Here is a 114,868-nt window from a genome sequence, read left to right on the forward strand (position 1 = left end):
AGCCGCTGAACGTGAGGCACAGAACGTCGTCGCCGGTCAGGGCGGCCATGTTCACATGGACGGCGTCCTCGTAGAGGATCTTCTCGTAGATCTCGTCGGCGAAGAGGACCAGCCCGTGTTTCTCGGCCAGGGCGACGATCTTCTTGAGCGTTCCCTCCGGGTACACCGCACCGGTGGGGTTGTTCGGGTTGATCACCACGATGCCCTTGGTGCGCGGAGTGATCTTGGCTTCGAGGTCCTCGAGGTCCGGCTGCCAGCCCGAGTCCTCATCGCAGAGGTAGTGCACGGGACGGCCACCGGCGAGGGCCACGGAGGCGGTCCACAGCGGATAGTCGGGGGTGGGGATCAGGACCTCGTCGCCGTCGTCGAGCAGCGCCATGAGGGACATCGTGATGAGCTCGCTGACGCCGTTGCCCAGGTAGATGTCATCGACGTGGATGTTCTGAATGCCGCGGGTCTGGTAGTACTGCGAGACGGCCGTCCGGGCGGAGAAAATGCCGCGGGAATCGCTGTAGCCCTGGGCATGGGGCAGGTGGCGGATCATGTCCACCAGAATCGCGTCTGGCGCTTCAAACCCGAAGGGGGCGGGGTTGCCGATGTTCAGTTTGAGGATGCGGTGACCCTCTGCCTCCATCTGCTGGGCGGCCTGAAGGATCGGTCCACGGATGTCGTAAAGGACATTATGAAGCTTGGTGGACTGCTTGAATTCTGCCATCCATCAAATATGCCATATGGCGGATGTACTTCCGTTGAGATGTGTCTCACAGCGGGGTTCCGCCGTCACAGGCGGGAAACGCACGACGGCGGCTGCCGGGGCTCCCCCGGTAACCCGAGGAATCCGGCAGCCGCCGTCGAACGTCAGAAGGTCCGTTGAGGAACTGCTACTGGACCAGTCCCTTTTCCTTGAGCCAGGCGGCCGCAGCATCCTTGGGATTCTGCTTCTGGCTGCCGCTCACAGCGCGGTTGAGGTTAATGAGGTCCTCTGTGGTCAGCACCTTGGACACGGCGTTCAGGGTTTCCTTCGCCTTGTCGGTCATCTTGGCCGAGTTGTACAGCGGCAGGACCTGCTGGGCGATGAAGTTGTTCTTCGGGTCCTCCAACACCACCAGGTCGTTGTCCGCGATGGACGGGGTGGTGGTGTAGATGTCGGCCACCTGGACCTGGTCGGAGAGCAGGGCCTTGAGCGTGACGGCCCCGCCGCCGTCGCTGAACGGCTCCAGCTTCTTGGGCACGCAGTTGTAGTTCTTCTTCAGGCCCGGCAGGCCGTAGGCGCGCTCGGCGAAGGTCGCCGGTGCGCCCACCACGAATTCGCTGCAGACCTTCGCCATGTCTTCGATCGACTTCAGCTGGTGCTTCTCTGCCGTGGCCTTGGTGACCACCATGGCGTCCTTGTCTTCGGCCTTGGAGGCCTCCAGCACGGCCAGTCCCTCGGGCAGCTTGCCCGGAAGGGCCTTGTAGATGTCCTCCGCCGAGACCTCGGTGGCGTCTGGGCTGACGTGCAGCAGGAGGTTTCCGCTGTAGTCCGGGATGATGTCCACCGACCCGTCCTGGACGGCCTTGAAGTAGACCTCGCGGGAACCGATGTTCGGCTTGGTGCTCGCGGTGACACCGGCACCGTTGAGCGCCCCGGCATAGACCTCAGCGATGATCTGGCTCTCCGGGAAATCGGCGGAACCGATCACCAGGGCCGAACCCGAACCGGAGGTGGCCCCGCCCGTCGCCGGTGCGGTTGAGAGCGGATCGGATGATCCTGCGCAGGCGGACAGTGCCATGGCCAGGCCGACGCCGGCGGCCAGGCCGCCGAATGCGCGCCTGCCGAGTGCTCGTTGGCGGGTTTCCTTCATGACGTACCTCCTTGGACAACAGTCCCCGCGGGTACGGGGTCTGTGAGATCAACCGCAGCCTGCTGGCTCCGGTCTGGCTGTGACGAGGCGCCCTGGGACAGGAACAGCCTCTGAATGAGGGCGAGGACAAGGTCGACGGCGATGGCCAGGGCGGCGATGAGCAGCGACCCTCCCAGCATCTGGGGGAAATCGGACAGCACCAACCCGTCGAAGAGATATCGGCCGAGGCCGCCGAGGTTGATGTAGGCCACGACGGAGACGGTGGCGATGGCCTGCAGCACGCCGGTCCGGAACCCGCCGTACATCACGGGCAGTGCGTTGGGGAACTCTGCGCGGAACAGCACCTGGAGTTCCGTCATACCCATAGCCCGGGCGGCGTCGACGACATTCCGGTCCACGCTGGCGATGCCGGCGTAGGTGCCGGCCAGCAGGGGCGGGACGGTCAGGATGACGAGGGCCCAGATAGGGGGCATCAGCCCGATCCCGGCCAGCAGGACAAAGAGCGTGAGCAGGCCGAGGGTTGGCAGGGCCCGGAGGGCACCGGCGACGGCCACTGCGGCCACCCGCCCGCGGCCGGTGTGCCCCACGTACAGTCCGATCGGGACGGCGATGGCCGTGGCGATCGCCATCACCAGACCCGTGTAGAGCAGGTGCTCGGCCAGCCGGGTCGGGATTCCAGCGCTGCCGGACCAGTTCGCGGGATCGGTGAGCCAGGCAATGGTGTCCGTGACGACGTTGCTCATGCGGCACCTCCCGCGGTCTGTGAGTCGGAAAGCCGTAACGCCGCGGCAGCTGTGCCGGTCTTATCCTGGCCGGTCTTGCCCTGGCTGGTCTTGTCCTGGCCCGCACCTGGATCGGCGCTGCCGCCGGTGGACGCCGCGGCGCGGGTCCACGGGGTCAGCAGCCGCTCGAGCAGGACCAGGACGGCGTCCATCAGCAGCGCGAGGATAAGGATGGCGATGATGCCCACCACCACCTCGGTGACGAAATCACGCTGCAGACCCGAAGTGAAGAGCATGCCAAGGTTGCCGATGCCGAGCAGCGCCGCGACGCTGACCAGCGAGATGTTGCTGACCGACACCACCCGCAACCCGGCGAAAAGCACCGGCAGGGACAGCGGCAGGTCGATCTGCAGGAAGCGGGCGAACGGCTTGAACCCCATGGCCACGGCAGCCTGCCGGAGATCCTCGTCCACCGAGTCAAAAGCGTCCAGGGTGGCCCGCACCAACAGGGCAACGGCGTAGATGGTCAGGGCCACCACAACGTTGACCGGGTCCAGGATCCGGGTTCCAAGGACGGTCGGCAGGATGATGAACAGCGCCAGGGACGGGATGGTGTAGAGCAGCGAGGAAGCCGTCAGGACCACAGACCGGAGTCCCCGGTTCTGCCGGGCGACCTGGGCCAGAGGGACCGCAATGAGCACCCCGAAAACCATCGGCAAGATGGCCAGGACCAGGTGCTGGCCCGCGAGGCTGAAGACCTGCGCGCTGTTGGCCAGGAACCATTCCATCAGAGCGCACCTTGGCGGAAGTGGCGGTCCGACTCGATCACGGCGAGGACTTCTTCGGCGATGATGACGCCGGCCACCCGGCCGTCCGCGTCCACTGCGACGCCGAGGCCCGAGGGTGAAGAGAGTGCCGCGTCGAGGGCGCGGCGGAGAGTGTCACCCTTCCGGAAGAGTGATCCGCCGGGAACCGTTGCGGTCCCCTTGCCCGGGCCAGACCAGCCCAGGGGCCGCAGGGCCTCGTCGACCACCAGTTGCCATTCGCCGGAAGCATTGCCTGCACGCTCAAGTTCTTCCGGGGTGATCGTCTGGACCGGGTGCACGGTGACGCCGTCGGACGTGCTGAAGGCGAGGTGCCGGAAACCGCGGTCCCGGCCCACGAAGGACGCCACAAAGTCGTTGGCCGGGGCGCGCAGGATTTCCTCCGGCGTCGCGTACTGGGCGAGTTTGCCGCCGAGGCCGAAGACTGCCACCTTGTCGCCGAGGACGGTGGCCTCGTCAATGTCGTGGGTGACGAAGACGATGGTCTTGGCCAGGTCCCGCTGGAGCCGGAGGAGTTCCTGCTGCAGTTCATCGCGGACCACAGGATCCACGGCGCTGAAGGGTTCATCCATGAGCAGCACGGGCGGGTCCGCGGCCAGCGCCCGGGCCACCCCCACGCGCTGTTGCTGGCCGCCGGACAGTTGTGAGGGGTACCGCTTGCCAAGGACGGAGGCCAGCCCGACGACGTCGAGCAGTTCCTGCGCGCGCTTCCGCGCCTCGGCCTTGCCCACGCCGTTGAGCCGGGGGACGGTGGCGATGTTGTCCAGCACGGAACGGTGCGGCATCAGCCCCGAGGACTGCATGACGTAGCCCATGGACCGGCGCAGCTTCGCCGCGGGCACCGAGGTGACGTCCTCGCCGCCCACGGTGATGGTTCCCGACGTCGGCTCCACCATGCGGTTGATCATTCGCAGCGAGGTGGTCTTGCCGCAGCCCGAAGGCCCGACAAAGACGGTGATGGCGCCTTTGTCTATGGACATGGTCAGCTCATCCACGGCAGGCTGCCCGCTCTGGTACTGCTTGGTGACGCTCTGGAACTCGATCATGGCTTCAGCCATTCCGGGCATACCTAACTGTTGGAGCCAACATCGGACCAGCCAACTGATCATAGACTCGCCGATTTTTTGCTGTAAAGCACGTAGAACTCAGCCTAGCCAGCCCAGCCGACAAAGTCAGGGACCTTATCAACAGCGCGGTGGCTGACACTGCAATTCGGTGCCACTCCGCAGGTGGATGGGTGCCGCGGCAACGCGGGGTCACTTCGCGCCCATTCCAGCGTTCGGGATGGACCATAGGTGACCCCGCGTTGCCTTTGCCACCGAGCCGGGTCAGCGGCTCTGCCGGCCGCCTCCGGTTGCCCGGCCCCGGCCTTTGCCGCTCCGCTTGGCGCGCTGCCTTTCGGCCTCCTCGTGGCTGTCCCGTTCGGCCGATCGCTGGCTCTTGCCCCCCGCCACTATTTTCTGGTGCCACTCCCGTGCGTAGGCGCGGCGGGCGGCCGAGTCGTGCCGCCGGGCCAAGGCCGCTAGTTCGCGCTGGAGCTTCAAGTAGCTCGCCCAGCGGCGGTCATCCAGCGTTCCTTCTGCGATCGCGGCCTGCACGGCGCAGCCGGGCTCGCTGCCGTGCGCGCAGTCGGCGAACCGGCACTGCCCGAAGAGTTCCTCCAGATCGCCGAACATCTCCTCCATCCCGCCGTCGGCGTCGAACAACCCGAAGCCGCGCACCCCCGGGGTGTCCATCAGCACGGCGCCGCCCGGCAGGGGCACGAGTTCCCGGGACGTGGTGGTGTGTTTACCTTTTCCGTCGCCGGCCCGGACCGCTCCGGTTTCCTGGACATCGCCGCCGACGAGGGCGTTGATGAGGGTGGATTTTCCGGCCCCTGAGGGACCCAGCAAGACAAGGGTGCCGCCGGGCGGGAGATGCCCCAGCAGTTCATCGAGGCCGTCGCCTTGCTCGGCGGAGGTGGTCACCACCGCGACGCCGGCGGCCTGGAGGATCACCTTGCCGACGACGTCATCCGCGACGTCCGCGAGGTCCGCCTTGGTGATGATGACGAGCGGGGTGGCTCCGGAGTCCCAGGCCGCGACGAGGGTGCGCTCGAGCCGGTTGTGGGTGAGTGGACGGTCCACGGGCACCACGACGCCGACGATGTCCATGTTCGCGCCGAGGACCTGCGCCTCCGACGAGGCTTCGAAGGCACGCTTGCGGCTCAGTTCCGAATGGCGCGGCAGGATCCCCGTAATGGCAGGCTCCCCCGCGGTGTTGGATCCCAGCCAGACCCAGTCCCCTGTGGCGGGGAGCTCCCCGGCGCTGGGGTAGGGCAGGTGGAGTGTCGCATCGCGCGTGGCGACGAGGACCAGGTTGCGGTCCACGCGGATGACCCGTCCCGCGCCGGTGCCGCCCGGAATTGGATGGGCGGTGAAGCGTTCGGCGACGGCGGTGGTGAAACCGTAGCCGGCCGGACCTTCGGGAAAGTTGTTGGTGGTGTTGGTGGCGCCGTGAGCGCCCGGACGTGCAAGAGAAGTAGTCAACGAAAACCCTTTGATGGGCCCCGGTGCACGTGCCGCGCTGCGGGTGGGATCTGGCAGCGGTTGTGCGGCTAGTAGGTGCTGATGGCCGGGGCAGGAATAATGACGTGGCTGATATTGGTGCGCGTTGCGCCCAGGACTATTGCAGTCATCGTCTCCACCTCCCCGTTCCGCCGTCGTTCGCTGTGCCGTCTGCTGCCGGTTCCGCAGGGGCCTCCCCGCGGCTTTTTTAGAATAGCCGCGCCCGCCCGGCCTGGCTAGGGGATCCGTCAGGAAAGTTTGCCGTCCAACGGCCGCTCCCGGTGGAGCCGGAGTGCGACGTCGACGAGCGAGACCTTGTTGAGCCCCTCGACGTCCTCCAGCGGGATCCAGGCCGCGTGCGTTGTGCTGCCGTCCACCTCGTGCCGCAGTTCCCCGCCGGTGATCCTTGCCTCGTAGATCAGCCGGAGGGACTGGAAATCGCGTTCTCCGCCGTCGATCCGGATTTCCGCGGGCCAGTGCCCGACGTCGATCCCCAGCATGGCGCCCACCTCGGCGTGGTATCCGGTTTCCTCATGGATTTCGCGGCGGCAGCCGTCGACCGGGTGCTCGCCCAGGTCCAGCCCGCCGCCCGGCAGGGTCCAGCCTTCCTTGCCGCCCTGCTTCCAGTACGCCAGCAGGATGGCGTAGTCGCGGATGATGACCGCGTAGGCAGCGGGACGGGTATCGAAGTTCAGGCTCATCCCTCCAGCGTAGTGGCCGGACAGTGTCGTAGCCCGAAGGCCGCGTCAGCCCTGCTCGGCTACCAGCTGGAGCACACCAAAGACGGGATCCTGCGTCAGGATGCGTACGTCGGTGATTCCTGCGGCGGCCAGGGCTGCGCGGAAGGATTCCTGCAGGCGCGGGACGTTCATGCCCAGTCCGCTGCCGAGGATTACCGGGCCGTCGATGCGCAGTTGCCGGACCGTCTGCTCCGCGAGCCCGGCGAGGTCGCGGCCGGCCTGGTCCACGAGTTCCCGGCTGGCGGCGTGGCCGGCGTCGGCGGCATCAACCACGAGCCTGGCCCGCTCGGCCCAGTACCGGCGTCCGGTGTCCGGTGAATGGAAGAGTGCGATCAGCTTGTTGGGATCATCCACGCCGCAGGAGGCCAGCAGGGCAGCGGTCAATTCGTCCGGTTCCAGCCCCTGGTTCATCCGGCGCAGGCTGTGCCGGACGGCCTCGCGGCCCAGCCAGTACCCGCTGCCTTCGTCCCCCAGCAGATAGCCCCAGCCGCCGGCGCGGGCCTCCTCGCCGAGACTGTTCCGGCCCCAGGCGGCCGAGCCGGTGCCGCCAATGACTGCCACGCCGGTACTTGCTCCCCCGGCGGCCAGCAGGAGCCGCGAATCGTGGACCACTGTGATCCGGGCGCCCGGCACATGCGGCGCGATCAGGGCGGTGAGGGCCTCGGCGTCAGCGTCGGTATCGATGCCGCCGGCTCCCGCATACACCCGGGAGACGGTCCCGCCGCCGATCCGGGCGAAGAGCTCGGCAAGATTGAGCGCCGCCACTTCGCGGCTGACGTTCTGGACGTTGGAGCTGCCCACCGATTCGTCGGCCACAACGGCGCCGCCCTCGAACCGGACGCCGCGGGTCTTGGTTCCGCCGATGTCGAGGCCGATCACGGCGCCGGCGGCAGGAACGGAGGGAACGGTGTCCGCCGCGGGCGGGATGTCAGAATGGGTCACCGGAACAGCCTACTGAATCACGCACAGGAGTGAGCAATGTCGCACGACATCTTTGGTACCCGGGTCATTGCTGCTCCGATGGCTGGCGGGACCTCTACTCCGGACTTCGTCACAGCCGTGCATGAGGCCGGCGGACTGGGTTTTTTGGCCGCGGGCTACAAGACTGTGGAAGCCATGCAGGCGGACATCAGCAGCGCCCGTGCCGCGGGGGCACGTTTCGGCATGAACGTCTTCGTTCCCGATCCCGCCCAGCAGGTTCCTTCCGGCGCCGTGCTGGCGCAGCTAGAGGAATACCGCGCCCGGCTGCGGCCGGACGCACGTCGCTACGGCGTGGAGGTCCCGCCGTTGCGGCTCGACGACGACGACCACTGGCACGGCAAGATCGACGCCCTGCGGGAGAACCCGGTGGAACTGGTCAGTTTCGCGTTCGGGCTGCCCGGGACCGACGTCGTGCGTGCCCTGCAGCGGGCAGGTTCCACCGTGCTCGCCACAGTGACCACTGTTGCCGAGGCGCTCGAGGCCGCCGGGCAGGGCGTCGATGCACTGGTGGTGCAGCATGCGAGCGCCGGGGGTCACAGCGCGGCCTTCCAGCGGGACGCCGGCGGCCGCGATGCAATCCGGCCAGGCACGACGGCGGAGCTGGTCGCCCGGGTGCGGTCCGCCGTCGGACTCCCGCTGGTCGCTGCCGGCGGCGTGATGGACCGGGCCGGGCTGAAAGCAGTCCTCGCGGCAGGGGCCGAGGCGGCACAACTGGGCACCGCATTCCTCCGCACCGACGAGAGCGGCGCGCGCCAGCTGCACAAAGACGCCCTCGCCAGCCCGCGTTTCACGGAAACCCGGCTGACGAGGGCCTTCACGGGGCGGGGGGCCCGGGCACTCGTCAATGAGTTTGTCTTGGATCACCCCGACGCGCCAGAGGCCTATCCCGCCGTGCACCACCTCACCGCTCCCCTGCGCGCGGCTGCCGCGGCCGCAGGGGATGCGGAGCGGCTGAACCTCTGGGCAGGAACGGGCTGGCGGCAGGCACGGGCCGGCTCCGTGGCGGAGGTCATGGCTGATTTGCTGGGCTGACGCATCGCCGCACCGCGCCCCGGCCGCCGTGCACCGTCGAGGTCGCCGAATTCGCTGAGGTCGCCGGAGCCGTGCCGTTTCGCTGGGTCGTTCCGGCGATCTGGCGCCACTGGCCAGCTCCGGCACCCCGACGCCACGGCGCGACTCAGGCGCCCGCGCGTCCCCGGACGAAGCCGGCGAGCAATGCGGGGCCCTCGCTGAGCACCAGCTCCCGGAAGAGCCGCACCGGGTCCGGCTCTGCGTCGGCTCCCCCGCGGCGTTCCCGCCAGGCCAAGCCGATCTCCCGGAAGGCCAGGCCTGAATCCAGGGCGAGCTCCACCCAGCCGAGATCCCCGGACTGGGCCGGAGTGTGGCGCCCGGGGGCCACCTCCCCGGGCGGGAGGATGCTCACGCCGAGGCCTGCCGAGACGAGTCCGCGGGCCGTGTGGGAGTCCTGGCTCTCGAAGGCGATCCGGGGCCGGAATCCCGCCTCCCGGAACAGGGCGTCGGTCAGTGAGCGCATGCCGTAGCCCGGGCCCATGGCCACGAACGGGTCCTGCCGGATCTCCTCGAGGCGGGCGCGGCGGCGCTTGGCGAGGGGATGCCGGTGGTGGACGACGAGCCGCAGCGGTTCCCGGTACAGCGCTGCCGAGGAGATCAGCCGGCTCGGCGCCGCGACCGGGGCGGTCAGGGCAAGGTCCGCGTCGCCGGCGGCGAGTTCGGCCAGGCAACCGTCCCGGGCGCCTTGGCTAAGCGCGAAGGCCGGCTGTGGATGCCTGCTGCGGAAGGCACTGATCAGCAGCGGCAGCATCGCCTCGCCGAAGGTGTGCTGGAAGGACACTGCGATCCGTCCGCGCACCACTTCCGATTCGTGCCGGACAAGGTCCAGTCCGGCCTGGAACTCGTCCAGCGCGGCCTCGATGTGCGGCAGGAGCGCCTTGGCGGCAGGGGTCAGCCGCACGCCGCGGCCGTCACGGATCAGCAGTTCCGTCCCGATGATGCTGCTGGCCCGGGCGATACCCCGGCTCACCGTCGACTGAGGCACTCCCAGCACTTCGGCGGCAGCGGTGACGTGCTGAGTGCGCCCGAGCTCGGCCAGCAGGGGCAACAGCGGCAGCAGCTGCACCAGGTGTTTGTGCTCGACGTCCATTGCCTGCCCTCCAAATCATTGCGCATTCGCTATGAATTCTATGAGAATCATGCATTGGAAGCATGTTCAGCTGAAGCCTATTCTGGGGACATGCCACGACTTCCACTCCTCCGCCACCCCGCTGGCCCCGCACGCGCCCCGACGGACGCCGCCGGGACCGGGACCGGCCCGGCGCCCACCGGCTCGGATGTCGTCGGGATTCCCGCCTGGCCGGGACACCCCAAGGGATCCGCCGCCTACAGGAAAATTCTCGCGGGGCTGGCGTTCGCCGGTGTGGCCACCTTTGCCCAGCTGTATTCCACCCAGGCGGTGCTGCCTATGATGGCGGCCGACCTGCAGGTCACGGCGGCTGAAGCGGCACTCACGATTTCGCTGGCCACCGTAGGGCTGGCCTTAACGGTTCTTCCGTGGTCCTTCCTGGCCGACCGGATCGGGCGCGTCCGGGCCATGATGTGGGGCATCTCCGCCGCCACCGCCCTGGGCCTGCTGGTCCCGCTCGCCACCAGCTTCCCGATGCTGCTGGGCCTGCGGATGCTCGAAGGCATGGCACTGGGCGGCATCCCGGCCATCGCCATCGCTTACCTCAACGAGGAGGTCAACAAGGCCCACGCCGCGCTGGCGGCTGGAACGTACGTCGCCGGGACCACCTTGGGCGGACTCGCCGGCCGGCTGCTGGCCGGTGTGGTCGGTGAACTGTGGGGATGGCGGGCTGCGGCCCTGGCCGTCTCCATCCTGGCCGGCGCCGCGGCGGCCCTGTTCCTGCTTCTGGTCCCGCAGGCGCGGGGCTTCACGGCCGCGGCGGCCAGCGGCTTCCGCGGGGCACTTCGGACGCTGACGGGCCACGGCCGGAACCCCCGCCTGCTCGCCCTCTACGTCCAGGCGTTCCTGCTGATGGGCGGCTTTGTGGCCGTCTACAACTACCTTGGCTTCCGGCTCTCCGGCGAACCTTTCGGACTGCCTGCCACCATCATCAGCCTGATTTTCCTGGCCTACCTCTCCGGAACAGTCTCCTCCCGCTGGGCCGGGGGCTTGGCGGCGCGGTTCGGGCGGCGCACGGTGCTGATCGCGGGAACGGTCCTGATGGTGGCGGGCCTGGCGCTAACGCTGACCCAGCTGCTGGCGCTCATCATGGCAGGCCTGCTGCTGTTCACCGGAGGCTTCTTCGCGGCGCACAGCATCGGCGCCGGCTGGACCGGCGTGATCGCCACGACCGGCCGGGCCCAGGCGGCGTCCCTCTACAACCTCGCCTACTACCTTGGATCCAGCGTCATCGGCTGGGCCGGCGGGCTGGTGTTCCAGTCGCTCGGTTGGACGGCTCTGGCCTTGACCGTCATCGGATTGGCCTGCACGACGGCGGTGATCATCGCCGTCGTGCATCCCGCCCGCCCGGCGCCCGTGGCTGAGACGCCCGCGGCTAAAGCGAGCGGCGTTAGCGCGTAGCTTCGATGGCCTGCACGAGGTCGGCCACGACGTCGGCCGGGTCCTCCAGTCCGACCGACACACGCAGCAGGCTGGCGTGCGGTTTGGCCTCGGCGGCGACCGGGCGGTGGGTCAGTCCGGCCGGGTGCTGGATCAGAGTGTCGATGCCGCCGAGCGAGACCGCGTGCGTGATCATGCTCACCGCACCGGGAATCCGCTCCGCGTGCCCGGCAGTGCCCACGTCAAAGGCGATCAGCGAGCCGGGACCGGACATCTGCGTCCCGATCAGACCCTGCGGGTCGCACTCGGGCAGCCCCGGGTAGAAGACCCGCCGGACCAGCCCGTGTTCGGCCAGGGCCGCCGCGACTTTCTGCGCGCCGGCCTGCTGGGCGCGCACCCGGACAGGGAGCGTGGCCAGTCCGCGGTGGAGCAGGTAGGCCGGCCAGGGCGTGAGGATGCCGCCCGTGACGGCCCGGATCTGGCGCAGCCTCGTGGTCCACTCGGGCGCCGCGGCCACCACGCCGCCCATGGCATCTCCGTGGCCGCCGAGGAACTTGGTGGCGCTGTGCAGGACCATGGCCGCGCCGTGGCGGAAGGGCCGCTGGAGGATCGGACTGGCGAAGGTGTTGTCGACCAGGAGCGGGACGCCGTCGGCCGCCGCGGCCACGCGGGCAATGTCGACGAGTTCCAGGCTCGGGTTGGCCGGCGTCTCGAGGATCACCAGGCCGGTGTCGGGCCGGAGCGCGGCATGGACACCCTCCGGGGCAGTGAACGTCACTTCATTGCCGAGCACCCCCGAGGCCAGCAGGTAATCGCTCCCCCCGTACAGCGGCCGCACCGCGACCACGTGCTTCTTTCCGGTGGCGACGACGGCAAGCAGCACCGCGCTGAGCGCCGCCATGCCGGTGGCGAACGCCACCGCCTCCGCGGTCTCTTCGAGGACCGCCACGCCCTCCTCGAACCGTGCCACGGTGGGATTCCAGAGCCGCTGGTAGACGGTGCTCTGCCCCTCCATGTGGGTGCCGCCCGTGGCCATGTGCTCATAAGCGAGACCGCCGTCGTGCACGGAGGGTAGCGGCGCCGTGGTGGAAAGATCGATCGGCACTGCGTGCACGCCCAGTTCAGTGAGGCCGGTCCGGCCGGCGTGGACGGCCAGCGAGTCTTGAGAAAGCACGTTGCTCCTTATGAATATTCACCATTGAATGCCGCAAGTATCTGGCAATAATTCGGAGATTTGTAGGGGGCATGAATGGAAGTGTTGGAATGTGCCGTTTATGATGAACTGACAACACTTCAAGGAGGATCCGTGAGTAGCAGTGCGAAGAATCTTCGGCCGGGAGCGGGTGCCGGCGAGCCGCTGGACGCTATCGACGAGCGCCTGCTAGCGGCACTCGTCGCCGACGCCCGCATCTCCAACAAGCAGCTGGCTGAACTCGTGGGGATTGCCCCGTCCACGGCCCTGATGCGCACCCGCGCCCTGTCCGACCGCGGGATCATCCAGGGCTTCGAGGCGAAGCTGAGCCTGTCCGCGATCGGCCGCTCCGTGCAGGCCCTCATCGCCGTCAGGCTCCGCGCCCATGACCGCGAACAGATCGACCGCTTTACGTCCCGGGTGCCCAAACTCCCGGCCGTGCTGTCGACCTTCCACACCTCGGGTTCGGTGGACTACCTGCTGCACATCGCGGTGGCCACCACCGAGGACCTCCGCGACTGGGTGCTGGACAACCTGGCCACCGATCCCGTGGTGGGCCATACCGAAACCACGCTCGTGTTCGACCACATCCAGGGCAACCAGGGCCCGCTGCCCGACTAAACGGGCCGCGGGCCCGAGCTCAACGCTCCGGCGCCCCGGGTTGGCGCGGGAGGGGTGTGACGCCCTTCCCGGGGCCGTCAGCCGCGGCGCAGCGCCGCCCGCAGCGTCATGCCGGCGAGGACCGCCGCCGCGATGGCACAGACCACGACGAAGCCGGCAACCGCCGTCTGCAGGCCGACGACGCCGGCCGCGAGCCCCAGCCCGATGACGGGAATGGCGCTGCCCAGGTACGTAATGACATAGACGGTGCTGATGATCTGGGCGTGACGTGAGGCCTCGACCTTCCCGGCCACGTCGTTGAAGACGGTCCGGAAGGACACACCCTGGCCGATGCCGGCGGTGATGCTCGCGACAATCAGCAGCCAGGGACTGTTCCAGGCGGCAGCCGCCGCGATGAGCAGCACCGACGCGGCCAGAACGGCAAGTCCCATCGGCACCACGAACCGTCCCCGCACGGCGAGCAGCTGGCTGAGCGCGGAGGACCCGAGGGTCAACCCTGCCAGCAGGCCAATCAGCGGGCGCGAATCCGCGTGGACGATCTGGGCGAAATAGCCCGGCGCAAGGGAGAGGCAGAAGCCGAAGACGGTGAAGCTGAGGAACCCCACCGAGGCAGCCAGCCAGAACGCGCCCCGTGCTTCGCTGGACACCGACGGCCGGCGGGGCGCCAGCACGCGCAGCGGCTGCGGACCCGCAATCGAGGTGATCGCCGGCCGGGCCTTGAGAAGGTACAGCGGAACCAGCAGCGCAGTGAGAACCACAGAATGCAGGAAGTACGGCGTGGAGGTGGGACCGGGCAGCAGCGAGAGCACTCCCCCGATGGCAGGGCCGGCCGCCACACCGCCGGCGGACGCCAGCAGGGTAAACCTCGAAGCCCATTCGGGGCGGCTGGGCAGCAGCTCCCGCAGGGCCGCCGAACTGGCGCCGGTGGCGAGGGCCACCGCAATGCCCTGCAGGGCCCTGCCGGTGCACAGCGCGAACAGGCTGTCCGCAGTGGCAAAGACGGAACCGCCCGCGAGGCCAACAAGCACGGCGAGCACCAGGGCGGCGCGGCGGCCGATGTGGTCAGACCAGTGGCCGGCCAGGATCAGGGTGGCCACCAGCGCCAGGACGTACGCGGAGAAGGCTACGGTGACGTCCAGCGCCGTAATCCCGAGCTTGGCCTGCAGCAGCGGGTACAGCGGGGTGGCGAGATTCGCGCCGACCAGGAGTGTGAAAATCACGACGCCGGCCATCACCAGCCGTGCGGTGGTGGAAGCGTCCCAGCCCCAGCGGTCTGCCGTGGCCGGGCGCATGCGGAGTTCACTGAAGACCGTCATGTCCGTGCCCTTACGTGGAAGCGGGCCGCGTGTTCCCTGTGGTGGGGGAACGCCAGCCCGTGAAAATTCGATACGTCCAGAATGACGGACGGCTGATCTCCACAGCTGAAATGCATGGCAAAATTGATCAAAACAGTCAATCGAGTGCTGCCAGAGTGAACCGGAGTGATGATTTGAACAGTCTGGACCCCACGGACCTGAAGATCCTGCTGGAGTTGATCCGGGATCCGCGGATCCAGATCGGTGAACTCAGCGACACCCTGGGCATTGCCCGCAACACCGCGCAGTCCCGCGTGCGGCGGATGCAGCGCTCCGGTTTGCTGCACGACGGCGGCCGCGAGATCGATCTTGAAGCGGTGGGGTACGATGTCGTCGCCTTCGTCACGATCGAGGTCAACCACCGGGAACTCGACGGCGTGGTGGGCGCCTTGCGCCTGATCGCACAGGTTCTGGAAGTCCATGAGATCTCCGGACGCGGGGATGTGTGGTGCCGCGTGGTGGCCACCGACACACACAACCTGCAGGCCGCCTTGCGCTCCATCCTCCGGATCAGGGGCGTCATCCGGACCGAGACGGTCCTTGCCCTCCACACGCACATCCAGTACCGCACCGAACCGCTGATCAGCCGGCTGGCCCAGGGCAGCTCCCTGGCCCCCGCCCGGCCAAAGTGATCTCCCCGGCCCGCCGCCCGCCGTGGCCAACGGTGCCCGCGCGGCCGCGACCGCGGAAGACGGGATAATGGGCCCGTGACTATCATCGATAACGCCGTCTATGTGGACGGCGTCCGCACCGCCGAGCCGCAGAGCCTCGAGCAGACCTTCGAAACCCTGAGCCGGCACGGCGGAATGGCGTGGGTCGGCCTCTACCGGCCGACGGAGGACGAAATGGCCGCCGTCGCAGAAGAGTTCGGTCTGCACCGGCTCGCCGTGGAAGACGCTATTTCGGCCCACCAGCGCCCCAAGCTCGAACGCTACGACGACAATCTCTTCACCGTGCTGCGCCCGGCGCGGTACCTGGATGAGACGGAAACCGTGGAATTCGGCGAACTCCACGTGTTTACCGGCAAGAACTTCGTCGTCACCGTCCGGCACGCCGAGACCGGCGGGGTGGCCCAGGTGCGGCGAAAGCTGGAGCGGCGCCCCGACCTCCTGTGCCACGGCCCGGAGGCTGTGCTTTATGCGCTGATGGACCAGGTGGTGGACGACTATGTGCCCGTGGTGGCGGGGCTGGAGAATGACATCGACGAGATCGAGGACCAGCTCTTCAGCGGCGACCCCAAGGTGTCCCGGCGGATCTACGAACTGGCGCGTGAAGTCATCCAGTTCCAGCGCGCCATCCATCCGCTCCCGGCCATGATGCAGCTGCTCCGGCGCGGCTTCGAAAAGTACCAGATCAATTCCGAGCTCCAGCACAACCTCCGCGACGTCGAGGACCACGTGGAGCGGCTGATTTCCCGGGCGGATTCCTTCCGGGACCTCCTGCAGAACGCCCTCACGCTCGACGGCACGCTGACCGCCAACCGCCAGAACGAGGCCAGTGCCGAGCAGAACGAGCAGGTCAAGAAGATCTCGTCGTGGGCCGCCATCCTATTTGCACCGTCATTTGTCGCCGGTATCTACGGCATGAACTTTGACGCGATGCCCGAACTGCAGTGGAGTTTCGGCTACCCAATGGCGATCGGGCTGATGGCCGGCACGGCCGCCCTGATGTACGGCATCTTCAAGAACAAGGGCTGGCTCTAGCCCAAAGGCCCCGGCGCCCGGGCCCACCGGCAGGGCGGGGGCGGAATCCTGGCGTCGTGAGCGCGCGGTCAGCGGCGCTGCCGGGCCTGCGCGACCAGGCGGCTGAAGGCCAGGACAAAGACCGCCTCGACCAGGACCATAAGCCCCAGCAGCAGCCACTGGCCTGCGCCGATAAAGACGACGGCTCCGATCACCACCAGGGTGGTTCCCAAGGCCAGCGCGTAGACGGCGAAGCCGATGGCCACCTTCGCGCTGCGGACTCCCGTGCGGAAGCCAAAGCCCAGGGGCTCGCCCCCGGGGTAGCCCTCCACGCGGTCCGGTCCCGCGGGCTTGAGGCTGTCGAACTCATCCCACGGGTCGCGGTCCTGGTCCTGTTCGGTCATGTTTCCATTATCCCGCGGGTACGGCGCTCTGAGGGGCTGCGGTCACATTCTCCGGACGACGCCGTCGGCGACTTGAGTTCACCGGCGGTCTGGGACCGACCGCCCCTAGGCGGCCCGCACGTCGATTTCCCCGGGGGCCGCGCCGTCAGCGCCGAACACGAGGTGGCGGTTGGCTATCTTCTCGCTGAAGAACCGGTCGTGGCTGACCACCACGACGGCCCCCGGGAAGTGCACCAGCGCGCGTTCCATGACCTGCGTGCTGGACATGTCCAGGTGGTTGGTGGGCTCATCGAGCAACAGGACCGAGGCGCCGGACAGGAGGCACTGCGCCATGGCGACACGTGCCTTCTGCCCGCCGGAGAGGTTTCCAATTTTCTGCTTGAGGTCCGCCTCGGAGAACTGGAACATCGCGAGGAACCGGTTAACGGACTTCCTGGTGGCGCTGAACGCCAGGCTGTCAGGCAGCGCGTTGACCGCGTGGGACACGGTGTCGGCGTCGTCGAGGTCCGCCAGCATCTGGTTGTAGGACACGAACCCGGGTCCCTTGGCCCAGGCCACGTCGCCGGTGTCGGCTTGCTCTTCTCCCGTCAGCACCTTCAGGAGAGTGGACTTGCCGCTGCCGTTGGAGCCGAGGACCACGATCCGGTTGCCGCGGCGGATCTCGAAGCTCAGATCGTCGAACAGCAGCTTCTCGCCGTAGGACTTGCCCAGTCCCTCCACACGGCAGAGGACGTCCTTGACGTGCAGGCCGCCGTAGATCTCGGTGACGATCTGGTCAACGGGGCGGGGCGTGCGGGACTTCTTGATCTTGGCCAGCTGGTTGCCCAGACCGCGGCTGGCCGCCTTGGCAGCTTCGCGGCGATCCGCGATCCCTTCGGCTTCGAAGGCCAAGAGCTCGGACTCGTGCACGAACTGCTGCTCCAGGGTTTTGAGACGGAACTGCTTCTGGACGACGTATTCGCCGAAATTGCCCGGGTATTCATGCAAGTGGAAGTTCTCCACCTCGATGATCCGGGTGACGACGGCGTCGAGGAACTTTCGGTCGTGCGAGACGATGATCGCGGCGCCCTTGAAGTCCCGGAACCAGCTTTCGAGCCATTCCACGCCGGCCACGTCCAGGAAGTTGGTGGGCTCGTCCAGCAGCAGCACGTCAGGGACCTCGAGGAGGATCTTGGCGAGGGCTGCACGGTTGCGCCAGCCGCCCGACAGTTCGTCGATCGCGCAGGTGCGGTGGGCCTCATCGAAGCCCAGGGTCGTGAGGACCGTGTCGATGCGCCGCGGGTAGTCCCAGCCGTCGAGCCGTTCCATCTCCGCGAACAGCTCAGCCTGCCGGCCGATGAGCCGGTGGAGTTCGGTTTCCGCGGGATCGGCTGCGATGGCCGCGTCGATGGCGGCCAGTTCGGCTTCGACGGCCTTGATCTCCGAAAACAGCGCGTCGAGGACTTCAAGAATCGTGGCGTCCCCGTCGAGTTCGGAGAACTGCGAGAAGTAGCCCACCTTGGTCCCCGGTTCCAGGGTGACGGTGCCCGTGTCCGGTGCCACCTGGTCGAGGACCAGCTTGAGGATGGTGGTCTTGCCGGAACCGTTTTTGCCGATCAGGCCCACCCGGTCCCCCGCTTCGAGGCGGAAGAACGATTCCCGGAGGATCTGGGTGTTGTCGAAGCGCACGCTGACGTCTTGCAGTCGGATCAGGCTCATGAGTTTGAATCTCTCAAGTTAGGTGGGGAAGGGTATTGATGCGTGCGGCGGAGCGGGACGCTAGCGGACGGCGAGCCGCCACAGTGAGGTGACCTCGGCCGCCCGGGCCGCGAACAAGGGATCGTTGCGGTCGGATGCCTTGGGGTGGGTTGGCCGGGTGTCGAGCCGTTCCAGCACGCTCAGCCCGGCCGCGTCGATGGCGCCCAGCAGTTGCTCACGGGTCCGCAGGCCCAGGTGCTCGGCCAGGTCCGAGAGGACGAGCCAGCCCTCCCCGCCCGGCTCCAGGTGGCCGGAGAGCTCGTTCAGGAACCGGAACAACATCCGGCTGCCGGGGTCGTACACGGCGTTATCCAGCGAGGAGTGCGGGGTGGCCGGAATCCACGGTGGGTTGCACACGATGAGCGGCGCGCGGCCGGCCGGGAACATGTCGGCCAGGACAGCCTCCGCCCGGTCCTGGACGCCCAGATGCCGGAAGTTCTCCGTGGCGCAGGCAATCGCGCGGGGTTCATTGTCGGTGGCCACCACACGTTTGACGCCACGGCGGGCCAGAACGGCGCCGAGCACGCCGGTGCCTGTCCCGACGTCGAACGCCAGCGTGTCAGAAGGCAGCGGAGCGGCGGCCACCAGGTCGACATACTCGCTGCGGGTGGGGAAGAACGTGCCGTAGTGCGGATGGATGCGGCCCTGCAGGGCCTCGACGTAGACGCCGTTCTTTCGCCATTGGTGGGCGCCGATGGCCCCGACAAGCTCGTGGAGGGAGACAACCGATGGTCCGCCGATGTCCCCATAGGCTTCCTCGGCGGCCTGCCGGACATCCGGGGAACGCCGCAGGGGCACCACCGGGCCCGGATCGAGCGGGATCAGCAGCAGGCCGAGCATGCGCGCACGGTGCGAGCGGGCCTGGCGGTGCCGGTAGAACTCATCGGCCGGGGTGTCCGCGACCTTCTTCTTCCCGGTGCCCAGCCGCCGGTCCATGGCGTTGAGGATCTGCCGGGCATTGTGGAAGTCACCCTGCCAGAGCATTGCGATGCCCTGGGACGCCATCCGGTGTGCCTCGTCGGCCGTCAGGGAGTCGGTGACCACTTCGATCCGTACGGGCGCGGGCCGTCCGTTCGCCGACCGCCAGCGAGCCGTCCTGCTGTGGCCTGCCTCGGCCCACGTCACGACGGCGGGCTCACCCGCTGCGGCGGTCTGCGGGGGCGTGGAGGCGGGCGCAGGGACGTCCACGGGGCCCGGCACGGCGGTAGCGATAAGAGAGTTCCAATCCCAGAGTCCGAGGGAGGCTGATCGGAGACTGACGGTTACAGCGGGAGTCCGCGACGCCGGATGCTGCCACTGGCGTACCTACTCAGGATACAGGCGGGTGCTGGTGCCCGCCCGCCACGCATCCGGCTCTGCCCTAGGACGCGATGCGGCTGCGGACGATCTCGCTGACGGCCTTGCCGTCGAAGCGGCCGGCGACCTTGGCGGTCACCGGCTTCATCACCGCGCCCAGCTGACGCATGGTGAGCTCGGTTCCGTCTGCCGTGAGGGACTTGATGACCTCGTCGACGATAGCTTCCACTTCGGCGGCTGTCAGTGCCTTGGGGAGGTAGGCTTCGATGATTTCAGCTTCGGCGATTTCGGCTGCGGCCCGCGCCGACTCCCCCGCCTCGGTGTAGATGCGGGCGGTGTCGCGGCGCTTGGCTGCTTCCTTCTGGAGCAGCGACGTCACCTGGGCGTCGTCCAGCACGATCGGAGTCTTGCCGGATTTCTCCCGCGTTTCTATTTCGCCCAGGACATTGCGCACCGTGGTGAGGGCGATCTTGTTGCGGTCCCTCATGTGGCTGACGACGTCGGCGTGCAGGCGTTCTTTCAGGGTGGTCATGATTCTCCTCGTGTCATAGGACAGGATATCCGCCGACTACTGCGCGGCCAGAGTCGTGACCCATTCCGGGGTTGGCTTGCCCAGGCGTTGGTCGGTGAGCAGCCGCAGCCGTGCGGCGGCGACTTCCATCGCGCGTTCGTCCTTGTCGACGGCCCCGGGGGCACGCGCCGTCCGGCCTTCGACGGCAAGCTGCCGTTCGGCGGCGTTGAGGGGCTCCTCCCAGGCGGCTTCAAGGACTGCAAGCTCTCCGCTGCCGGCGAGCTCACTTTCACCCAGCACGCGCAGGACCTTCAGCCCCACCGTGCCCCGCTTCGTGTCCCCCGAATAGACGGCATCGAGCGCCCACTGCGTGCGTTTCCACCACTCGGCACGGTTGTCCGCGACAGACTTCTGCTTCAGGGTGTTCCAGCCGATGAACCCGGCGATGCCGGCCCCGAACAGAACGGCGAGCGGACCCAGGGCGGCGAGGATCTGCCACCACTCGGCCGGGCCGGAGTGGATGAAGACCTCGACGGGGACGGGAGTCGGGGAGGGTGCCGGCGTCATGCGTTTAGCCTAAGCCTCACCCCGAACGCGGGCACCTGTTTTGTCGCTCAGGGCGCAGGTTCGTATCCGATGAGCCAGTGAAGTCCGTGCCGGTCCATGACTTGGCCGTCCGACGCGCCCCAGGGCTTCGGGGCCAGAGGGTCGATCACCCGGCCGCCATCGGCGAGTTTGTCGAACCACTCGTGGAGAACCGCCGGTTCGGCGGTGCCCAGCAACGAAAGCATGAGGCCTTCGAACCGGACAGTTGTCTGGCCGGCTGCCGCATCCGATCCCGCCAAAGCAACCACGCCGTCGAGTACTCCGTGCGCAATGGCGTCCGGCGGGCCGTCGCTGCGGCTGAACTCCTCGTACGTGAACAACGAGAGCTCTCCGCCGAACACGTCCGCGTAGAAGCCGAGTGCTTCACGCGCCGTGCCGGGAAAACTGACATAGATCTGCGGTGACGTCATGAGCACAGCATACAGATGCCGAAAGTCCTGCCCGCGGCGATTTACCGGCGGCATCTGGCGGCCCTAACTGCGTCCATTCCACGCGGCCGAGAGGGAGTGCCATTGTCCCAGCGGATGTCTACTCCGGCACGGAAAATCCCCGCAGATCCTGATGTCTGCGGGGATATCCGCGGCCGTTAGGCCAGATGCTGCGCCCGGTTTGTCAGATGTTCGAGTGCGGCACCCCGGGGTTGACTACGGCTCCAGCTTTGGGGGTCCAAGTGATGGATGTGCCGCCTTCGAACCTCTGGATGACGCCCCCGAGAGGAAGCGCCTGCTCGTCGGTGACGGGGTAGCCCAGCTGTCCGGCCTGCGCGCCGTTCTTGATCCACGCGGTACGGATGGCTCCCTTCATGATGCGGGCGCCGGTAAAGGACGACCACACGACGGTGCCGCCCTGGAAGGACTGCGACGCTCCGCGGCCATTGAGGCCGGTTTCGTCAGATGTCGGGTACCCCAGGCTCCCGTTGGCGCCGCCCGCGGCCACCCATTTGGCGCCGATGGCCCCGGCGATGGCGTGGGCGCCGGCCGTGGCGTTCCAGACGATCGTGCCGTGCTGATAGCGCTGGTAGGTGCTGGTCTTGTTGGCGCTGAGCAGCTCACCGGATGTCGGGTAGCCCATGCGGCCTTTTTCGTAGCCGAGCTTGCCGTGGGCGGTCCGGATCGCGCCGCGGGAGACCTGTGCGCCCGTCGCCGGCGAGTAGACGACGAAGCCGCGCTGGTACTGCCGGTATGCGCCCCCGTCCTTGAACCCGGTAACCGTCAGACCCAGCGGCGAACCGAGGTTGTACTGGACCGCGATGCGGCTGATCGAAGTCGTCATGCCCAACGGCGGCGACTGTGCGGGAGCTGGAACGGACACGCCGCCGACTGTGGCAGCCTGTGCCGGTGCGGCTGCCACGATAGCGCCGCTGATGATGCCGAGGCCGAGTACGGCCCCAAGAACTTTCGCGTACAATTTTCCCCCAATAATTTGCCGGCATTGCCCGGTTTCGGGAATCGTAACCTACCGGCGGTACGGGAGGGTAGCACCGGGTGTCGCGCCGTGGCGGGCGGGCATATCGTGGATCTCAGTCCGGACGAATTGATGGTCGGGGCTTGGCCGGCGTCGGGTGGATGTCCCCCCGGGTTTCAGGGGTTCCATTCGTCATTATCAGGCTGCCAATAACGGTCCGAGCCGAGTAGCGGACTCGGCTGTTTCGCTGCCGGGGCGGGAGCGGACGGCCAGGTACGCGGTGCCGGAGGAGGTCCGCACACCTTACGTGCCGGCCATGTCTTGTGTCAGCTCAGTGATGCCGTTCATGGCCCGGATCCTACCGGCAATCGGGCCCGGCTAGCCCGCCGGTACTACCCCATAGGCGTAGCACAGCCAGACAGCGGCTGCCTTGTCAGCGGGTGAGCCCTCCGCCTTGATCTCGGCCAAGTCGTCGGCCAAGTCAACGGTGGCGTCACGGAACGCATCCGCGTCGCTTTGTAGCATGCCTGCCGCTGCCGCTGCCACGGACTCATTGAACGCGTCCGGGGTCGAAATGTCCCCCGCCATCCAGTCGCACGCAACGTCGACGCCGGCGGAGACGGCTGCGTTGTCTTTTGCGTTCTCGGCGGCGGCAACCATCCGGTCAATGCGCTGTTGGGGCAATCTCCAGCCCTGGTAGTTGTCCGCGGTGGCTGCGACAGCGGCAACCTCGTCAGCCGACGCCCCGTAGCGGGCTGCCAGATCGGGCACCGCCGAGGTGGCCGCCTTGATTTCGCCGGTCTCCCGACCAAGTGAGCCGAAAACCTTGGATGCGGCGCCGCGGGTCAGTTGAATGGCGCTCTCGGATTGGCCGGGGTTGCAGGACGCGGCGGTGCCAAAAATGACGGCGGTAAAGACGATGAGCGCCGTGGTCCGGGTTAGTGGTTTTGTGCGCATCGGGATCCTTTCATCTGGCAGGACCCCAGCCCCCGCACTCCACAAGGGCAGTGTGGCACCGGTGCCGTGGCGTTTCAAGGGATTTCGGTATCCAACAGAAGACCATCGGCGGGGCCATGCTGGGCGCTCGATGGTCATGTGACGGATTTGGTCCAATCAATTCTTCACAGCAATACCTGATGACAAGTCGGGTCATGGAGCCTAGGCTCGGGTTCAGTGTCGCCCGGGGGTGGGTAATCGGGACCGGCACCCTCACCGTCAAGGCGGACTATCTTCTACATCTGGGGGCAAGCTTCTTTGGATCCAACGAAACGCCGGTCGGCTAAAGCCTGGGGTGCCAGTGTTGCCGCTGCCGGCATCATCCTCGTCGCCATATCACCCCTCTCGTCAGCGTTCGCTGACACAGAGCCCACGCCTACGCCCACAGTTACTTCCACGGTTACCCCAGCGCCGTCACCCGTTGTCACGCCGACGCCCACTCCGACCCCAGTCCCCTCGCCCATTGAGGCCAAGTGGACTTCCGTCGGGGCTTTGCTGGGCAGGCTCGGAAGCAAAGTCGGCACCGAGGTCACTGGGCTCACCAATGGCGGCTCCATGCAGATGTATGAACACGGTTCGATCTACTACACGGCTGCGACCGGCGCTCATGTGATTGAGGGCAGCATCGGTGCCAAGTGGATCGCCGCGGGAGCGCAGAAGGGTTTCCTCGGCTACCCGACCAGCGACACCCAGACCGGCCTGAAGAACGGCGGCTCGACGCAGCGTTTCGTTGCCGGCACGATCGCTTCCTCCCCCACGACAGGTGTGCGCATCGCCAGGGGAGGGATCGGCAACAGGTGGATGGCGGCGGGCTCCCAGAACGGGCTGCTCGGCTACCCGATCACCGATGAAATCCCAGTGGCCAACGGCGGTGAGTTCCGCAGGGGCGATGTTTACCAGAAGTATCAGGGCGGTTCCATCTACTGGGACCCTGTACGTCAGGCACGGATCATGCACGGCGCGATCGGCGCCCTGTGGGCATCGCTAGGTGCCGAGCGCAGTAAGCTCGGCTACCCGGCCGGCGAAGAGGTCGGCGGACAACCACGCGGCGGCGTCTACCAGCAGTTTGTGTCTGGCTCCAAAGTTTCCGAAATATATTGGACCCCCGTGTCCGGTGCCCACTACGTCCTGGGAGCCATCCGGTCCGCGTGGGGAATACCGTACGTGTTCGAAAAGATCGGCTACCCGATCACCAATGAGATCGCCGGGCTCAAGAACGGCGGTGTCTACCAGCGGTACCAGTTCAAGAACGGTGCCATTTACTACTCCCCCGCAAGCGGGGCCTGGCCCGTTCTCGGAGCTATCCGGAGCGCATGGGCAGCGACCGGCGCAGAACGCGGTCGCCTGGGCTATCCGACTTCCGTCGAATTTCTCTCCTTCGGCGAAACCGTCCAGAACTACCAGAACGGCTCCATCAGCTACACCCCAGCGCGTGGCACTACCGTGAACATCTGGCGGTAACAGCGACGGCCGCTGGATTGCCTTATCATCATCCGGCGAGCACAACGCGCGAGGGCTGGCCGGTATGTCCCGCCTGGGCCGACCAAGGCACCAGCACGGGATTCGCCAACGCCGACTCCTCGGAGAACGAATCCGAGCGGCACTTCATCCTTGAGGTCACGGTCGGTGCCTCCACGGCCCGGGTCGTGGAATATCATGTCCGCCAGGAAGGCGAAAAAGGCGCCGGCCTCATCGACAAGGTCGGCCCGTTTGTCAGCTTCTCCCCCGATGCCATGACCCCCGGAAATGGCTGCGGACACCGTGTCCGCCCTGACCCGGCTGCTGGAGCAGTACGAAGCCACGGCCTGACCGGAAAGTATTCCGTGCCATGCCCCGCACATAGAGTGCATGGAACCGCGTCCGGGTGCCACAAGCCTCCGACTCCTGGCACCCTTGGACACATGTGGAGGCACCACGTGGGATCTTGGGTGAGCGCTGACTTGGCGAGCCCGAGGGCGGTATGCGCCTTCTTGATCGGGCGGCGGCAGGTGTGACGGTGAGACATGAGCTGGGCTTCAGCGGCTCGGGCGCCTTAGCGGCGGAATCCCCAGCGCCCAGACTTCGGGGGGCGTCCACGGGGCAGTGCATTCAGGGTCCCGATGACTCGAAAACCCCTGCAATCTGTGGAGCTAAGGAGATTCGAACTCCTGACCTCTTCGATGCGAACGAAGCGCTCTACCAACTGAGCTATAGCCCCGAAGCAACGCCGTTCCCGAAGGTACGGCGTTGCCGGTTTCCCTAGGCTACAAACTATCCGCGTTCTTTGCCAGCCAGCCGCTGAATGTCTCACCGGCGTGGCGTTCCTCCGGTACCAGGTTCAGCCCGGCGCGCAGGTAGTTTCCGATGGCACCCGGCAACGGCAGCCGCACCAGGCGGCCGCTGGAACCGGTGACGGCTTTCCACTGCCGGGCGAACTCCTCCATCTCCTGGATCTCGGGCCCGCCGATAGTACGGACGCTATGCCGCACGCCCGCCGGCGGTTCGAGTGCCGCCTCCAGCAGGGCTGCGGCGACGTCGGCGGGCGCGATCGGCTGGAACCGGGCACCCTTGATCACCGGAATGATCCGCAGCGTCGAGCCGGCCCCGAACATGGCCGCCAGCAGGGAATGGAACTGCGTCGCCCGGATCACGACAGTGTCCAGCCCGGAGCGCTCATAGACCTGTTCCTTGGCCGCCTTCGAGGCGTAGTAGCCGAAGCTGCTCCGGTCGCAATTGACGATGGACAGCATCACGGCGCGGGACACGTCGGCGTCCTGGGCCGCGGCGAGAAGCCGGGCGCCGCCGTCGGCGAAGTTCTTCAGATCCTTCCCGGAGCGCCCCTCCAGGCAGTCGATCACGACGTCGGCCCCCGCCAGTGCCGCCGCCAGCCCCTCGCCGGTGGTGACGTCGGCGGGGAAGTACTCCGCGCCGTCGACCCTGGCCGGGGCACCGGCGGGCAGCGGATGCCGGCAGAGGGCCGCCACGCCGTACCCGCCCGCGACAGCCCGCCGCACCACTTCGCGGCCCACCTGGCCGGTACCGCCGGCAACACAGATTCTTGTCATGCCCTGAGGCTACCGGCCTCCGCCCGATTTCCGGACGCCCCGGGCGAGCCGGATTCAGAAGGGCCGGTACTAAATGGCCCGTCCTGATCTGAAGGACACCGGCGCCCGGACACGGCAAAGCCCCGGGCGGCCATGACTGGCTGCCCGGGGCTCGATAGAAAATTCAGGCCCGGCGTCGCTGCAGGACGTCGTCCAGGTTGCTGAGGGCGCTCTGGGCCTTGCCCAGGGGCTTCTGCTCGCTGTCCGGGCCGGCGGTGCCAGCCGATGCCTGCGGGAGACCCTGCTTGAGCGACGGCTTCCCCACGGCCTTCGGGGCTTCCGGCAGGTCGAGCGGCTCAGGGGCCGCCCGTTCGGCCTTCGGCGCCTCAACATAGGTGGGCTTGGGGACCTCCACCGGCTCCCAGCTGGATCCTTCGACGGCCTGGAACTCCGCGCTGCGGCGGACGGACGTGTCGCCCGAAGCCACCGCTTCCGCCAGGGCCGCCTGGCGCAGTTCCTGGGCGGTCAGCGGCTTGGGCGCCGGTTTGCGCTCTGCCGCGTCGGCCTGGGCGTCAAAGAGCGGGCTCTCGGCACGTTCGCCGGGTTCCCCTGCCGGTTCCAGAAGCGGTGTGCGCTCCGGGGCGGACCGGGCCGGGCGTGCCGGGGCGCTCATGGCCGATCGAAACGCGGCGTTCATTTTGCGGCGGCGGTCCCGGACGGCGAGCCGGCGGAGCACGACGACAGCGAACGCGGCGCCGAGAAACGCGACGACTGGCAGCCAAACAGGACCGGTGCCGAAGATCCGCAGGACTGCGGACACTATCCCCGTCAGCAGCGAGAGCAGACCCGTCAGCGCCAGCGTCAACCGGCCATAGCGGATCTTGAACGCCGGACCGGTGGATGCGGGCTGGCGGACGCGGTCGGACCCGGACGTTCCCGGGCCGGACACGGTGGACTGGGTAGGGGGCATGGGTTTCTCCTGCTGGGCCGCCATCTTCATGACGTGGCCGGCTTGCGGGGCTGTTTCTGGATCAATGAGGTCCGCCACGAACTCGCCGGCGGGCTGCAGCTGGTGGCGGCCGTTCCGGAGTATGTAGGGTGCAACCCACACGATCCAGAGCGCAACAGCAATGACAAGGATCACAGAGCTGCTAAGAGGGAAGTCCACATCAAAACCGTATGAGCAATGCAGTGCGCCGGGCCGCATTGTCCCCGGTGTGTCGCGGGACAAGTGTCAATTGACTGCATTCATAACGTCTGTGCTGGTCAGGAAGGGTCTGACCGCTCATGCGGGCCGGTTCTGTAGCCACCTCGCCAGGAGCCCCTCCGGCACTTCTTCGGACGTCAGCGCGAAACTCCGATGGTCTGCCCACTGGCCGTTAATGTGCAGGAATCGCGGCCGGTAACCCTCGTCTCGGAAGCCGAGTTTCTCGACCACCCGCAGGCTGGGCGCGTTTTCCGGGCGGATGTTGATTTCCATCCGGTGCAGGCCGAGGGTCTGGAAGCAGTAGTCCGTCGCCAGGGCCACAGCGGTCGGGGCAATGCCCTGTCCGGCCCGCTCCTTGTCCACCCAGTACCCGAGGGTGGCCATCATCGCCGATCCCCACACGATGGAGGACACCGTCAGTTGGCCCACGATCACAGGCTCCCGGAAACCGGGGGTCCAGGCAGTGATCAGGAAAGGCAGAGCAGTTCCCTGGGCAGCCTGGGCCTTGAGGGAGCGCACCATCTGGCGGTAGTCGGGGAGGCCGCCGCCGGGAGCGGGGTTGGACGCTTCCCAGGGGGCCAGCCACTCGCTGTTGCGGGAGCGGACCTCGGTCCACTCCTTGCGATCCCGGTACCGGATGGGGCGCAGCACGAGGTCGCCGCACTCAAGGGTCGCCGGCCAGTTGAAGCTGCCCCCCACGGGATTTACTTGGTCAGGCTGGGTGCGAGGCTGGCGGCGAACTCGGGCAGCCATTCCCGCAGGCCGGGGCCCAGATCCTCGCTGTCGCAGGCCAGCTGCACGCAGGCCTTGAGGTAGCTGAGCTTGTCGCCGGTGTCGTAGCGGCGGCCGCGGAACACAACGCCGTACACTCCGTAGCCTTCACCTTCGCCGGCGGCCAGTTCCTGGAGGGCGTCCGTCAGCTGGATTTCGCCGCCGCGGCCGGGTGCGGTGTGTTCCAAGACCTCGAAGACTGCCGGGTGGAGGACGTAGCGGCCGATGACGGCGAGGTTCGACGGGGCATCGGCGACGTCGGGCTTCTCGACGAGGTGGTTGATTCGGACATACTCTTCGCCGTTGACCGCCTGGATATCGGCGCAGCCGTAGGCGCTGATCTGGGAGGGATCCACCTCGATCAGGGCAACCACCGAACCGCCGGTCTTGGCCTGGACCTCGATCATGGTGCTGAGCAGTTCGTCGCGGGCATCGATCAGGTCATCGCCCAGCAGGACGGCGAACGGTTCGTAGCCAACGTGCTGCTTGGCCCGAAGCACGGCGTGGCCCAGGCCCATGGGATCGCCCTGGCGCACGTAGTGGATGTCCCCCAGGTTGCTCGCCGCCTGGATGGATTCCAGCTTGGCGGTGTCTCCCTTGTCCTCAAGAGTTGCTTCCAGCGCGGGAACGCGGTCGAAGTGGTCCTCCAGCGCGCGCTTGTTGCGTCCGGTGATCATCAGGATGTCGTTGAGGCCGACGTTGACGGCTTCCTCCACGACGTACTGGATGGCGGGCTTGTCCACGACCGGAAGCATTTCCTTCGGCATGGCCTTGGTGGCGGGAAGGAACCTGGTGCCGAGGCCGGCTGCGGGAATGACGGCCTTGCGGACGGGAGAGTTGAGTGTAGTCACTCGACTAATCTAACGGAGGGACCAAACATTCGGTAATCATTCGAGCCGCCGGAATAGTATCTGCTAACCGGGCCGCGCCCGGCCGAGGGACACGAGGCGGAGGAGCCAGAGACCATGCTGACGAAAGCAGAAATCCGGGCCGGGCACCGGGCCGGCCGGGCCACACTGACCCGGGCCGGGCTGGAGAGCGCCGGAGAGGCCATCGCACGGCACGGACTCGCCTGGGCAGCCGAACTGTCCGGCAGCAAACCGGGCACCTTCGCCGCATATCTCGGCGTCGGCGTCGAGCCTCCGACGCTGCCGCTGCTGAAAGCGCTGCATACCGCCGGGCACCGCATCCTGCTTCCGGTCTGCGAACCCGAGCTGGCACTGAGCTGGGTGTACTGGACGCCGGCCTCCGAATCCGTCCGGAGCCGTTACGCTCCGATCCAGGAGCCCGCAGGCGAACGCCACGACACAACCGTCATGCGTTCCGCCAGCGGCATCTTCCTGCCGGCCACCGCCGTCGACTTTTCCGGTAACCGGATCGGTCAAGGCGGCGGGTACTACGACAAGTTCCTGGCGGCGCTGGCCGCACTCCTGCCGTCCCGGCCCCTGGCGTCCGACGGCGGGCTGTTGCCCCCCGTGCCGACGGCCGCCATCGTGTATGACGCCGAGGTGCTGCCCGCCGGCAGCATCCCGGCAGAGTCCTTCGACCGGAAAGTGGCCGCCGCCCTGACCCCGGGCGGCCTGCTGCGGGTTCAGCCATAGCGCATGGGAGCCGCGCGGCGGGGTGATAGAATTAGCACTCAGGCCCTGCGACTGCTAAGGGACGGATTCCGCCGAGAAACATTGCGGCGATGATCCCGACCGGACAGCACGGGACCTGCTCGTTTGTCCCAGAGGAGGATTTCCAGTGCCCACGTATGCATACGCCTGCAAGGACTGCAGCCACGCCTTCGAGATCGTGCAGTCGTTCACCGACAGCTCCCTCACGTCCTGCCCCGAGTGCCAGGGGACCCTCCGCAAGAAGTTCAACAGCGTTGGCGTCGTCTTTAAGGGTTCCGGCTTCTACCGGACCGACTCCCGTGATGCCAAGGGCAGCACCGTCTCCCCCGCCCCCGCTCCCACCCCGGCAGCGACTCCGGCGCCCGCCGCCGCCTCCGCCAGCTAGGCCGTCCGCGGGGCTCCGGCCCAGCCGCGCCCCGCCGCCGGTCCGCGGAACCAGCAGGCCTTTCTCCACATAGCCCAGGCTGCCCCTGCACGGGTTTGGTAATGGTGCGTAGTGTCGCGCCATGGCCACCTTTGCGCATTCCGTTCCGCCACCCGGCAGCCTCCGGCCGGGCATCCCCCTTGGCTTACTGCATGGTGTTTTACCGCGAGGGTTTTTACCGCGAGGTGTCTTACTCCGTGGCGCGCTGCGCCCTTCGTCAGTCCTCAGGATCGGCCGTTCCCCCGGACGACGCCCCGGCCGCCCGGGCTCCGGAACTTCACCGCGAGGCCAAAGACCCGCCGGCCGGCACTTCCGGCGGACGGTCCGCTGGCTGGACCGCAACCGGCGTCTGACCGTGGCGCTGCTCCTGTGCATCGCGGCCGGTATCACGGTGCAACAGTTGACGCCGGCCCCGGCCTACACGGTCTCCGCCTTCGCCGCAGCAAGGGACCTCCCGGCCGGGAGGACACTCGGCCCGGACGACCTGACGGTCCTGGACATCCCGCGCGGCCTCGTGACTGCGGGCAGCTTTGGCGCCAACGACTCCCCTCGCGGCCGTCAGCTTGCCGTAGCGCTCCGCAAAGGTCAGTTGCTTTCCGACGCCCAGCTCCTTGGACCCGGTTTGCTGGCGGGCAGCCCGCCGGGATCTGCGGCCGTGCCGCTCCGGATGGCCGATCCCGCTTCCATCCAGGTGCTCTCGCCCGGACAGCTCGTCAATGTGGTCATGACAACCGGTGACGGCTTCGATCAGCCCGCGGCGTCCCGGCTGCTGGCGGCCGCGGTGCCGGTGCTGTGGACTTCCGGGAACGGCGGCGATGCCGGCCAATGGCTGGCCGCCGGGGAAGCGGACGGCCTTATGGTCGTGGCGGCCGACGCCGAACAGGCGCGCCGTCTCGCCGGTGCCTCCACCCAAGGGAAGCTGTTCTTCGTTCTGGTGCGGGCTGGCCCCACGTAGCGGTCCCCGCGTAGCTGGCCACGGTGGCGGGCTCCGCGCGTAGCGGTCCCCCGCGTAACTCGCCCCAGCCGGAGCTACCGGCCGGCCCATTCCGCCGAAGCCCGGGCAGCTGCGGCGCGGGCTCGGTAGGTCCTTAGCCCCAGTGCGGGGGCTTCTGTTCCTGGAGCCAGGAGTCGTGGTCATAGCCGCCGGGCTCGTCGCCCCAGCGGCGGGGATCGTCTTCGGCGGCCTTGTTCGGCAGCACCCCTGCCGGGACCGTCACCGGCGAGGCCGGTTTCGGCTCATGATCCCGCCCGTTGTCCTGGACGTTTCCGTCGACCTGGACGTCCTCGTCGTTCTGGATGTCACCGTTGTTTCGCGTGCCGCCGTCTGCAGTCATGCCGCCGGCCTCCTTACTGCCCTGATCTGTCCTGTACTCAAACGCGCGCTCCGACCATGCGGACGGGGCCCGCCCGTTGGAGGCCTGCGCTTCGTTGACGGCCAGGTTCTCGACGTCGTCGTCGAAGAATCCCGGCGATGCCTGCTTCCGGTGCGTCACGGCCGGCTTTTCCAAGCCAAGGTAGCCGCCGATCCGGTCGGCGCAGGCCGAAGGATCGGTGAAAACCTCTATGGTCCATAGTGGCATGTAACGCCAGCCGAGTCGCTCCAGGAGTTGCGGGCGCAGCCTGCTGCGTTCGCGGACGGTCAGCCGGCGGTAGTGCTCGGTGCCGTCGGACTCGATAGCAACCGGCCGGGGAATTTCGGCGTCGTCCTGGCCCAGGGTGCTCAGCGGGTCGGCCGCGGCAACCATGTTCAGCGCCCCGTCGTACTGGTGCCAGACCCGGGCGCCCCTGGCACGGAGCCGGTCCCCGAGGTCCGCCACGAGGGGGTCCGCTCCGAGCGCCTGTTCGCTGGCGGCGGCGCGCGACGCCGGGCTGCCGAGATCGGAGTTGCCCGCGATTTCCCGGTCCAGGAGCTCGTAGAAGTCCACCGCGCCGTGGCTTAGCCGGGTCACGTCCAGATCTTCGGGGCGGAAGCAGCTCAACACGTGCAGCGACCGGCGTGCCCGCGTCATGGCGAGGGCAAACTTGGCCCGTCCGCCGTCCGCGGATAGCGGGCCGAGGCTGTGGAGCGCACGTCCGTGCGGGGTGCGGCCGTAGCCCGGGGAGAAGATCACGTGGTCGCGGACCAGGCCCTGGGCGCGGTCCAGGTCCACCACCCGGAAGGATTCGTCCCCTGCCGTGAAGAAGCTCGCCAGCAGCGGATGGTTGGGCAGCTGCAGCCGGATGGACTCACCGATCCTGGCCGCGTGCCGGAGGCTGCCCGTGACGACGGCCAGGGACGTCCGGGGCCGCAGCCGGGCGTGTTCGAAGACAAGCTCCACCGCACGGTTGACCTCGGCCACCACCGACTCGACACCGTCGTGGTCCGCGCTGGGCAGTCCCGTACCGTCCGGCAAATATTCAACGGTCAGGGCCCGGTCCAGCCCGGTGGCGGACTGGCCCTCCGGCAACCGGCGGAGCCCGCTGTCGTAGAAACCCTTGCTCAGTTGCCGTACGAGGTCTTCGTCGACGGCGCGGTAGACGGTCCGCAGGTTCCATACGGGCAGCACGGTGGACAGGGCTTTGTACGCGCTCTCGACACCCTGGTGGGAGCTCTCGCCGGCGGCAAGCCGCTCCACACTGACGGTGAACGTCCGCGGGCTGGCAATCCTGTCGTCGCCAAAGGCAATGACTTGTTTGGCGCGGGCGACGGCCGGCAGGACTGCCTGCAGCGATGTCGCCTCGGCGTCGAGGATGACCACCGCGTCGAACCGCTGCTCCACCGGCAGGACCGCCGTCAGGAGATAGGGGCTGACGGACCACACGGGCACCAGCATGGGCAGCAGTTCCGCGGCCTGCCCGGTCAGGGCCGGCAGGGTGACCCGGCCGTCCTTGAGCAGGCTGCGCAGCAGCTCAGCCTGCCGCGGGTGCTCCGCGATGGCGGCCCGCCAGCGTTCGGCGAGGTTCCAGCGCAGCCGGGCCGCGCCGCTGGCGATGTGGGCGTTGTCCGCGAGGCGGTATTCGGCTTCGAGCTGTCGCAGGGCGTCGCCGTCGGACATGGCCAGGTAGTCGTCCCCGCTGATCATGGCTTCCAGCGCGGACTGCCACCAGGCGAGCTCTAGCTCCGCGGCCACGGAATCGGCCGGCACTTCACGCTCGGCAAGGTCAGCCAGGAGTTCGCCGAGGCCGTGCTCGCGCATGTTTTCGACCAGGAGCGTTCGCTCAGGCAGGGTCTCGAGGGTCCCGGTATCGGCAACAAGCCGCACCAGACGCTCCATAAGTTCCTCATAGGGCGTGGTGTGCAACTCGCCGCCGGCCGCGGTGTGCCGGACGGCCTGGCCCAATTCGACCAGTTCGGCTTCCAGCTCGCGGTACAGGGCAATGATTTCCGCCAGGCCGGACGGGACCGCCGGGTGGCGCTGCGTCGTGGCATAGTCCGACCATGCGGCCCGCTGCTCCTGGACCAGGACGAGGGAGCTGTGCAGGTCGGCGATGTGGACGCCCGGGCGGACGTATTCCTTCGCCACGCGGCGCAGGCGGGAGCGCTGCATGGACGGCATCTCGATGTTCCGTTCACGGCGCCAGGAGGAGGCCGCGGTGGCTGAGATGAGGTCGTGGACCGGACGGTCGAAGATGTCAGCGGTGAATTTGTCGAGGCTCCCGCGCACCGCGACAAGAAGCTCCACCTGGTCTCCCCACTCGGCAAACGTACGGCCAAGGCGGATCTCGGCGTGCTCGGCGACGCCGTTCATCAGTTCGCGCAGTTCCGGGAGCTTCCGGGCAACGGAGCTCGCCACCTGCTGCGCTTCCTGGGTTTCCTTGCGGGTGAGGAGGCGGGCGCCGTGCCAGGGGCTCGTCGTCGACGCGCGGCTGAAACTCCCCAGTTCGGCCGCCCGGCGCAGCCGCCCGGCCAGTTCCTCGCGGTCCCGGATGCTGTCGAGCACGCTGCGCTTGAGCCGGACGGTGGTGGCCGGTGCAGGCTGGATGGACGTCAGCTCGGCCAGCGACTGCATGGCCTCGTAGGGTGAGCAGCCCCATCGCTGACGGACGTTGTGCAGCGAGGCGACGTGGTCCCGGAGGGCGTGACGGTGCTCGATCAGAGTGGTGTGCAGGTTGCTGAGCTGGGGTTCGAGGGACTTCTCGTTGCGCACAATGGCCCGGACCAGCTGGCCTTTGAGCTGCAGTGGAGTTGTGTTGCCGGCCAGCTGGAAGAGGGTGGAGTCCAACCCCAGGGTGTCCAGCTCGGCGGAGATTTCGCCCAGGCTGGCGCGCCTGTCCCCCACCACCAGAACGGTCTTGCCCTGATCGACCAGGGCGCCAATGGTATTGATGGCCGTCTGGGTCTGGCCGGTGCCCGGCGGGCTGCTGACCACGAGGGAGTCTCCTGCGCGGACGGCGTCGACGACGTACTGCTGGTCGGTGTCGGCGTCGAGCAGCAGCAGTTCATCGGCGGGATCCCGCTCGTCGGTGCTCGGGAAGCGCCCGTTCTTGAGCTCGGGGACCTCCACCGGCCCGCCGGCGGCGGCGCGGCCCAGCGCCGTCACAAGGGGATGGTTCGCGTTGATCCACGGGTCCTCGAGGCTCCCGGACAGGTCGGCGAAGGTGGAAACCAGAAGGTTGTGCTCCACCTCGGCGCCGTGGATCGGCTGGATGAGCGTGCCCAGGCGTTCGAGGACCGGCTGCGGATCGAAGCGGGCGGTGCTGTACGCCATGCGGGTGATCGCGCTGACGTCGAAGACGATCCCGTGGATCGTCTTGAGGTGGCGGATCAGCGCGGGGTTGATCTTGGCCTGTTCCGTCAGCTGCAGTTCGTAGTCGTCTTCGCCCGGCCGGGCTGTGAGGGAGATGGCAGCCAGCATGACCGGGGCGGAGACGCGCTGGGGCTTGCCACCGACGGCGGACGTCCAGACGACCGTGCCGGCTGAGAAGTATCCGGCATCGATGCCGCGGTCGTTGGAGAGTTCGAAGATCTTGGAGCGCAGGTTGCGGGAGGCCCGCGCTGCGATGACGTACTGCTGGTGGTCACGGATCAGGGTGGAGAGCCGGGTGCGCCGGCCGGCCATCAGCTGCGCCAGGCCGGAGGGATGGGCGTGGGTCAGGTCGATGGAGCCCTCAGGCGTCTTGGTGAAGCGCAGCATGGTGTCTGCTCCGGTGACGGGCTTGAGCCCCGACAGCCATTTCCTGAGCTCCTCGGAGCCCTCGGGGTGGCCTTGACCAACTGACACTGCTGCCTTCTTTTCTGTGCTCGCGTTTACTGTGCTCACGGTTACCGTGCTCGCGCGGGACGTCCTGGACCATACCGGCATGCTTTCGAGGGTAGCCCGAATCCGGTGCCGGTGAGGCTCCGCAACACTGGCGGGACGCAAATTCGACCGGAATTTGCAGGATCGTCATCCGCTGCCAGAGCGGCACCTTCCCGCTCCCGGATGTCCCGGTCAGACGCAAAGTGGCCGGCCTCCCCAGGAGACCGGCCACTTCATTCGCCCTTTAGCGGGCTATTCCCACTCGATCGTTCCCGGCGGCTTGCTGGTCACGTCGAGCACCACGCGGTTCACGCCGTCCACCTCGTTGGTGATGCGGTTGGAGATCTTGGCCAGAAGGTCGTAGGGCAGTCGCGACCAGTCAGCCGTCATGGCGTCTTCGGAGGAGACCGGGCGCAGCACGATCGGATGGCCGTAGGTGCGGCCATCGCCCTGGACGCCGACGCTGCGGACATCCGCCAGCAGCACAACCGGCATCTGCCAGACCTCGTTGTCGAGTCCGGCGGCGGTCAGTTCGGCCCGCGCAATGGCGTCGGCCTTGCGCAGCAGGTCCAGCCGCTCCTTGGTGACTTCACCGACGATCCGGATGCCGAGGCCCGGTCCGGGGAACGGCTGGCGTCCGACGATTTCCTGCGGGAGGCCCAGCTGGGCGCCGACGGCGCGGACCTCGTCCTTGAACAGTGCACGCAGCGGCTCCACAAGTTCGAACTGCAGGTCTTCCGGCAATCCGCCCACGTTGTGGTGGCTCTTGATGTTCGCGGCGCCCTCGCCCCCGCCGGATTCGACGACGTCGGGGTACAGTGTGCCCTGCACGAGGAACTTGATCTTCTCGCCGTGGGCGGCCGCCTCGGCGATGATGGCCAGCTCGGCTTCCTCAAAGGCACGGATGAATTCGCGGCCGATGATCTTGCGTTTGGTCTCCGGGTCGCTGACTCCAGCCAGCGCCGACTGGAAACGCTCCTGCTCATTGGCGACGTAGAGCTTGACGCCGGTCGCGGCCACAAAGTCGCGTTCGACCTGTTCGGCTTCGCCTTCGCGCAGCAGTCCGTGGTCCACGAACACACAGGTCAGCTGATCGCCGACGGCCCGCTGGACCAGTGCTGCGGCGACGGCGGAGTCAACGCCGCCGGACAGGCCGCAAATGACCCGGGCATCGCCGATCTGCTGGCGGATCCGATCGACCTGCTCCTCGAGGATGTTGCCGGTGGTCCAGTTCGGTTCCAGCTTGGCGCCCTTGAACAGGAAGTTTTCCAGCACCTGCTGGCCGTAGGCCGAGTGCTTCACTTCGGGGTGCCACTGCACTCCGTAGAGGCTCTTTTCTTCGTTGGCGAAGGCGGCCACGTCGGCGCCCGCAGTGGTCGCGAGGACCTCAAAGCCTTCGGGAGCCTCGTGCACGGAGTCGCCGTGGCTCATCCACGTGCTCTGGTGCTGGGGCATTCCGTCCAGGATGGAGCGGCCTTCACCGATCGTCGTGGTCTCGGTGGCGCCGTACTCGCGGAGCCCTGTCTGGGCCACCTTGCCGCCGAGGGCGTTGGCCATGGCCTGGAAGCCGTAGCAAATGCCGAAAACCGGGATTCCGGCCTCGAAGAGGTCCGCGCCTACGCTGGGCGCACCTTCGGCGTAAACGCTGGCGGGACCGCCGGAGAGGATAATGGCGGCGGGGTTCTTGGCCAGGAGCTGCTCGGTGCTGTAGGTATGCGGAACCACTTCCGAATACACGTTCGCTTCCCGGACGCGGCGGGCGATCAGCTGCGCGTACTGGGCACCGTAGTCAACAACCAGCACGGGCTTGTGGGACGTCTGGGATGCAGTGGGAGTAGTCACCGTACTAGCCTACTTTGCGGCGCCCTCCGCCTGCACATTGAGAAGCCGGTCCGGGCCCGCAAACGCCGGCCGGGTAAGCGAACTCACACAGAAGCCCGGCGGCGGCAAGGCTGGCCGGGCGGCCACTCGGGCGCGGGTGCAGCTCAGGGCGAATCGACGGGCGGCATTCGCCCTGATCTGCGCCCGGCGCGCCTCCTCGCAGGTCAGGCTGCACACGGCGCGGGATCAGTAGCGCTGCGGGGCCTGCGGGTTCGCGGCCAGCTCGGCCTCCACCTCGGCGTGGAACTTCTTCTCCACGACGAAAGACAGGAACGGCACGACGCCGCCGAGAGCCAGAACGATCAGCTTCAGGAACGGCCAGCGCATCAGCGACCACAGGCGGAAGTTGGACATGAGGTACACGACGTACATCCAGCCGTGCACGATCAGCACCGCGATGGAGAGATTCACGCCGCCGATGACGCCGGGCGGCTCGGCGTCGGCGAACCCGAAGCCGAAGGGCTCGCCGGTGACGGCGTTGGTTCCGCCCAGGAAGAGGTACTGGCCGAACGCGTACCGGGCAATCAGCTCGGCGCAGAGCAGGAGCAGCATGGTGCCGGTCATGTAGGCGAGCACCTTGTAGAACTTCAGCGCCGAACGGATCTGGGCCTCGGTTCCGCCGAAGCGGCGCTTTTTGCCGGGCGTGTTTCCCGTTGCGTTGGACTGCTGCGGCTGGATGGCCGGCTGGGGCTCGATCATGATTGCACTTTCGGGTCGGTGGGGTGCGGTTCGATGGGGTCAGGGTCGGGGACGGGCCGTTCCGCAGCTTCCTGCTCCTCGTCGAGGGCGTCCTCGAGGTCGCGGCGGTAGTCGTCCCGCACGAGCCGCCACCAGATGAACAGCGCGAAGCCGGCAAACACAACCCATTCAGCGGCGTAGAAGAGGTTGAGCCAGTTGATCTTTTCGGCCGGCGGCTGCGGGCCGATGTTCAGCGGCTTCGCCTGTCCGCCGGACGCGGCGGCGCTGACATCGGTGCCGCCGGAAAGCTCGGAATTCGCGGTAACGAAGCCCGGGTAACTGCTGATGTCCCAGATGTTGATGAGTTCCGCAACGGAGACGGCGGTGGCCCGCCCGGCGCCGGCGTCGGTGCCCGGCAGCGGGGCCTCGGAGGGCAGCAGCCGTCCGGTCAGTTCAATAACGCCCGACGGCGGCGCCGCGGCGTCCGCGGGCTCGGCAACCCAGCCGCGGGCAACCGGGATCCAGGTCTGCGGTGACGCGCCGGCTCCGGTGAGGACGGGGGCGTCTTTCACGGCCAGGGCCGAGACGATCCAGTACCCCGTGGCACCGCCGTTCAAACGGCCCGGGACCAGGACCTGCTTCTGCGGATCGTACGTACCGGTGGCGGTGACGATCTGGTCAGCGACCGAGCCCGGGAAGAAGTCCCCGGGCCGGAGCACCGTGGTCAGCGGTTTGGGTTCCTCGGTGGTGGCGGCGACCGTCACCTCCGGCTGGGTCGAACGCCCGAACTGCCACTGGCTGAGCAGCACAAACACCCCGGAAACGACGATCGCGAACACCAGTCCGGCGATCCAGCGGGGTTTGAGGGCAGTTTTCAGCACCCCTTAACCGTACTTCGTCCGCGTGTAGAACAGCGAAACGGCCTGTGGGAAGCGTGGAGATCCCTAGTGGTCGAAGAAGACCAGGCTGGAGTTGATGAGTTCCGCGATCACTTCGGGGTCGTAGGCACGGCGGAGCGAATCGCGGAACGACTCCTTCGACAACGACCGGGCCAGGGTGGCGAGCACTTCGAGGTGGTCGGAGAAGGAACTGGCTGGCGTGCCGATCAGCAGGACCACCGTGGCGGGTCCGTCCGCGGCGCCGAAGTCCAGCGCCTTGCCGTATTTCGTGATCCCGACGGCAATGGAGGTTCGGGTGACGAATTCGCTGCGGGCGTGGGGCAGGCCGATGCCGCCCGGCAGGCCCGTGGCCAATTGGTGTTCACGGGCGTTGACGTGCTGAAGGAAGCCCTCCAGATCGGAAATGCGTCCGGCGGCATGCATCCGTTCAGCCAACTGGGCGGCCGCATCAATCTTGTCGGTGGCGTCCAACTCGAGGATCACCATGTCGGGGGTGGTGAGCTCGGCATCATACCGGTCCAGTGGTTCCGCCAAGAGGCATCCCTTCGAAGTGGCGTGAGTCCGCCGGCAGCCTCGGGTCGAGGCTGCCGGCGGACGCTGCCGGTCAACGCAGCGGAACGATGTCCTCGACGCCCATTCGTGCGGCGTCGGCGGATTCGTCGTCCGGCTGCTCCTGGCTGAGCCGTTCGGCATCGACCCTGGCCAGGTAGTGCTTGATCTCGCCCTCGCGCTGGGCATCGCTCCAGCCGAGGACTTCTCCCATCAGTTTAGCGACTACCGGCGCGGCGGACACACCGCGGTCCCAGGCCTCGATGGAAATCCGGGTCCGGCGGGTCAGGACGTCCTGCACGTGGCGGGCGCCTTCGTGAGTGGCGGCGTACACGGCTTCGGCTGCCAGGTAGTCGTCCGCGCCGGGCAGCGGCTCGGCCAGCTCCGGATTCCCGGCGATGAGCGCCAGCACCTCGGGGGCCATGGCACCGTAGCGGTTGAGCAGGTGCTCGATCCGCGCTACGTGGACCCCGGTCTCCTCGGCCATCCGGTTCCGGCGGTTCCACGCGGCTTTGAATCCGCTGGCGCCCAGCAGCGGAATGGATTCCGTGCAGCTGGGCGGGACGCGTTCGTCCATGCTGCGCGTCGCCTCGTCCACGGCGTCCTTGGCCATAACCCGGTACGTGGTCCATTTGCCGCCGGCCACCACAACGAGGCCGGGAACCGGGTGCGCCACGACGTGCTCGCGGGAAAGTTTGGCCGTGGAGTCGTTTTCACCGGCCAGCAGCGGGCGGAGCCCGGCGTAGACCCCCTCGACGTCCTCGCGCGTCAGCGGGCGTTTTAGGACCCGGTTCACATGCTCGAGGATGTAGTCGATGTCCTTGCTCGATGCGGCGGGGTGGGCCTTGTCGAGGTGCCAGTCGGTGTCCGTAGTTCCGATGATCCAGTGCCGGCCCCAGGGGATGACGAAGAGCACCGATTTCTCAGTCCGCAGGATCAGGCCCACGGTCGACTGGAAGCGGTCCCGCGGCACTACGAGGTGGATGCCTTTGGAGGCGCGCACCTTGAGCTGGCCGCGGTCCGTGACCATGGCCTGGGTTTCGTCCGTCCAGACGCCGGTGGCGTTGATGACCTGCTTGGCCTTGATGTTGAACGTGGAGCCGTCTTCATGGTTGACCACTTTGGCGCCGACCACACGTTCGCCTTCCCGGAGAAAGGCGACGACGGACATCTGGTTCACTGCGTGGGCGCCGTAGTAGGCCGCGGTCCGGACCAGGTTGGCGCAGTATTTGGCATCATCGACCTGTCCGTCGTAGTACCGGATGGACCCGACGAAGGCGTCGTCTTTGAGGCTCGGCGCTGCTCGCAGCGTCCCCCGGCGGCTCAGGTGCTTGTGGAACGGCACGCCCCGGCGCTGGCCGGTGGAGATGGACATGGCGTCGTAGAGGGCTATGCCGGCGCCCACGTAGGGCCGTTCGAGGAAGGGTTTGGTGAGCGGGTACAGGAACGGGACGGGGCGGGCGAGGTGCGGGGCGAGCGCGGAGAGAATCAGGCCGCGTTCGTGAAGTGCCTCTTTGACGAGGGCGAAGTCGAGCATTTCCAGGTAGCGGAGGCCGCCGTGGATGAGCTTCGACGAACGGGAGGACGTGCCTGCGGCCCAGTCGTTGGCCTCGACGATGCCGACGCTGAGGCCGCGCGTGACAGCGTCCAGGGCTGCACCGGTCCCCACGATTCCGCCACCGACGATCAGGATGTCGAGTTCCTTGCCCGGGTCCGTGGTGCCCCTGAGTACCGCGAGCGAAGCTTCGCGTTCCGCAGGCCCCAGGGCACCACCGGTCTTGGGAGAACCGCCGGGAAAACTGTTCATTTTACGCCTCCATCCGGATCAAAGCTCGTAGTGCACCACACTACTTCCAACTTCCCCGGATGGGCAGGGGGCGTCAGTTCCCGGCGTAGGGCGACACCACGACGTCGACGCGCTGGAATTCCTTGAGGTCCGAATAGCCGGTGGTCGCCATCGAACGGCGCAGCGCACCGATCAGATTGGACGTTCCGCTGGTGTGGTGACCCGGTCCGAACAGGACCTCTTCGAGCGGCCCGACGGTGCCGACATTGACCCTGTCGCCGCGGGGAAGTTCAAGGTGGTGCGCTTCCTGGCCCCAGTGCCAGCCCTTGCCGGGCGCTTCCTCGGCGCGGGCGAGGGCACTGCCCAGCATCACGGCGTCGGCCCCCATGGCGATGGCCTTGACGATGTCACCGGAGGATCCCATGCCGCCGTCGGCGATCACGTGGACGTAGCGGCCGCCGGACTCATCCATGTAGTCGCGCCGGGCGGCGGCGACGTCGGAGATGGCGGACGCCATGGGTGAGTGGATGCCGAGGGCGCGGCGGGTGGTGCTTGTGGCTCCGCCGCCGAAGCCGACCAGCACGCCGGCGGCGCCGGTCCGCATGAGGTGCAGCGCCGGGGTGTAGCCGGCGGCCCCGCCGACAATGACGGGAACGTCGAGTTCGTAGATGAACTGCTTGAGGTTCAGCGGCTCGTGGTCCTTCGAGACGTGCTCGGCCGAGACGGTGGTGCCGCGGATGACGAAGATGTCGACGCCGGCGGCAACGACGGTCTTGTAGTGTTCCTGGGTCCGCTGCGGGGTGAGGGAGCCGGCCACGGTGATACCGGCGGCGCGGATCTCGGCGAGCCTGGACGTGATCAGTTCCGGCTGGATCGGGGCCTGGTAGAGCTCCTGCATGCGGCGTGTGACGGCAGGGCTGTTGGTCTCGTCCTGGAGCGCGCCAATCTGGTCCAGCACGGCCTGCGGATCCTCGTAGCGGGTCCAGAGGCCTTCAAGGTCCAGGACGCCGAGCCCGCCGAGGCGGCCCAGCGCGATGACAGTTTCCGGAGACATGGCAGAATCCATGGGCGCCGCGATGACCGGCATGTCGAACTTGTAGGCATCGATCTGCCAGGCGACGGATACATCCTTGGGGTCACGCGTACGTCGGTTGGGGACGATCGCAATGTCATCCAGGGAGTAGGCACGACGCCCACGCTTGCCTCGGCCAATCTCAATCTCGTAAGTCACTGCTCTAGGTTATCCCAGTGGGCGCGCGAGACGCCGATGGCGGGCCGCTGCGGCCCGGCGTGACCGTGGAGCCGGAACGTGCCCGGGGCTGCAGCGGGCAACGGCCATGGGCAGCGCTGCCCATGGCAGCTGCCCACGACATGCCATAACCTGAGGAAATTGGGCCTCGACGAGCGTCCTTGCCCTACCCGTAGGAGGACCACCAATGGCCCGTGGCCTCTTTGGCGCCGATATTGAACTGTTGCGGTCACTGTCAAAAATGCTGGGTCTGAAGCTGACATGAGCGTTCCAACTCCTTTCCCCGCGGGCCAGACCGCGCATCCGCTTGACTACTGGACCTCTCCTGAACTGGCACGGGTCAGTCCGCCCAACGCACCCTCCCGTCTGCGGCAATTGGCAGATGCCCAGGGCACCCTCGCTGCGGCATGGAGCAGCGCCATCGGATCCGGGCCCCTCCTGCTTCTGGCGGGCGGCTTCGTCTCGGCCATGTCAGGCAACCCCGCCTGGGTCTTGATCCTCGGCTTGCTGGGCGTTGCGTTGACTGTGCTGGGCCTGGTCTCCTGGAAGCGGGCACGTGCCACACTGCCGAACACCAGAAAGCTCCTCATCGCCCGTGGCCCGGGGTCGGCGCGCGGCGGCGTCATGATGGTCTCCGTGCTGGCCCTCATTCTGGGCGGTATTCTGGCCACCGCTCTCCCCGGGATCGCTTCCCGGGGAACTGCGACGCTGCTCGCTGTGAGCGGCGCGTACGTTCTCATTGTGGCTCTCCTGGCAGCCTTTATCCTCATCCCGTCCGTAGTTCTGGGACGGGCCCGGCGGTCCTTCCGGCGAAGAATCCAGACAGACCCGGGGCTCCGCGCAGCGGTGGAAGGCGATCTGGCCATTTGGCGCGATCGCACGGAAACGCGGGTTACGGCCCCCTGTAGTGACTGCAGGCAGGAGTCCTGCGGGGACGGGCATCCACCGGATCTGACGCGCAGCATCCGCGCCTCGGCCAGTAGTCTGGCGGGATGACGAAACGCTGGGTTTTCGACGGCCACATCGCCGGGATCGGGACGGAGTCCGGCCTGCGCGTGGTGGTGGGCCTCTGGCAGCAGTCCCCCTTCGGTGCCTTCGCCGACGCCATGGTGGAGTTGCCCTCCGGCCACCGGATCCTGCTCGCCCCGACCGAAGAGGTGGGTGACTTCATCGCTGAGGTCTACAACTTCAACGAGACCCGGGTGGTTGACGTCGCCGCGTCCCGCAGCGGGCACCGGCTCAGGGTCGACGCCGGCCCGCTCCGGATCCGTGCCGCCGTCGGGGCCCGGACAAGCCTGGGCGCCTTTGCCAGGCTGGTCCCCCGGCCGGTGGCCGTGCATCCGCGGTGGCTGCGGGCCGTCAGCCCGCTCGCAGCCCGGCTGAGCGCCGGGGTCCGCACCGCCGGCGCGGCCAGGGGCGGGCGGCAGGAGTACTACGGCGTCACCGACCTGCACCGCATCGACTCGGCGAGCGTCAGTTGGGACGGCGGCGACGCCGGGTCCCTGGCCGCCATCCGGCCCGCCGTCACGTTCGGTTTCAGCAGCGTTCCCCCGGAGCCCAGCCTGGCGCGGGTCCGGACCACGGTGCTCCAGGTCGGCGGCGATGGGAAGAAGTACCCATCTCAGGGCTGACAGGGATGGGCTAGTTTGGGTTCGGAGTCCGGCGGAGCGCCGGAACAACATTGGGGGAATCAATGACGCCGGACATCACTGGAACGGACACGGGGGTGGACCCCGAGGGCACGGCATTCGGTTTGGCCCAGCGCAGGTCCTGGGTCTTCTCCGCCTGGTGGTACCCGGCAGTCCTGTCTGTATCCGGCGCGGTCCAGGCCGGACTCGCCCTGGCCGTTGGCCAGAGCGCGAAAGCGGGCATTGTCCTAGCCAGTCTGGGTGCGGTCTCCGCGGCCTTGGGCTGGGCCCTCACGGCCGGGCATCGGTTCACCCGCAGACCGCCCAAACCCGGATCGGACATCCCCCGGGTGAAACAGGGAATCCGGACCACTCCCATCATGGTCCGGACCATCCTGATCGCCAGCGCGCTGGGTGTTGGTGCACTGGTGTTATTCACGCCCAGGGGCGGCTCACCCGAATCTCTGCCGCTATTGGGAATGCTGGCGATCTGGCCTTTGGGCCTGGCTGTGGGCCTTGCCTATACGCGCCGGCTCATGATCAAAAGTCCCACGCTGTACGCGCAGTGGCTTGAACGCCGCTGACGCGGGCCGGAAGCCCCGACGCACCCAAAAATAATCGATAGTTCACACCGACTTGACAGCATTTGTCAATGGTTTACAAATCGTGAAAATGCCTCTAGGTTTGCTTTCGGCCCGCCGGGGATCTCGCCCGCCGGCCTCCACACCCCGCTCCGGGCGTTCCGCAATGCCCGGTTAAAGAAAGCAGAACCCATGGGAAGTGCATCACTCAGGAAGTCCCGCGTCCTGGCCCTGTCGCTGGCCGCCGTCGTCGGCACCATGGCCCTCGCCGTCAGCCCGGTGCTCGCCGCCCCCGGCACCGGACCGGTTGCCTCGGAGAACCTCCCGGCGCCGGACGTCAACGCCGGCGAGGCGTACACGCAGTTCATCGTGAGCTTTAAGAAGACCCCGGGGAACGCCACCCCCAACGGTCGCGCGAACGCGTGGGGCAAGGCGGCCCGGCAGCAGGGGGTCAGTGTGAAGGAGCTGCGCGCCCTGGCCACCGGAGGAACCCTGATCGCCTCCGACAAGGCCCTCTCCGACCAGGCCGCCAGGGACTTCATGAACGAGATTGTCGCGTCCGGACAGGTCAACGCCGTCGAACCCGATGCCCGCATGACGGCGGTCCTGACGCCCAACGACACGCGCTACGCCGAACAGTGGGACTTCACCGCGGCGAACGGCATGCGCATCCCCGGCGCCTGGGACGTCTCCACCGGCTCCGGCTCCACCGTCGCCGTGATCGACACCGGCATCACGGCGCACCCGGACCTGGACAGCAACGTGCTGGCGGGCTATGACTTCGTCTCGGACGCCACTGCGGCCCGCGACGGGAACGGCCGGGACGCCAACGCCCAGGACCAGGGCGACTGGTACGCCGCCGGCGAATGCGGACAGACCGCGGCCTCCAATTCCTCCTGGCACGGCACCCACGTGGCCGGCACCGTTGCCGCCGTCACGGGCAACGCCACCGGCGTGGCCGGTGTGGCGCCCAACGCCAAGGTGGTCCCGGTCCGGGTCCTGGCCAAGTGCGGCGGGTCCCTCTCCGACATTGCCGACGCCATCATCTGGGCCTCCGGCGGCACAGTCTCCGGCGTCCCCGCCAACGCCAACCCGGCCAAGGTCATCAACATGAGCCTGGGCGGCTCCGGCGCCTGCGGCACCACATACCAGGCCGCCATCGACGCCGCCGTGTCCCGGGGAACCACCGTGGTGGTGGCGGCCGGCAACAGCAACCAGGATGCCTCCGGCTTCCGCCCGTCCAACTGCAACTCGGTAGTCACCGTCGCCGCCAGCAACCCGAGCGGCGCCCTCTCCTACTACTCCAACTACGGCGCCACCGTGGACCTCACGGCTCCCGGCGGGGACACCGGGGTCAGCGGCGGCGGCATCCTCTCCACGATCAACACCGGAACCACAACGCCCGGCGGCGCCGGCTACGCCAGCTACCAGGGCACCTCGATGGCAACCCCGCACGTCGCCGGCCTCGTGGCCCTGATGAAGTCCAAGTCCCCCGCCCTCACTCCGGCCCAGGTCGAGTCCACGCTCCGGCAGGGCACCCGGGCTATGCCGGGCGGCTGCACCAAGGGTTGCGGCGCCGGCCTCTCCGATGCCACGGCCACCATGGGGCTGCTCGGCGGCACCACCCCGCCGCCGTCGGGAAACCTGCTGCTGAACCCCGGCTTCGAGAGCGGTTCGGCCTCTTGGACCTCCAACCACGCGGACACGTTTGAGACCGGAACGAACGCCCGCACCGGCAGCGGCTTCGCCGGCCTGAACGGCTGGGGGTCGTCGACGTCGTACACGCTCGACCAAGCCATCTCCATCCCGTCCTCCGTCACCGGTTCCACCTTGTCCTTCTACCTCAAGACCCTGACCGACGAGACCACCACCGGAACCGCCTACGACACGCTGAAGATCCAAGCCATCAGCAGCGGCGTCACCACCACCTTGGCCACCTACTCCAATCTGAACAAGTCCACCGGCTATGTGCTGAAGACCCTGGACCTGTCCTCCTTCAAAGGAAAGAGCGTCACACTGCGCTTCCTCGGCGCGGAGGATTCCTCGCTCAAGACCTACTTCTTCGTGGACGACACCTCGGTGACGACCTCGTAGCAGCGCCCGCGCCCCAGGAATGGGCATGCCCTCCCTCCCGGGAGGACATGCCCATTCTTCGTGCCCCCTCAGATGCCTTCGGTCTCGTCCACGGTGAGCTGGGATTCGAACATCCGGAAGTAGCGGCCCCGCAACGCCACCAGCTCCTTGTGGGTACCCTGTTCCACGATCCGGCCGTCCTCGAGCATGTAGACCACATCGGCCTTCTCGATGGTGGCGAGGCGGTGGCTGATCGCGATGATGGTGCTGCTGCGATCGGCGAACAGGCGGGTGAAGATCCGGTGTTCCGCGAGGGCGTCGATGGCCGACGTGGGCTCGTCCATGACCATAAAGGAGGCATTCCGGTAGAAGTTCCGGGCCATCGCGAGCCGTTGCCACTGCCCACCGGACAACCCGCTCCCCTTCCGTCCGCGGGGGTCCTCCATCCAGTTGCTGACGTGGTTGTCCAGCCCGTTGGGCAGCTTGTTGATGAACTCCAGAGCCTCCGCATCAGCCGCGGAGCGGCGGATCCGATCGTCGTCGCGCGGTGATTCGACGTCGCCGAAGAGGATGTTCTCCGCCGCGGTGGCGAACTCGTACTTCAGGAACTCCTGGCTGAGCACCGCCAGATGGCGGTGCCAGGACTTGACGTCGACGGCGGCGAGGTCGACGCCGTCGAGCAGCACCTGCCCGGAGTCCGGCCGGTAGAGTCCCGCGAGGATCCGGATCAGGGTGGACTTGCCGGCGCCGTTCTCCCCCACGATCGCAATGTGCTGTCCCTCGCGGATGGTCAGGGAAATGCCCTTGATGACCTCCAGTTCGCTGCCGGTGTACGTGAACCTGATGTCCCGCAGCTCCACGGTGGTGGGTGCCTGCAGCAGGGGCGGGGCGTGGTCGGAGTGCACGGGCATCGCCATAAAGAGCTCGTAGTCCTTGAGGTTCGCCAGGTCCTCGTCGATTGAGCTAAGCGAGGAGACGAGGCTGTTGGCGGTGGACAAGGCGCGGCTGACGATCTGCTGGACGTAGAGGAACTGCCCCACCGGCTGCGCCCGGGCGATGATCTGCCCCACCACCCAGATCAGCGAGACGACCTCCGCGCCGTACTGCAGGGCGTCCGCGGCGAGCTGTTTGGGAATGTAGCGCTTCTGGAAATCCAGCCGCCTCCGTTCGTCCGCGTCGCGCAGCCGGGACCGCAGCCCCATGAGGTATCCGACGATCCCGTAGAGGCGCATCTCGGCGATGTGCTGGGGCCGCAGGAGGTTGGTTTCGATCATCCGCCGCTGCCTGCGCGAATCGACCTGGGTGTTCCAGTGCGCGATCTGCTCGCGGGAGAGCTTGAACTGCAGGTACACGCTGGGCACGATCGCCACGAGGACGATTACCGCGATCCACCAGCTGACCAGCATCAGGGCACCGATCGCGAGGATGACCGAGACCAGCTGGGTGAAGATGGCGGCGATCCGGTCCAGGACGCGGGCGTAGGAATCGGAGAAGCGCTTGGCCCGGTCGTACAGGTCCACTGTCTCTTTGTCGTCATAGCGCCAAAATTCGAGGGCCAGGAACCGCTCATACATCAGGTCGCCCACGATCGCGCCCACCTTGAAGCTCATGAGCTGCTGGATGTACCGGTCCACACTGCTGAACGCGCCCCAGAACAATCCCAGCGCCGCGGTGATGATCACGTAGACAATCGCCTGCTGCCCGGCCGCGGCGTCGCCCGCATAGGCGGCGGCGAGGGACGTCGTCGTCAAGGCGGCGAAGTACGTGGTGACCAGCGGCAGCAGCGCCGAGATCAGCGAACCCAGGACCTTCATCACGACGGCGGCCGGCGAGGCCCGGAAACTGACGCGCAGCACCTGCGCCACAGCCCGCGCGTAGGGCTTCAGAGCCAGTTTGCGCTTCGGCTCACGCGCGGGCAGAAGTTCAGACATGCCTCCAGCCTAGTTGCGGGCGCCGACAGGCGGCTTCGACGCTACCGTGCGCAGAAACAACCAGGCCATGGGGAGAGATCCCCATGGCCTGCTTGCCGCATATCAACGCGGGTTAGCGCGAACCGTAGTTCGGGGCCTCCACCGTCATCTGGATGTCGTGCGGGTGGGACTCCTTCAGTCCGGCCGCCGTAATCCGGACGAACTTTCCGCGGGCCTTGAGCTCCGGCACGGTCGGGGCGCCGGTGTAGAACATGGTCTGGCGGAGGCCGCCGACCAACTGGTACGCCACCGAGGCCAGCGGGCCGCGGTACGCCACCCGGCCCTCGATGCCCTCCGGGATGAGCTTGTCGTCGCCGGAGACGTCGGCCTGGAAGTAGCGGTCCTTGGAGTAGGAGGTGTTCTTCCCGCGGGTCTGCATGGCGCCGAGGGACCCCATGCCGCGGTACAGCTTGAACTGCTTGCCGTTGACGAAGATCAGGTCGCCCGGGGACTCGTCGCAGCCGGCCAGCAGGGAACCGAGCATTACGGTGTCCGCGCCGGCGACCAAGGCCTTGCCGATGTCGCCCGAGTACTGCAGTCCGCCGTCGGCGATCAGCGGAACGCCGGCGGGAATGGCGGCCTTGGCGGACTCGTAGATCGCGGTGATCTGCGGGACGCCGACGCCGGCGACCACGCGGGTGGTGCAGATCGAGCCGGGACCCACGCCCACCTTGATGCCGTCGGCACCGGCGTCGATCAGCGCCTGGGCGCCTTCGCGGGTGGCGGCCTGGCCGCCGATGATGTCCACGTGTGCTGCCACGGGATCGGACTTCAGCCGGCGGATCATGTCGAGGACGCCCTGGGAGTGCCCGTTGGCGGTGTCGACGAAGAGTGCATCCACGCCGGCGTCGATCAGGGCCATGGCCCGCTCCCAGCCGTCGCCGAAGAACCCGATGGCCGCGCCGACCCGCAACCGGCCCTCGTCGTCCTTGGTGGCCAGCGGGTACTGCTCGGCCTTGGTGAAGTCCTTGGTGGTGATGAGGCCCTTGAGCCGGCCCTGCTCATCAACGAGCGGGAGCTTTTCGATTTTGTTGGTGGCCAGCTTGTGCGAGGCCTCCTCGCGGCTGATGCCGACGTGGCCCGTGACGAGGGGCATCTTGGTCATGACGTCGCTGACCAGGCGGAGCGGGAAGTCCGCTTCGGGGACGAAGCGGGTGTCGCGGTTGGTGACGATGCCCAGCAGCCGCATGCCCTCATCCACCACTGGCAGGCCGGAGACCCGGTAATGCGAGCAGATCTCGTCCAGCTCGGCCAGCGTGGCTTCGGGGCCGATGGTCAGCGGGTTGGTGATCATGCCGGATTCACTGCGCTTGACCCGGTCCACCTGGTCCGCCTGGTCGGCGATGGAGAGGTTCCGGTGCACGACGCCGAGGCCGCCCTGGCGTGCCATGGCAATCGCCATCCGCGATTCGGTCACGGTGTCCATCGCCGCGGACAGCAGCGGCGTCTGGACCGAGATGCGCTTGGAGATCCGGGAGGAGGTGTCGGCCTCGGAGGGAATGACATCCGTGTGGCCGGGCAACAGCAGGACGTCGTCATACGTCAGTCCGATGAAGCCGAATGGGTTGTGTTCGGGCTGGGTCATGAGTGCGCCTCTTACCTTGGTTACGGGGTTCACGGGTAGGGATTGCAACAGATGACCAGCCCGTCATTACGGGCATGGCCTGTGCAGAAGTGTTGAATAAATACTAGAACCTTGGCGGCGATCCCCATATTCCGGGGCGGTAATGTGAGCAACGGCACCGGCCGGGGACGCCGCTGCGTCACTTCCAGCCGGTCGCCTTGAGCAGCCGCTTTTCGAACATGGGGATCATGGTCTGGACATACGTCTTGGTCAGATGGTTGTCATCCTTGTAGACGTAGACATTCCCGACGACGGCCGGGCAGATCCCGTCGGCGCAGATGAAGTCGCTCAGGTCCATCAGGTGCAGCCCGGGCACCTTCCCACGGTAAGCGTCCAGGGGCGAGGACCCGGCGAGGGACTCCTGCAGCGGCACGTTGCACTCCGAGGCCTCGGGCCCGTTCTTCTGGACGCATTCGGGCATGTTCAGGTGGAAGCGCGGGTTGTCCCGGATGCCGACCACTTCCATGCCGGCATCGGTGAACGGCTTGATTCCCTCGAGGTACTGCGGCACCTCGGTTTCGAAGGGTGCCTCTTTGTGCGTCAGTGACGCGACGGTGAAGACCGCGTCGGGTTTGTGGTCCAGGACGTACTGGGCGCTGGCCTTGTTGAAGGCGTTGCACTCGGCGTCGCGGTCCGGGGACTCCCCGCCGAAGCGGCAGTTGCCCTTCAGGAGGGCCACGACCTCCCAGCCGTGGCTGCGCGCGATCGGGCCGAGCGCCGCCATGTACTGCTGGGCGTGGGAGTCGCCGAGCACCACGATGCGTTTGGTGACCTTGTCCGGGCGGCTGTTCTGCAGGCAGCCCGCCAGAAGGGGATCACTGGGGACGTTGCCGTCCGTGCACAGCCCGTCAATGTCGGCCCACTCGTTCTTCATTGCCAGAGGAGCCGGGATGATCTTGGCCTCCGGCGTCGGTTTGCCGGCGTTTTCGGGCTTCAGGGCGGCCGCGCCGGGGGTCAGTTCCTTCGGCTGCGCGGCGGCGGCGGCCTCGTCGGCCATCATCTTGCTCTGCCACACGGAGACCGGCCCGGCCAGGAGCGCGCCGCACGCAGCGATCACGACGGCGGTGCGCCAGGCACGGCCTTGGGGCCAGTGCCACTCGCGCAACGGCTTCTCCACGAACCGGGTGGTCAGCACGGCCAGCACGATCGAGGCGGCGACGATCGCCAGACCCTGGACCAGGTTCGGGGCGGTGATGCCCGTCGCGGCGAGGGCCAGCACCAGCAGCGGCCAGTGCCAGAGGTACAGGGCGTAGGAGTTGTCCCCGAGCGCCACGAGCGGCTTCCACGTCAGGAAGCGGTCCACTCCGAAGCGGCTGCCGCTTTGCCCGGCCACGATGATGGCAGCCGCGGCCAGCGTCGGCCAGAGCGCGATGAAGCCGGGGAAGGACCGGTCCACGGTGAGCAGGATGCCGCAGGAGAGCATCGCGGCAAGGCCGGTCCAGCCGAGGATGACCCGCAGGGTTTTGCCGGGGTTGAGGTGCGGCAGCGCGAGCGCCAGCAGCGAGCCCAGGGCGAATTCCCAGAGCCGGGTTCGGGTGTCGAAGTAGGCGTACGCCTGGTTGGTGGCGGTCTGCTCGATCGAAAAGACCAGCGAGGCAACGAAGATGGCGCCGAAGGCCGCGGCCAGAAGGGCGGCGTAGCTCACGCGGTGATCCAACGCGGTCCAGCGGCGCAGCATGCGCTTCAGCAGCGCCGCGCCGGCAAAGACCAGCGGCCAGAGCAGGAAGACCTGGCCCTGGATGGACAGTGACCAGAAGTGCTGCAGCGGGCTGGCGCCCGAGTGGTCCTGCGCGTAATAGTCGACGGCGGTGTCCGCCAGGAGCCAGTTCTGTCGGTACAACAGCGAGGCCCAGGCCTGGTCCAGCACGTCCGGCCAGCGACTCTGGGGCAGGATCAGCCGGGTGCCGGCCAGGACACCGAGGATGACCACAACGACGGCGGGAAGCAGCCGCTTGAGCAGGTGGAGCCAGTGGCTCGCCAGGCGCAGGGGTTTGCCGCCCTCCACTTTGCGGGCGAAGCTGAGTGTCATGAGGAACGCGGAGATGAGCAGGAAGACGTCCACGCCTCCGGAGACCCGCCCGAGCCACACATGGTAGGTCACCACCATGAGGACCGCGAGGGCGCGCAGGCCCTGGACTTCGGGACGGTAGCTTGATTTTGCGCGCGGCTGAGAACCCGCGTCCGCTGGCTGCGGGCTGGCTATGGTTCGCACGTTCGACACAAATAGCCCCTTCAGGCCGGTTTCCAAAGCATTAATGTTACCGATCTGTGACTTGTCTGGCCAATCACGGCGACGCCGGGGCAGCTGCGCCGCCCGGTTCCAAGGACCCCGGAGGCTACCCTTAAACGAGTCTGAGGAGGCCGCATCGTGATCGCACAGCTGCGCATTTGTGTTCCGGAAACGTTGTCCGATGCCGTGATGGACTGCGCCACCGGCGAGCTTGGCATTGCGGAAGTTTCCCGCCAGCGGGGTGCGTCCGTCCTTCCGCCGGGGGACGTCATCCACGTCCTGCTGGCGCGGGAATCGGTGGAGCGCCTGGTGGAAAAACTCCACGCCCTCAATGTCCAGGAACAGGGCTCGATTTCCGTCACCATGCCCGATCTGGTGCTCTCCGACCGGGCGGACAAGGCCACTGCGGAGGCGCCGGGCGAAGGTGCCGACGCCGTGATCTGGGATGAAGTGTCCCGGCAGACCGGCGAAGACTCCCGGCTGACCTGGAGCTTCCTGGCCTTCTTGGTCCTGGCTACTCAGCTGGTGGCGATCGGCATCGTCACGGACTCGACGATCCTGATTGTCGGCGCGATGGCTGTCGGCCCGGAGTTCGGCCCGCTGGCGGCGTTGGCCGTGGCTCTGGTGCAGCAGCAATGGACGCTGGGCCGCCGCGCGGCGCTGGCCCTCGGCGTCGGCTTCCCGGTGGCGATGCTGGCGGCGGCTTTTACGGCGTGGCTCTCCGTGCCGCTGGGCCTGTTCCCTGCCGATGTCCTGGACCGAGGCTCAGCCGCGGATTTCATCTACCACCCGGGCCCGTACTCGCTGATTGTCGCGGTGCTCGCCGGCGTCGCCGGAATGCTGTCCGTCATCAGCCGGCGTTCCGCCGCCCTAACCGGCGTCTTTATTTCCGTGACCACGGTGCCCGCAGCCGGTTTCGTGGCCGTGGCGCTGGTGCTGGGAGAGTTTGAGAAAGCGGCCGGTTCCGCCCTCCAACTGGCCCTGAACCTGCTGGGCATCGTGGCCGCAGCGGTTTCAGTCCTGCTCTTCTACCGCCTCATCACCAAACGGCTGCCGGACGCCGCGGCGTCGCGCTTGAAGCGGATGGCGCTGCGGGCGCAACGCTAGGCCGGCCCGCTATTCCCAGGCAGCGGACTCAAAGAGCCGCTGGCCAAATACCGAGGACATCGAGGCGACGTAGCTCCGGCTCAGGTGGTTGTTGTCCTTGTAGACGTAGGTGTTGCCCACCACCCCGGGGCAGGTTTTCCCGTCGCAGATCAGGTCCGTCATGTCCACCACCGCCAGGCCCGGCACGCGGCCCTGCAGCGCGGCGAGCGGGCTCTTCGCGGCAAGCAGGTCGCGCTGGGGGCGAAGACAGTCCGGATTCCCGGGACCTTTTTCCACGACGCATTCGGCAATGTTGAAGTTGAATCGCGGGTTGTCCCGGATGGCCACGACGTCAACATTCCTCTCATTCCAGTACGCTGCGGTGTCCTCAAGGCCCGGAATGAGCCGTTCGGCAGGAGACGAGGGCGCCGCCATGGTGCCCACCGTGATGATGGCGTCCGGCGGATTGGCAGTCACCTCATCCCGGACGGCCGCGTTGAACTTGTCGCAGCCGGAACCGGTGTCTTCCGCCAGGACACTGAACCGGCAGCCGCCCTTGAGGAGCGAATACACCCGCCAGCCGTGCTGGTAGCCGACCGCATCAATGGCCGCGAGCCATTGCTGGGCATGGGAATCACCCAGCACAAGGACCGTTTTGGCGGCGTCCGCTGGCGCCTCGTTTTGGCCGCAGCTCCTGCGCAGCGTCGCATTCACCGGCTCCAAGTCGCCGTTGCATGGCCCGCCCAGGGTGGCCCAGTCGTTGGGCAGCAGCGCGGGGATGGGCAACAGCGCGGTGTCGCTGTCGGCCCGGCTGACGAAACCGGGCAGGAGCGCCAAGGCGCCGGGGTTGTTCCGTTGCGCCTGCGCCAGGACGGCCTGGGCCTGGAAGTGCTGCACCAGCTGGATCGCTGTCAGGGGCGCGGCAACCACGGCGACGCAGAGGGCGACGGCGAGGGCGGCGCGCCGCCGTCGGGCTTCCGGCCAAGCCCATGACCGCCACGGTTTCTCCACGAAACGGGTGGTGAGGAAGGCAAGCCCCAATGACACGGCAATGATGACGCTGCCCGAAAGCCAACCGGCTTGCTCTTTGCCGCTCCAGGCCAGGGCCAGCACCAGCACCGGCCAGTGCCACAGGTACAGGGCATACGAGTTGTCCCCCAGTTTCACGAGCGGGCCGGCGCTCAGAAGACGGTCCACTCCCCAGCGGCTCTGCGTCTGACCGGCCAGGATGACACAGCCGGCGGCCAGCGTCGGCCAAAGCGCCGCGAAGCCCGGGAAGGCCCCCTCCACATCCAGGATGAAGCCGCAGCTGACCATGGCCAGCACGCCGGCCCAGCCGAGGAACACGCGCACCGGCTGGGACAGAAAGGCCAGCCGCGGCAGGAACAGCGCCAGGAGCGTGCCCAGGGCAAACTCCCAGAGGCGTGCGCCGGTGTCAAAGTAGGCCTGGGTCTGGCTCGTGGCCGTGTAGAAGACAGAAAACGCCAGCGAGGCCAGGAAGATGCCGGCGAAAATGTAGCTGAGAAGTGTCCGGTAGCGGAGCCTGTACCTGCGGGCCAGGAAGGCGGCGCCGGCGAAGATGAGCGGCCACAGGATGAAGACCTGCCCCTGGATGGACAGGGACCAGAAATGCTGCAGCGGACTGGCCGTTGCGTGGTCTGCGGCGTAGTAGTCGACGGCGTCAGCCTGCAGCAGACGGTTTTCCACGTAGAACAGCGATGCCCAGCTTTGGGAGACCACGTCCGGAAAACGGGTCCGTGGCAGCAGCAGGTAGCTGGCGGCCAGTGCGCTGAGAATGACGAGGGCCGCCGCCGGCAGGAGCCGCCGGAAGAGGTGGAGCCAGTGCTTGATCAGTGCCATCTGCGAGCCGCGATCGTAGCGGCCCACGAACTGCAGAGTCATCAGGAACGCCGAGATCAGGAGGAAAACATCGACCCCGCCCGAGACCCGGCCAAACCAGATATGGTACGTGACCACCATCAGCACGGCGAGGGATCGCAAGCCCTGGATTTCCGGCCTGAACTTGGTCGCCCGTCCGGACCGGTGCCGGGTGCCCGTTTCGCGCGGCAAGACCAGCGTTCCCGCTCCAGACATACAAACCCCTTAAAACAACACAAGACAGCGAAAGCCACTATACAACCCGGGAATTTTGTCCATGCAGCCGACGGCGGGACCGGTGCCATCGCCGCCAAGACAACGTCTGGCCGCCCCGGGTAACAAAAAGGACCGGACCAGCAGACGCTGATCCGGTCCTTTTAGGGCGCGGAGTCCTTAGTGCTGGTGTCCTGCGTGCTCGTCTTCGTCGGCCGGCTTCTCGACCACGAGGGTTTCCGTGGTGAGCACCAGTGCGGCGATGGATGCCGCGTTGCGGAGGGCCGCACGCGTCACCTTCACCGGGTCAATGACGCCGGCGGCGATCAGGTCTTCGTATTCGCCGGTCTTGGCGTTGAAGCCCTGGTTGAGCGCCGATTCGGCAACCTTGGCCACGACAACGTAGCCGTCGAACCCGGCGTTCTGCGCGATCCAGCGCAGCGGCTGGGTCAGTGCCCGGCGGACGATACCGACAGCCGCGGCCGCGTCACCTTCGAGTGCCTGGACGGCGGGGTCCTCGTCGAGTGCCTTGAGGGCGTGGATGAGGGCGGAGCCGCCGCCGGCCACAATGCCTTCTTCAAGGGCGGCGCGGGTGGAGGACACGGCATCTTCGATGCGGTGCTTCTTTTCCTTCAGCTCGACCTCGGTGGCTGCGCCAACCTTGATCACGCCGATGCCGCCGGCCAGCTTGGCCAGGCGTTCCTGCAGCTTTTCCTTGTCCCAGTCGGAGTCGGTGCGGGTCAGCTCGGCGCGCAGCTGGGAAACCCGGGCTGCCACGTCCTCTGCCGATCCGGCGCCGTCAACGATCGTGGTGTTGTCCTTGGTGACCGTGATGCGCCGGGCGGTACCCAGTACCTCGAGGCCCACCGTGTCCAGGCTGAGGCCCAGTTCCGGGGAGACAACCTGTGCACCCGTGAGGGTCGCGATGTCCTGCAGCATGGCCTTGCGGCGGTCACCGAAGCCCGGGGCCTTGACGGCAACGACGTTCAGGGTGCCGCGGATACGGTTGACGATCAGCGTGGAGAGTGCCTCGCCGTCGACGTCCTCGGCGATGATGAAGAGCGGCTTGGAGCTCTGCAGCGCCTTTTCCAGCAGCGGCAGGAAGTCCTGGACGGACGAGATCTTGCCCTGGTTGATCAGGATCAGGGCGTCCTCGAGGACTGCTTCCTGGCGTTCCGCGTCGGTGACGAAGTACGGGGACAGGTAGCCCTTGTCGAACTGCATGCCCTCGGTGAGGACCAGTTCGGTCTGCGTGGTGGAGGACTCCTCGATGGTGATCACACCATCCTTGCCGACCTTGCCGAATGCCTCGGCCAGGAGCTCGCCTACCTCGTCGCTCTGGGCGGAGATGGAGGCGACGTTGGCGACCTGGGTGCCTTCGACCGGGCGGGCGTTCTCGAGCAGGCGGGCGGCGACAGCCTCAACAGAGACCTCGATGCCGCGCTTGATCTGTCCCGGAGCGGCGCCGGCCGCAACGTTGCGGAGGCCTTCTTTGACCAGGGCCTGTGCCAGCACGGTGGCGGTGGTGGTGCCGTCACCGGCAACATCGTTGGTCTTGGTGGCGACCTCCTTGGCAAGCTGCGCGCCAAGGTTCTCGTACGGGTCGTCCAGTTCGACTTCACGGGCGATGGTGACGCCGTCGTTGGTGATTGTGGGGGCGCCCCACTTCTTGTCCAGCACGACGTTGCGGCCGCGCGGGCCAAGCGTCACCTTGACCGTGTTGGCGAGCTTATCGATGCCGGCTTCAAGCGACCGGCGGGCAGCGTCGTTAAACGCAAGCTGCTTTGCCATGGTTTTGTCCTTTCAAGACAGAACCCCGCGCAACTGACCCGTCAAAGAAGGATCGGCGGCGCGGGGTCCAAGAGAGTTACTTTACGACGATCGCCAGCACGTCGCGGGCGGACAGCACGAGGTACTCGGTGCCGCCGGTCTTGACTTCAGTTCCGCCGTACTTGGAGTAGATGACGACGTCGCCAACGGTGACGTCGATCGGGACGCGGTTGCCGTTGTCGTCAAAGCGGCCGGGGCCTACTGCGACAACTTCGCCTTCCTGCGGCTTTTCCTGCGCGGAGTCCGGGATAACCAGGCCGGAAGCCGTGGTCTGCTCGGCTTCGAGCGGGCGGACAACAATACGATCCTCAAGAGGCTTAATAGAGACCGACAAGGACCTCTCCTTTTCGTCAGCAAATTCGTGGACTTTAAAGCTGTGGTGCCAAGGCGTACAGACCGTCGTCGCGGTGCCGGCAGCCGCCTGGCTGTAAAGCTTCAGGTGTTAGCACCCTCCTAGGGAGAGTGCTAATGACGACTCTATGTAAGTAGTTAGCACTCGGTCAAGGCGAGTGCCAGAAATTCGCTCCCGGTGGACTCGGGGCGCCCGGGCATTGTGGTCTCCCGGGGCCCCGGGCACCGGACATGCCCACCGGGGCGGGGCTGCGGCGGGGGGACATGCCCAGTCCTAGCGGCGGCCAGTGAACACTTCGGCATTGTGCTCACTCGTGGCCCCGCGCACGGGACATGTCCACCGGGGCGGGACTGCAGCGGCGGGTTGTTACCGCCCGCCGAGGTCCGCGAAGTCCACGTCCTCGCCGTTGTCCTCATCGTCGGGGCCGGGCTCGTTCCGGTGCCGGTACAGCATGAGGCCTCCGGCAGCGGCCAGCACGATCCCCGTGACCAGGAAGACGATGCCGCCGATGCGGGCGGCCGCGTAGCTGTCGCGGATGGCCTTCGCCTCGTCGGTGGCGTCGGTGACGTCCTTGCCGCCGACGGAATAAACGGTGGCGTTGAAGGAGTCCAGGAAGAAGATGATGACCAGGAGTGCGGCGCAGACGACGGCGATGACGGCGCCCGCGATCAGCGCCGGCCGGGCGTAGCGGGCCAGTCCCTGCCGGGCGGGACGTTCCCCGTCGGTGTCCTGCTGCGCGGCGCCGTCCTCCGGGTAGTTTTCGTCCGGGCCGCTGTTTGCCGTGCTGCTGTATTCCATGCCGTCAACCCTATCGGGCGCGCAGCTGCAGCCGTGCGCTGAACTAGGCTTGTTCCCATGGCTGACGCACCGCAGGACCAGATCGCCCCGCTTCTGAACCCCGAAGGCTGGGAGCTGCTGGCGTCGCTTGGCCCTTACCGCGAGGACGAGGCGTTCAGGCTCAATGCGTCACTCCGGAAGGCCGGACACTCCCCCGAGCTGGTCTCCGCCGTCCTCACCCAGTCGCGGCTGCGGACCAAGGCCGAGGCCAAGTTCGGCGAGTTCGCCCGGCAGATGATCTTCACCCAGGCGGGCTTGGAGCAGGCCACCCGGCTCACCGTGGCGGCCCGGCACGCCCAGCGCTTCGCGGAAGCCGGCGTGCAGCATGTAGCGGATCTCGGCTGCGGCCTCGGCGCCGATGCCATGGCGCTCGCTTCCCTGGACATCACGGTCACGGCCGTGGAAATGGACGAAACGACCGCGGCCTGCGCCATGATGAACCTCATCCCGTTCCGGAACGCCACCGTGGTGCATTCCGATGCGATGACCGTTGCCCTCGACGGGGTGGACGGCGTCTGGCTGGACCCGGCACGCCGGACCACCTCCACCTCGGGCACAAAGCGGCTCTGGGATCCGGAGGACTTTTCCCCGCCGCTGTCCTTCGTCGAGTCCCTGGCCGCCGCCGGCCTGGCCGTTGGTGTGAAGATGGGCCCGGGCATGCCCCACGATTCGGTGCCCAAGGACTGCGAAGCCCAGTGGGTGTCGGTGGGCGGGGACGTCACCGAAGTGGCGTTGTGGTTCAACGCAGTGCGGCGTCCAGGGATCCGGCGGGCTGCCCTGCTGCTCGGCCCCGGCGGCGCTGCGGAGCTCACCAGCGCCGAAGACTTCGACGGCGGCCCGTCCGCCCCGGTGGGGCCGGTCGAGGGGTACCTCTACGAGCCCGACGGCGCCATCATCCGCGCCGGACTGGTGGCCGACGTCGCACTCCAGCTGGGCGGGCACCTCGTAGACGAGCACATCGCCTACATCTGCGCCCCGGAGCTGCGGGACACCCCCTTTGCCCGGGCGTACAAGGTGCTGGACGTGATGCCTTACAACGTCAAGGCGCTTAAGGCCTGGGTCAAGGACCAGGGCATCGGGGTGCTGGACATCAAGAAGCGCGGCACGTCCGTGACCCCGGAGGAGCTCCGCAAGCAGCTGCTCCCCGGTGGAAAGGGCAAGGGCAAGAAAACGGCCACCCTGGTCCTCACCAGGATCGGCGAGGAGCGGGTGGCCATTTCGGTGGAGCCGGTCTAGGCGCGCCCTTCGCATACCGGGCTGCCGGAGCCGGGCATTCCCGGAAGGCTACTGGGCCCGCATGAAGTCCTCGGCCGCCTGGACCTGCTCGTCGCTGGGCCGGATCCCGGTGTACAGGACGAACTGCTCCAAGGCCTGGATGGTCGCCACCTCCGCACCGGTGATCACCGTCTTGCCTGCCGCGCGGGCGGCTTTGATGAGCGGCGTCTCGGCCGGCAGCGCCACGACGTCGAACACCACCTTTGCGGCGTCGATGACCCCCTGCGGAAAGGACAGCGCGTCGGCCTCCGCTCCCCCTGCCATACCAATAGGGGTCACGTTGATGATCATGTCCGCGGCGCTGGACGGATCGACGTCGGAGCGCCAGGCGAAACCGTAGAGCCCGGCCTGCGCCCTTCCCGCTTCCTCGTTGCGGGCGATGACCGTGACGTCCCGGAAGCCGGCGTCGCGCAGGGCAGCAGCAGTGGCTTTCGCCATGCCGCCGGCGCCTCTCAGCAGCACCGAGTGGGTGGAGGGCACGGCGTTGCGCTGCAGCAGCTGCTCGATCGCCGTGTAGTCGGTGTTGTACGCGGTGAGCGTGCCGCCGTCGTTGACGATCGTGTTGACCGAATCGATGGCTTTCGCGGACGGGTCCATCACATCCACCAGGGCAATGACGTCTTCCTTGTACGGCATCGACACGGCGCAGCCGCGGATTCCGAGGCCGCGCACGCCGGCGATCGCCTGGGCGAGGTCCGTGGGGGCGAAGGCCTTGTAGATCCAGTTCAGGCCCAGCTGTTCATACAGGTGGTTGTGGAAGCGCGTCCCGTTGTTGCTCGGCCGGGCCGAGAGCGAGATGCAGAGGGTCATGTCTTTATTCAGGATGGGCACCACTCCATTAAACGCCAGAGCCGCTAAATACCAGCGCCGTTAGTGCCGGTCCCGCCCGCTGCGGTCAGCCGCAGCCGGTCCCCGGCGGCTGTGACCCGACGGCGACCGGAAGCTTTCCCGGGGCCTTGGCGTGCCCGGCAAGGACGGCGGCCAGCGCGTCGAACGCGCCTTGGCTGCGGCCGTAGACGGCGATTTTGGCGGGGGCCCGGGAGCCTGCCAGCGGCCACGGGGCGTCGAGGGCCACCGCTACGTCCGCCGTTCCCGGCTTGGCCGGTGCGCCGCCGGAGCCGATCAGCGACACGAGCGGGCCTTCGCCGATGCCGATCCCGGCGTTCCGGGCGGAGGCAGCGAAGCGTGACCGGTCCTGGGCGGAGCCGCCGGTCACGCGGACGCTGGCCGGCACGATCCGTCCATCGCAGGGCCCGGACAGCACTGTGATGGCCGCTTGGGAGACCTTGTGTGACATTTCGGCGCCGCTGCCGGGGTCCGTTCCCGGTTTCGCGCCGGCGCGGCCCCGCCAGATCATCATGGTGACGACGCGCTGTGCCGCCTCGGCGAGCCGTTCGGGCGGCAGTGTGCCGCTGTTCAGGGCGCGCATGATGGCGGCATGGGCCGACTCCACATTCGAGGGCATCAGCAGCAAGTCGGCGCCCGCGGCGAGTGCCAGCGGCGCAGCGGAGTCGTGCGGAAACTGTTTCCGGATGGCGCCCATGTTGAGCGCGTCGGTGACGGCCACGCCGTCGAACCCCATCCTGCGCAATTCCGCGTACGCCGGCCTGGACACCGACGCCGGGACGCCGGGCTCGAGTGCCGGCACGGCGATGTGGCCGACCATGACCATCGGCAGTCCGGCGTCGATGGCGGCCTGGAAGGGCAGCAGGTCCTTCGCGCGGAGCTGGGCGAGGCTTGCGCCCTGGACGGGCAGCCCGGCGTGGGAATCCACGCTGACCGAGCCGTGGCCCGGAAAGTGCTTCGCGGCCGGCAGCAGCCCGGAGGCCAGCATCCCCTGCGAGAAGGCAACGCCGAAGCCGGACGCCTGTTTGGCGTTCCCGGACATGGACCGGGCGCCGATGGTCGGATCGGCCGGACCCATGGTGACGTCGGTGGTCGGCGCGAAGTTGGTGTTGAAGCCGAGTGCGGCCAGTTCAGAAGCCATGGCCCGGCCCGCGTCGGCGGCCAGCGGTCCGCTGCCTGCCGCGCCGTAGCTCATCGGCGCGGGCCATTCGGTCAGCGGCGCCCGCAGCCGGGCCACCACCCCGCCTTCCTGGTCGACGCCGATCAGGCCCGGCCAGCTGCGGCCGCCGGCACGGGCCGCGGCCTGGAGCCGGCCGGTCACGCTGTGCATGGCCGCGGTGTCCACCTTGCCATCCGGCGTACCGGGGACGTTGTCACCCATGATGATGGAACCGGCCAGGTGCAGTCGTTCGATGACCGCGGCGTGGGCGTTGTGGTTGAGCCCGGTGTAGAACGGCATCAGAACCTGCCCCGCGCGCTCCTCGGGGCTCATCGCGGCAACAGCCTTTGCCGCGGCGTCCGCGTCCCGCTGCTGGGGTCCCCAGCCGAGCGGCCGGGCCGCAGCGGAGGATGAAGCGGCCGGCGTGCCGGTCCCGGGCGTGGACGGCGCCGGCGGGTCCGATGGCTGCCGGGCGGATCCGGTCTGGGCGGGGGCCGCGGAACCTCGCGAGGGGTCCGGCGTCGGAGGCCCGGAGCAGGAAGCGATTCCGGGGAAAAGCCCCAGCATGAGCGTCAGTACCGCTGCGGTCCGAATACTTTTGTGAACACTTTCACGTGTTCTCTGCAATCTGGCCACCGGCTCGATGTTACCCCTGCACTAGACTTGGACCACTGTTGCCTCGCCAACTGTCCGGCGACTCCGCCCGTGACGTTGCAGGTCGGGGCAGGCAAAAGGACAGCTAAACAATGAAGGGACCACATGAAGATTGATTTCGCTTCATCCAGGCAATCAACTCTTGGTGTGGAATGGGAACTCGCCCTGGTGGACGCCGAAACCGGGGAGCTGGCCTCTGTGGCCAAAGAGGTCCTCCGCGGTGTCGCCGCGAAGCATCCCGAGCTGAACGAGGACGACGAGCACCCGCACATCAAGCAGGAGCTGCTCCTGAACACGGTGGAGTTGGTCACCGGAATCTGCAACACCGTGGCCGAGGCCAAAGCGGACCTGAGCAGTTCCCTCGCCGCCGTCCGGGACGTCACCGATCCCATGGGCGTCGAAATCTTCTGCGCCGGCAGCCACCCGTTCAGCCCCCCGCAGCTGCAGCCCGTGACCGACAAGGAGCGCTACGCCAAGCTCATTGACCGCACGCAGTGGTGGGGCCGCCAGATGGTCATCTACGGCGTCCACGTGCACGTGGGCCTGGACAGCCGCGACAAGGTCCTCCCCGTTCTGGACGGGCTGGTGAACTACTTCCCGCAATTCCAGGCGCTGTCCGCTTCCAGCCCGTTCTGGGGCGGCGAGGACACCGGATACGCCTCCCAGCGGGCGCTGATGTTCCAGCAGCTGCCGACCGCCGGGCTGCCCTTCCAGTTCGCCAGCTGGGAAGACTTCGAGGCGTACGCCCAGGACATGTTCACCACCGGTGTGATCGACTCGCTCTCCGAGATCCGCTGGGACATCCGGCCCGTCCCGCACTTCGGCACCATCGAGATGCGCATCTGCGACGGCCTGGCCACCCTCGAGGAAGTCGGCGCCATCGCGGCCCTGACGCAGTGCCTCGTCGACGAGTTTTCCACGACGCTGGACAACGGCGGCACCATCCCCACCATGCCGCCCTGGCATGTCCAGGAGAATAAATGGCGTGCGGCCCGCTACGGCCTGGACGCCATCATCATCCTCGACGCCGCGGGCAACGAGCAGCTGGTTACCGACCACATCCGCGAGACGGTGGCCCGACTTGAACCCGTCGCGGTGAAACTGGGCTGCGCCGCGGAGCTGGCCGACGTCCTGAAGATCGTCGAGCGTGGCGCCGGATACCAGCGGCAGCGGCGCGTGGCGGCGGAGCACGGCGGCGACCTGCGCGCGGTCGTACTGGACCTGGTCAAGCAGATGCGCAAGGGCCCCGAAGCCTAGACCCGGCCGTCACGTCGCACGCCCTCAGGCCGAGACCGTGGTGACCGGCATCGAGGAGTCCGGCGCGAAGCCGATGCCGCTCGGCGCGATCCCTGCCATCACCAGCTGGGCGCCGAGGGCCGCCACCATGGCGCCGTTGTCGGTGCAGAGGGCCAGCGGCGGGACGGTCAGCCGGATTCCGGCGGCGTTGCAGCGCTGTTCCGTGAGCTGGCGCAGCCGTGAATTCGCCGCCACGCCGCCGCCCAGCAGCAGTTCGGTGATGCCGTTCTCCCGGCAGGCCAGCACCGCTTTGGATGTAATGATGTCCACCACGGCTTCCTGGAATGCCGCGGCGATGTCCGCTACAGGCACCGTCTCGCCGCGGGCCTCGAATTGCTCCACGCAGCGGGCGACGGCGGTTTTGAGTCCGCTGAACGACCAGTCGTAGCGGTGCGGGCCGGGCTGGTCCGCGGTCCCCATGTACTTGGGCTGGCTGAGGCCGCGCGGGAAGCGGATGGCCTTGGCGTTTCCGGTGCGTGCCAGCTTGTCGATGGCCGGCCCGCCCGGGTAGCCCAGGCCCAGGAGCCGCGCCACCTTATCGTAGGCTTCGCCGGCGGCGTCGTCGATCGTGGATCCGAGCAGCTCCACGTCAGCGGTGATGTTCCGGATCCGCAGGATTTCGGTGTGCCCGCCGGAGACCAGCAGGGCGCCCAAGTTTTCCGGCAAAGCGTTCGCGGGTAGAGCGTTGGCCGCGAAGGCCTGCGGGCCGCCGTCGTCCGTCTGGAGCAGCCCGACGCCGACGTGAGCGACGAGGTGGTTGATGGCGTAGAGCGGTTTGCCCGTGGCGACGGCGAGGGCCTTGGCCGCGCAAACTCCGACCATCAGGGCTCCGGCGAGTCCCGGTCCGGACGTGACGGCGATCGCGTCGATGTCCTCGAGCGTCACTCCGGCCTCGGCCAGGGCTTCGCGGAGGGTGGGGACGAAGGCGTCCAGGTGTGCCCGGGAGGCGATCTCGGGAATCACGCCGCCGAACCGGACGTGTTCATCCATGGAGGAGGACACGGTGTTGGTCAGCAGCTGTGTTCCGCGGACAATGCCGACGCCGGTTTCGTCGCACGAGGATTCGATGCCGAGGACCAGCGGCCCGTCGTGCTGTGGGCTGTTCATGGGCGGCCTGCTTCCGTGGGCGTCGTGTCTGGTTCCGGAGCGCCGAGCCGGAGCCGCATGATCAGCGCGTCAACGCCGTCGCGGTAGTACCGGGGCCGGACGTGGATCTGTTCGAACCCGTAGCGGCGGTAGAGCTGCTGGGCCCGGGGGTTGTCGGCGCGGACTTCCAGGAGCACGTCGTCGGCGCGGCGGAGCAGGCTTTCCCGGATGAGTTCGGTGAGCAGCGCCGAGCCGATTCCTTTGCCTTCCTGTTCCGGCACGACGGCGATGGTCTGGACGTCCGCGATGGGCCGGATGCACATCAGCCCCGCGTAGCCCACAATCCGCCCGGCCAGTTCGGCCACGACGTAGCGCCGGGTCGCGGCCTGCGCCAGCTCGGCCGAGAACATCTGCAGCGGCCAGGCGTCCACCGGGAACAGCCTGCGCTCCAAGTCATGGACGGCAGGGATGTCCGCGGCAGTCATATCGCGCAGGGTCACCCCGCCGGGCAGCTGTGCCGGGCCGGTGTCCTGCCCGGCGCCGTGTCCTCCATTCCGTGCCGCATTCTGTCCTGCGGTCCGTCCCGCATTCTGTCCTGCGGACCCGGCGTTCACAGCGCCCTCTTCCGCGGGCCAGGCACCTGGGCGTCGGACTCGCGCAGGTACAGCGGCGTGGAGTCGAGCAGCCGCTCCCCCGCCGCGAGCCGCGCGAGAGCGAACTGGCCCAGCGAGAGGGCTTCCGGCTGGCGGGAACTGAAACCCGGGACGGCTTTGACGACGTCGGAATAGAGACCGGCGCCGGCGCCGTAGACCGGAAGCTCGGGAAGGTCCGCGGCGAAGCCGACGTGCGGGCCGTCCAGCAGCCGCGGCAGCTGGCCGTCGCTGAGGGCATACCGGGCCCAGTAGACCTCTTTGCGCCGCGCGTCCGTGGCGACGATGAACTCCGGCGCCGCGTCGGTGGACTCCGCCACCTCCAGGGCGATGGCGTCCAAGCTCATGAGGCCGTAGAGCGGTTTGCCCCAGACGAAGGAGAGGGTGCGCGCGGTGACGATGCCCGAGCGCAGCCCGGTGAACGGGCCGGGCCCCACCCCGGTGACCACCGCGTCGACGTCGGCTCCGGTCAGGCCGGCCTCCGCGAGGAGCGCCTCGATTCCCGGCGCCAGGACCTCCGCGTGGCTCCGGGTGTCCTCGGTGGAAAAGCTGCCCACAAGGGATTCCAGGGTGTCATCGGAGACGAGTGCGGCGCTGGCCACGGCCGAGGTGTCGATGGCAAGGATCAGCATCAGTTCCCTTCCAGGGAGTGGGGCGGTGTCGCGGTTTCAGCGGACCCAGCGGGCGCGGCGAACGACGCGGGCGAAGAGAGGACGGGCGGGTCCACCCAGCGGGGACCGAAGCCGCGGATCACGATCCTGCGGGGCTCGTCGTCGTCGTCGGTGTCGAAGTCCAGCACCGCGGGAAACGGTGCCGCTGACGTGTCCTGGCTGTTTTCCGGGCGGGCCGCTTCGGGAGCGGCGGCTTCCGGAGCGCGGGTGCTGCCACCCAGGCTGCGGAGCAGGTCCACCTCCAGCCGGCTCTCGCTCAAATGCTCCACCCGTCCGCGGCCCCACTCCACCACTGTCACGGCGCTGTCCATGGTGTTTTCCAGGTCGATGTCGTCGATTTCCGAGGCCGAACCCAGCCGGTACGCGTCCACATGCACCAGGTCCGGGCCGCCCGGCCGGGGACCGTCGGGCAGGTTCGGGTGGATGCGGACCAGCACGAACGTGGGCGAAATGATCCCGGCGCGGACCCCCAGGCCCTCCCCCAGGCCCTGGGTGAAGGTGGTCTTCCCCGCTCCCAGCTCACCGGTGAGGACCAGCAGGTCGCCGGCCTGCAGCTGGGCGCCGAGCCCGGCGGCGCGGGCGTGGGTCTCGTCCGCGGTCCGGACATCCAGGGTCCGTTCCCAGGCCGCCCGGCTCATGGCCGTGACTCGTCACTGGCGGGCTCTTCGTTGATGTACCGGCGCGGCACCCGGGGGCTGATCCGCGTCACGATCTCATAGTTGTTGGTGCCGGCGGCCCGGGCCCAGTCCTCTGCAGTGGGCCCGCCGTCGCCGCCGTTGCCAAACAGAACGGCTTCGGCGCCGAGGACGCTGGGGCCGCCGGCTGAAACGTTGAGCGGGCCGAGGTCGATCACCATCTGGTCCATGGCGATGCGTCCGACGACGGGGTAGTTCACGCCCGCCACCCGGACCGGCCCACCGGTGGCGATCCGCGGGACGCCGTCGGCGTAGCCCAGCGGGATCAGCCCCAGCGTGCTGGTGCTGCCGGTGCGGTAGTTCAGCCCGTAGGAGACGCCCTGGCCGGCAGGGACATCCTTGCAGTGCGAAACGACAGTGCGGACGGTCATGGCGGGCCGCAGGCCCAGCTCTTCCGAGCCCTGCCCCTCGAACGGTGACAGGCCGTAGAGGCCCAGTCCCACGCGGACCAGGTCGAAGTGCGTGTCGGGCCGGGACAGGGTGGCCGGCGTGTTGGCGAGGTGCCGCACCTCGGGATCCACGCCGGCGTCCTGGGCGATGGCGAGGGCTTCGCGGAAGGCTTCCAGCTGTTCGTCGGTTTCCGGGCGCTCGGGTTCGTCGGCGACGGCCAGGTGGGAGAAGACGCCGACCACCCGCAGCAGGCCCTGGTCCTGGTATTCCATGGCTTCGCCGACCAGGCCGTCCCAGGCATCCAGGGTGGCGCCGTTGCGGCCCAATCCGGTGTCCACTTTGAGGTGCACGCGGGCCGGGCGTTCCTGCTCACGGGCGGCCGCTACGATGCGTTCCAGTTCCCAGCCCGAGCAGCCGATGTCGATCCCGGCAGCCACGGCGGCGGCGAAGTTGCTCTCAGGCGTGTGCAGCCAGGCCAGGAGGGGCGCCTCAATGCCGGCGGCGCGCAGGGCCAAGGCCTCGGAAATGTGGGCGGTGCCCAGCCAGTTGGCGCCGGCGCTGAGTGCCGCGCGCGCCACGGGAACGGCGCCGTGGCCGTACGCGTCGGCCTTGACCACCGCCATCACCTGGGCAGGTGATGCCACGGCCGCCAGCCGTCGGACATTGTGCCGGATGGCTTCGAGGTCGATAACGGCCGAGCGTTCCTCGGCGTACGCTGACGGCGCGTCCGGGACGGGCCTGAAGTCACCTGTTGCTGCTGGGTAAGTCACTTAACGATTCTAGGGGTGGCGGCGCATGCGGCTTAATTCGGGCCGCCGCGGGAGCATCCCCGCCCGCTCCCGAGGGGGGACATGCTCAGTGTTCGCGCCCCCTCCACGGGGGACATGCTCAGTGTTCGCGCCCGCGACTGGGCACAAGGGCACTATGCCCATTTCCCGGCCCGCACGGAGGGCATGTCCAGCTTCAACCTGGTCCGGGGCAAGACCCACGTCCCCGCCAGCCCCCGCCCGCTCCACCGGGGGACATGCTCAGTGTTCGCGCCAACGACCGGGCACAACGGCGCTATGCCCATTCCCCGGGCCGCACGGAGGGCATGTCCAGCGTGAGAGCCCCGCCTACCTACGCATCCGACAGGTGCGCGATGGTCGCAGTCGCCCGCCGCTGCGCCTCCTGCGGCACATCACGGATGATGTCCTCCAGGAAACTGTAGCGCCGGAGCCACTGGCTGCTTTGGCGTTCCTTGCGGGCGTTGGCCCGCTGCCACCAGTCCGCGATGTCCCCCCAGCCGGGTGCGGCCAGCGAGCCGCCGACTTCCTGCACAGCCAGCGCCGCGCAGAGATTGGCGAACCGCAGCCGGTCGCCCAGCGGCCAGCCCGCCAGGCAGCCCACGATGAAGGCGGCACCGAAGCAGTCCCCCGCCCCGGTCGGGTCGAAGGCGGACACCGGCAGCGACGGCACCCATTCCTCTTCGCCCGATTCAGAGTCCACGGCCATGGCGCCCTGGGACCCGAGGGTCACGACCGCGACCGGCACCCTGTCCGCCAGGGCGTAGAGGGCAGCCCACGGGTTGTCGTTCCCGGTGAAGGCCATGGCTTCGTGCTGGTTCGGCATAAAGGCGTGGAAGTACTGCAGGTTGTCCAGCCGGGTGGAGGACCAGACACCGGTGGGATCCCACCCGACGTCGCCGAAGAGCCGCACCCCGGCCTTATGCGCGTCGAGCGCCCACGGTTCCAGTTGCTCGCCGAGCTCGGCGACGGCGGCGAGCGCCGGAGGAGGGCAGCCGATCAGTTGACTGGAGCTCACCGGGGCCGGGTGGCCGTGCGTCACCATGGACCGGTCGTGCTCCACGCTGAGGGACACGGTGACCGGTGAGTGCCAGCCCGGCACCCGCCGGGACAGGGACAGGTCCACGTGTTCCTGCGCGGACAGAATCTTCCAGTTGTAGTCCCCGTAGCCGTCATCGCCGAACGCAGCCGCCAGCCCCGTGCGCAGCCCGAGCCGCGCCGCGGCGATGGCCTGGTTGGCCACCCCTCCCGGGCAGCTGCCCATCCCGTCGCTCCAGATCTCGGTGCCGGCGACCGGGGCGTGCGGCAGGCCGGTGAAGATGATGTCCTGGAAAACGGTGCCGGTCAGCAACAAATCGAAGCCCCCGGCCGCCGGGGTCCGGACGGAGGAAAGCGGGTCAAAACGCCGCGTCGGTATCGCGTCCATGTATGGCACACTACGCCGTCCCGGTACCGCAGGAAAGGAGTTCAACGGGCCATGACGGAGCACTGTGAATAGACTGTCGGCATGCGGCTGATGATTGCCGGAGGCGGCGGATTCCGGGTACCGCTGGTCTACCGGGCGCTCTGTGCAGGTCCCTACGCCGGCCTTGTCCGGGAGCTGGTGCTGTACGACGTCGATCCCGGCCGCCTCGCCGCCATCGAGGCCGTCCTCGGCTCGTTCGCGGCGCTGCAGCCGCCCGGCGCCGCCTCTCCCGCGGTCCGGGCCACCACGTCCTTGGCCGAGGCGCTGACCGGGACGGACGTAGTATTTGCCGCGATCCGCCCCGGCGGGACGGCGGGCCGCACCGCAGATGAGCGGGTGGCCCTGGACCTGGGGCTCCTGGGCCAGGAAACCACGGGGGCCGGCGGCATCTCCTACGCGCTGCGATCCATTCCCCGCATGCTGGACCTGGCCGCCCAGATGCGGCGGCACTGCCCGGACGCGTGGCTGCTGAATTTCACGAACCCGGCCGGGATGGTCACCGAAGCCCTGGTCCCGGTGCTCGGCCGCAAGGTGGTGGGCATTTGCGATTCGGCCGGCGGGCTGGTGTACCGGGCGGCGCACGCTGCCGGCGTCGTGCTGCCCGAGGGCCGGCTCGACGGCGTGGGCTACTACGGGCTGAACCATCTCGGCTGGCTGTACCGCCTGGAGTCCGGCGGCCGGGACATGCTCCCCGGGCTGCTGGCCGACGCGGACGCATTGGCCGGTTTCGAGGAGGGCCGGCTGTATCCGCAGCCCTTCGTGGCGGGCCTGGGGTGCCTGCCCAACGAATACCTCTATTACTACTACGAGACCGAGCACGCCCTGGCCGGCATCCGGTCCTCCCCCACCACCCGCGGTGAATCCATCGACCGGCAGCAGACCGAGCTCTATCCGCTGCTCGCCGCGGCGGGGCAGCAGGCCTATCCGCTGTGGGACGCGGCACGCCGCTCGCGTGAGGAGGGCTACCTCGCGGAGGCACGCCCCGCCGGCGAGCGCCGGGATGAGGCGGACCTGGCCGGGGGCGGCTACGAGCGCGTCGCCCTCGCGGTCATGCGCGCCCTCTCCGGCGGCGGTCCGGCGGAGCTGATTCTGAACACCCCCAACACCGCCGACGGCGCTAACACAGCCGCCGGCGCCCCGGCCATTCCGGGACTGCCGGCGGACGCCGTCGTCGAGGTCCCCTGCCGGGTGACGCCCGACGGCGTGGTGCCGCTTCCGCAGGAACGCCCTGCCTCCGCGCAGTTGGCCCTGATGCAGCGGGTCAAGGATGTTGAACGCCTGGTCGTCCAGGCCACCACCGGGCCTGCGGACGGGACCCGGCGGCGCGGGGCTGCCCTCGCCGCCTTCGCCCGTCATCCCCTCGTCGATTCGGACGTGCTCGCGGCGGAACTCCTCGCCGGCTACGAGGCCGCTTTCCCTGAACTCCTGCAACTCTGGCGCAACGACAGCGACAGCAACGGAGACGGCACCTAGCCGTCCCGGGCGGCTCAGCGCAGGCCGCGGGTGAGGGTGTCCTGGAGCGCTGTATGGGGTTCGCCCGGCAAGCCTGTGCCGCTGAGGTAAAGCCCCATCTGGGTGCCGTGGTATTCCCAGTAGGCGAAGCTGAGTCCGTGCTCGTCCAGGAGTTCCAGCATGTCGGTGACCCACTGGTCTCCGCCTTTGCCCTCCATCTCAAATGTTTGCCGGACCACGCCAAACTCCATGACCGACATCGGCACGTTGTTGTCGATGCCGAACTGCAGACGTTCCGCCAGCTGGTGGGCCAGATAGTCTTTGCCGCGTTCGAGGAAACCGTTCCCGGCTGCTCCGGGCGACGTGGCGTAAACGTCGAGCTGGAGACCGATCCGCGGGGCCGCGCCGGTTGAGGAGGCAATGTTCTCACCCCGCATGTGGCCCTGGATCCGGTATTTGTTGCCGGGCACCACCTTGAACAGGTGTGCGTCGTTGCTCCACCCCGCGATCGCCTCGGCGTCGGCGGAATTGCTAATGGAGAGACTGCCGTTGTCCTGATACCCGCCAGTCTCCCGCGCGAACTCCGGCGGTGCCGCGGCGTCCCCGCCGGACTGCCATTGATGCCAGTCCAGGGTCGCGTCGCTGTCCAGCTGGTCGTTGATGATTTGCCGGATTTCGGTCCCGTCCGGGCCGTACTCGGTCACCGTGATCGCATCGAACCCGGCCGTTCCGCGCATCCCGCCCTGGGCGGTGAGCAGGGGCACCGCCGCTACCGCGTTGCTGTCCTCGATCGCCACGATGCCGCTGTCGTACGCTGCCCAGCCTGACGTGCCGGCCGGCAGGAGGGTAGTTGCGATGCGGCTTTGCGGCAGCAGGACCCGCTCGCCGGTCGAAAGGATCACGTTCGGATCGGGATAGCGGCCACCGTCCTGGACGGGGCCTTCAATCCAGGACGCGTATTGGTGGGTGTACTTGATCGGCTCGTAAAAATGGAAGTCGTAGACCACGTTGGTGTCGTCAACAAGAAAGTGCTGATCGATTCCGGCCGTTCCGTAGCGGCCGTTGACCCCGTAGATCCCGCCCACTACCAGGAGGTGGTTGCGGTCCTCCGACCGCACCGCGGCCACCAGCTGCCGCGACAGCGCTTTCCATTGTTCCCCCGTGGCATCGGTGGTCACCGGCTCGTTGAGCAGGTCGTAGGCCGCGATGGCCGGTTCATCTTTGTACCGGGCGGCGATCACGCGCCACAGGTCTGCGTTCTGCTGCTGCAGCCGGGGATCGGACCAGATGTCGAAACTGACCTCGTCGCTGGTGGGGTCCAGCCAGAATCCGCCGATCGGGGTATGTAAATCCAGGATCAGGCGCATGTCGTGCTGCCGGGCCCACGCCACGTTTTGGTCCATCCACTCGAAGAAGACCTCCGGGGAGTCGACGTACCAGTTCCCGTCAAAGGCAAACCGAATGCTGTTGAACCCGATATCCTTCGCGCGCTGGAAGTCGGTTTCCGAATGGTGCTGGGATTTAAGGAGCTCAGCCCCGTCCTGATCCCGGTGGTAGAAGTTAGAGAAGTTCACCGCTTTCAGCCTCGTGGGCTCGCCCTTGAGGACGAGGCCGCGACCGGCAGCGGTGACGAACTCCGGAGCCGGATCCTCCGCTGAGGAAGAGTTGCCGCTGCCCCTGGTCAGGGTGCACCCGCCAATGACCAGCAACGGAACCGCCAGCAGCAGCACGGCCACGACCCACCCGGGCACCCGGCGCCGGATTGCAGCCTGCCATGGTCGGCGCAGTTTTTGGTGCTGCACGGGCGGATGGCTGCTCCCGGGCATCCAAGTCTCCCCTCGCTCGGCCCTCAGAGGCTCAGCCTATTCGCCCCGGAAGAAAATGTCTTGGGTCACGTGACAGGTTCTTCATCCTGCTCGACCGGCGGGCGCCTCTACAACCTGCGGTACATCAGGTGCAGGCCCACGTAGCCCAGGCGCGGGTGCCGGAACGCCTCAGGGATCGTGGCGAGCACCTCGAAGCCCAGGGATTGCCAGGCCGCGACTGCCCGGACGTTGCTCTCCACCACGGCGTTGAACTGCATCGCGCGGAATCCGGCCGCCCGGGCAGTTTCCAGTGAATAGGCGCAGAGCGCGCGGGCCACACCCTTGCCCCCGTGCGCCGGGTGGACCATGTACCCGGCATTGGCAACGTGGCTTCCGCCGCCGCCCTGATTGGCGTGCAGCTCGCCGGTGCCCAGGATGACTCCGTCGAGTTCCCCCTGTCCCGCCGCCACGAACGTCTGGCCCGGGGGCTGCTTGAACCACCGTTCGCGGGCCTGCTCCTCTGTGGTGTCCCGGTCCCAGGTGAAGGTCTCCCCCGCCCGGACGACGGGCTCCAGGATCTCCCAGATCGCCGGCCAATCCGTGCCGGCGGCCGGCCGGATGACCCAGCCCGGGGCCGTGGACTCTGTCTCGTTGCTGGTGCTCACAGCCGCCACGTTAGCAGCACGTCCGGCCCTGTGACCGGCGCCGCCCGCCGGCCGGTGAACCCGCGGGAACTTCAGGAGTAATGTTTTATCGAAATGCAGTTCCGGCAGTGGACGTCCGGACGTGCCCGGCAGGGCCCGTTCCAGAAAGGGGAAGAAGAATGTCGCTGATCCGCCGCGTCGCCTTCCTCTCCCTGCACACCTCGCCCATGGAACAGCCGGGGTCCGGGGATGCCGGCGGCATGAACGTCTACATCCGCGCCCTGGCCGCGGCCCTCGCCGAGACCGGCGTCGAAGTGGAGATCTTCACCCGATCCACGTCCGCTTCGCAGGCCGCCGTCGAACATCCCTCCCCCGGAGTCTGCGTGCATAACGTCCTGGCCGGACCGCCCCGGAAGCTGCCGAAGGAGGAACTGCCGGAACTGCTGCACAGCATGGTGGCCGAAATCGACCGGATCCGGCAGCTTCAGCCGCACGGCCGCTACGACGTGATCCATTCGCACTACTGGGTTTCCGGCGTGGCGGGGCTTGAGCTCGCCGAATTGTGGGGCCTGCCGCTCGTCCACACGATGCACACCATGGCCAAGGTGAAGAACCTGCTGCTCGTCTCCGGGGAGCAACCGGAACCGCGGCGGCGCGAGGACGGCGAACACCGGATTGTCGACGGCGCCACCCGGTTGATCGCCAACACGGGCACCGAGGCGGCGGAACTGGTCTCGCACTACAACGCGGACAACGACAAAATTGACGTGGCCCCGCCCGGCGTGGACCTGGATATCTTCACGCCGGCGTTCCGCAGCCGGGCCCGGGCTGCCCACGGCGTCCCGCCGGGCCGCTTCCATCTGCTGTTCGCCGGCCGGATCCAGCGCTTGAAGGGACCGCAGATCCTGGTCAAGGCCGCCGCCCTGCTGCGGGCCCGGCGCCCGGACATCGACCTGCAGCTGACCATCGTCGGCGCGATCAGCGGATCCAAGGACTTCGACCTGAAGTCGCTGATCAGTGCCGCCGGACTGGACGACGTCGTCACGCACCATCCGCCGGTCAGCGCACCGGAACTTGCCGGCTGGTACCGTTCGGCCGACGTCGTGGTGATGCCGTCCTTCAGCGAATCCTTCGGCCTCGTGGCGCTGGAAGCCCAGGCCTGCGGAACGCCGGTGGTGGCCACCAAGGTGGGCGGGCTGTCCCGTGCCATCTACGACGGCCGGACCGGCCTGCTCGTGGAGGGCCACAAGGCCGCCGACTGGGCCGACGCCCTCGAGGCCCTGTACGACGACCCGGCGACCCGCGAGGACATGGGCCGCGCCGCCTCCCTGCACGCGCAGGAGTTCGGCTGGCAACGCACCGCCGCCATCACACTGGAGAGCTACCACACCGCGTTGAGCCAGTATTTTGGAAACCTGACCATTCCGGTGGGCCACACGCCCTCGCCCGGAACCACAGGCCGGTAACCACCGGCTGCACCCACCGGCCGGAACACCCACCGACGCCACGAGCCAAAGGACAACGATGTCTGAACCCACGATTTCCGGAACCCCCGCCACGCCCGGCCCGGGGACAGCTCCGCTGAGCGACCTGGAGATCGCGCAGCGGGCCACCATGCGGCCGATCGAGGACATCGCCGCCGCAGCCGGGATCAATGCCGAGGCCCTGGACCTCCACGGCCGGTACAAGGCGAAAATCGATCCGGCAAAGCTGACAGGTTCGACGGCGGGCGGCCCGCCGCGTGCCCCCGGCAAGGTGGTGCTGGTCTCCGCGATGTCGCCCACGCCCGCCGGCGAAGGCAAGTCCACCACGACAGTGGGGCTGGCTGACTCCCTGGCCCGCGCCGGGCACAAGGTCATGATCGCGCTGCGTGAACCCTCGCTGGGCCCGATCCTGGGCATGAAGGGCGGCGCCACGGGCGGCGGCTACTCCCAGGTGCTGCCGATGGACGAGATCAACCTGCACTTCACCGGGGATTTCCACGCCGTCACGTCGGCGAACAACGCCCTGATGGCCCTCGTGGACAACCACATCTACCAGGGCAACGAGCTGAACATCGACCCGCGGCGGATGACCTTCAAACGGGTCCTGGACATGAACGACCGGGCCCTGCGCGAGGTGGTGATCGGCCTGGGCGGGCCGACCCAGGGCATCCCGCGGCAGGACGGCTTCGACATCACTGTGGCCTCGGAGATCATGGCGGTTTTCTGCCTCGCCACGGACCTCGCCGATCTCCGGGACCGGCTGGGCCGGATCACGTTCGGCTACACCTACGACCGGCAGCCTGTCACGGTCGCCCAGCTGGGGGTCCAGGGCGCCCTGACCATGCTGCTCAAGGACGCCATCAAACCGAACCTCGTGCAGACCATAGCCGGGACCCCTGCTTTGGTCCACGGCGGACCGTTCGCCAACATCGCCCACGGCTGCAATTCCCTGATCGCCACCCAGACCGCCCGCAGCCTGGCGGACATCGTCGTCACGGAGGCCGGTTTCGGCGCCGACCTGGGTGCGGAAAAGTACATGGACATCAAGTCCCGCGTCGCCGACGTGGCTCCGTCCGCCGTCGTCGTCGTGGCGACCATCCGGGCCCTGAAGATGCACGGCGGTATCCCCAAGGACCAGCTCAAGGAACCCAACCTGGACGCGCTGGCTGCCGGCGTCGTGAATCTTCAGCGCCATGTGCGCAACGTGGAGAAGTTCGGCATCACGCCGGTGGTGGCAATCAACAAGTTCGCCACAGACACCCAGGCGGAGCTCGACTGGCTGCTGGAGTGGTGCGTTGCCGAGGGCGTCCAGGCCGCCGTGGCCGACGTCTGGGGCCGGGGCGGCGGCGGGGACGGCGGCGACGAACTCGCGGCCAAGGTCGCCGCGGCCATTGATGCGCCGCACACCTTCCGCCACCTGTACCCGCTGGAGATGTCGGTGGAGGACAAGATCCGGACGATTGTGCAGGAGATCTACGGCGCCGACGGCGTTGATTTCTCCGTCCCGGCGCTCAAACGGCTCGCGGAGATCGAGAAGAACGGCTGGTCCGGCTTCCCGGTCTGCATGGCGAAAACCCAGTACTCCTTCAGCGACGACGCCAGCAAGCTCGGCGCCCCGAAGGGTTTCACCGTGCACGTCCGCGACCTCATTCCCAAGACCGGCGCCGGCTTCATCGTGGCTCTCACCGGCGCGGTCATGACCATGCCGGGGCTCCCGAAGGTCCCGGCCGCGATGCGCATGGACGTCGACGCCGAAGGCAGCCCCGTCGGCCTCTTCTAGACCCTCCCTCACATCCGGCGCCACGTCAGCCGACGCTCCCTCACATCCGGCGCCACGTCAGTCGACGCTCCCCCACGTCCGGCGTCCGCGCACCTGATCCCCCCTCACGTCCTGCACTGGTCAGGGCGCAACCGTCGGAGCCCGCACTGGCCGCTACTGGCTGATCCCGGACACCTGTGGATAACTCCTGCGCGGTTACCAAAATGGGTTCACAATGCCAGCATGAGAAAGCGAATGGAGCTTCCCGGTCCACTCGGCGCAGCACCCTTCACCATCGCCGATGCCCGGTCGTTGGGAGTACCAAGATCCAGGCTCAAGCAGTCCGACATCAGTCATGTCAGCCGGGGTCTCTACAGGCCCGCTGAATGGAACTTCGAGTTGGAGGATGCGGCTCGCGCGCTGTCCGCCGCCTCCCCGGGGGCCTGGATCTCGCACGTCACGGCCGCCAGACTTCGATGCCAGCTCTTGCCTCCGTGGCTCTCGGACTCTGAGGAGCTGCACCTGAGCAAGCCGCGGGCGCTGCCCGAAGTCCGGCGCAAGGGGATCGTCGGACACACGGTTCTGGCGCTGGACGACGAGGTTGAAACAGCGGACGGCATCCGGATCAGCACGCGTCCCCGCACGTGGCTCGACCTCGCCCGGCGATTGAGCCTGTCCGAATTGGTCTGCATGGGCGACGAGCTCGTTCGGGTTCCGCGGTTCGGGTTGGAGGGACGGAACGAGCCCTTCGCGACCATCGATGGGCTGCGGTCGATGGTGAGCCGCCACCCGAATCTACAGGGAATCGTCCGCGCCCGGGCGGCCCTGGACTTGACGCGAGTGGGATCCGACTCGGCTCCGGAAACACTGCTACGCCTGGCGATGTGCGACGCCGGTCTCCCGGAGCCGGAGCTGCAGCTCCCGCTCCGCCCGGATAGCCCGGGGTCCCCGACTGCGGATCTTGGGTATCGCCGCCGTCGGCTGGCCGTCCAGTACGACGGCGGCCACCACCTGCTGCCAGCCCAGATCTTCAGCGACCGCCGACGTGACAAGGCCTTCGAATCCGCGGGATGGAACGTACTCGTCCTGACAAAAGACGACCTGGCCGACGGCTTCGAGGGCGCCACCGCCAAGATTAAACGAATCCTCCGCACCGCGTACCTCAGCCCGTCGTCTGCTGCAGGCTTTTCCAGCCCCGTCTGAGGGAGCGATCCTGCGATACCTGCACGACGTGAGGGAGGATCGGGCTAGTAGCGACCAGACGTGAGGGAGCGCCAACCTGACACGCTCCGGACGCACGACGCTCCCACACCAAAGGTGCGGGAGCGTCGGGGTGGAACGCGCCAAAAGTGCGGGAGCGTCGGAGTGCGGGTTTAGCGCTCCAGGTCGCCGCGAATGAAGGCCTCGACCTTTTCGCGGGCGAGGTCGTCGTTGAACTGCTCCGGCGGGGACTTCATGAAGTAGCTCGAGGCGGAGAGCAGCGGGCCGCCGATGCCGCGGTCCAGGCCGATCTTGGCGGCGCGGATGGCGTCGATGATCACACCGGCGGAGTTGGGTGAGTCCCAGACTTCCAGCTTGTATTCCAGCGACACCGGGGCGTCGCCGAAGTTGCGGCCCTCGAGGCGGACAAAGGCCCACTTGCGGTCGTCAAGCCACTGGACGTAGTCCGACGGGCCGATGTGGACATCCTTGGCGGCCAGCTCGGCCTCCACGTTGGATGTCACGGCCTGGGTCTTGGAGATCTTCTTGGACTCGAGGCGGTCGCGCTCCAGCATGTTCTTGAAGTCCATGTTGCCGCCGACGTTCAGCTGGTACGTGCGGTCCAAGGTCACGCCGCGGTCCTCGAACAGTTTCGCCATGACGCGGTGCGTGATGGTGGCGCCGATCTGGCTCTTGATGTCATCGCCCACAATCGGGACGCCGGCGGCGGTGAACTTGTCCGCCCAGGCCTTGGTGCCGGCGATGAAGACCGGGAGAGCGTTGACGAAGCCCACGCCGGCGTCGATCGCGCACTGGGCGTAGTACTCCGCAGCTTCCTGCGAGCCGACCGGCAGGTAGCAGACCATCACGTCAACGTTGGCGTCCTTGAGCGCCTGGACGACGTCGACCGGCTCCTCCGGGGACTGCTCGATGGTCTCAAGGTAGTACTTGCCGAGCCCGTCGAGGGTCGGGCCGCGCTGGACGGTCACACCGGTCGGCGGGACGTCGGCGATCTTGATGGTGTTGTTTTCGCTGGCCAGGATGGCGGCGGACAGGTCCTGGCCCACCTTCTTGGCGTCGACGTCGAACGCGGCGACGAACTGGACGTCGTTGACGTGGTACTTGCCGAACTCCACGTGCATCAGGCCCGGGATCGTGGCCTGGGGATCGGCGTCCCGGTAGTACTCAACGCCCTGGACCAGCGAAGTGGCACAGTTACCTACGCCGACGATTGCAACACGAATCGGATGTGAAGACACGGAACTCCTTTGGGGACAACTTCTTATGCCCGGTGCGGAAGTACTCTGATGCACGACGGCGGCAGCGGGCACGGCACCGTACGGCGCCATTAGCATTCTAGTCAACGGCGCGGCGGCCTGAGTTGTTCCCGGGCCGCCGCGCCGCCGGTATTACCGGGAGGCGGGGCCAGCTACTTCTGGGCCCACAGGTTGATATCGGACTCGACAGCGAACTCGTCGATCGCTGTCAGCTCCTCCGCGGTGAAGTCGAGGTTGTTGATCGCGGACAGGGTGTCCTCGAGCTGGCGGACACTGGACGCGCCGACCAGTGCGGATGTCACCGGGGCGCCCTTGCCCTGCTCCCGCAGGATCCACGCGATGGCCATCTGCGCCAGGGACTGCCCGCGGCTTTCCGCGATCCGGTGCAGTCCCCGCACGCGGTCCAGCTTGTCCTCGGTGATGCTGTTCTCGTCCAGGGACTTCTCCTGTGCGGCGCGGGAATCGGCCGGGATCCCGTCCAGGTAGCGGTCGGTCAGCATGCCCTGTGCCAGCGGCGAGAACGCGATCGAGCCCGCTCCCACCTGTTCCAGCGCCTCGTAGAGGTTGGGGCTGCCGTTTTCGGTCCAGCGGTTCAGCATGGAGTAGCTGGGCTGGTGGATCAGCAGCGGGGTGCCGAGCTCCTTGAGGATCCGGGCGGCCTCGAGGGTCTGCTCCGGGGTGTAGGAGGAGATGCCTGCGTAGAGGGCCTTCCCGGAGCGGACGGCCTGGTCCAGGGCACCCATGGTCTCTTCCATCGGCGTTTCCGGGTCGGGGCGGTGGCTGTAGAAGATGTCCACGTAGTCCAGGCCCATCCGGTTCAGCGACTGGTCCAGGCTGGCCAGCAGGTACTTCCGGGAGCCCCATTCGCCGAACGGGCCCGGCCACATGTTGTAGCCGGCCTTGGTGGAGATGATGAGTTCGTCGCGGTAGGGGGCGAAGTCATCGCGGAGGTGCCGGCCGAAGTTGGTCTCGGCGGAACCGGCGAGAGGACCGTAGTTGTTGGCCAGGTCGAAGTGGTTGACGCCGAGGTCGAAGGCGCGGCGCAGGATGGCGCGCTGGGTTTCGAAGGGCTTGTCGTCGCCGAAGTTGTGCCACAGGCCGAGCGAAATGGCGGGGAGCTTCAGCCCGCTGCGGCCGACGCGGCGGTAGGGCATGGAGTCATAACGGGTATCTGCTGCAACATAAGTCATACGTAACATCCTGTCTTACTTCGAGATGATGGCGGCACTGTGGCCGGGCAGGTCCAGCTGGCCGCTGTCGAGGCGCACGGCGTCGTCAGTGGCCAGTGCGATCGAGGCGCCGGCCACGGCGAGCCGCCGCGGTTCGGCGGAGAAGTTCATCGCGACCTCCACGCTTCCGCGGCGCAGCCGGAGCCAGCGGTCGGCCTCGCTGAAGGCCACCGCAGTGTCCTCGAAGCCCAGACCGGACAGCTCCGGCGTCGCACGGCGCAACGCGATGAGCCGGCGGTACAGGTCAAGCAGGCGGGCGTGGTCGCCGTCCGCGGCTTCTGCCCAATTGAGCCGGGAACGGGTGAAGGTTTCCGGGTCCTGCGGGTCCGGCACGACGGCGGGGTCCCAGCCCATTCGTTCGAACTCCTTGATCCGGCCCTCCGCAGTGGCCCGGCCGAGTTCCGGCTCCGGATGCGAGGTGAAGAACTGCCACGGCGTGGTGGCACCGTATTCCTCGCCCATGAACAGCATCGGCGTGAACGGTGAGGTCAGGGTTGCGACGGCGGCCAGCGCCAGCTGCCCGTACCCCAGCGTCTGGGACAGCCGGTCGCCGGTGGCCCGGTTGCCGATCTGGTCATGGTTCTGGCTGCAGACCACCAGCGCCGCCGGGTGGACCGCGGCCGTGTTGATGGGCCGGCCGTGGTGGCGACCGCGGAAGCTGGAGTAGCTGCCGTCATGGAAGAACCCGTCAACCAGGACCTTCGCCAGGGCCTCGAGGGATTCGAAGTCAGCGTAGTAGCCCGTGGCCTCGCCGCTGACGTTGACGTGCACGGCATGGTGGAAGTCGTCGCTCCACTGCCCCGCCAGTCCGTAGCCGTTGACGTCCCGCGGGTAGAGCAGGCGCGGGTCGTTGAGGTCCGACTCGGCGATCATGGTGGCGGGGCGGCCGGTTTCGGCAGAGATTCCGTCCGCGAGCGCACCGAACTCCTCCAGCAGGTGCACGGCCCGCTCGTCCTTGAAGGCGTGCACCGCGTCGAGCCGGAGCCCGTCCACGTGGTAATCCCGCAGCCACATGGCGGCGTTCTCGAGGATGTAGGCGCGCACGACGTCGGAACCGGGGCCGTCGAGGTTCACCGAGTCGCCCCAGGTGTTGCCCTCCCCCGATTTCAGGTACGGCCCGAAGCGCGGAAGGTAATTCCCGCTGGGTCCGAGGTGGTTGTAGACCACGTCCTGAATGACGCCCAGCCCGGCGGCATGGGCCGCGTCCACGAAGCGCTGGTAGGCGGCGGGTCCGCCGTAGCCTTCGTGCACGGCGTACCAGAGGACACCGTCGTAGCCCCAGTTGTGGGTGCCGTTGAAGCCGTTCACCGGCAGCAGCTCCACGAAATCGACGCCGAGGTCCACCAAGTAGTCGAGCTTCCCGGCGGCCGCGTCCAGCGTTCCCTCGGGGGTGAACGTCCCCACGTGCAGTTCGTAGATCACCGCTCCCTGCAGCCCGCGCCCCTGCCACTGCCCGTCCGACCAATCGTGGTTGCCGGCGTCGAAGGTCCGCGACAGGGCATGGACACCGGCAGGCTGCCGCCGGGACCGGGGGTCCGGCAGCGGTGTGGTGTCCCCGTCGATCAGGTAGCCGTAGTCAACGTCCCCGGTGGCGGGGGCGTCCGGGGCGGTCCACCAGCCACCTGTGCCGTCCGGACGTGCCGGGCCGTCCGGACTTGCCGGGCTGTCGGTCCGGCGCATCGGGTACTCCCGGCCGCCGGCGAGCAGGGTGACGGCCTGGGCGTCCGGCGCCCAGACGTTGAAGCGTTCGGTTCCGTGTGCAGGCAAGGTCATGGCATTCTTCCGTTCCCTGGGGGTCGGTGGGTCAGTCGGTGCGGTCAGGAGGTGGGCACCAGCAGCGCCACCGGGTAGTCACGCAGGATGTCGGCAAGCCGGACGGGGCCGGCGTCGAACGTGGTTCCCGTCAGTTCGTCCGTCATGTCCACGGACAGTTCGACGGCGGTGTCCTGCCAGCCGCCATGCTGCTCCAGTCCGCGGGGCAGCCGGGTGGCGAGCGTGACGGCGCCTACGCCGGCGGCACTGCCGCGGTCAAAGCCGATGAGGTGCCCGGCGGCCGCCCCGGTTGCGGCAACGGGCCGGTAGCCCGTGAACAGCTCCGGGCGGTCACGGCGCAGGCGCAGGGCCCGCGAGGTGACGAGGAGCTTCGCGGCGTCGTCGGTGTACGACGCCGGGCGGTCGCCGGCGTCGAGCGCGGCCAGGGCCGCGCGCCGCGCACCGTAGTCGAACGGCCGCCGGTTGTCCGGATCGGTCAGCGAGCGGTCCCAGAACTCGGTGCCCTGGTAGACGTCCGGGACGCCCGGCATGGTCAGCTGTACGAGCTTGGCGCCGAGCGAATTGATGGCGCCATACGTCGCCAGGAGCTCCACAAGGGACTCCAGTTCCGCCCGGACGGCAGGGTTGTCGAAGGCCGCGTCGACGGCGGCGGCCAGCTTCTCCTCGAAGGCGGCGTCCGGGTCCAGCCAGTCGGTGGAGTTGCCGGCCTCCCGGGCGGCCTTCTGTGCATACGACTGAAGCCGGTCACGGTCCGCGGGCCAGGCACCGGCGATGGCCTGCCACAGCAGGTTGGCGAGCGGACCGTCGGGCAGCGGCGCCAGTTCCTGCAGCCGGGCCAGGGCGGCCTTCCAGTCCCCCGCCACCTCAGCGAGCACGGAGATCCGCGCACGGGTGTCCTCGCTGCGTTTGGTGTCGTGGGTGCTCAGTGTGGTCATGGACAGCGGGATCTCGGCCTGGCGGCGCGCCATCCGGTGATGGAACTCCTCCGGCGCGACCGAGAACTCGGTGGGATCGGCCCCGACCTCCGTCAGGGTGCCGAGCCGGGTGTAGCGGAAGAACGCGGTGTCCTCCACGCCCTTGGCCATGACCATGCCGGAGGTTTGCTGGAAGCGGCGTCCCAGTTCGGCGCCCGGTTCCGGGCCGGCGTCGAGGAGCAGCGGCAGCAGCAGTCCGACGGCGTCCGCCAGCTCCGGACGGCGCCGGACGGCAAGTTCGCACGCTTCCTTCAGCACGTCGGCGCCTTCGGGAAGGTAGCTGCGGTACACCGGGAAGGCGGCGATGATCTCGGAGAGGGCATCGGCGGCCGCTTCCACCGTGAGCCCCGTGCCGGACGGCACCAGCCGCGCCAGCCGGAGCATCTCGGAGTGGAGGATCCCGTCCGTAATCCGGCGCTTGGTGCCCCGGATCATGTCCTCGTAGTCCGCCGCCTGGCCGCCGCGCAGCTCGGCGTCGAGGGCGTCCAGGGCTTCCTGCCCGGCGGGATCGACGAAGAGCCGGTCCACGTCCGCGAGGGCGTCGTAGCCGGTGGTGCCCTCGCAGTCGAAACTCTCCGGAAGGACCTCACCGGGTTCGAGGATCTTTTCGATCAGCAGGTAGCTGCCGCCCGTGACCTCGCGGAGCCGGCGCAGGTACCCCTCCGGATCGGCCAGGCCGTCCGGGTGGTCGATCCGGAGTCCGTCCACCAGACCTTCGCGGAACCAGCGGACAATCTCGGCGTGGGCTTCGTCGAAGACCTCGGGGAGCTCCACCCGGATGCCGGCCAGGCTGTTGACGGCGAAGAACCGGCGGTAGTTCAGCTCGTTGTCGGCCCGGCGCCAGCCGACCAGCTCGTAGTGCTGCCGGTCGTGGACCGCGCGCGGGTCGTCCGCAGTGGGGTCACCTGCGGTATAGCTTCCCTCGGCCAGCGGGAAGCGGTGGTCGTAGTACCGCAGCTCCCCGTCCCGGATTTCCAGCGCGTCGACGTCGGAGTCGGATCCCAGCACGGGGATCCGGATCCGGCCGCCGCCGAAGTCCCAGTCGACGTCGAACGCCTGGGCGTAGCGGGACTGCTGTCCTTCCTTGAGCAGCGACCACCACCACGGGTTCTGGATGGGGGTGGCAACGCCGACATGGTTGGGCACGATGTCGACGAGCACGCCCATGCCGGCCTCACGGGCCGCCCGCGCCGCGGCGGCCAGACCCTCGGGGCCGCCGCGGTCCGGGTCGATCGCGGAGGGGTCGGTCACGTCATAGCCGTGGTCCGAGCCCTTCTCCGCGGTGAGGATCGGCGAGAGGTAGATCCAGTCCACGCCGAGCGACTTCAGGTAGGGCACGGTCTCGGCGGCATCCTGGAGGGTGAAGCCGGGCCGGATCTGCAGCCGGTAAGTGGAGACCGGAGTCCTCATTTGGCGGCAGCCTTCGAGACGGCTTCGGCGGCCTCGTCCTGGGCCTCCACCATTTCCTCTAGTGCGTCCTCGTGCTCGGCCATCGAGGCCAGTGATGCGGCCGCGGAGTAGTCCACCTCCACCTCGGGGCCGGAGTGAGCCCGGAGCACCACCATGGACTTGGCTGCCAGTTTCAGCACCGAGCCTGCCTTGATCGGCTTCTCGGTGTCGGCCTGGTCCGCGGTGTCCACCAGCACATCCCAGAAGGGCGAGTACTCCTCGGCCGGCAGGCAGAAGTCCACGCTGTCGTCATGGGCGTTGAAGGCCAGCAGGAAGCTGTCGTCGGTGATCCGGCGACCGCGGGAGTCCTGCTCCTGGATGCCGTGGCCGTTGAGGAACACGCCGATGGTCCGGCCGAAGCCGCTGCCCCAGTCCTCGGGCAGCATTCCGGTGCCGTCGGTCTTCAGCCAGACGATGTCCGGCAGTTTCTCGCCCTCACCGCGGACCACCGGCCGGCCGTCGAAGAAGCGGCTGCGGCGGAACGTCGGGTGATCGTGGCGGATCTTGTTGACGAACGCGGTGAACTCCACCAGCGGCTGGTCCATTGCGTCCCAGTGGATCCAGCTCAGCTCGGAGTCCTGGCAATAGGTGTTGTTGTTGCCCTGCTGGGTGCGGCCCAGCTCGTCACCGTGCAGCAGCATGGGGACACCCTGCGAGAGCAGCAGGGTGGCGATGAAGTTGCGCTGCTGGCGGGCGCGGAGGGTCAGGACCTCGTCGTTGTCCGTGTCCCCCTCCTCGCCGCAGTTCCAGGACCGGTTGTGGGATTCGCCGTCGTTGTTGCCCTCGCCGTTGGCGTCGTTGTGCTTCTCGTTGTAGGAGACCAGGTCGCGCATGGTGAAGCCGTCGTGGGCCGTGACGAAGTTGATCGACGCCACGGGGCGCCGCGCGGAGCTTTCGTACAGGTCCGCGGAGCCGGTCAGGCGGGAGGCGAATTCGCCCAGTGTGGAGGGCTCTCCGCGCCAGAAGTCGCGGACCGTGTCGCGGTACTTGCCGTTCCACTCGGTCCACTGCGGCGGGAAGTTGCCCACCTGGTATCCGCCCGGGCCGATGTCCCAGGGCTCGGCGATCAGTTTGACCTGGGAGACGATCGGGTCCTGCTGGATGAGTTCGAAGAAGGTGGAGAGCTTGTCCACGTCGTAGAACTCGCGGGCCAGCGTGGAGGCAAGGTCGAAGCGGAAGCCGTCGACGTGCATCTCCGTCACCCAGTACCGCAGGGAATCCATCAGCAGCTGGAGCGAGTGCGGGTGCCGGACGTTCAGGGAATTTCCGGTGCCCGTGTAGTCCATGTAGTGCTTCATGTCGTCGTCGACCAGCCGGTAGTAGGCCTGGTTGTCGATGCCCTTGAAGGAAAGTGTGGGCCCGAGGTGGTTGCCTTCGGCGGTGTGGTTGTAGACCACATCCAGGATCACTTCGATGCCGGCCCGGTGCAGGTCGCGGACCATGGCCTTGAACTCCTGGACCTGGTGCCCCACATCGCCGGAGGAGCTGTAGGTGTTCTGCGGGGCGAAGAAGCCGATGGTGTTGTAGCCCCAGTAGTTGTTGAGGCCCTTCTCCTGGAGCGTGCCGTCGTTGACGAACTGGTGGACGGGCATAAGTTCGATCGCGGTGACGCCGAGCTTCTTCAGGTGCTCGATCACGGCCGGGTGCGCGACGCCGGCATAGGTTCCGCGCTGCTCGTCCGGGACCTCCGGGTGCAGTTCCGTCAGGCCCTTGACGTGGGCCTCGTAGATGACCGACTGGTGGTAGGGGATCCGCAGTTGGCGGTCGCCGTCCCATTCGAAGAAGGGGTTGATCACCACGCCGTGCATGGTGTGGGGCGCCGAGTCGGCGTCGTTCCGGGAGTCGGGGTCGCCGAATTCATAGGTGAACAGCGCCGGGTCCCAGTCGATCTGGCCTTGGACGGCCTTGGCGTAGGGGTCCATCAGCAGCTTGTTGGGGTTGAAGCGGTTGCCGTGCTCCGGCTCGTACGGCCCGTGGACCCGGTACCCGTACTTCTGGCCGGGCTGGACCTGCGGCAGGTAGCAGTGCCACACGTAGCCGTCCACTTCGGTCAGCTCGATCCGCGTCTCGCTCAGGTCATCGGCGAGGAGGCACAGCTCCACGCGTTCGGCACGCTCGCTGAACAGGGCAAAATTGGTGCCGGTGCCGTCAAAAGTGGCTCCCAGCGGGTAAGCCGTTCCGGGCCAGACTTCCATGTGTACTCCTCGTGCGTGGCGAAATTTCTCTAGACAGACTACTTGTAAGCAGGGTTACTAATTGACTCGGCGCACTGAACGCCCGGATTTGTTACACCGTCGTCATGGCCTCCCGCACGGATGTCGCCACGTCCGACGCCGTCACCGGCCCGCCGCCCGAGGCGAGGGTTCCGGCCCGGCCATGGACGCTGGCGGCCAGCGCCGCGATGCCCGCCCAGCGGTTATCGCCGCGGATGCCGAAGGACGCTTGGGTTTCGGGGCTGCCGGCCAGCTGCGCGAGCAGGGCTCCCAGGATCCCGGCCAGGACGTCCCCGCTGCCGGCCGTGGCCAGCCAGGGAGTGGCTTCGGCTTGGCTGAAGACGGCACCCGAGGGGGCGGCGACGAGAGTGGTGGCGCCCTTGAGGAGGACGGTGGCCCCGGTCAGTTCACTGGCCTGCCGGGCGGCCGCGAGCGTGGCGTTCTCCACGCCGTCGCGGCCGGGGTCCGCGCCGTACCGCGCAAGCAGCGCGGCCAGTTCGCCGGCGTGCGGTGTCAGCACGAATCGGGGGGCGAGGGCGCGGGGCAGGGCCGGCAGCGCCCCGGCGTCGGCCACCACCGGCAGCCCGGTGGCTGCGGCGTCGCGGACGCGCTCCAGCTGCTCGTGGGCTTCCTCGTCAAGCCCCGGGCCCAGGAGCCAGGCCTGGACGTGGGCATCCGCGGGACTGCCGGTGCCGCAGACGACTTCGGGGCAGGAGCGGCGGACCAGGTCGGCGACGTCCGGGGGTCCAAGGTAGCGCACCATGCCCACGCCGGCGGCCAGCGCGCCGTGGCAGGCGAGAACCGCCGCGCCGGGGTACCGCTGCGAGCCGGCCACCACGCCCAGGACGCCGCGGGAGTATTTGTGGGAGCGCCGTCCGGGATGCGGGAGCAGCAATTGCAGATCCGCCGCCTCGAAGCGGCGCAGGGCCGGCTCCGGGAGGGCGGCCTCGATGCCGATCGGAATCACCTGGACGCGGCCGGCGAAGTCCGCGCCCGGGTCGGCCAGCAGGCCCGCCTTGGCCGCCCCGAACGTCACGGTCAGGTCCGCGCGGAGAACAGGGGTATGGGCTTCTCCGGTGTCGGCGTCCACACCGCTGGGAATGTCGCAGGCCACCACGAGTCCGGGCCGGGAGCGTCCCAGCGCCTCGATCAGCTCCGCCGCAGGGCCCCGGAGTCCGCCCTGCGCGCCAGTTCCCAGCACCGCGTCAATGACGACGCCGGACTGTGCGGCGGCCGCCGCTGCGCCGGCGATGGTGTCCGGCGTCAGGCGGATCACCCGGCCGCCGGCTTTTGCCAGGGCCGCGAGTCCTTGCGGGTGGGCCTCCCCCGCGGTGAGGACCGCCGTCGTCCGCATGCCGCGGCGGGCCAGCATGGCGGCCGCGAACAGCCCGTCCCCGCCGTTGTTGCCCTTGCCGGCGAGGACCGTGACGCTGGCGCCGTAGAGGCGCTGGCCGCGGGCCCGCAGTTCGCGGACCACGGCGTTGGCCAGCCCGTGGGCTGCCCTTTGCATAAGAACAGCGCCCACACCTTTATCCAGGAAAGGCTTCTCAGCCTCTCGTATCTGGGTTCCGGTGTAGGCGCTGATCATGGTTTCAGTCCATTCGCGGTGCAGTCTGCGGGATGTCCGGGTCTGGTCAGGCAGGTGGAGTTCAGCCCTCGGCGATGACCGTTGCGGTGGCAATGCCGCCGTCGTGGCTCATCGAGAGGTGCCAGCGCTTGACGCCCTTTGACTCCGCCACGGCCAGCACAGTGCCCTTGACCTGGACGGTGGGCCCGTTCTCGTCAAGACCGATCCAGCAGTCCTGCCAGTTCATGCCCGCAGGGGCGCCGAGGACCTTCGCCACGGCTTCCTTGGCGGCGAACCGGGCCGCTAAGGACCGCGTGTTCAGTTCGCGTTCCGCGGGGACGAACAGCCGGTCGCGCAGCCCGGGGGTGCGCTCCAGCTGCCGGCCGAACCGGTCAATGTCTACGACGTCTACGCCAATGCCAACGATCATGGCGTTATTCTACGGTCACGCTCTTGGCCAGGTTGCGAGGCTGGTCCACGTCGTAGCCTTTGGCGGATGCCAGGGCGAGGGCAAAGATCTGCAGCGGGACCGTGCTGAGCAGCGGGGCCAGCAGCGTCGGGGTCTCGGGGATGTAGAAGACGTGCTCGGCGTAGGCCTTGACGGCTTCGTCCCCCTCCTCCGCGATCACGATCGTCCGGGCGCCGCGGGCCCGGACTTCCTGGATGTTGGAGACAACCTTGGCGTGCAGCGAGTCGCGGCCGCGGGGTGAGGGAACCACCACGAAGACGGGCTGGCCCTCCTCGATCAGCGCAATCGGGCCGTGCTTGAGTTCACCGGCGGCGAAGCCCTCGGCGTGGATGTAGGCGAGCTCCTTGAGCTTGAGCGCACCCTCCATGGCCACCGGGAAGCCGACGTGGCGGCCCAGGAACAGCACGGACTTGGCGTCCGCCATGGACCGGCCGAGTTCCTTGATCTGGTCTTCGTTGTCGAGGACCTGCTGGATCTTGGCGGGGATCTTGTTGAGGTCCGCCAGGATGTCCTTGATCTCGCCCTGGAACTTGTTGCCGCGCAGCTGGGCAAGGTAGAGGCCCAGGAGGTAGGCGGCGGTGATCTGCGCCAGGAAGGCCTTGGTGGAGGCGACGGCGATTTCCGGGCCGGCGTGGGTGTAGAGCACCGCATCGGATTCGCGCGGGATCGTGGAGCCGTTGGTGTTGCAGATGGAAACCGTCTTAGCGCCCTGTTCCTTGGCGTAACGGACGGCCATCAGGGTGTCCATGGTCTCGCCGGACTGGGAGATCGAGACGATCAGGGTGTTCTCGTCCACGATCGGGTCGCGGTAGCGGAATTCGTGGGAGAGCTCCACCTCTGTGGGAATCCGGCACCAGCGTTCGATCGCGTACTTGGCGACCTGCCCGGCATAGGCGGAGGTTCCGCAGGCGAGGACGATGATCTTGCTGACGCTCTTGAGCAGTTCCGGGTCAATCCGGAGTTCGTCGAGGGTCAGGCGGCCGTTGATGTCCGAGCGGCCCAGAAGGGTCTGCAGGACGGCGTCCGGCTGGTCGTGGATTTCCTTTTCCATGAAGGACGGGAAGCCGCCCTTTTCCGCGGAGGCCGGGTCCCAGTTGACGTGGTATTCCTTGCCTTCGGCCGGGGCGCCGTAGAAGTCCGTGATTTCCACGGTGTCGGCGGTGATCGTCACGATCTGGTCCTGGCCGAGTTCGACGGCGCGGCGTGTGTAGTCAATGAAGCCGGAGACGTCGGAGCCGAGGAAGTTCTCGCCGTCACCGAGCCCGACGACGAGCGGGGAGTTGCGGCGGGCCGCCACGACGACGTCGGGCTGGTCCGCGTGCACGGCGAGGAGGGTGAAGGCGCCTTCGAGTCGCTGGCAGGCGAGCTGCATGGCCTTGGTGAGGCCGCCGTTGGCGGAGTCGCCCCCGAGTTGGTTGCGGTAGATGTCGGCCAGCAGCGCGGCCGCGACCTCGGTGTCGGTTTCGGACAGGAACGTCACGCCCTTGCGGGTGAGTTCCAGCTTGAGTTCGGCGAAGTTTTCGATGATGCCGTTGTGGATCACGGCCAGCTTGCCGTCATCGGCGAGATGCGGGTGGGCGTTCTGGTCCGTCGGTCCGCCGTGGGTGGCCCAGCGGGTGTGGCCGATGCCGGTCAGCGATTCCGGGAGGGGGTTGGCGTCGAGTTCGGCAATGAGGTTGCTCAGTTTGCCCGACTTCTTGCGGGACGAAATGGTTCCGCCGGCTACCACTGCGATGCCCGCAGAGTCGTACCCCCGGTACTCCAGTCGCCGCAGTCCTTCAAGGACAACGTCCAAGGCATTGTGTCCAGTATTTACCCGGCCAGCGGAGTGGCCCACATATCCAACGATTCCACACATGGACTCAAGCCTAGCGGGTTTCCCCGGCAGCCGACGTCGAATCCGCGTTAGTAACACGCCGTCCGCCGCCCCGCGGGGGCACTACGGGGCGGCCCCATTTCGCTCTCGGCCCGGCGGAGGGCAGAATCTCTAGGGTGACTTTGCAACGCAATGAAGCGAACGGCGACGGCGTCTCCCCGTTCGTGGAGCTGGACCGGCAGACCTGGTCCCGGCTCGCTGCCCAGATGGAGCAGCCCCTCAACCAGGAGGACGTACTCCGTCTCCGCGGCCTCGGCGATCCCCTTGATATGAAGGAAATCCGCGAGGTTTACCTGCCCCTGTCCCGGTTGTTGCACCTGTATGTCGAGGCGGCAGGCCAGCTCCATGCAGCAACCACCACCTTCCTGGGCGAGCAGACCCAGAGGACGCCGTTCGTGATCGGCGTCGCCGGCTCGGTGGCCGTGGGCAAGTCGACCATCGCCCGTGTGCTGCGCGAGATGCTCCGCCGGTGGCCCGGGACGCCCAATGTTGAGCTCATCACCACGGACGGCTTCCTCTACCCGCTGGCGGAACTCAAGCGGCGGCAACTGCTGGAGCGCAAGGGGTTCCCCGAATCCTATGACCGCCGCTCGCTGCTCCGTTTTGTGAGCGAAATCAAAGGCGGCGCCGAGGAAGTCCGGGCACCCTGGTACTCCCACGTGACCTATGACATCGTCCCGGGGAAGGAAGTGGTGGTGCGACGCCCCGACGTGCTGATCGTCGAGGGGCTGAACGTCCTGGCACCGGCCCGCCCGCGGCATGACGGCCGGCAGGGCCTGGCGTTGAGTGACTTCTTCGATTTTTCCATCTATGTTGATGCCAAAACGTCCTACATCGAGGAGTGGTACGTGGACCGCTTCCGCAAACTCCGCACCACGGCGTTCGCCCAGCCGGAGTCCTACTTCCACCGTTACGCCACGCTCTCGGACGCCGAGGCGGAAGAGACGGCCCGTGAGATCTGGAAGCGCATCAACGAACCCAACCTTGAGGAGAACGTGCTTCCCACCCGCGGCCGGGCGCAGCTGGTCCTCACCAAGGACGCCGACCATTCCATCCGCCGCATGCTGCTGCGCAAGGTCTAGCACACGTGTGCCACGACGGGTCAGCGGAGCATCCGGAGGCACCGGAACCAGCCAATCCCACCGCCAGCCGGCGGGCCTTCAGCCGCCTGCTGCTGGCAGGCACGGGCCTCGCAGCCCTGAGCGCCTGCGCCCCCGAAGCCGCCCGGCCGACCCCGTCCGCGGCCGCAGCTGCAACGCCAACTCCGACGCCAACGGCGACGTCGGCGCCCGTCACCGCGACGCCGTCCGCCACGGCCACCACCACCGCACCGCCGGCTGCGTCCGTGCCGGCCAGTCCCGCGGCAACGGCGCCGGAGACCGCACCGCCGGCACGCTCCACCGTCAAACCCCGGCACTCGCTTACCGACCCGGCGAGTCCCTGGGTGGTGGTGAACAAACACCGTCCGCTGACCCCTGCCGCCTACGTGCCGGCCGCCCTCGTCCAGCCACGCGTGCGCCTGGCCACGTCCGGTGAAGCCGCCCTGCTCAACAGCACGACGGCGGCCGCGGCAGAGAAGATGTTCGCGGCCGCAGCCGGGGCCGGCGTCACCATGACGCTGGCCAGCGGCTACCGGTCCTTCGCGACCCAGACCTCGACGTACAACGGCTATGTGAACTCCCGGGGACAGGCTGCAGCCGATACGGCGTCAGCCCGGCCTGGCCACTCCGAGCACCAGACCGGCTGGTCCTTCGACATCGGCGACGGCGGAGGGGCCTGCAGCTTCCAGCCCTGCTTCGCCGATCAGCCCGCGGCGGCCTGGGCCAAGGCCAACGGCCACCGGTTCGGCTTCGTGGTGCGCTACCCGTGGATGCTTCACGACATCACGGGGTACTACTACGAGCCCTGGCACCTGCGCTATGTCGGCGTGGAAGCGGCGGGTGAGATGAAGACGCGGGGAATCACGACGCTCGAGCAATACTTCGGTCTTGAGGCGGCGCCGGCGTACCGGTAGCGGCACCAGGAGCAACAGCAATGGCGCGCCCCGTCGGGGCGCGCCATTGTTGTTTTCAGCTAAAAGTCGATTCAGTCGGCCACGAGCTCCAGTGCCAGCTCGGTCCGGACCACCTGCGCCAGGCGTTCGGCTACGGCCTGGGCTGTCTCCTGCGACGCGGCCTCCACCATGACGCGAACCACCGGCTCCGTGCCGGAGGGGCGCAGCAGCACACGGCCTGTGTCGCCGAGTTCGGTTTCGGCGGCGGCTACGGCCGCTGCAACGGCTTCGTCGCCCTTGACCCGGGTGCGGTCCACGCCCTTGACGTTGATCAGGACCTGCGGGAGCTTGGTCATCACCGTGGCCAGGTCCTTCAGCGGACGGCCGGTGAGTGCCACTTGAGCGGCAATCTGCAGGCCGGTGAGGACGCCGTCGCCCGTAGTAGCGTGGTCCGCAAAGATCACGTGTCCGGACTGCTCGCCGCCGAGGTTGTAGCCGCCTTCGCGCATCCCCTCCAAGACGTAGCGGTCGCCGACGCCGGTTTCGCGCAGGCTGATGCCGGCCTCGCGGAGCGCGATCTTGAGTCCAAGGTTGCTCATGACGGTAGCGACGAGGACGTCGTCGTTGAGCTTGCCGGACGCCTTGAGTGCCACGGCAAGGATGGCCATGATCTCGTCGCCGTCCACTTCGCCGCCCTCGTGGTCCACTGCCAGGCAGCGGTCCGCGTCGCCGTCGTGCGCAATCCCCAGATCGGCCCCGTGCTCCAGCACTGCCTGCTTCAGCGGTCCCAAATGGGTGGAGCCCACGCCGTCGTTGATGTTCAGGCCGTCGGGTTCCGCCCCAATGAGGATGACTTCAGCGCCGGCGTCCTTGAAGACCCGGGGCGAACAGCCGCTCGCCGCGCCGTGGGCGCAGTCCAGCACCACCTTGAGTCCGTCCAGGCGGTGCGGGAGGGAGCCGAGCAGATGGACGATGTAGCGGTCCTCGGCGTCGGAGAAGCGCTGGATCCGGCCCACCTCTCCCCCGACCGGGCGGAAAGGCTCCTTGCCGAGCTGTTCCTCGATGGCGTCTTCCACAGCGTCCGGGAGTTTCTGGCCGCCGCGGGCAAAGAACTTGATGCCGTTGTCCGGGGCGGGGTTGTGCGACGCGGAGATCATCACGCCGAAGTCGGCATCCAAGTCTGCCACCAGGTAGGCCGCTGCCGGAGTCGGGAGCACGCCGGCGTCGTAAACGTCGATCCCGGAGCTCGAGAGCCCCGCCTCCACGGCTGCCGCGATGAACTCACCGCTGGCGCGCGGGTCCCGCGCAACAACGGCACGGGGCCGCGTTCCGTTGGTATTGCGCTCATGGCCAAGCACGACGGCGGCGGCCTGAGCCAACTGCAACGCCAGCTCGGCCGTCAACAGGCCGTTCGCCAGGCCCCGGACACCATCTGTTCCAAATAATCTAGACATCGGACCAAGTTTAGACGATCAAGCGGGCGGATCCTGTGCCGAGCCGCCGGACCGCCTCGCGGCGCCGCCCGTATGCCTGTGTTGCCGCTGTTTAAACGGCGAAAGCCCGCCCCGCCACAAAGGGCGGAACGGGCTTCCGTAGAGGCGTTTTTGGCGCCCGCAAGCGGGTTTAGCGCTTGGAGTACTGCTGAGCCTTACGGGCCTTCTTGAGACCAGCCTTCTTGCGCTCGATGACGCGTGCGTCGCGGCGCAGGTAACCGGCCTTCTTCAGGGTGGCGCGGTTGTTGTCGACGTCGATCTCGTTCAAAGAACGGGCGATGCCGAGGCGCAGCGCGCCGGCCTGGCCGGAGATGCCGCCACCGTGGATGCGGGCGATAACGTCGTAGGCGCCTTCGAGATCAAGGATCTTGAAGGGCTCGTTGACGTCCTGCTGGTGCAGCTTGTTCGGGAAGTAGTTCGCCAGTTCGCGGCCATTGATGGTCCACTTGCCGGAGCCCGGTACAACGCGAACGCGTGCAACAGCTTCCTTGCGACGGCCAACTGCAGCGCCGGCGACGGTCAGTGCCGGGCGTTCCTTCTTCGGCGCTGCTGCTTCTGCAGCACCGCTTTCCGAGGTGTAGCTGGTCAGGTTTTCCTCAGCCTCAACGGCTTCGGTGGTCAGTTCTTCGTTCTGAGCCACGATTCTCCTTGATTAAAAGTTGGTTGGTGGCCAGGACTACTGGGCGACCTGGGTGATTTCGAAAGTCTTGGGCTGCTGGGCGGCGTGGGGGTGCTCGGCACCCTTGTAAACCTTGAGCTTGCCCAGCTGCTGTGCAGCGAGGGAGTTCTTCGGGAGCATGCCCTTGATGGCCTTCTCCACGGCGCGGACCGGGTTGGATTCCAGCAGTTCCGCGTAGTTGACGGAGGTCAGGCCGCCCGGGTAGCCGGAGTGGCGGTATGCGCGCTTCTGCTCCAGCTTGGCGCCGGTGAGGGCAACCTTCTCAGCGTTGATGATGATGACGAAGTCGCCCATGTCCATGTGGGACGCAAAGGTGGCCTTGTGCTTGCCGCGCAGCAGGATTGCGGTCTGGCTGGCAAGACGACCAAGGACAACGTCGGTGGCGTCAATGACGTGCCACTGGCGGTTGATATCGCCGGGCTTCGGGGTGTACGTACGCACGGTGTTTGCCTCGTTCTTGTTCTGGCGTTCTTGTTTTAGGCGTCACACGAAGGTGCACCTACTATCTATGCGCTACCGGAACAGAGGTGAGGGCTCTATGTAACCAGTCGTCCTGAAGTCTCGAATGTGCACGTTGGGTAGTCATCCTGCAACCGGATTCCCAAGCGGGCACGCATCATCGAGAAGGACACGCACAACGACTACCAAGAATAGCGGAAGACGTGTCGCTGGGTCAAAATGGGGTGTCCGGATGCATCTAGCCCGCCCCGGCCCGCCGCATCCTTGGAGGAAACGTGTTCGACACTGCCGCCGCAGGCTCCGCATCCGCGTTGTTTATTGTCGGGATCGGGCTGGCCGGCATGTGCCTGGGGCTCATCGCCGACGCCCTCGTCCGGCGGGGGCTCCCCCGGCTGGCCGGCGATGCCTCGTGGCGCGCGGGGATCACGACGGCGGCGGCCACCTTTATCCTCTCGGCCCTGCTGGCGTGGCGCTTCGGTGCCACCGCCGAACTTCCCGCCTACGTATTACTTGGCATATTCGCCGTTCCCTTGGCGCGCATCGACATAGTGCACCATTTATTGCCGAACCGGCTTGTTGGACCCCTGCTCGGCGCGGGCTTTGCCCTCTTGGGGTCCGCCGCACTGGCCGCGGGAGCTGCCGGCGACCTGATTCGCGGAGCCGCCGGGTCCGTAATCTTGTTCTTTTTTTACCTGGTTTTGGCCTTGACCAGCAGAAACGGCCTCGGAATGGGTGACGTGAAGCTCGCGGCACCACTTGGGCTGTACTTGGGCTACCTAGGCTGGTCGCAACTGTTCTATGGCGGAGCCCTGGCGTTCGTCGCGGGGGGCCTCGCGTCCGCCGTCCTGATAGCGAAAAACCGCGGAAACAAGCCCCAAGAGGTGGCCTACGGCCCCTCGATGCTGGCAGCAGGACTCGCGGTCATCCTGTTACTTCCGTAACTCCTGCCACTGCCGCACCTCTGACCGCATTAGTAAGCGTGCGTATCAAAACAGGTAGTCGCCGCTTAGTCGCCGCATCGAACTGAGTACACATTCAAATGGGCCTAGGTAATGCCCTTGATTCGTGCCGAAAAACTCGAGTAACCCGATGCATTGCTGTGCCGTTAATCGCCGTGCCACTGTTGTGCCAACGGAACTCCAGGGGTTAGCAAAAGGGGATTTGCTGGAATTTCGTTTCACATTCAAAACTCTGGAAAAGGACAAATTCAAATGACTGGTCTCATGGTCTCAATGCTCGCTTTTGTAGCCGGCGTCAAGGAAAAGCTCGCATCGGAAAAGGGCGCCACCGCGACGGAATACTCGCTGCTCATCGCGTTCGTCGCCTTCGCCATCATCGCAGGAGCTACGCTCTTCGGCGGCGCCCTTGGCCAGTGGTTCACCGATCTTGGCGTCGAGGTAGCCAAATGGAAGGTCAAGCCGTAGGCGATCTTTCGGCCTCAGCAACACCCACTGTGCCGCGTCCGTGTCTCGCGGACGCGGCACAGTTCTTATTCCTTCGGCTGCATCTATCCCTGGGGGGATCAAATGAAGCGTAGCAAGTCAAAGGCGCCCGGCATGGGCGTCGAAGGGCGCGAGCGCGGGGCCGCCGCCGTCGAGTTCGCTCTGGTTGCTCCCATCCTCCTCGCCCTCGTTGGCGGGATTGTCGAGTTGTCGCACGCCTACAACCTGCAGATTTCCGTGACCCAGGCAGCCCGCGAAGCAGCCCGCACCATGGCAGTTGAGAACGACCAGGCCCTAGCCCGCGCCGCCGGCACAGCCGGCTCGCCGGGCCTGGACCCCACGGCGTTCACTTTCGTGTTCGCCCCCGCATCCTGCGCCAAGGATCTCACCGCGCACGTCACAGTCACGTACACGGCCGGCACGTTGACGGGGATGTTCGGCACCACGCTTTCGGCCACGGGAGTAGGAGCCATGCGATGCGGTGGATGAGGAATGATACCGACAGCGAGCGCGGCGCGACCGGCGTCCTGGTCGCAGTCATGATGCTTGTCCTCATCGGGGCCGGGGCGATGGCCGTGGACGTCGGCCAGATCTACTCGGAGCGGGCCCAACTGCAGAACGCGGCCGACGCCGGCGCCATGGCCGCTGCGCAGCAGTGCCACCGCAACCCGGGCCTATGCGACGCAAACGCGCTCAAATGGGCCCACGAGATGACGGGCGGAAACTCCAATGATGGCGCCACCACGGTCGACTCGGTGGATCTCTCGAAGGCACACCAGGTCACCGTCGCCACATCCACCAGCAACGGCACCAACGCCTTTCTGACCAAATTGTTCGCCAGCGCCCTCAATGCACCGCCCGTCACAGTCGGGGCGCACGCGACGGCCTCCATGTCACCACCTACGGGTGGCTCCGGTTTTCCGCTGGCGATTTCGGACGACTGCTTCAACCTCTCAACGGCGAGCGCCACAAGCGACGTCCAGAAGATTGCCTACAAGCCGGGCGGGACCTGCACTGGCCCGTCAGGGGCAGAGATCCCGGGTGGCTGGGGCTGGCTGGACCAAGATTCGCCCTGCGAAGCGGTAACGAAGCTCGGCAGCAACGACCTCGGATCCGACCCCGGTAACAACCCGCCGTCAGGGTGCTCCGAGATTCTCAAGGGTTGGGCCAAGACCATCACCGACGGAGGCGAAGTACATGTCGCTTTCCCCATCTTCGACGACGCCACCAACAAGGGCCAGAACGGCACTTTCCATATCATCGGCTACGCCACGTTCAAAGTCTGGGGCTGGAAGTTCGGCAACAACCACGAATACGAATTTCGCAACACGAAAAACGACCCCGGCATGAACACATCCCTGGCCTGCAAGGAAGGCAATGACCGCTGCATTATCGGCCAGTTCGTCAAGTTTGAATCTATTGATTCCTGGACGGGAGGAGGCGGCACAGGTGCGGATCTTGGAACAGTTGAAATCAAATTAATCAAGTGAGCAATTCAAAGGGGTTACGATGAAAACACGCCTGCTGGGAGGCATAGCCGCATTACTTGTGGCAATTATTGGAACAGTATTACTGGTCTCATACGTTCAAAATGCAGATAAGCGCGCATTGGCCGGGACGGAAACAGAAACCATCTACATGGTGCAGAAGGCCATTCCGGCCGGAGCCGGCGCTGAGGAGATCGCGTCCTCGGTCATCAAGAAGTCCGTTCCGAAGGTCGCGCTGGCCGAACACAACGTCACCGATCTGGCAACCCTAGGGTCAAAGGTTGCAGCAGTTGCCCTGGTGCCCGGTGAACAGCTGCTGTCCACCCGGATGGTGGAAGAGAAGTCCTTCCTCGGCCCGTCAAGGGTCCAAGTTCCCGCAGGGCTCCAGGAACTCACGCTGAAGTTGCCCATTGAACGCGTAGCCGGAGGCAAGGTGACCGCCGGCGACACAGTGGGCGTCTTCCTCTCACTGGAACAGGCGACCGACAAGTCGGGCGCAAAGTCGAGCAAGACGCAGCTAAGTTTCCACAAGGTATTGGTCACAGCAGCGCAGTTCAGCAACGGAACTGCAGCTCAGACCGGCGAATCCGCCACCGCGGCGGAAACCAGCCAAGTGGCCGCCACATCGGCCACCGGCACAACACAGACCGACGAAACGTACCTCATCACCATCGCCAGGAACTCGGCCGACGCCGAACGGATTGTCTTCGCCGCGGAGTTCGGCAAGGTCTACCTTTCCAAGGAGCCCGGTGGAGCAATCGAGTCCGGAGCGTCCTACGTTGACTCATCACGGTTGTTCCGATGAGCCGCTACGTACTCATCACGCCCAACGGCGATTTTGAACGCTTGGTCCGCCTCGCCGTAGCCGGCATGCACGGCTCACTGCAGGTATTCCAGAGCGGCCACCTTCCCGACGGTCCCGGGGACGTGCTCCGCCAAATGGTGGGAGAGCCTCCCGAGGTCCTGATTCTGGGCCCCGGCATCTCCGTCGACGGTTCGCTGAAACTCGCGTCAGTGGTGGACCTCCAGTACCCGGAGATCAGCGTCATTCTGGCAGCGCCATCCAACCCGGAAACTGTGCTCCAGGCAATGCGTGCCGGAGTCCGCGACCTCCTGGACCCGGGCGCCGACCCGGACACCATCCGCGTCATGCTGGAACGGGCAAGCCTCGCCGCTGCAGGCCGCAGGAGAGGGCTGGCACCCCAGGCCTCGGAGCATATGGACAATGGCGCACCCGGTCGGGTCATCGCGGTAATGTCACCCAAGGGCGGCGTTGGCAAGACAACGGTAGCCACCAACCTCGCTGTCGGGCTGGGTAAGGCATCCCCGATGAGTGTTGTCATCGTCGATCTCGACCTCCAGTTTGGGGACGTTGCCAGTGGCCTGCTGCTGGAACCGGAGTTCACCATCACGGATGCCGTCATGGGCGCCGCGAGCCAGGATTCCATGGTCCTTAAGACCTATCTGACGGTCCACCCGGCCGGCATCTACGCCTTGTGTGCGCCGCGCTCCCCCGTAGAGATGGACCGGATCACCGCCGCACATGTGACCCGCCTTCTGACCCAGCTCCGTCAGGAGTTCCAGTACATCGTGGTGGACACTGCACCGGGTCTCGGTGAGCATGTACTCGCCACTCTAGAACAGGCAACCGACGCGGTGTGGATCTGCGGAATGGACGTCCCCAGCATCCGGGGAATGCGGACCGGGTTCCAGATCCTGGAGGATCTGGCGCTGGTTCCGGAACAGCGCCACATCGTGCTGAACATGGCCGACCGGCGCGCCGGTCTGAGCTTGAAGGACGTTGAAGCCACCATTGGGGCGCCCGTTGACGTGGTGTTGCCGCGCTCCAAGAGCCTTCCGTTCTCGACAAACAAAGGCGTTCCGGTGCTCCAGGACGGCAACCGGGACCCGGCTGCCAAGGGTCTACGCCAGCTTGTGGAGCGTTTTAAGCCCGGTTGGGAAGCCAGACCGCATAAGCAACTGCACAGAAGGGCGGTATTCCAGTGAGCCTCACAGACCGATTCCAGCAATTGCGCGGAGGAGCCCAGCCCGGCTCATCCTCTGAAGCTCAGACACCGGCGACGGATGCATTCACTCGCCCGGCACCACCGGCAACCCTCGGGCGGATCCTGGAGGCCAAGGAGGCAGCTGAACTGCACACCGACGTCGTAGAAGTCCAGCAGACAGCGTCCGTCGCCAGTGAAGCACTCAACGCCCTCAAGGAACGCGCTAGCCAGGCACTCTTCGAGCGGCTTGGCGGCCGGATCACTGATTCCTCCATCGAGGAGGCAGAACTCCATCAGTCGGTAAGGGACGAACTCAAGGGCGTTCTTGAGGAGGAACAAATTCCCCTCACAGCCTTGGAACGGCAACGCCTGATCCGCGAAATAACGGACGACGTCCTGGGCCACGGCCCGATTCAGCGGTTCCTGGATGATCCGGCCGTCACGGAAGTCATGGTCAACCGATTCGACCAGATCTACGTTGAACGCGCAGGGCAGCTCCATCTGACGGATACAAAATTCACCTCTGATGAAGCGTTGCGTCGAGTCATCGAACGGATCGTGTCACGCATAGGGCGGCGCATCGATGAGTCGTCGCCCCTCGTGGACGCCAGGCTCGCCGACGGTTCGCGCGTCAACGCCATCATTCCACCCCTCGCGGTGAATGGTCCCGCATTGACGATCCGAAAATTCGGCCGGGATCCACTCACAGTCCAGAATCTGATCAGCATGGGTAGCCTCTCCCCGGAGATGGCCGAGCTGCTTCAAGCTTGCGTGCTGGCCCGGATGAACATCATCGTTTCCGGCGGAACCGGTACGGGAAAGACAACCCTCTTGAACGTACTCTCCTCCTTCATCCCCGCCACGGACCGGATCGTCACCATCGAAGACGCCGTGGAACTTCAGCTCCAGCAGGATCACGTGGTGCGGCTCGAGAGCCGTCCGCAGAACATCGAGGGAAAGGGTGAAGTCTCCATCCGTGATCTGGTGCGGAACTCACTTCGTATGCGGCCGGACCGGATTGTCGTCGGTGAGGTCCGCGGCGGCGAATGCCTGGACATGCTTCAGGCCATGAACACCGGCCACGACGGCTCCATCTCCACAGTGCATGCCAACTCGCCCCGAGATGCCATCGCCAGACTCGAAACGCTGGTGCTTATGGCCGGAATGGACCTCCCGCTCCGGGCGGTCCGCGAACAAGTCGCCTCGGCAGTCAACTTGATCGTGCACATTTCGCGGCTCCGTGACGGCTCTCGACGCGTCACCCACATCACTGAAGTCCAGGGCATGGAAGGCGACATCGTCACTCTTCAGGACGCTTTCGTCTTCGATTATTCAGCCGGGGTCGATGCCAGCGGACGTTTCCTCGGGAAACCGGTACCCACGGGTGTCCGCCCCCGATTCACGGACCGCTTCGACGAACTCGGAATCGAAATCTCGCCGTCCGTGTTCGGCGCGCAGCCCGTCAGGGGGCGGTAGCGGTGCTTCCCGAATTATCGCCCCTCGCCTTCTTTGCCGGCCTGCTGCTGGTCTATGCAGCATTGGCCATTACTGTCGCCATCGTTTTCAAATCCCGGCAAGTAGAGCTCTCCCGGCGCCGTCCGGACGTCGCCGAGGCAAACTCTTCAAACCTGACCAAGCTCACCAACCAGGCCGTGGAGACCCTGAACAAGGGACTCCGTAGGCGTGGCTCAGGACTCCTCAGCCGGGACCGGCTCGAAGAGGCCGGCCTCAAGAAACAGCCAGGCGACTATTTGCTGATGTCCGGCGCCGTAACCTTCGTCGGCGTCGTCCTGGGTTTCCTCCTGGGCGGCCCAAGCCCGGCCGTGGCGATGCTGGTCCTCACTCCCATTGGCCTCATCGTGCTGCTGAATCTGTTGGTCGCCCGACGGCGAAAGAAATTCGATGAGCAGGTAGCCGATACTCTGCAGATGTTTGCCGGCGGCCTCCGGGCCGGGCACAGCCTCCTGCGTTCGGTCGATGCTGCTGCCCAGGAGAATGAAGCCCCGATGGCAGAGGAACTGAACCGTGTCGTGAACGAGACGAGAATCGGCAGGGACCTCGGCGAATCCTTCTCGGAGGTTGCCCGACGTACCAAAAACGAGGACTTCGCCTCAATAACCCAGGCCATCGAAATACACCGGGAAGTCGGCGGGGATCTCGCCCACGTGCTGGACAACGTGGGCGAGACCATCCGGGACCGCAGCCAGCTCCGGGGCCAGGTCAAGGCTCTCAGCGCAGAAGGACGAATGTCCGCCATGGTCCTGATGGCACTCCCGGTCGTGATGTTCGTTGGGCTGTCACTTTTCAACCCTCTGTACTCGAAAGTCTTCCTGAGCACTTTTCCGGGTTTCCTCATGATCATTGCTTGCGTGATCTTGCTGACCGTGGGCGGCTTCTGGCTCAGTCGACTCGTAAAGCCCAAGTTCTAAGAGAATCGGGAGAAAACAGTGCAAACCATCGCATATGCCGCCATCCTGGCAGTCATCGCCCCGCTCTCTGTCATGACATGGCTAGCCTTCACTGGCGATCGAGTAGGCCTGCGGAATATCCAGGCCAATATCGGACGGCGGCCCAAAGAGAGCGAATCAGCGCTCTCAGCCACCGGGCAACTCGCAGCCCTCAGTAGAAAGGTGACCCCCAAGGGCTACACGGCTTGGCTGGACAAGCAACTCGCGGGGGGCTGGCAGGCCGAAGAGCTGGCCCTTAGGCCGCATCATCATGGTTAAGCCACTGCTCGCCCTCGGGGGCTCAGTGTTTGGAGTCCTTCTCGTCGCCGGATCACCATCGGCAGTCAATCTCCTCCTCATGCTGGGTATCACCGCCTTGGCCTACTTTGTGCCGGACATCCTGCTTCGCAACCACGCCCAGAAGCGACGTGAAACGATCAAGCTCGAGCTGCCGGACACACTGGACCAAATGCTCATCTCGGTCCAGGCGGGCCTTGGCTTCGAAACAGCCATGGCCCGCGCAGGGCAGAACGGCAAGGGGCCACTCGCCGACGAGCTGATCCGAACCCTGCAGGACATCCAGGTGGGCCGCTCCCGCAAGGAAGCGTACTTGGCAATGGCACAGCGGGTTGACGTCCCGGATCTGCGCTCCTTTGTCCGGGCCGTGGTCCAGGCAGATACCTACGGCATCGCCATTGCGAAGGTGCTTGAGTCGCAAGCGAAGGATATGCGCGTGAAGCGTCGCCAGCGGGCGGAAGAGCACGCGATGAAGATGCCTGTGAAAATGTTGTTTCCGCTCATCTTCTTCATCCTTCCTGCGCTCTTCATCGTGGTGCTCGGGCCCACGGTGCTGAGCATCATGGAGGTCTTCTCCAGTAGATAGCCGGTAGTCCCTGCTCAGGGCGCCCTCAGACCGGACCCCCTTGGACCCCAGAGCCAAGGGGGTCCTCCTGCGTCTCCGGCAGTTCGTGGTGGACCAGCGCAGAATCTGCGCAGGGAATGTACAGGAAACGTGCAGTTTGGGAAGCCTTGGCACAGGATGCGTCAAGGTCGATTCCTCGGCGTGTCGCCCGTTGCTAAGTTCCTCTCAGTGCTGGTGCAGGGCCAGCCGCCCTACTCGCTCAGGAGTCACCCATGCGTTCCTTTTTCTCCAACCTCGCAACCCGTCTTCGCCTCGATCAGCGCGGCGCCACCGCCGTCGAATACGGCATCATGGTCTCCCTCATCGCCGTCGTGATCATCATCGCAGTGACCCTTTTGGGTGGAACGTTGACCGACACGTTCACCCAGGTCCAGTGCTCCGTCAGTGGCGGCGATTACACCGCAGGCGCTGATGCAGGTGGAGGCACCTGTGCCGCGCCCGCCGCACCGTAAGCACTCGCACCAGGCACGGCGCATCGGTCAATGACTGTGTGGTGGCGACATCGAGCCGCCACCACACAGTTGTCTCTGAACCCAACTCCATCCAGGAAGGCGGTCCCCCATGTCCAAAAGAACGGAACGGGGCGCCGTCGCGGTGGAGTTCGCGCTCTTGGCGCCGGTCCTGGTGATGCTGCTGCTTGGAATCATGGAATTCGGCCGGGCATACAACACGCAGATCTCCCTCTCAAGCGCCGCCCGTGAAGGGGTCCGGGTCATGACGATCGGGAACAATCCAACCGCCGCCCGGACCGCGGCCAAGAACGCAGCCGTTTCACTGCAACCGGCACTAAGCGACGCCAACATTACGATCAGCCCGTCAACGTGCACCACCGGCGTCCAGATGACATTCAAAATCACCTACAACTTGTCCACCATGACAGGCATCGCAGGCCCGTTTCCCATGGAAGGACGGGGGGTGATGCTGTGCGGCGGCTAAGGGGATCCGCTAGTGGCGAATCCGGCGAGCGCGGCGGCGTCAGCGTTCTGGTGGCGATCCTCATGGTGGTGCTGCTGGGCTTTGCCGCCGTGGCGGTCGATGCAGGCATGCTCTACGCCGAGCGGACCCAGCTGCGCAACGGAGCTGACGCAGCCGCGATCGCCATCGCGCAGAAGTGCGCGCGCAACGTCAACGACCCCGACTGCTCAACAACGTCGACGCTGGCCCGCAGCCTGGCCAACAGCAACGCCGGCGATGGGGCGAGCAACATCTCTTCCCTCGTTTTGGACAAAGCGGCCGGCACAGTGAAAGTTGCAGCAGGGGCGCAGGAAGCCGGACAGGCGCCCAACCGCGTCTCCCTTCTCTTCGCCCGGGCCTTGGGCTTCAACGACGCCACCGTAACCGCCGGCGCCACCGTGCAGTGGGGCCGGCCGGTGGCGGGACCCACTGCGTTCCCCATCGCCTTCTCTGTTTGCCAGGTGAAAACTCACATCGACGCCGGCATGCAATTGCTGGTGAGCCACGGCAGCAAGGCCGAGACAAGCTGCAATTACGGGCCGTCTGGAGCCGTTGTCCCAGGTGGCTTTGGCTGGCTGAAGCGCCCTTCAGGTACCTGTGCGGGAACCGTCAGCGCCGCGTCGTGGGCGCCCGGCGATCCCGGTAACAGCTATCCCGGCGTCTGCGACGACCAGTTGCGGGCCTGGGCCGCAGACATCACAGCAGGAAAGGACGTCACTGTCCTACTCCCGGTCTTTGATCTAGTAGAGGGAACCGGCTCCAGCACCACCTACAAACTCACCTCCTTTGCCGCCTTCCTGGTAAAGGGCTGGAGCTTCAACGGCAACAAGTTCCCCATTACATTCCAGAACAAGCCGCCCTCCGTTCCGCCCGCACTAGCCTGCGACGGCAGCTGTACCGGCGTCATCGGCAGCTTCATCCGTTACGTCACCCTAGACAACGCCTTCACCGTAGGAACGCCGGAGGACTTTGGCGTCGGCGTCGTCAAGCTCACGCAATAGCACCCACCCTCTCCACACAGTCCACTAACCAGCACAGGAGCAGTCTTTGAAGTCACGCTTGTTGGCCGGTGTCGCCGCCCTTGTCTTGGCGATCGTCGGAGCCCTCCTCGTGGTCAGCTACGCGCAGGGTGCCGATACCAGGGCCGTGCAGGAACTGGACCCGGTCGCCGTCCTCGTGGTGAAGAAGGCCGTGCCCGCGGGTACCCCCGTGGAGGCACTGAAATCCTTTGTGGCCAGTGAGGAACTTCCCGGCAAGGCTGTCAGCAAGTCGGCGCTGAAGAACCTCGACGGCCTCGCCGGCAAGGTCACCGCCGTCGAACTGCTCCCGGGCGAACAGCTCGCCTCCGAGCGGCTGATCGCCCCGGAAGAGTTCAAAGCCAGCGGATCGGTGGAGGTCCCCAAGGGGCTGCAGGAGATTTCCTTCCAGCTCGAACCCCAGCGCGTTGTCGGCGGCAGGATCGCTCCGGGCGACCGCGTAGGAATCTTCATTAACTTGAAGGATGGGGGCATCGAGGCCAAGCCTGAAAAACAGACAACCCAGCTCTCCATCCACAAAGTCCTCGTGACCGCCGTGCAGCGGGCTCCCGTAGCCACTCCATCACCGCAGCCTTCAGCGGACGGTTCAGGACCCCCTGCCGAGGACATGTCCCTTCCCACCGGGTCCCTCATGCTGACCGTTGCAGTGAACGACGTGGATGCCACCAAGATTGTCTATGCCTCGGAATTCTCGGAATTCGCAACCCTCTGGCTGAGCAAGGAACCGCTCAACGCGACGGACAGCGGCCGACCAGGAATCATGACGAAACCGGAGGTCTACAAGTGAGCCGCTTTGTGCTGATCACCCCGAACACCGACTTCGACTCCCGCGTCCGGCAGGCCCTGGCCGGCGGGCTTCCGGGCGGGCTGCAGACCTTCGCGTTCGTCAACCCGGCGGACCCCGGCGAACTGTTCGCGAACCTCAACCAGGAGCGCCCCGAGGTGCTGATCCTGGGGCCGGACATCCCGGTGGAGGACGCCCTGCGGCTCGCCACGGTCTTTGATGTGCAGCTGCCGGAGCTCAGTGTGGTCCTGGTGGGCGACCCGGACCCCGCCTTTGTCCTGCTCGCCATGCGCGCGGGCATCCGGGACATCCTCAGCCCGGAGTCGGATCCGGCCCAGATCCGGATGCTGCTGGAGCGGGCCTGCCAGTCGTATGCGAGCCGGAACCGGACGGCCGCCGTCCACCAGGCCGAGGGCCCCAAAGGACTGGTCGTGGGGGTCTTCTCCCCCAAGGGCGGGGTCGGCAAAACCACCATCGCCACCAACATCGCCATCGGCCTGGGCAAGGTCGCGCCGATGGGCGTCGTTATCGTCGACCTGGATCTGCAGTTCGGGGATGTGGCGTCGGGTCTGTACCTCAATCCCGAGCACACCGTGACGGACGCGGTCTCGGCCGCCGCCAGCCACGACTCGCTGGTCCTCAAGGCGTTCCTGACTGTGCACCCCGGAAACATTTACGCCCTCTGCGCGCCGCGGAGCCCGGAGGAGGCCGACGACATCACCCCGCAGCAGGTCTCCCGGCTCCTGGAACAACTCGCGGAACAGTTCCAGTACGTCGTGGTGGACACCGCCCCCGGCCTCCCCGAGGTGGGGCTGGCCGCCATGGAACAGTGCACCGACGTCGTCTGGGTCACCGCCATGGACGTCCCGAGCATCCGCGGGCTGCGCTCCGGGCTCGGCATCCTCCGCCGGCTGGACCTGCTCCCGGAGACCCGGCATGTGGTCCTGAACATGGCCGATGCCAAGTCCGGGCTCAGCGTCCAGGACGTCGAAGCCACCATCGGCGCACCCGTGGATGTCAGCATCCCCCGCTCCAAAGCCGTCGCGTTCTCCACCAACCGCGGCATCCCGGTCCTGCAGGACGGCCGCAAAGACCCGGCCGTCAAGGGACTCAAGCAACTGGTGTCCCGGTTCGATCCTGCGTGGCGCGCCACGGCGCAAAAGAAGCTGCACCGCCGGGTGGTGGTCTGAGTGAAGCTCTCCGAACGGCTCCGCACGGCCGAGGGCACCCCGCCCCCGGCCGCCGCGCCGGCGCCGAAGCCCGAGCGCACCCAACCACCCTCCCGGGCGGAGCCGACGGCGCCGCTCGCCGCCGTCGTCGAACTCCGGAAGCCCTCCGCAGTTGCCGCAGCGGCGACAGAACCGGCCGAGGGGTACCGGGCCAGGGCCCAGCAGCCGGTGGACGTGTTCGCAGCGCTCAAGGAGCGCGCCGCGACCGCGCTGTTCGAGCGAATGGGCACCCGGTTCAACGATTCCGCCGTCAAGGAGGACGAACTGCGCACCTCCGCGCGGGAGGAACTGATCCGGATCATCGACGCCGAGCAGGTACCGCTCTCCGCCGACGAACGCTCCCGCCTCGTCCAGGACGTCGCCGACGACGTGCTGGGCTACGGCCCCCTGCAGCGCCTCCTGGACGATCCCGCCGTCACGGAAATCATGGTCAACTGCATGGACCAGATCTACGTCGAGCGGCACGGCAAGCTGACGCTGACCGAATCGCGTTTCAGCTCCGAAGACCACCTGCGCAAGGTGATTGAGCGGATTGTTTCCAAGGTGGGCCGCCGGATCGACGAGTCCTCCCCGCTGGTGGACGCACGGCTCGAGGACGGTTCCCGCGTCAACGCCGTGATCCCCCCGCTCGCCGTGGGCGGGTCCTCGCTGACCATCAGGAAGTTCAGCAAGGTGCCGCTGACTGTGCGGAACCTCATCGAGTTTGGCACCCTGACACCGGAGATGGCCGAACTGCTGAACGCTTGTGTGAAGGCGAAGCTGAACATCATCGTCTCCGGCGGCACCGGCACCGGCAAGACCACCCTGCTCAACGTGCTTTCCTCCTTCCTGCCCGACGACGAGAGGATCGTCACCATCGAGGACGCAGTCGAACTGCAGATCCAGCAGCGCCACGTGGTCCGGCTCGAAAGCCGCCCGCCCAACACCGAGGGCAAGGGCGAAGTGACCATCCGTGAACTGCTCCGCAACTCCCTGCGTATGCGCCCCGACCGGATCGTGGTGGGCGAGGTCCGCGGCGGCGAGTCCCTGGACATGCTCCAGGCCATGAACACCGGCCACGACGGGTCCCTCTCGACGGTCCACTCGAACTCCCCCCGGGACGCCGTCGCCCGCCTGGAAACCCTGGTGCTGATGGCCGGCATGGACCTGCCGCTGCGGGCCATCCGCGAGCAGATCGCCTCAGCCGTGAACCTGATCGTCCAGATTTCCCGGCTCCGCGACGGCACCCGCCGGATCACCCACGTCACGGAGGTCCAAGGCATGGAAGGGGACATCGTGACGCTTCAGGACGCCTTTGTCTTCGACTATTCAGCCGGCGTCGACCCCCACGGCCGCTTCCTGGGCAAACCGGTTCCCACCGGCATCCGCCCGCGCTTTATTGACCGCTTCGAGGATCTGGGCATCCACGTCTCCCCCGCCGTGTTTGCCGCCCCGCTGACCGCAGCCGGACGGATGTGAGCCCCGGATGACCCTGTTGCCTATCGGAGTTGGGCTGCTGTTCACGGCGGTGCTGTTGCTCGGCTACGCGCTGCTGGCCACGGGCGGAACCGGTGTGCCCCTGGACCGGCGCAGGCCGGTCCAGCACCAGCCCGACTCACAGCTGACCCGGTTCGCCGGCTCCGCAGTGAACCTGGTGGACGGATTCTTCGCCCAACGAAAAGTCCGGCTCTTCAACCGGGAAACCCTGGAAAACGCCGGGCTGCGGATGAGCCAGGCCGACTTCTTTGTCCTGGTGCTGGCCGGCGCCCTGGTCGGAGCGCTGGCCGGCCTGGTGGTGGCCGGGCCGCTGCTGGCGGTTGTCTTCGTGCTGCTGTCCCCGCTGGCGGGGCATCTTGTGCTCGGCTTCCTGGCCGGCAAACGCCGGAACACCTTCGACCAGCAGCTCGGCGATACCCTCCAGCTCCTGGCCGGCGGCCTGCGGGCAGGGCACAGCATCCTGCGGGCCATTGACGCCGCCGCCACCGAATCGCTGAGTCCGACGTCAGAGGAGATGCGCCGGGTGGTCACGGAAACCAGCCTGGGCCGGGACCTGCAGTCCTCCCTCAATGACACCGCCGAGCGGATGCGGAACGAGGACTTCGTCTGGATCGCCCAGGCCATCCAGATCAACCGCGAAGTCGGCGGAAACCTGGCCGAGGTGCTGGACCAGGTGAATGAAACCATCCGCGAGCGCAGCGAAATCAAGGGCCACATCAAGTCCCTCGCCGCCGAGGGAAAGTTCTCCGCCTACATCCTGATGGCCATGCCCATCGGGATCGTGGTCATGCTGATGCTGGTCAACCCCGGCTACATGAACGTGATGTTCACCAATCCGCTGGGCTGGGGCATGATCGGGGCGTCCGTCATCCTGATGACGATCGGCGGCTTGTGGATGCGCAAGATCATCGACCTGAAGTTCTGAGGCGGCCGTGAACTCCCTTGTCCTGCTTTCCGTGCTGCTGGTCTCCGTTCCGCTGGGGTACCTGGTGTGGTCGCTGTTGTCCGTTGACCGTCCCTCCCAGCGGGCCATCCGCACGATGCTTGCCCTCGGCTCGGACGCCGCCGGGCATACGGAGCAGAACCAGAGCAGGCTGCTGGAGCGGCTCGGCTACCGGCTGACGCCCGCCGGGTACGTGCGCAGGCTCGACAAGCTGCTGTCGCTCGCCGGACGTCCCGCTTCGCTGCCGCTGGGACGGGTCCTGGCGGCGAAGCCGCTGCTGGGGATCGTGGGCGCCGCGCTCGGCTTCTACATCAGTTCCAGCGGTCCGACGCCGATCATCAAGCTGGTGGGCGTTTTTGTAGTACTGCTGGGCTATTTCATCCCCGACCTGCTGCTGTACAGCAAGGGCCAGGAGCGGCAGAAAATTATGCAGCTGGAACTCGCCAACACCCTCGACCAGATGCTCATCTCCGTGGAGGCGGGCCTGGGTTTCGAGGGAGCCATGGCCCGGGCGGGCGAGAACGGCAAAGGGCCACTCGCCGAGGAACTCGTGCGGACGCTGCAGGACATGCAGGTGGGCCGGAGCCGCCGCGAGTCGTATCTGGCGTTGTCCGAGCGGACGAACATCCCGGAGCTGCGCAGCTTCGTCCAGGCGGTGGTGCAGGCAGACACCTATGGCATCGCCATCAGCCGGGTGCTCCGGATCCAGGCGAAGGTGATGCGGGTCAAGCGCCGGCAGCGGGCCGAGGAAAAGGCCATGAAGCTGCCCGTGACCATCCTGTTCCCGTTGCTTTTCTTCATCTTCCCGGTGCTCTTTATTGCCATCCTGGGCCCCGCCGTCATCAACGCGATTGACACGTTCAGCGGCCAGTAGCGCCGCCGTCGCCGGAATGCCACAAGTTTTCCGCAGGATCGCCCGGAGTGCGGGGTCTCGGCCGTGACAGGAAGTACCGTGGTCGCATGTCCTTTCTCAGTGCCCCCGACGGCGGCGACGCCAACACCGCTTTCGCCCCCGCAGCCGCCGGCGGATCAGGGCTTGCCGTCCCTGACGCAGCCCCGCTTGTGGACCCCGCGGCACTGCAGGACCTGGGTGTGCAGCTGGAAAGCCCGTCGGTCGCCAAGGGGTTCGCCCGGGACTACGCCAAGATGTGGGACCAGCGCTACAACGCGCTGGCGTCGGCGCTGGACCGCCGGGACCAGGCCGGCTCCCTGGAGGCGGTGCTGAGCCTGAAAACGTCCTCGGCCATGGTGGGCGGCGTGCAGCTCGCCCGGCTTGCCGGGGAGCTGGAGGCGGCGGTCCGCGGCGGCGACATGGACCGGGCCGGCACACTGCTGGGCGAGGTGGCCGAGAGCGGCAGCGAAACGGTGGATGAGCTGCAGTACAGCTACATTCTCTGGGAGAGCTAGTCCCGCTCCGGGGCGAGCCGGTATCCCACGCCGCGGATCGTCTGAAGCCAGCGCGGCTGCAGGGGATCCTCGCGCAGCTTCCGCCGCAGGTTTCCGATATGCACTTCGACAGCGCGTTCGTCGGATTCGCCGATGTACGCATCCGCCCTGTAGTACTCGCCCCGCACCACGCGGACCAGGTCCGTCTTGGACCGGACGGCGCCGGCCCCCTTGAGCAAGGCATTCAGCAGGTCGAACTCGCTGCGGGTCAGGCTGACGGGCGCACCATCGACCGTCACAGTGCGGCTGTCCGGGTTCAGGGCCAGCCCGTTGTGGCGGAGCACGGAGTCCCGCGGCGGGGCGGCGGACTCCGCGGCAACTGCCAGCTGGGCAACACCGCTGATGGTGTCCTGGCGGGGGCGCCGCATCATGGCAGCCACCCGGGCGCGCAGCTCGCGGGGGCGGAACGGCTTCGTCATAAAATCATCGGCCCCGGTGTGCAGCGCCGTGAGCGTGTCCAGCTCGTCAGTGCGGGCCGTCAACATCACCACATAGGCATCGCTGAACTGGCGGATCCGGCGGAGGACTTCGAAGCCGTCGATGTCAGGGAGCCCCACGTCCAGGGTGACCACGTTGGCCTCCAGACGCCGGACAGCGTCCACACCTTCGCGGCCTTCCCCGGCCGAATGGACTTCGAATCCCGCCTGGCTCAGCACGGCTTCGACAAGGTTGCGAACGTCTACGTCGTCTTCAACTACGACGGCGACTCCAAGGTCGGTCATGGCCCCCCTCACATCTGGTCCTGCTCCACTCGCCAACGCGGGTGCGCCGGCAGGGATCATCACCCGGCCCCCACCCGGCATTGCCAGAATACCTATGCCGGGGGAAAAACCCGGTTACGGCGCAGTAACAGAAGCCAGAATACTCAACTTTGTGTCAAGTTTATGTGACAACAGGTGTAAAACTGGAGCAGGAAGGGAGCGCGGCTTCAGTGAGTGAACAGCAGCTCGTCCGGCGTGCGGACGGTTTCGGCAAGGCCTTGGGTCCGCGCGTGTGGGTGGTGCGACACCTCCCACTGGCACTGGCACTGGCGGTTGCTGCCGGGCTGGCGGCTGCTGCGGGGCTGGCGGCTGCCGCCGGCTGGCCGGGCCTCCTCGAGGCCCCGGGGCTGACCGCCGCTGTGGTGCTCGCGGCGGGCGTCACCCTTTCCGCTTCTTTCGCCCTGAGCCTTGCCCGGGCACGGCTGCGCGAGGAACAGCGCCGGACCGGCGCCAAGGAAGCGGAGCTGCAGGCACTGCTCGCGGACAGCCGGGAACGCGAACGCCTGCTTACCACGGTCCTGGACACTGTCGACGTCGGTATTGTTGCGGTCGACGCCGCCGGCCGGCGCCTGCTGACCAACAGCTGGCAGTCGGAACTTGAAAAGTCTGCGGCGCCCGCGGGTGCCGCACACGAGACCGGGGAGGCCCAACTCCTGCTCACCGGCCAGGATCAGGCCACCCCGCTCCCCCTCGAACGCCGTCCCATCCGGCGGGCCGCGTCCGGCGAGTCCTTCGCGGACTACCTCGTGCGCTTCGGCGAGGCACCGGGCAGCCGGGTGGTTTCAACCGGCGCACGCCCGCTGCGGGATGATGCTGGCGGCTTCCGGGGCGCCGTCGTTGTGTTCAACGAGGTCACGGGGCTGGTCGATGCCCTGGCCGTCAAGGACGACGTCGTCTCCACCGTCTCCCACGAGTTCCGGACCCCGTTGACCTCGATCATCGGCAACCTGGACCTGGCGCTTGGTGACTCTGCCGAGCTCTCCACCACCACAGTGCGCCGGATCGAGGTGGCGCAACGCAACGCTGAGCGGCTGCTGGCCCTCGTCTCGGACCTGTTGATGTCCGCCAACTCCACCGTGCACGTCCACCCCCGCCGGACCGACTTGTCCAGCCTGGTCGAAGCCAGCCTGGGCTCGGCGCAGGCCCACGCCCAGGCCTCCCGGGTTGCGCTCTCCATGGACCTTCCCGCCCCGCTCTGGGCCCATGTTGATCCGTTGCGGATCGGCCAGGCCCTCGACAACCTTGTTTCCAACGCCATCAAGTATTCCCCCGACGGCGGCACTGTGCGTGTCTCCGCCAGCACGGCCGGCGAACGGGTGCTGCTGCACGTGGCGGATGACGGCATGGGGATGACAGCTGCCGACGCCGCACGGGTCTTCACCCGGTTCTTCCGCAGCCCGGCGGTCCGCGAGGGCTCCATTCCCGGTGCCGGGCTGGGCCTGTCCATCACCAAGGCGATCGTGGAACGGCATGGCGGTTCGATTTCCTGCAGCTCGCGGCCCGGCCGCGGGAGTACCTTCACCGTGGAGCTCCCCGCGGAGGCGGCCCCGCCGGCCTACTAGCACCCTGGTCCGGGCGGTTGGTACTGGCGCCGGGTTACTGGCGCCGGGCGCGCGTCAGCTCGGCCCTGGCCAGCAGCCCGCTGGCCGACGGGTAGGCCACCTCTTCCAGGACCAGCGGATGCGGGGCGGCGAGCACGGATCTGGCGTCCCGCTGCCGGGCGAGCAGCCGTTCGTGCAGCCAGCCCGGCTTCTCGACGCCGGCACCGACATACAGCGCCGAGCCGACCAGCGACCGGACCATGTTGTGGCAGAACGCATCGGCCTGGACAGTGGCCACCAGGACGCCGTCGGCGCCACGGGAAAACTCGAAGCGCTGCAGCTCCCGGATGGTCGTGGCGCCTTCCCGTGGCTTGCAGTAGGAGCGGAAATCCTGGAGTCCCAGCAGCTGCGACGCGCCCTCGTTGAGCAGCCCGACGTCCAGCTGGTCCTTGTGCCACAGCGTCGACGTGCGGCCCAAGGGGTCCCAGCGGGCCTGGCCGTCCGCGATCCGGTAGCTGTAGCGGCGCCAGAGCGCGGAGAACCGGGCGTCGAAGCCAACGGGTGCGATGGAAACGCGGTGGACTTCAATGGCCCCGGTAAGGTCTCCGAGCCCGCGGCTGAGCGCACCGCGGAGGCGCCGCAGCAGCGCCACCGACGGGTCCAGCTCCACGCCGCGGTTCAGTCCCAGCCACTCCGCCTCGCTGAGGTCCACGTGGACCACCTGCCCGCGGGCGTGCACACCGGCGTCGGTCCGTCCGGCGACGGTGACCCTGATGGGCCGGCGGATCAGCAGCGCCAGGGCCTCTTCCAATGCGCCCTGAACGGTGCGCCGGCCGGGCTGGACAGCCCACCCGTTGAAGGGTCCGCCGTCGTACGCAAGATCAAGCCGGATACGCAGAAACCCGCCGCCCCCTGTAACGGGGGCCGCGGGTTTCTGGTGGTTCATAGACTTAAGTCTATGCGAAGAAATCAGCGAAT

The 114,868-nt window shown here is 67.2% G+C and carries 101 protein-coding genes, 1 tRNA gene and 1 pseudogene (2 of these 103 cut by a window edge); 41 read left to right on the forward strand and 62 right to left on the reverse strand.

Going from position 1 to position 114,868, the window contains the following annotated elements:
- From AC6EUH_RS01015 to AC6EUH_RS01050, 8 genes are all read right to left on the reverse strand, one after another.
- Positions 1-715 carry the 5' portion of a pyridoxal phosphate-dependent aminotransferase gene (locus AC6EUH_RS01015; protein WP_499737556.1) on the reverse strand. It extends 506 nt beyond the left edge of the window, so the window shows 715 of its 1,221 coding nt (coding positions 1-715); it begins with the start codon at positions 713-715; its stop codon lies beyond the left edge, outside the window.
- A gap of 166 nt (positions 716-881) precedes the next feature.
- On the reverse strand, positions 882-1,844 hold the full coding sequence (locus AC6EUH_RS01020) for an ABC transporter substrate-binding protein (RefSeq protein ID WP_499737557.1): 963 nt from the start codon (positions 1,842-1,844) through the stop codon (positions 882-884).
- Positions 1,841-2,587 (reverse strand): ABC transporter permease, encoded by a 747-nt coding sequence (locus AC6EUH_RS01025; RefSeq protein WP_499737558.1) that lies wholly within the window; start codon positions 2,585-2,587, stop codon positions 1,841-1,843. The genes AC6EUH_RS01020 and AC6EUH_RS01025 overlap by 4 nt, the downstream gene beginning before the upstream one ends.
- Positions 2,584-3,354, reverse strand: coding sequence for an ABC transporter permease (locus AC6EUH_RS01030; RefSeq protein ID WP_499737559.1), 771 nt, complete (start codon positions 3,352-3,354; stop codon positions 2,584-2,586). The genes AC6EUH_RS01025 and AC6EUH_RS01030 overlap by 4 nt, the downstream gene beginning before the upstream one ends.
- A complete protein-coding gene (locus AC6EUH_RS01035; protein WP_499737560.1) occupies positions 3,354-4,448 on the reverse strand; it encodes an ABC transporter ATP-binding protein in 1,095 nt (364 codons plus the stop codon). Before AC6EUH_RS01035 ends, AC6EUH_RS01030 begins: the two co-directional genes overlap by 1 nt.
- 270 nt (positions 4,449-4,718) lie before the next feature.
- Positions 4,719-5,918: a ribosome small subunit-dependent GTPase A gene (gene rsgA / locus AC6EUH_RS01040; RefSeq protein WP_499737561.1), complete on the reverse strand. Its 1,200-nt coding sequence runs from the start codon at positions 5,916-5,918 to the stop codon at positions 4,719-4,721.
- Positions 5,919-6,184: 266 nt separating this feature from the next.
- A complete protein-coding gene (locus AC6EUH_RS01045; protein WP_499737562.1) occupies positions 6,185-6,637 on the reverse strand; it encodes an NUDIX hydrolase in 453 nt (150 codons plus the stop codon).
- Between the two features lie 45 nt (positions 6,638-6,682).
- Positions 6,683-7,618, reverse strand: coding sequence for an N-acetylglucosamine kinase (locus AC6EUH_RS01050; RefSeq protein WP_499737563.1), 936 nt, complete (start codon positions 7,616-7,618; stop codon positions 6,683-6,685).
- A gap of 36 nt (positions 7,619-7,654) precedes the next feature.
- Here AC6EUH_RS01050 and AC6EUH_RS01055 point away from each other — a divergent pair, with 36 nt between their 5' ends.
- Complete coding sequence (locus tag AC6EUH_RS01055; RefSeq protein ID WP_499737564.1) at positions 7,655-8,689, forward strand: nitronate monooxygenase; 1,035 nt, start codon at positions 7,655-7,657, stop codon at positions 8,687-8,689.
- Positions 8,690-8,834: 145 nt separating this feature from the next.
- Here the strand turns inward: AC6EUH_RS01055 and AC6EUH_RS01060 are convergent, their stop codons facing one another.
- Positions 8,835-9,818 (reverse strand): LysR family transcriptional regulator, encoded by a 984-nt coding sequence (locus AC6EUH_RS01060; RefSeq protein ID WP_056425519.1) that lies wholly within the window; start codon positions 9,816-9,818, stop codon positions 8,835-8,837.
- Positions 9,819-9,908: 90 nt separating this feature from the next.
- Here AC6EUH_RS01060 and AC6EUH_RS01065 point away from each other — a divergent pair, with 90 nt between their 5' ends.
- Positions 9,909-11,258, forward strand: a complete 1,350-nt coding sequence (locus AC6EUH_RS01065) for an MFS transporter (RefSeq protein WP_499737565.1) — start codon at positions 9,909-9,911, stop codon at positions 11,256-11,258.
- Here the strand turns inward: AC6EUH_RS01065 and AC6EUH_RS01070 are convergent.
- Positions 11,248-12,411 carry a trans-sulfuration enzyme family protein gene (locus AC6EUH_RS01070; RefSeq protein ID WP_499737566.1) on the reverse strand — a complete coding sequence of 388 codons (1,164 nt, stop codon included), beginning with the start codon at positions 12,409-12,411 and terminating at the stop codon, positions 11,248-11,250. The genes AC6EUH_RS01065 and AC6EUH_RS01070 overlap by 11 nt on opposite strands.
- A 132-nt stretch (positions 12,412-12,543) precedes the next feature.
- Between AC6EUH_RS01070 and AC6EUH_RS01075 the strand changes: the two genes are divergently transcribed.
- Positions 12,544-13,050 (forward strand): Lrp/AsnC family transcriptional regulator, encoded by a 507-nt coding sequence (locus AC6EUH_RS01075; protein WP_056425512.1) that lies wholly within the window; start codon positions 12,544-12,546, stop codon positions 13,048-13,050.
- A 77-nt stretch (positions 13,051-13,127) separates the two neighbouring features.
- Here AC6EUH_RS01075 and AC6EUH_RS01080 read toward each other — a convergent pair whose 3' ends face one another.
- Positions 13,128-14,366, reverse strand: coding sequence for an MFS transporter (locus AC6EUH_RS01080; protein WP_056425509.1), 1,239 nt, complete (start codon positions 14,364-14,366; stop codon positions 13,128-13,130).
- Between the two features lie 173 nt (positions 14,367-14,539).
- Between AC6EUH_RS01080 and AC6EUH_RS01085 the strand changes: the two genes are divergently transcribed.
- Together AC6EUH_RS01085 and corA are read left to right on the forward strand one after the other, a co-directional pair.
- Positions 14,540-15,037 (forward strand): Lrp/AsnC family transcriptional regulator, encoded by a 498-nt coding sequence (locus AC6EUH_RS01085; RefSeq protein WP_056425505.1) that lies wholly within the window; start codon positions 14,540-14,542, stop codon positions 15,035-15,037.
- 75 nt (positions 15,038-15,112) lie between these two features.
- Positions 15,113-16,108, forward strand: coding sequence for a magnesium/cobalt transporter CorA (gene corA / locus AC6EUH_RS01090; RefSeq protein WP_056425501.1), 996 nt, complete (start codon positions 15,113-15,115; stop codon positions 16,106-16,108).
- A gap of 68 nt (positions 16,109-16,176) precedes the next feature.
- On the opposite strand, the gene AC6EUH_RS01095 is transcribed toward corA, so the two are convergent.
- The 8 genes from AC6EUH_RS01095 to AC6EUH_RS01130 form a co-directional block, all read right to left on the reverse strand.
- A complete protein-coding gene (locus tag AC6EUH_RS01095) occupies positions 16,177-16,491 on the reverse strand; it encodes a hypothetical protein (RefSeq protein WP_499737567.1) in 315 nt (104 codons plus the stop codon).
- A gap of 105 nt (positions 16,492-16,596) precedes the next feature.
- Positions 16,597-18,189, reverse strand: a complete 1,593-nt coding sequence (locus tag AC6EUH_RS01100) for an ABC-F family ATP-binding cassette domain-containing protein (RefSeq protein ID WP_499737568.1) — start codon at positions 18,187-18,189, stop codon at positions 16,597-16,599.
- Positions 18,190-18,249: 60 nt separating this feature from the next.
- A complete protein-coding gene (locus tag AC6EUH_RS01105) occupies positions 18,250-19,353 on the reverse strand; it encodes a methyltransferase (protein WP_056426602.1) in 1,104 nt (367 codons plus the stop codon).
- Between the two features lie 235 nt (positions 19,354-19,588).
- Positions 19,589-20,056, reverse strand: a complete 468-nt coding sequence (locus AC6EUH_RS01110; RefSeq protein ID WP_499737569.1) for a GatB/YqeY domain-containing protein — start codon at positions 20,054-20,056, stop codon at positions 19,589-19,591.
- Positions 20,057-20,092: 36 nt separating this feature from the next.
- The gene (locus AC6EUH_RS01115) at positions 20,093-20,602 is read right to left on the reverse strand and encodes a hypothetical protein (protein WP_499737570.1); all 510 of its coding nucleotides are present in this window, start codon (positions 20,600-20,602) and stop codon (positions 20,093-20,095) included.
- A gap of 47 nt (positions 20,603-20,649) precedes the next feature.
- Complete coding sequence (locus tag AC6EUH_RS01120; protein ID WP_056425488.1) at positions 20,650-21,051, reverse strand: VOC family protein; 402 nt, start codon at positions 21,049-21,051, stop codon at positions 20,650-20,652.
- Between the two features lie 202 nt (positions 21,052-21,253).
- Positions 21,254-21,913 (reverse strand): LGFP repeat-containing protein, encoded by a 660-nt coding sequence (locus tag AC6EUH_RS01125; protein WP_499737571.1) that lies wholly within the window; start codon positions 21,911-21,913, stop codon positions 21,254-21,256.
- A 510-nt stretch (positions 21,914-22,423) separates the two neighbouring features.
- Positions 22,424-23,002, reverse strand: a complete 579-nt coding sequence (locus AC6EUH_RS01130; protein WP_499737572.1) for a hypothetical protein — start codon at positions 23,000-23,002, stop codon at positions 22,424-22,426.
- A 531-nt stretch (positions 23,003-23,533) separates the two neighbouring features.
- On the opposite strand from AC6EUH_RS01130, the gene AC6EUH_RS01135 reads away from it, so the two are divergent.
- The gene (locus tag AC6EUH_RS01135) at positions 23,534-24,502 is read left to right on the forward strand and encodes a hypothetical protein (RefSeq protein WP_499737573.1); all 969 of its coding nucleotides are present in this window, start codon (positions 23,534-23,536) and stop codon (positions 24,500-24,502) included.
- Positions 24,503-25,165: 663 nt separating this feature from the next.
- Here the strand turns inward: AC6EUH_RS01135 and AC6EUH_RS01140 are convergent.
- From AC6EUH_RS01140 to galU, 5 genes are all read right to left on the reverse strand, one after another.
- Positions 25,166-25,238, reverse strand: a tRNA-Ala gene (locus tag AC6EUH_RS01140).
- A gap of 46 nt (positions 25,239-25,284) precedes the next feature.
- A complete protein-coding gene (locus tag AC6EUH_RS01145; protein WP_499737574.1) occupies positions 25,285-26,085 on the reverse strand; it encodes an SDR family oxidoreductase in 801 nt (266 codons plus the stop codon).
- A 163-nt stretch (positions 26,086-26,248) separates the two neighbouring features.
- Positions 26,249-27,208, reverse strand: a complete 960-nt coding sequence (locus AC6EUH_RS01150; protein WP_082492530.1) for a hypothetical protein — start codon at positions 27,206-27,208, stop codon at positions 26,249-26,251.
- Between the two features lie 141 nt (positions 27,209-27,349).
- Positions 27,350-27,970, reverse strand: coding sequence for a GNAT family N-acetyltransferase (locus AC6EUH_RS01155; RefSeq protein WP_499737575.1), 621 nt, complete (start codon positions 27,968-27,970; stop codon positions 27,350-27,352).
- Between the two features lie 5 nt (positions 27,971-27,975).
- Positions 27,976-28,893 (reverse strand): UTP--glucose-1-phosphate uridylyltransferase GalU, encoded by a 918-nt coding sequence (gene galU, locus AC6EUH_RS01160; RefSeq protein ID WP_499737576.1) that lies wholly within the window; start codon positions 28,891-28,893, stop codon positions 27,976-27,978.
- Positions 28,894-29,007: 114 nt separating this feature from the next.
- Between galU and AC6EUH_RS01165 the strand changes: the two genes are divergently transcribed.
- The 3 genes from AC6EUH_RS01165 (at position 29,008) to AC6EUH_RS01175 (ending at position 31,040) form a co-directional block, all read left to right on the forward strand.
- Entirely contained in the window at positions 29,008-29,643 is a 636-nt protein-coding gene (locus AC6EUH_RS01165) for a 5-formyltetrahydrofolate cyclo-ligase (protein ID WP_056425460.1), read from the forward strand.
- Positions 29,644-29,788: 145 nt separating this feature from the next.
- Positions 29,789-30,046, forward strand: coding sequence for an FmdB family zinc ribbon protein (locus AC6EUH_RS01170; RefSeq protein WP_056425457.1), 258 nt, complete (start codon positions 29,789-29,791; stop codon positions 30,044-30,046).
- A 394-nt stretch (positions 30,047-30,440) separates the two neighbouring features.
- Complete coding sequence (locus AC6EUH_RS01175; protein ID WP_499737577.1) at positions 30,441-31,040, forward strand: RcpC/CpaB family pilus assembly protein; 600 nt, start codon at positions 30,441-30,443, stop codon at positions 31,038-31,040.
- A 133-nt stretch (positions 31,041-31,173) separates the two neighbouring features.
- On the opposite strand, the gene AC6EUH_RS01180 is transcribed toward AC6EUH_RS01175, so the two are convergent.
- The 7 genes from AC6EUH_RS01180 to AC6EUH_RS01210 form a co-directional block, all read right to left on the reverse strand.
- On the reverse strand, positions 31,174-35,286 hold the full coding sequence (locus tag AC6EUH_RS01180) for an AAA family ATPase (RefSeq protein ID WP_499737578.1): 4,113 nt from the start codon (positions 35,284-35,286) through the stop codon (positions 31,174-31,176).
- Between the two features lie 270 nt (positions 35,287-35,556).
- Positions 35,557-37,146, reverse strand: a complete 1,590-nt coding sequence (guaA, locus tag AC6EUH_RS01185; protein WP_056425444.1) for a glutamine-hydrolyzing GMP synthase — start codon at positions 37,144-37,146, stop codon at positions 35,557-35,559.
- A 225-nt stretch (positions 37,147-37,371) separates the two neighbouring features.
- Positions 37,372-37,884: a DUF3817 domain-containing protein gene (locus AC6EUH_RS01190; RefSeq protein WP_056425441.1), complete on the reverse strand. Its 513-nt coding sequence runs from the start codon at positions 37,882-37,884 to the stop codon at positions 37,372-37,374.
- Positions 37,881-38,744: an SURF1 family protein gene (locus AC6EUH_RS01195; RefSeq protein ID WP_056425439.1), complete on the reverse strand. Its 864-nt coding sequence runs from the start codon at positions 38,742-38,744 to the stop codon at positions 37,881-37,883. Before AC6EUH_RS01195 ends, AC6EUH_RS01190 begins: the two co-directional genes overlap by 4 nt.
- Positions 38,745-38,807: 63 nt before the next feature.
- Complete coding sequence (locus tag AC6EUH_RS01200; protein ID WP_056425436.1) at positions 38,808-39,296, reverse strand: PTS sugar transporter subunit IIA; 489 nt, start codon at positions 39,294-39,296, stop codon at positions 38,808-38,810.
- A gap of 70 nt (positions 39,297-39,366) precedes the next feature.
- Positions 39,367-41,118, reverse strand: a complete 1,752-nt coding sequence (locus tag AC6EUH_RS01205; protein ID WP_056425433.1) for a glycerol-3-phosphate dehydrogenase/oxidase — start codon at positions 41,116-41,118, stop codon at positions 39,367-39,369.
- A gap of 73 nt (positions 41,119-41,191) precedes the next feature.
- Positions 41,192-42,328, reverse strand: coding sequence for a GuaB3 family IMP dehydrogenase-related protein (locus AC6EUH_RS01210; RefSeq protein ID WP_056425431.1), 1,137 nt, complete (start codon positions 42,326-42,328; stop codon positions 41,192-41,194).
- 279 nt (positions 42,329-42,607) lie between these two features.
- On the opposite strand from AC6EUH_RS01210, the gene AC6EUH_RS01215 reads away from it, so the two are divergent.
- From AC6EUH_RS01215 to AC6EUH_RS01230, 4 genes are all read left to right on the forward strand, one after another.
- Entirely contained in the window at positions 42,608-43,342 is a 735-nt protein-coding gene (locus AC6EUH_RS01215; RefSeq protein ID WP_499737579.1) for a hypothetical protein, read from the forward strand.
- A complete protein-coding gene (locus AC6EUH_RS01220) occupies positions 43,339-43,977 on the forward strand; it encodes a hypothetical protein (protein ID WP_499737580.1) in 639 nt (212 codons plus the stop codon). Before AC6EUH_RS01215 ends, AC6EUH_RS01220 begins: the two co-directional genes overlap by 4 nt.
- Before the next feature lie 62 nt (positions 43,978-44,039).
- A complete protein-coding gene (locus AC6EUH_RS01225) occupies positions 44,040-44,558 on the forward strand; it encodes a hypothetical protein (protein WP_499737581.1) in 519 nt (172 codons plus the stop codon).
- A 189-nt stretch (positions 44,559-44,747) separates the two neighbouring features.
- Positions 44,748-46,649 (forward strand): S8 family peptidase, encoded by a 1,902-nt coding sequence (locus tag AC6EUH_RS01230; protein ID WP_499737582.1) that lies wholly within the window; start codon positions 44,748-44,750, stop codon positions 46,647-46,649.
- 68 nt (positions 46,650-46,717) lie between these two features.
- On the opposite strand, the gene AC6EUH_RS01235 is transcribed toward AC6EUH_RS01230, so the two are convergent.
- From AC6EUH_RS01235 to AC6EUH_RS01245, 3 genes are all read right to left on the reverse strand, one after another.
- Positions 46,718-48,559, reverse strand: coding sequence for an ABC transporter ATP-binding protein (locus AC6EUH_RS01235; protein WP_499737583.1), 1,842 nt, complete (start codon positions 48,557-48,559; stop codon positions 46,718-46,720).
- 112 nt (positions 48,560-48,671) lie between these two features.
- The gene (gene guaB / locus AC6EUH_RS01240; RefSeq protein ID WP_056425419.1) at positions 48,672-50,183 is read right to left on the reverse strand and encodes an IMP dehydrogenase; all 1,512 of its coding nucleotides are present in this window, start codon (positions 50,181-50,183) and stop codon (positions 48,672-48,674) included.
- A gap of 178 nt (positions 50,184-50,361) precedes the next feature.
- Positions 50,362-52,434, reverse strand: coding sequence for an acyltransferase family protein (locus tag AC6EUH_RS01245; protein WP_499737793.1), 2,073 nt, complete (start codon positions 52,432-52,434; stop codon positions 50,362-50,364).
- 156 nt (positions 52,435-52,590) lie between these two features.
- Here AC6EUH_RS01245 and AC6EUH_RS01250 point away from each other — a divergent pair, with 156 nt between their 5' ends.
- Entirely contained in the window at positions 52,591-53,559 is a 969-nt protein-coding gene (locus tag AC6EUH_RS01250) for a DUF389 domain-containing protein (RefSeq protein WP_235500077.1), read from the forward strand.
- A 9-nt stretch (positions 53,560-53,568) separates the two neighbouring features.
- Here AC6EUH_RS01250 and AC6EUH_RS01255 read toward each other — a convergent pair whose 3' ends face one another.
- The 4 genes from AC6EUH_RS01255 to AC6EUH_RS01270 form a co-directional block, all read right to left on the reverse strand.
- A complete protein-coding gene (locus AC6EUH_RS01255; protein WP_499737584.1) occupies positions 53,569-55,632 on the reverse strand; it encodes an acyltransferase family protein in 2,064 nt (687 codons plus the stop codon).
- A 177-nt stretch (positions 55,633-55,809) separates the two neighbouring features.
- A complete protein-coding gene (gene groL / locus AC6EUH_RS01260; RefSeq protein ID WP_056425412.1) occupies positions 55,810-57,420 on the reverse strand; it encodes a chaperonin GroEL in 1,611 nt (536 codons plus the stop codon).
- A 76-nt stretch (positions 57,421-57,496) separates the two neighbouring features.
- Positions 57,497-57,793 carry a co-chaperone GroES gene (gene groES / locus AC6EUH_RS01265; RefSeq protein ID WP_024367421.1) on the reverse strand — a complete coding sequence of 99 codons (297 nt, stop codon included), beginning with the start codon at positions 57,791-57,793 and terminating at the stop codon, positions 57,497-57,499.
- A gap of 384 nt (positions 57,794-58,177) precedes the next feature.
- A complete protein-coding gene (locus AC6EUH_RS01270) occupies positions 58,178-58,609 on the reverse strand; it encodes a hypothetical protein (protein WP_235500076.1) in 432 nt (143 codons plus the stop codon).
- 57 nt (positions 58,610-58,666) lie between these two features.
- Between AC6EUH_RS01270 and AC6EUH_RS01275 the strand changes: the two genes are divergently transcribed.
- On the forward strand, positions 58,667-59,884 hold the full coding sequence (locus tag AC6EUH_RS01275; RefSeq protein ID WP_056425409.1) for a THUMP-like domain-containing protein: 1,218 nt from the start codon (positions 58,667-58,669) through the stop codon (positions 59,882-59,884).
- 48 nt (positions 59,885-59,932) lie between these two features.
- On the opposite strand, the gene AC6EUH_RS01280 is transcribed toward AC6EUH_RS01275, so the two are convergent.
- A complete protein-coding gene (locus tag AC6EUH_RS01280; RefSeq protein WP_499737585.1) occupies positions 59,933-60,754 on the reverse strand; it encodes a shikimate 5-dehydrogenase in 822 nt (273 codons plus the stop codon).
- Between the two features lie 64 nt (positions 60,755-60,818).
- Entirely contained in the window at positions 60,819-62,495 is a 1,677-nt protein-coding gene (locus AC6EUH_RS01285) for a glycoside hydrolase family 3 protein (protein ID WP_499737586.1), read from the reverse strand.
- 192 nt (positions 62,496-62,687) lie between these two features.
- Here AC6EUH_RS01285 and AC6EUH_RS01290 point away from each other — a divergent pair, with 192 nt between their 5' ends.
- Positions 62,688-63,839: a glutamate--cysteine ligase gene (locus AC6EUH_RS01290; RefSeq protein ID WP_499737587.1), complete on the forward strand. Its 1,152-nt coding sequence runs from the start codon at positions 62,688-62,690 to the stop codon at positions 63,837-63,839.
- Between the two features lie 24 nt (positions 63,840-63,863).
- On the opposite strand, the gene tsaD is transcribed toward AC6EUH_RS01290, so the two are convergent.
- The 6 genes from tsaD to AC6EUH_RS01320 all read right to left on the reverse strand — a co-directional run bounded on the left by tsaD (position 63,864) and on the right by AC6EUH_RS01320 (position 69,581).
- Entirely contained in the window at positions 63,864-64,985 is a 1,122-nt protein-coding gene (gene tsaD / locus AC6EUH_RS01295) for a tRNA (adenosine(37)-N6)-threonylcarbamoyltransferase complex transferase subunit TsaD (protein WP_499737588.1), read from the reverse strand.
- Positions 64,982-65,449 carry a ribosomal protein S18-alanine N-acetyltransferase gene (gene rimI, locus AC6EUH_RS01300; RefSeq protein WP_056426591.1) on the reverse strand — a complete coding sequence of 156 codons (468 nt, stop codon included), beginning with the start codon at positions 65,447-65,449 and terminating at the stop codon, positions 64,982-64,984. The genes tsaD and rimI overlap by 4 nt, the downstream gene beginning before the upstream one ends.
- A gap of 125 nt (positions 65,450-65,574) precedes the next feature.
- The gene (gene tsaB / locus AC6EUH_RS01305) at positions 65,575-66,246 is read right to left on the reverse strand and encodes a tRNA (adenosine(37)-N6)-threonylcarbamoyltransferase complex dimerization subunit type 1 TsaB (protein WP_056425391.1); all 672 of its coding nucleotides are present in this window, start codon (positions 66,244-66,246) and stop codon (positions 65,575-65,577) included.
- Positions 66,246-66,923 (reverse strand): tRNA (adenosine(37)-N6)-threonylcarbamoyltransferase complex ATPase subunit type 1 TsaE, encoded by a 678-nt coding sequence (gene tsaE / locus AC6EUH_RS01310; protein ID WP_499737589.1) that lies wholly within the window; start codon positions 66,921-66,923, stop codon positions 66,246-66,248. The genes tsaB and tsaE overlap by 1 nt, the downstream gene beginning before the upstream one ends.
- Positions 66,920-68,140, reverse strand: a complete 1,221-nt coding sequence (gene alr / locus AC6EUH_RS01315; RefSeq protein WP_499737590.1) for an alanine racemase — start codon at positions 68,138-68,140, stop codon at positions 66,920-66,922. The genes tsaE and alr overlap by 4 nt, the downstream gene beginning before the upstream one ends.
- A 349-nt stretch (positions 68,141-68,489) precedes the next feature.
- Entirely contained in the window at positions 68,490-69,581 is a 1,092-nt protein-coding gene (locus tag AC6EUH_RS01320; RefSeq protein ID WP_499737591.1) for a carbohydrate kinase family protein, read from the reverse strand.
- An 81-nt stretch (positions 69,582-69,662) separates the two neighbouring features.
- On the opposite strand from AC6EUH_RS01320, the gene AC6EUH_RS01325 reads away from it, so the two are divergent.
- Positions 69,663-71,093 carry a family 4 glycosyl hydrolase gene (locus AC6EUH_RS01325; protein WP_499737592.1) on the forward strand — a complete coding sequence of 477 codons (1,431 nt, stop codon included), beginning with the start codon at positions 69,663-69,665 and terminating at the stop codon, positions 71,091-71,093.
- Between the two features lie 14 nt (positions 71,094-71,107).
- Here AC6EUH_RS01325 and AC6EUH_RS01330 read toward each other — a convergent pair whose 3' ends face one another.
- Positions 71,108-72,823: a glycoside hydrolase family 5 protein gene (locus AC6EUH_RS01330; RefSeq protein ID WP_499737593.1), complete on the reverse strand. Its 1,716-nt coding sequence runs from the start codon at positions 72,821-72,823 to the stop codon at positions 71,108-71,110.
- A 182-nt stretch (positions 72,824-73,005) separates the two neighbouring features.
- The gene (locus tag AC6EUH_RS01335) at positions 73,006-73,542 is read right to left on the reverse strand and encodes a GNAT family N-acetyltransferase (protein ID WP_499737594.1); all 537 of its coding nucleotides are present in this window, start codon (positions 73,540-73,542) and stop codon (positions 73,006-73,008) included.
- Between the two features lie 158 nt (positions 73,543-73,700).
- Between AC6EUH_RS01335 and mshA the strand changes: the two genes are divergently transcribed.
- From mshA to AC6EUH_RS01350, 3 genes are all read left to right on the forward strand, one after another.
- Positions 73,701-74,987, forward strand: coding sequence for a D-inositol-3-phosphate glycosyltransferase (gene mshA / locus AC6EUH_RS01340; protein ID WP_056425371.1), 1,287 nt, complete (start codon positions 73,701-73,703; stop codon positions 74,985-74,987).
- A gap of 58 nt (positions 74,988-75,045) precedes the next feature.
- A complete protein-coding gene (locus AC6EUH_RS01345) occupies positions 75,046-76,785 on the forward strand; it encodes a formate--tetrahydrofolate ligase (protein ID WP_499737595.1) in 1,740 nt (579 codons plus the stop codon).
- Positions 76,786-77,007: 222 nt separating this feature from the next.
- Positions 77,008-77,967: a DUF559 domain-containing protein gene (locus AC6EUH_RS01350; RefSeq protein WP_499737596.1), complete on the forward strand. Its 960-nt coding sequence runs from the start codon at positions 77,008-77,010 to the stop codon at positions 77,965-77,967.
- A 170-nt stretch (positions 77,968-78,137) separates the two neighbouring features.
- Here the strand turns inward: AC6EUH_RS01350 and AC6EUH_RS01355 are convergent, their stop codons facing one another.
- The 8 genes from AC6EUH_RS01355 to glmS all read right to left on the reverse strand — a co-directional run bounded on the left by AC6EUH_RS01355 (position 78,138) and on the right by glmS (position 90,773).
- Positions 78,138-79,223 (reverse strand): inositol-3-phosphate synthase, encoded by a 1,086-nt coding sequence (locus AC6EUH_RS01355; protein WP_056425363.1) that lies wholly within the window; start codon positions 79,221-79,223, stop codon positions 78,138-78,140.
- Positions 79,224-79,393: 170 nt separating this feature from the next.
- On the reverse strand, positions 79,394-80,431 hold the full coding sequence (mgrA, locus tag AC6EUH_RS01360) for an L-glyceraldehyde 3-phosphate reductase (RefSeq protein WP_056425360.1): 1,038 nt from the start codon (positions 80,429-80,431) through the stop codon (positions 79,394-79,396).
- 15 nt (positions 80,432-80,446) lie between these two features.
- Positions 80,447-82,243: a malto-oligosyltrehalose trehalohydrolase gene (treZ, locus tag AC6EUH_RS01365; RefSeq protein ID WP_499737597.1), complete on the reverse strand. Its 1,797-nt coding sequence runs from the start codon at positions 82,241-82,243 to the stop codon at positions 80,447-80,449.
- Between the two features lie 44 nt (positions 82,244-82,287).
- Entirely contained in the window at positions 82,288-84,627 is a 2,340-nt protein-coding gene (treY, locus tag AC6EUH_RS01370; RefSeq protein ID WP_499737598.1) for a malto-oligosyltrehalose synthase, read from the reverse strand.
- Positions 84,624-86,861 (reverse strand): glycogen debranching protein GlgX, encoded by a 2,238-nt coding sequence (glgX, locus tag AC6EUH_RS01375; RefSeq protein WP_056425351.1) that lies wholly within the window; start codon positions 86,859-86,861, stop codon positions 84,624-84,626. The genes treY and glgX overlap by 4 nt, the downstream gene beginning before the upstream one ends.
- A 91-nt stretch (positions 86,862-86,952) precedes the next feature.
- Positions 86,953-88,467: an NAD(P)H-hydrate epimerase gene (locus AC6EUH_RS01380; protein WP_499737599.1), complete on the reverse strand. Its 1,515-nt coding sequence runs from the start codon at positions 88,465-88,467 to the stop codon at positions 86,953-86,955.
- A 61-nt stretch (positions 88,468-88,528) separates the two neighbouring features.
- A complete protein-coding gene (locus tag AC6EUH_RS01385) occupies positions 88,529-88,876 on the reverse strand; it encodes a holo-ACP synthase (RefSeq protein WP_056425346.1) in 348 nt (115 codons plus the stop codon).
- A 4-nt stretch (positions 88,877-88,880) separates the two neighbouring features.
- On the reverse strand, positions 88,881-90,773 hold the full coding sequence (gene glmS, locus AC6EUH_RS01390) for a glutamine--fructose-6-phosphate transaminase (isomerizing) (RefSeq protein WP_499737600.1): 1,893 nt from the start codon (positions 90,771-90,773) through the stop codon (positions 88,881-88,883).
- A 134-nt stretch (positions 90,774-90,907) separates the two neighbouring features.
- Between glmS and coaA the strand changes: the two genes are divergently transcribed.
- Positions 90,908-91,873, forward strand: a complete 966-nt coding sequence (coaA, locus tag AC6EUH_RS01395; protein ID WP_082492526.1) for a type I pantothenate kinase — start codon at positions 90,908-90,910, stop codon at positions 91,871-91,873.
- A gap of 5 nt (positions 91,874-91,878) precedes the next feature.
- Positions 91,879-92,805, forward strand: coding sequence for a M15 family metallopeptidase (locus AC6EUH_RS01400; protein ID WP_499737601.1), 927 nt, complete (start codon positions 91,879-91,881; stop codon positions 92,803-92,805).
- Between the two features lie 71 nt (positions 92,806-92,876).
- Here the strand turns inward: AC6EUH_RS01400 and glmM are convergent, their stop codons facing one another.
- From glmM to rplM, 3 genes are all read right to left on the reverse strand, one after another.
- Positions 92,877-94,238: a phosphoglucosamine mutase gene (gene glmM, locus AC6EUH_RS01405; protein ID WP_499737602.1), complete on the reverse strand. Its 1,362-nt coding sequence runs from the start codon at positions 94,236-94,238 to the stop codon at positions 92,877-92,879.
- A 169-nt stretch (positions 94,239-94,407) separates the two neighbouring features.
- The gene (rpsI, locus tag AC6EUH_RS01410; protein ID WP_056425334.1) at positions 94,408-94,917 is read right to left on the reverse strand and encodes a 30S ribosomal protein S9; all 510 of its coding nucleotides are present in this window, start codon (positions 94,915-94,917) and stop codon (positions 94,408-94,410) included.
- Between the two features lie 36 nt (positions 94,918-94,953).
- Positions 94,954-95,397 (reverse strand): 50S ribosomal protein L13, encoded by a 444-nt coding sequence (gene rplM / locus AC6EUH_RS01415; RefSeq protein ID WP_056425332.1) that lies wholly within the window; start codon positions 95,395-95,397, stop codon positions 94,954-94,956.
- A gap of 293 nt (positions 95,398-95,690) precedes the next feature.
- Between rplM and AC6EUH_RS01420 the strand changes: the two genes are divergently transcribed.
- The 18 genes and pseudogenes from AC6EUH_RS01420 (at position 95,691) to AC6EUH_RS01505 (ending at position 111,549) form a co-directional block, all read left to right on the forward strand.
- Positions 95,691-96,356, forward strand: coding sequence for a prepilin peptidase (locus AC6EUH_RS01420; RefSeq protein WP_499737603.1), 666 nt, complete (start codon positions 95,691-95,693; stop codon positions 96,354-96,356).
- A 270-nt stretch (positions 96,357-96,626) separates the two neighbouring features.
- Positions 96,627-96,839 carry a Flp family type IVb pilin gene (locus AC6EUH_RS01425; RefSeq protein WP_499737604.1) on the forward strand — a complete coding sequence of 71 codons (213 nt, stop codon included), beginning with the start codon at positions 96,627-96,629 and terminating at the stop codon, positions 96,837-96,839.
- 132 nt (positions 96,840-96,971) lie between these two features.
- Positions 96,972-97,346 carry a TadE/TadG family type IV pilus assembly protein gene (locus tag AC6EUH_RS01430; protein ID WP_499737605.1) on the forward strand — a complete coding sequence of 125 codons (375 nt, stop codon included), beginning with the start codon at positions 96,972-96,974 and terminating at the stop codon, positions 97,344-97,346.
- Complete coding sequence (locus tag AC6EUH_RS01435; RefSeq protein WP_499737606.1) at positions 97,343-98,347, forward strand: pilus assembly protein TadG-related protein; 1,005 nt, start codon at positions 97,343-97,345, stop codon at positions 98,345-98,347. Before AC6EUH_RS01430 ends, AC6EUH_RS01435 begins: the two co-directional genes overlap by 4 nt.
- A 148-nt stretch (positions 98,348-98,495) precedes the next feature.
- On the forward strand, positions 98,496-99,149 hold the full coding sequence (locus AC6EUH_RS01440; RefSeq protein WP_499737607.1) for an RcpC/CpaB family pilus assembly protein: 654 nt from the start codon (positions 98,496-98,498) through the stop codon (positions 99,147-99,149).
- Positions 99,146-100,351, forward strand: coding sequence for a CpaE/TadZ family protein (locus AC6EUH_RS01445; RefSeq protein WP_499737608.1), 1,206 nt, complete (start codon positions 99,146-99,148; stop codon positions 100,349-100,351). The genes AC6EUH_RS01440 and AC6EUH_RS01445 overlap by 4 nt, the downstream gene beginning before the upstream one ends.
- Positions 100,348-101,826: a TadA family conjugal transfer-associated ATPase gene (locus AC6EUH_RS01450; RefSeq protein ID WP_499737609.1), complete on the forward strand. Its 1,479-nt coding sequence runs from the start codon at positions 100,348-100,350 to the stop codon at positions 101,824-101,826. Before AC6EUH_RS01445 ends, AC6EUH_RS01450 begins: the two co-directional genes overlap by 4 nt.
- A 2-nt stretch (positions 101,827-101,828) precedes the next feature.
- Positions 101,829-102,779, forward strand: a complete 951-nt coding sequence (locus tag AC6EUH_RS01455) for a type II secretion system F family protein (protein WP_499737610.1) — start codon at positions 101,829-101,831, stop codon at positions 102,777-102,779.
- Between the two features lie 18 nt (positions 102,780-102,797).
- Positions 102,798-103,680: pseudogene (locus tag AC6EUH_RS01460) on the forward strand (type II secretion system F family protein).
- A 251-nt stretch (positions 103,681-103,931) separates the two neighbouring features.
- Positions 103,932-104,171 carry a Flp family type IVb pilin gene (locus AC6EUH_RS01465; RefSeq protein ID WP_499737611.1) on the forward strand — a complete coding sequence of 80 codons (240 nt, stop codon included), beginning with the start codon at positions 103,932-103,934 and terminating at the stop codon, positions 104,169-104,171.
- 109 nt (positions 104,172-104,280) lie between these two features.
- Positions 104,281-104,655: a TadE family protein gene (locus tag AC6EUH_RS01470; RefSeq protein ID WP_499737612.1), complete on the forward strand. Its 375-nt coding sequence runs from the start codon at positions 104,281-104,283 to the stop codon at positions 104,653-104,655.
- A complete protein-coding gene (locus AC6EUH_RS01475; RefSeq protein ID WP_499737613.1) occupies positions 104,643-105,674 on the forward strand; it encodes a pilus assembly protein TadG-related protein in 1,032 nt (343 codons plus the stop codon). The genes AC6EUH_RS01470 and AC6EUH_RS01475 overlap by 13 nt, the downstream gene beginning before the upstream one ends.
- A 46-nt stretch (positions 105,675-105,720) precedes the next feature.
- The gene (gene cpaB / locus AC6EUH_RS01480; RefSeq protein WP_499737614.1) at positions 105,721-106,497 is read left to right on the forward strand and encodes a Flp pilus assembly protein CpaB; all 777 of its coding nucleotides are present in this window, start codon (positions 105,721-105,723) and stop codon (positions 106,495-106,497) included.
- On the forward strand, positions 106,494-107,684 hold the full coding sequence (locus AC6EUH_RS01485) for a CpaE/TadZ family protein (RefSeq protein WP_499737615.1): 1,191 nt from the start codon (positions 106,494-106,496) through the stop codon (positions 107,682-107,684). The genes cpaB and AC6EUH_RS01485 overlap by 4 nt, the downstream gene beginning before the upstream one ends.
- Positions 107,685-109,181: a TadA family conjugal transfer-associated ATPase gene (locus AC6EUH_RS01490; protein ID WP_056425287.1), complete on the forward strand. Its 1,497-nt coding sequence runs from the start codon at positions 107,685-107,687 to the stop codon at positions 109,179-109,181.
- A gap of 7 nt (positions 109,182-109,188) precedes the next feature.
- The gene (locus tag AC6EUH_RS01495) at positions 109,189-110,124 is read left to right on the forward strand and encodes a type II secretion system F family protein (RefSeq protein ID WP_056425284.1); all 936 of its coding nucleotides are present in this window, start codon (positions 109,189-109,191) and stop codon (positions 110,122-110,124) included.
- Between the two features lie 7 nt (positions 110,125-110,131).
- Positions 110,132-111,016: a type II secretion system F family protein gene (locus AC6EUH_RS01500; RefSeq protein ID WP_499737616.1), complete on the forward strand. Its 885-nt coding sequence runs from the start codon at positions 110,132-110,134 to the stop codon at positions 111,014-111,016.
- 86 nt (positions 111,017-111,102) lie between these two features.
- The gene (locus AC6EUH_RS01505; RefSeq protein WP_235500071.1) at positions 111,103-111,549 is read left to right on the forward strand and encodes an Hpt domain-containing protein; all 447 of its coding nucleotides are present in this window, start codon (positions 111,103-111,105) and stop codon (positions 111,547-111,549) included.
- Here AC6EUH_RS01505 and AC6EUH_RS01510 read toward each other — a convergent pair.
- Entirely contained in the window at positions 111,546-112,310 is a 765-nt protein-coding gene (locus AC6EUH_RS01510) for a response regulator transcription factor (RefSeq protein WP_499737617.1), read from the reverse strand. The two genes, AC6EUH_RS01505 and AC6EUH_RS01510, sit on opposite strands and share 4 nt — an antisense overlap.
- Before the next feature lie 209 nt (positions 112,311-112,519).
- Here AC6EUH_RS01510 and AC6EUH_RS01515 point away from each other — a divergent pair, with 209 nt between their 5' ends.
- Positions 112,520-113,911: a sensor histidine kinase gene (locus AC6EUH_RS01515; RefSeq protein ID WP_499737618.1), complete on the forward strand. Its 1,392-nt coding sequence runs from the start codon at positions 112,520-112,522 to the stop codon at positions 113,909-113,911.
- A gap of 34 nt (positions 113,912-113,945) precedes the next feature.
- Here AC6EUH_RS01515 and AC6EUH_RS01520 read toward each other — a convergent pair whose 3' ends face one another.
- Positions 113,946-114,836, reverse strand: a complete 891-nt coding sequence (locus tag AC6EUH_RS01520; protein ID WP_056425275.1) for a tRNA pseudouridine synthase A — start codon at positions 114,834-114,836, stop codon at positions 113,946-113,948.
- A gap of 31 nt (positions 114,837-114,867) precedes the next feature.
- Position 114,868, reverse strand: partial view of a 50S ribosomal protein L17 gene (gene rplQ / locus AC6EUH_RS01525; RefSeq protein ID WP_056425271.1) — a 1-nt sliver only. The gene runs 578 nt beyond the window's last position; a 1-nt sliver of its 579-nt coding sequence is all that appears in the window; the start codon falls outside the window, past its right edge — the gene reads right to left on this strand; only part of the stop codon is in view: it crosses the right edge, with 1 base visible at position 114,868.

Source organism: Arthrobacter sp. 001422645 (assembly GCF_059816125.1).

What these genes read in the sequence shown, in the direction of transcription:
- AC6EUH_RS01510 (WP_499737617.1), bottom strand. Translation starts at nt 112,310, where the DNA reads ATGACCGACCTTGGAGTCGCCGTCGTAGTTGAAGACGACGTAGACGTT.
- AC6EUH_RS01120 (WP_056425488.1), bottom strand. Translation starts at nt 21,051, where the DNA reads ATGACGTCACCGCAGATCTATGTCAGTTTTCCCGGCACGGCGCGTGAA.
- AC6EUH_RS01325 (WP_499737592.1), top strand. Translation starts at nt 69,663, where the DNA reads ATGCGGCTGATGATTGCCGGAGGCGGCGGATTCCGGGTACCGCTGGTC.
- tsaE (WP_499737589.1), bottom strand. Translation starts at nt 66,923, where the DNA reads ATGAGCCGGGCGGCCTGGGAACGGACCCTGGATGTCCGGACCGCGGAC.
- mgrA (WP_056425360.1), bottom strand. Translation starts at nt 80,431, where the DNA reads ATGACTTATGTTGCAGCAGATACCCGTTATGACTCCATGCCCTACCGC.
- glgX (WP_056425351.1), bottom strand. Translation starts at nt 86,861, where the DNA reads ATGGAAGTCTGGCCCGGAACGGCTTACCCGCTGGGAGCCACTTTTGAC.
- AC6EUH_RS01505 (WP_235500071.1), top strand. Translation starts at nt 111,103, where the DNA reads ATGTCCTTTCTCAGTGCCCCCGACGGCGGCGACGCCAACACCGCTTTC.
- AC6EUH_RS01110 (WP_499737569.1), bottom strand. Translation starts at nt 20,056, where the DNA reads ATGACCACCCTGAAAGAACGCCTGCACGCCGACGTCGTCAGCCACATG.
- treY (WP_499737598.1), bottom strand. Translation starts at nt 84,627, where the DNA reads ATGAGGACTCCGGTCTCCACTTACCGGCTGCAGATCCGGCCCGGCTTC.
- AC6EUH_RS01205 (WP_056425433.1), bottom strand. Translation starts at nt 41,118, where the DNA reads ATGAACAGTTTTCCCGGCGGTTCTCCCAAGACCGGTGGTGCCCTGGGG.
- AC6EUH_RS01445 (WP_499737608.1), top strand. Translation starts at nt 99,146, where the DNA reads ATGAGCCGCTACGTACTCATCACGCCCAACGGCGATTTTGAACGCTTG.
- AC6EUH_RS01495 (WP_056425284.1), top strand. Translation starts at nt 109,189, where the DNA reads ATGACCCTGTTGCCTATCGGAGTTGGGCTGCTGTTCACGGCGGTGCTG.
- AC6EUH_RS01320 (WP_499737591.1), bottom strand. Translation starts at nt 69,581, where the DNA reads ATGGACGCGATACCGACGCGGCGTTTTGACCCGCTTTCCTCCGTCCGG.
- AC6EUH_RS01125 (WP_499737571.1), bottom strand. Translation starts at nt 21,913, where the DNA reads ATGACGACTTCGATCAGCCGCATCGCGGTCCAGTACAACCTCGGTTCG.
- AC6EUH_RS01270 (WP_235500076.1), bottom strand. Translation starts at nt 58,609, where the DNA reads ATGGAATACAGCAGCACGGCAAACAGCGGCCCGGACGAAAACTACCCG.
- AC6EUH_RS01230 (WP_499737582.1), top strand. Translation starts at nt 44,748, where the DNA reads ATGGGAAGTGCATCACTCAGGAAGTCCCGCGTCCTGGCCCTGTCGCTG.
- AC6EUH_RS01275 (WP_056425409.1), top strand. Translation starts at nt 58,667, where the DNA reads ATGGCTGACGCACCGCAGGACCAGATCGCCCCGCTTCTGAACCCCGAA.
- AC6EUH_RS01100 (WP_499737568.1), bottom strand. Translation starts at nt 18,189, where the DNA reads ATGAGCCTGATCCGACTGCAAGACGTCAGCGTGCGCTTCGACAACACC.
- tsaB (WP_056425391.1), bottom strand. Translation starts at nt 66,246, where the DNA reads ATGCTGATCCTTGCCATCGACACCTCGGCCGTGGCCAGCGCCGCACTC.
- AC6EUH_RS01215 (WP_499737579.1), top strand. Translation starts at nt 42,608, where the DNA reads ATGAGCGTTCCAACTCCTTTCCCCGCGGGCCAGACCGCGCATCCGCTT.
- glmM (WP_499737602.1), bottom strand. Translation starts at nt 94,238, where the DNA reads ATGTCTAGATTATTTGGAACAGATGGTGTCCGGGGCCTGGCGAACGGC.
- AC6EUH_RS01425 (WP_499737604.1), top strand. Translation starts at nt 96,627, where the DNA reads ATGACTGGTCTCATGGTCTCAATGCTCGCTTTTGTAGCCGGCGTCAAG.
- mshA (WP_056425371.1), top strand. Translation starts at nt 73,701, where the DNA reads ATGTCGCTGATCCGCCGCGTCGCCTTCCTCTCCCTGCACACCTCGCCC.
- AC6EUH_RS01520 (WP_056425275.1), bottom strand. Translation starts at nt 114,836, where the DNA reads ATGAACCACCAGAAACCCGCGGCCCCCGTTACAGGGGGCGGCGGGTTT.
- tsaD (WP_499737588.1), bottom strand. Translation starts at nt 64,985, where the DNA reads ATGAACAGCCCACAGCACGACGGGCCGCTGGTCCTCGGCATCGAATCC.
- AC6EUH_RS01385 (WP_056425346.1), bottom strand. Translation starts at nt 88,876, where the DNA reads ATGATCGTTGGCATTGGCGTAGACGTCGTAGACATTGACCGGTTCGGC.
- AC6EUH_RS01440 (WP_499737607.1), top strand. Translation starts at nt 98,496, where the DNA reads ATGGTGCAGAAGGCCATTCCGGCCGGAGCCGGCGCTGAGGAGATCGCG.
- AC6EUH_RS01165 (WP_056425460.1), top strand. Translation starts at nt 29,008, where the DNA reads ATGCTGACGAAAGCAGAAATCCGGGCCGGGCACCGGGCCGGCCGGGCC.
- AC6EUH_RS01065 (WP_499737565.1), top strand. Translation starts at nt 9,909, where the DNA reads ATGCCACGACTTCCACTCCTCCGCCACCCCGCTGGCCCCGCACGCGCC.
- treZ (WP_499737597.1), bottom strand. Translation starts at nt 82,243, where the DNA reads ATGACCTTGCCTGCACACGGAACCGAACGCTTCAACGTCTGGGCGCCG.
- AC6EUH_RS01145 (WP_499737574.1), bottom strand. Translation starts at nt 26,085, where the DNA reads ATGACAAGAATCTGTGTTGCCGGCGGTACCGGCCAGGTGGGCCGCGAA.
- AC6EUH_RS01190 (WP_056425441.1), bottom strand. Translation starts at nt 37,884, where the DNA reads ATGATCGAGCCCCAGCCGGCCATCCAGCCGCAGCAGTCCAACGCAACG.
- AC6EUH_RS01285 (WP_499737586.1), bottom strand. Translation starts at nt 62,495, where the DNA reads ATGCTGGGGCTTTTCCCCGGAATCGCTTCCTGCTCCGGGCCTCCGACG.
- AC6EUH_RS01470 (WP_499737612.1), top strand. Translation starts at nt 104,281, where the DNA reads ATGTCCAAAAGAACGGAACGGGGCGCCGTCGCGGTGGAGTTCGCGCTC.
- AC6EUH_RS01080 (WP_056425509.1), bottom strand. Translation starts at nt 14,366, where the DNA reads ATGACGGTCTTCAGTGAACTCCGCATGCGCCCGGCCACGGCAGACCGC.
- AC6EUH_RS01290 (WP_499737587.1), top strand. Translation starts at nt 62,688, where the DNA reads ATGAAGATTGATTTCGCTTCATCCAGGCAATCAACTCTTGGTGTGGAA.
- AC6EUH_RS01055 (WP_499737564.1), top strand. Translation starts at nt 7,655, where the DNA reads ATGTCGCACGACATCTTTGGTACCCGGGTCATTGCTGCTCCGATGGCT.
- AC6EUH_RS01025 (WP_499737558.1), bottom strand. Translation starts at nt 2,587, where the DNA reads ATGAGCAACGTCGTCACGGACACCATTGCCTGGCTCACCGATCCCGCG.
- rimI (WP_056426591.1), bottom strand. Translation starts at nt 65,449, where the DNA reads ATGACTGCCGCGGACATCCCTGCCGTCCATGACTTGGAGCGCAGGCTG.
- AC6EUH_RS01435 (WP_499737606.1), top strand. Translation starts at nt 97,343, where the DNA reads ATGAGGAATGATACCGACAGCGAGCGCGGCGCGACCGGCGTCCTGGTC.
- AC6EUH_RS01060 (WP_056425519.1), bottom strand. Translation starts at nt 9,818, where the DNA reads ATGGACGTCGAGCACAAACACCTGGTGCAGCTGCTGCCGCTGTTGCCC.
- AC6EUH_RS01095 (WP_499737567.1), bottom strand. Translation starts at nt 16,491, where the DNA reads ATGACCGAACAGGACCAGGACCGCGACCCGTGGGATGAGTTCGACAGC.
- AC6EUH_RS01130 (WP_499737572.1), bottom strand. Translation starts at nt 23,002, where the DNA reads ATGCGCACAAAACCACTAACCCGGACCACGGCGCTCATCGTCTTTACC.
- AC6EUH_RS01345 (WP_499737595.1), top strand. Translation starts at nt 75,046, where the DNA reads ATGTCTGAACCCACGATTTCCGGAACCCCCGCCACGCCCGGCCCGGGG.
- AC6EUH_RS01235 (WP_499737583.1), bottom strand. Translation starts at nt 48,559, where the DNA reads ATGTCTGAACTTCTGCCCGCGCGTGAGCCGAAGCGCAAACTGGCTCTG.
- AC6EUH_RS01465 (WP_499737611.1), top strand. Translation starts at nt 103,932, where the DNA reads ATGCGTTCCTTTTTCTCCAACCTCGCAACCCGTCTTCGCCTCGATCAG.
- groL (WP_056425412.1), bottom strand. Translation starts at nt 57,420, where the DNA reads ATGGCAAAGCAGCTTGCGTTTAACGACGCTGCCCGCCGGTCGCTTGAA.
- AC6EUH_RS01045 (WP_499737562.1), bottom strand. Translation starts at nt 6,637, where the DNA reads ATGAGCCTGAACTTCGATACCCGTCCCGCTGCCTACGCGGTCATCATC.
- AC6EUH_RS01255 (WP_499737584.1), bottom strand. Translation starts at nt 55,632, where the DNA reads ATGTCTGGAGCGGGAACGCTGGTCTTGCCGCGCGAAACGGGCACCCGG.
- AC6EUH_RS01225 (WP_499737581.1), top strand. Translation starts at nt 44,040, where the DNA reads ATGACGCCGGACATCACTGGAACGGACACGGGGGTGGACCCCGAGGGC.
- AC6EUH_RS01220 (WP_499737580.1), top strand. Translation starts at nt 43,339, where the DNA reads ATGACGAAACGCTGGGTTTTCGACGGCCACATCGCCGGGATCGGGACG.
- AC6EUH_RS01020 (WP_499737557.1), bottom strand. Translation starts at nt 1,844, where the DNA reads ATGAAGGAAACCCGCCAACGAGCACTCGGCAGGCGCGCATTCGGCGGC.
- AC6EUH_RS01380 (WP_499737599.1), bottom strand. Translation starts at nt 88,467, where the DNA reads ATGATCAGCGCCTACACCGGAACCCAGATACGAGAGGCTGAGAAGCCT.
- AC6EUH_RS01350 (WP_499737596.1), top strand. Translation starts at nt 77,008, where the DNA reads ATGAGAAAGCGAATGGAGCTTCCCGGTCCACTCGGCGCAGCACCCTTC.
- glmS (WP_499737600.1), bottom strand. Translation starts at nt 90,773, where the DNA reads ATGTGTGGAATCGTTGGATATGTGGGCCACTCCGCTGGCCGGGTAAAT.
- AC6EUH_RS01035 (WP_499737560.1), bottom strand. Translation starts at nt 4,448, where the DNA reads ATGGCTGAAGCCATGATCGAGTTCCAGAGCGTCACCAAGCAGTACCAG.
- guaB (WP_056425419.1), bottom strand. Translation starts at nt 50,183, where the DNA reads ATGACCCAGCCCGAACACAACCCATTCGGCTTCATCGGACTGACGTAT.
- AC6EUH_RS01430 (WP_499737605.1), top strand. Translation starts at nt 96,972, where the DNA reads ATGGGCGTCGAAGGGCGCGAGCGCGGGGCCGCCGCCGTCGAGTTCGCT.
- AC6EUH_RS01115 (WP_499737570.1), bottom strand. Translation starts at nt 20,602, where the DNA reads ATGACGCCGGCACCCTCCCCGACTCCCGTCCCCGTCGAGGTCTTCATC.
- AC6EUH_RS01030 (WP_499737559.1), bottom strand. Translation starts at nt 3,354, where the DNA reads ATGGAATGGTTCCTGGCCAACAGCGCGCAGGTCTTCAGCCTCGCGGGC.